The following is a 108964-nucleotide window of genomic DNA, read 5'->3' on the forward strand; positions in this document are numbered from 1 at the left end:
CGAGGACGAGTAGCGCCGTTCACGCGACGACAGCAAGCAGCCACATCGCCCCGAAGATCGTTGCCGCGACGCCAATGAGGACAAGCGCGAAAGCCGACCCCATCACGACACGGTAGACGTTCTCTGGCAGAGTGCTCCCCCTGCTCGACGGGACACTGCGGTCGTAGGCGCGATGCGCCCACACGCCGACAGCCAACACAACCATGCCACCGATCAGCAAGGGAATCACTAGCCCATGCTTTCAGATTCAAGCCACCTGTCACCCCAGGCGGCTATCATTCACGTATGCCCATCCTCGATATGCTTCGCCGCTCACACAAGAAGTCGCTGAGCCGTTGCCTCGAATGCAAGGCACCCGTCGCTGAGGGCGAAGGATTCCGCGTCAAGGGTCTCGGCGTCTTCTGCAACGAGGATCACGCTGCAGAGTGGCAAGCATTCTCGATGCCGTAACCTCTCACACCCTGATGAGGCTGTCCTTCTCCAACTGGCGTCGCCGCGCAGCCATCGTGTAGAACCACGGCTCGTCGTCGCGCGCCGGCATCACCCAGATCGCGAACATCGCCGGCCACAGCAAGCGCGTCCCGTTGATGTCAGCGGACACCATCACGTTGATGATGGAGAAGATCAGAAGCCCGAGGAACACCATCCCCGTCGTGCCCTTCGCAACCCGGACGCCGCGAACCAGCGTGGCTACGACCAGCACAGCGAAGATCAGCAGGATAAGCCATCCCGCCTCGATCCCGATCTCGATGAACAGGTTGTGCGGGTACCGGTAAATCGATCCTTCGTCGGCGTACCCGCCCCACCCGATCCCGACCGGGTTCTGAAGCACGCGGGCGACTCCCGAGTCCCACATGTCAGAGCGCACCGAAGACGACGTGTCAGAGTCGCCGGTGAGGATCGACATGATCCTGTTGAGGCCATCGGACTGGTTCTGCAGTGCGATCCACACCACGATGCCACCGAGGAGCACGGCGCCGAGCAGCGCGCGCCCGCGGTACTTCTTCATGGCAGGGGCGAACACGATCACGAGGAGGATCGCCGCGACACCTGCGATCACGGGTCCGCGCGAACCGGACAGGACACCGAGCATCGCTGTGAGCCCGGCGAGGCCGATCATTGCGATCCGGAAGATGGGCTTGATGCCGCGCTGGAATGCGGCGATCACCAGGATCACGGCACCGGCCATGCTCACGCGCGCGGTTCCGATCGTGTCAGCACCCTCGAGAGTGAGACGGTTCGTGTAGGACGCCGACGTCGTGGGACTCAGGAGAGCGAGCACGGCGAGGATCACAGCGATCACCGCCAGTGCACGGATGAAGGCCACCCGTTGCCCTTCCGTGCGGAGGAGGTAGAACGGGGCGATCGCGAGCACGAGCGTGATCGTGAAAAGAGTGCTGATCTTCGTGACGGAGTACGAGTCGAAGTCGGACAGCGCCACGGCGGGGATGAACGCCACCCACAGCAACCACGCGACCATCACCCGGCCAGTCGTAGGCCCGTGCGCGATACGAGCTCGGATCATCATGAGGACGACGAAGGCGGCGGTCAACAGCGTGAGGTCGACGGGCACCCACTGAAGCAGCGGGTTCTCCTTGATCTGCCCGACGCACGTCAGCAGCGCAAGAGATGCGGGGCCGACCCATTCACGTTTCGTCACCTCTGAATCCTAGGACACGACGAAAAGACCCCCACCCGACCGAAGTCGAGTGGGGGTCTTGATCATGGTGTGACGAGAGGCGTGGTGACGTGCGCCTTGCCGCCGAGGATGATGTACTCCTCCAGCACGCGAAGGAGGATCGGTTTCGGCGGCGGGGTCAGGCCGAGGACGTCGCTGATGAACGCGGCCATGGGTGCCACCATCGTGTACGTGCCGTTCCCTTGCGAGTGGTCACCCCCAGCCCGCACCTCTAGCCGGTCGATCGCTGGCTGTCCCGCCCAGTGCTCTCGCATCGGGTATGTGTTCGTCGTCGGCGGGACCGTCGTGTCGGCGTCACCGACGAGGCTGAGGATGTTCTTGCCGGCGAACAGTGCCGGGTCGAACTCGAGGGGGTGAAACCCTGCCGTCTTCTCTTCGTAGTTCAATCCGTCCTGAGCGAGGCCGTACGCGACCCGGAACTCGTACCCGATCGGCGGTGGGAGGATCCACTCCTCCAGGTTCGTCACCGCCGACGAGAGCACCAGGCCGACAACCTGCGAGGCGAAGCTCGACTGCGTTGCGAGCCAGTACGCGACGAGGCCACCCATGGAGCGGCCCAGGATGATGATCGGGCTTGAGCCTCCGATGATCCCCATCACGTAGAGCAGGGAGATCGGGTAGGAGTTCCGCTGTGCGAGGTTCCCCCACGCCTGCGGTCCCCCACCCACGCCCTCCACCCATGCGATGCCGTTGTCGATCAGCCACTCACGAAGACCCGTCCATGCGGACGAGGTAGCGAACTGGTTGTACCCGCCGCTCGCGCCGTGCGTATACAGGACGATGGGAATCCCCGGCGTGCCGATCAGGGTGTCGGGGATCGCCCAGAGCGTGAGTTCGCCACCAGGCGGTGTCGCGGTGAACTCCGTGTATGCGGTTCCCTTTGCGGTCGTCGGCATGGTTACACCACCCCGTGGCGACCCCGCAGGAATGCAGTGGCCTTCGTGATCGTGTCGGCATCTGCGACACCGGTCATGATGATCACACCGCCCACGTACCCGGTGAGGAAGTCCGCGCCGGCCGTGTTCGGTGAGACACCCAGCGAGATCCGGTCCAGGTCGACCGCACCAGCGTCACCAGACACCCAGGGCGTCCCGTCGAGGGCAAGGCTGGAGGATGCACCGTTCAGCGTGGCGACTGCGACGTGGATGTTGCTGTCGGAGCCGAGACCCGTTCCCGGGAGAAGCGTTCCACGGTTCATGCCGAAGACGTTCGCCGAGACCGAGCGGTACAGCAGCTGTCGCGCCGTGCTCGCGGGAGCGGTGCGGCCACCCACGACGGTCTGCGTTCCCGCGACACCCGTAGCCCGAAACACGGTGAAGATCGTGATCGGCCCGGAGAGGACCGTGGTGAGCTCGCGCATGAGGCGCGAAGCACCGTTGAACGAGACGGCCTTCGTGCCATTGAGGCCGGTCATGCTCAGGGTCGGGGTGCCCTGAATGACGTTCAGGTGGCGAGCGTTCGGCGACTGGTCCGGGAGCGACGTGACGGTCGAGCCGTCCGCGATCCCGAGGAGGGTCGGGTCGTACCAGGCCCACAGTGTCGGGATGTCGATCGGCGTCCACACCGCCTCCGGCGCGACGTAGTGGAACGAGTCGCCGTCGATCGCGTTGGCCGGCTGCCCGTTCACGGTCACGTACCAGAGAATCGGGCCCGCATAGTCCGGTCGCGGCGTCGAGAGGTCGGCGCCGGCGTACACCGTGCGCAGCGCACCCTGGAACGGGAGCAGCGAACCGTCGATGAGCGTCTGAACGGCGTTGCTCTGCGCGGTCTCCGGGTTCAGGATCGCCGATGGCCCGACCGTGGCATCAATCGCCTGCCGCGTCTCGGAGTCCTCGGCCGTGACGTAGGTCGACACCGCCTCGTCGTTCTCGACCGCGTTGACTCCAGGGAGACCGCGGGGGATGAAGAACTCCGCATGCTTGTCGTCCTCTGGTCCGGTCATCACCACCGCGGCCGCCTCCCCCGCGGGGACAGACGTCGCGCCGGCGGAGGCGATGGTGCCGGTGTCACCCTTCTCACCGGGGACTCCCTGGAACGTGCCGAGCTGCGTCACTCCTGCCGGAAGCGCCATGATTACTCCTTCACTCCCCACGGGTTCGGGGGTGTCATGTCGATGTACAAGCCAGGAGGCACAGGTGCGGAAGGCCAGGGCGGCCCCACCCACACGGCGAGCAGACTGCCACCGTTCATCTCTCCGACGTTGCCGCCGCCCGCGACGGCCGTGAACTTCCACACGTCGGTGCCGGCGATGAAGCTCTCGCCGTCGACGGTCGGCTTGAACAGCACGACCTCGATCACGTAGTCTACACCGGATCCGCCTCCTGTGGCGGGCGTCAGGTCACCGGACGGCACGAGATCCATGCTGAACGCGCCGGTGACCGGATCGACCGCCACAGGGACGGGTGTGGCGGAGATCAGTCCTTCCGGGCTGAAGGCCTCAACCTCCGGGTGGACCCACATCAGCGGGGCGAGGTCGGTGAGGACGCCGAGTCCGATGTCGGCGAGAGTGCCCGTGTACTCGTAGGTCGGCATCCTGTCCCCCTCAGTTCTCGCGAGTGTTCGTGCGCTGGGCCTCGTCAGAGATCTGCATCGCGCCGGTGATGTTCAGAGGTCCAGCGAAGCGCATCAAGTTGGTCGGAACCGCTTCGTTCGGGATGATGTAAACCCCGATGCCAGCGAACGCAGCGACTGCGATCTGCAGCCACTCCGACGTCGTGATTCCGTCCGTCAGGAACGAAGAGAGCGCAACGAGTGCAGCGGCGACGAAGGCCACAGCCGTCTTCAGGAATCGCGCCACGCCCTCCGGGCTGTTCGGGACGACGTACACGCCGACCGCGCCGACGCCGACGATGCCGACGTTGACCAGCTCCGAGGTCGTGACGATGTTGTCGGTGAGTGCGGTGACGAGAACGCCCGCGATGGCGAGCAGGACGTACAGCAGGGACTTCGCATACAGCTTCATGAGGACTCCTTCGAGTTGGTTTCCAGGTTCTTGTCGAGAGCGGCTTGCTCTTCGAGGGTCGGGATGACGCTGCCGCCACCGCGCACACGGGCGACGTATTCACGGAAGGCGTCCTGGATGCGAAACGCCCACCGCGCTCGGAACTCGAGCCGGTCAGCACGCGCCCAGATCTCGGCGACCGTGGGCGCCTTGGTCTCCGTGTTCCCTTTGCGGCGGTTCCACATCGCGAACGCCCCGACGACGATGCCGCCGACGATCGTTCCGAGGAGCGGAAGATATGGCGTGATCTGTTCCGTGAAGGTGAGCTCAGCGCCGATCATGCTTCCTCTTCCCACTCTGCGCCGCCAGGTACACGAACCGCACAGCAGGAAGGATGAACGCGATGAACGCGATAGCCCCGACGAACTGACGGTCGAGATCGCCCTCCACGAAACCGACCCCGTTGAGGCCGCCGACATAGGCGAGCATCATCGCGGAGAGTACGAGTGACGCCCACTTCTCGAGCTGCTGCCAACGGTCCGTGATTGAGCCGACGGCGGCGAGCACCGAGGAAGTCCCGAGCAGGACGGCCCACACGGACGTGTAGCCTTCGGGAGCCGTCAGCCGAAACACGGGAACGCCGGCGATGAATGCGATCACGCTGGCGTAGACGAAACCGAGGTAGACGCCGACGAGCGCGACCCGGAGCACGATGACCGGCGACCACGCCCAGACGCCCCACCGGGAGCGCGGATGGACATTGTCCAGGTATCGGAGCGGCATGAGGTCAGCCATCCACATCCACGCTGAAGGTGACGTTGCGGAGCGCGTTCTCGACACCCTGCTGCGCGGCCTTCAGGATCGCCGACGCATCCAGCCCCTTCGCGTTCGCCAGGGCCGTGAGAGCCGCCTCAAGCCCAGACTGTGACGCCTGAAGCTGCGCCACCCGCGTGCTCACGTTCGCGAGCTCCTGGCGCACGCTCACGGGGCCAGAGTCGCGGATGATCGGCTTCGTGTTGTCCGCCGCCGACGCAGAGTCGCGTGCGATCCGGGACAGTGAATCCGAGATCGAAGCCTTGTTGTCCTTCATGCTGTTGCCGCCACGGAAGATCGCATCGTGGATCGCGTTCAGCTTGCTGGCCTGCTCAGGGGTCATGTCGTCCTCCGGTGTCGTCGTGCCGCCCGCGGCGGCTGGCTTGTCGATGCGTCCGAGCGGCCCCCAGTGGGTCCAGTGCCACAACTCGCCGAACCCTTCACCCTCACGAGTGATGTCGTACTTCCGAGCGAGTACCTTCGCGCGACGCGCGGCCGTCGTGTCGGAGTTGTACGGCCACTTCAGATCGTTCGACCTGCGGGCCTCATGGTTACTGGTGCGCGGCGGCGCGACCGTGTCGGGATGGATCTGGTACCACTTCTTCCCCTGCCACCACCGGTACCCGTACACCTTTCGGCCGTTCGGTGTGAGCGTCATCCGCTCGTACCAGATGCGCTCCTGATCCTCAGGCTCCCGGTCACCCGAGAGCGAGATCATGGCCGGGTGGCCCTCGCGGACGAGTTCATCGGAGAGGGCATCGAACGCTTCGCGGGTGCCCTGCGCGCGGTTGTACGCACCGCCGACGAATGTCAGGCCCATTGCTCAGTCCTCCTGGTCCTCGCTGAACGGTGCGGGCGGGATCTCCTCTTCGAGGAGGAAGTCACCGCCGAAGCGCTCGGCCTTCACCAGCCAGAACACCTCGCGGCCGGGATCGCCGTAGACGGTGACCTTTCCGTCAACGACTTCGTCCGCGCCGACCGGGAACGGCCTGCCAACAGGTGTGAGCTGCACTGTGCGGCCCCCAGGCTTGTTCAGCCCTTCGAAGTACTCCGGAAGCTCGACGACCGCCGACCCGTCCGCGCCAAGCCGCGCGCGGCCCGTGTACTCGGTACCCGACACGGGCGACTCCGTGGACCCGTGGCGCAGCCAGACGTGCTCCTTCGATGGGTGCGGCATCTTGAAGTTCTTCGCCCCGAGCACGTCGAAGTCACCGAGAACCGTGAAGTGATCCTGCGCCGTGACTGAACCGTCGATCTGGATGCCCGCGCCGCGCAGGTACAGAATGCCTGACGAGGCGACCTCGCCGGAGAACCCGCCCGTCTTCTGGATGACCATGTTGCCGACGACGATGCGGCCAGTCCCAACCGTGAGGTCGTCGTTCATCGTGACGGTGTTGTTCAGCGTCGTGGCGCCGGTGACGTTCAGGCTCCCTGAGATCGTCGTCGCACCGCCGATTGTCGCGTTCCCAGAAGTCGCGAAGTTGCCCTGCACACCAGTCGGTCCACGGAAGTACACCGTTCCTGACCAGTCAAGGACACCGTCGCCATTGAGGTTCCCGTCGATGTTGAGGAAACCAGAGCCGAGGATGTCGATCCCGCCGCCATCTTCGATACGGATCCGGCCGCCAGCATAGAACCGCATGACCGCGCGGCCAATCGACGAGTTCTGGAGCGTCGCCTTCGAGATGCGGCGCAGCTCCCGCCAGATCTTCGCGAACTGCACCGCGAGACCATCCGACCCCAGGTGATCGACCATCAGGCGCCCCCTGTCGGCTGTACCGTGATCGTCTTGAAGTTCGGCCCCGGCACCGACTTCGCCGTCTTCACGACGCGGCGCTCATGCCAACCGTCAGCCATCCACGGGTCACCGTCGAAGTGCAGGCGCACACTGTCCCCCGCCGCGATCGCATGATCCCCAGAAACGACGAACTCCTGCTGGTACGTCGGGTGCTCGAACAGCACCAGGTCCTGCGCGCTCATCGCGTTCAGCTGCGCCGCCTTCGAGACGTTCTTCGACATCTCCACCCGGTCCAGCAACGGGTAGAGCGAGTCGAGGTTCCTGTTGGAGCGGACGAGCATGTCCACCTCGGACCCCTCACCGACCCGGTAGGCGTTGTTCGTGACACGCAGCGCATCGCCCGACTCGGAGAACGCCGAGATCCCCGACTGTTCCGCGGTGACGAAGAACTCGTACGACGTCCCCGAAGACCAAGCGGGACCCGCTTGATAGAGCCAGTCGATCTGGGAGTCCAGCGTCGCCCACCGCGGTTTCAGGAGAACGTCGAGGCCCTCGTCGCCCAGGTCGGAGAGCACGTCGCTCACGGTCTCGAAGTGGTACCCGTAGTAGGTGCGGTCGACTGATGCTCCGGGGTATCCGCCCGGGAGCGTGATGGGCAGGTCCGCGGACGGTGGGGCGGGGGCTGTGCGTCCCCGGAGGATCGCCATCGCGCCCTGGTAGGCGAGGCTGCCGGACACGTCCTGCTGCCACTCCTCCACGTTCGTGGCGTTGTGATCCCACGCACCGCGACGGTTCAGCATCGCCCATGCGTCACTGAGCCGGATGTCGAGGACGTTGGAGCCTCGACGGTAAGTCGGTGGGGCCGTGATGTACCCGAGGTACTCGATCTTCCTGTTGTTCTCGATCGCGATGATCCGCGACCACGGGCGGAAGTGGTTCCGCATCTCCGTCTTCGTGAACGTGCCATCCAGAGGAACCGTGATCGAAGACCCCGAGTCGCCAGCTGACAGCAGCGTGCTGTGACTGAAACCACTGAACGGGATCCGGTCGTACACGTTCCCCACGGAGTCGCACGTGTACGCCTGGTACTCGGGCACGGGGCCTCCTCAGATGTACGTCTCCGTCACCCGTTGGGCCAGAGACCGCGAACCGGTGATCGTCGCCGTCACGCCGGGAAGCCCGACCGGGATCGACCACGGCTGATAGACCGTGATCGCGTTCGGAACGCGTCCCCCGGCGCCGTTGAACAGTCCCCCGGTGACGAAGTCGATCGAGTGGGCCTCAGCCGGTGCGTTGGAGTTCACGGTGATGACGCGCCCGCCCGGGCCCGTGACCGTGTACCCGCCCGACCCGGCACCGACCATCAGCCGCGGGGTTGCCGGGAAGTTCCCGTAGTGGATCGCCGCGGACCCCGCTGGGAAGTCACGAACCTCCCCGTACTTCCGCGGGTCCGCCGCCACCATCTGGACCAGGAACGTCCCGCGGAGCATCCCGCTGCGGATGCCGGCGTCCTTGAAGATGGGCTTACCTCCTCGGCGCGCCCACACCCACAGCTCCTGCCCCTGGTGCTCGACCGTCACCTTCAGCCGGCCACCGTCCGCGCCGACGCCGATCACTCGATGCCGGAGATGCGCGAGTTCCCTCTCAGACCATGCGAACGCGTGCCCATCGATCGAGAACACCCGAGAACCCTGGAACGTCGGCACGTCGAAGTCGCCATGGTCCGCGACTCGCTCGATGGTCTCCCGTCGCGCCTCGGTGCCGTCGTCCCACCCCTCGAACCCATCAGGCCCGACGAACAGGCCCTCGACGCGGGGCGACAGATCGAGGGGTCGCCCCAGGATCTGCACCCCGCCCATCGTGATCCGCAACATCAGACACCCCTCAACATCGCCGCCCACTGCTGGTTCGCGAGCTCTACGGCCTCGTGCGGGTCCGTCTTGTCGAAGTGGTTCACCTGGCTGACCGAGCGGCCGCCACCACCACCAGGGGCCGGCGCTCCACCAGGGGCAGTGCCTGACGAACCGCCGGCACTCGTGAACTCCGGGAATTCCGGACCCTCACCGCCGCCGATGCCGCCGACCCACTGATCCCAGAACGCGTTGCCGGACTTCTTCAGGTCGGCCCATCCGGAACCGGAGAGCGGGCCGCGCTTCGCGGGCGAGTGGGGGAAGAACCCCATCACCCAGTCGAGGGCACCCGAGACGGCGTCGCCGATCGGAGCGAACATGCTCTGAATGCCGCCGAGGAACCCGCGCATCAGCGCCTGGCCAGACCCGTAGAGGATCGACCCCAGGTCGCCGATCGCTTCGACCACTCGCGTCGGAAGCGCCGAGAGGAACCCGACGATGCCGTTCACGCCGTCGCTGACGGTTCGAATGGTCCCGCCGATCGCCTCCCCAATCTGGATACCCGCATCCCAGAAGGAACGTGCAGTGTCGCCGATGGGACCCTGCAGGTTGACCATCTTCTCGACGAGTTCTTCCGGAGTGGTGTTCCCGGAGATCAGGTCGAAGAAGCCGCCGATCGTCGTCGTCAGCCCGTTCCACCCCTCGATGCCCGAGACGAGCAGAGGGGCAAGCAGACCGAGGAAGCCGATGATCGCGGGGAGCGCGTCGGCCGTCGACTTGAACAGCCCGGGCAGTTGCGGCAGCAGCTCTTTCGCAAGCTCGGTCAGGTCGGGGAGGATGTCCGCGAACGCCTTCGCGAGCTCCGGACCCTGCTCCTCAGCGAGTTCACCAATGATCGGGATCAGGTCGTCACCGACGACCGTTGCCAGCTGCTGAGCGATCGGCAGGAACGCGTCACCGATCTTCGCCTGCACGTCATCCCACGACGCGGCGTTGATGCGATTCTTGTTCGCCAACTCGTCGGAGGTGTTGGCGAAGTCGCCCTGCACCTTCGCCGTCTGAGCGAGCAGCAGCCCGTACCGGGCCTGGACTTTCTCGGCCTCCGTGAGCGCCCCGACACCGTCCCCGATGCCGTTCGCGAGCGCGTACGCTTCGACGGCCGCGGCGGACATGTCGATGCCGTACTTCCGCAGCGGCTCCGTCTCACCGGCAAGACCCGACTGGAACAGGCGTAGCGCCTCGGCCACGTCCGTGTTGAACACGGACGCGAAGTCCGTGCCCCGCCCAACAAGGGTCTCGAGCGTGCCCGCGACGTCGCCACCCTCGCCAGCGATCGTCCCGATGAAGGCTGAGAACTGGGTGGCGTAGGCGTTCAGGTCGCGCTTGCTGAGACCGAACGCCTTCGCCGAGTTGTCACCCAGCTTGAGCACCGCGTCGGCGGCGTCGCCGTACGCGACCTGCACCGCGTTGACGGACTCGTTCAAGTCGGATGCGATATCGATCGACCCGAGAACGAAGTCCTTCGCGCTGCGGAACGCGTCCGCGACGATGTTCCCGATCCCCAACGCGGCGAACGCGGTGACCAGTCCCCCCGCGAAACCCTTCACACCCGTCAGGACGTTGTTACGGAAGCCCGTCACGCCCTTCTGACCGGCCTGTGCCAGCTCATCACCGGCATGGTCGGCCGCACGGGCCAGCTCGCTCTGAGAACGCTTCAGATCGTCCGTGGCGGCCTCGGTGCGCTCATGCGCTGCACTGAGCTGCCGGGACGAAGACTCCATGCGCTCCTGCGCACGGATCACCTGGGACGAATCGGACGCGTACTTCTTCCGCGCCTCCGCGAGTTGCGCCTCAGCGACACGCGTCTTGCCCGCCGCGTCCTGCTCCCGCAGCCTCGCCGCCGACAGCGCACGGGACGCCTTCGCAACGTCAGCCTCGAGCGCCTTCGTCAGCTTCGACGACGTACCCTTCGCGGACTGCTCGAACGCCGCCTTGAAGCCCGCACCCGTCTTCTTGCCAGTATCCGCACCTGTGCGGGCGAACGCGCGGGAGAAGCCCTGTGAGGCGCTCTTCGCACTACCGTCCGTCTCCCTGGTGACGATGCTGCGGAAGCCCTTGAACGTGGGGACGACAGCAACCTCGGTGACAGCAACCTGAGTCATGCGCTCCCCCTTATCGATCTCGGAGCGCACTCCTCGCGAGCAGCTTCTCCGTCAGCTCCGCCAGCTCGTCCGGCGTCACGGACGGCGCCGCGTCAGCATCCGGCCACGGGCGCGGGAACCTGATCGGCTCCTTCGCCTTGTCCGTGTTGCGGTGCACGTTCACGAACCACTCCGCGAGAGTGATCAGCGCCACGTCGGCGTGCGCCGCGACCCAGTCGTACCCGCGCAGAGCGGCGAACACGTGCGACCCGGTCTCCTTGAACAGCTCCTCGATCAGATCCGCTGCACGCCGGTACCGCAGCCGCCTCGTACCCAGATCATCGAGATCCAGGCCGAGGCGCTGCAGGTCAAACCGGACGGGCTTGCGGTGCTCGTCTACGAATCGGAGGAGCGCGAGGATTCCCCCAACGGCATCGACATCGCCTTCGCGAACTCCGTGAACACGGCACGCTGCAGCCGGCGGCGTTCGATCGCACCCATCAGCGGGTACGCGTCCATGAAGTTCTCGCCGAACGTCCGGCCCATGACCTCGAACTGCTCATCCTCGGAGCGGTCCTCGTCATCGGTGCCCATCGCCATGTTGAGCAGATCGGCGGGGAAGTCGAGGTCGATGACGAGCTCGTGGCCCGCCTTCGTCGTATAGCGGAGGACGTCGTCCTCGACCGTGTAAGCGAACGGGGCGACCGCCGGCTTCTCGACGGCCCTCGCCGTGGGCTTCTTCGGTGCGGTCTTGCGGGGCGCGGACTTCCGCGCGGTGGGTGCGGACATGGGTGTCTCCTTCGTGGGTGACCGTGGGTGGTGTGGGTGAAGCGGGGTGCTGAGCCACCCACGAAGGACTCAGCACCCCACACTTGGGGTCAGGCCGCGAGGACCCACTCACCGAAGTGAGCGTTGCCCGTCTCCGGCGACCGGTTGATCTTGAAGGTGATGGCGTAGCCGAGCACCTCGCCGCGCGTCGAACGGTCCTCGACCACCGACTGCACCTGAGCGTTCGCGGCGACCCTGCGACGGATAGCGCCCGACTTCGCGATCTCCTCGGTGAACACGACGTACTGCGTCGCGTGACCGCCGCCGTCGAAGTTGACGTACCCGTTCTCGTCCGGCGCCGTGCCGGCCATCAGCTCCCGCACCCACGGGTCGGTCTGCGCGGCCGTGACAGCGAGGGTCACGTTCGAGAGTCCGGAGGGCAGCGAGTAGCCGTCCTGCCAGAACTCGATCGCGTCGCCTGTCTGCTCCCATGCCCACTGCGGGCCTCCGTCAGTCTTCAGCAGTCCGATCTTCTTGAAGGCGGCGTTGAGTGCCGGCGTCAGCGGGTCGGTCGCCCCCTCTGCCGGGGTGGGGATCGCGGTCCCGAATGGTGCGACTCCGATGAAGCCGGTGACCGGCACGAAGACCTGAGTGATGTCGTTTCCCTGCGTGTCCGCAGCCATAGTGTTCTTCCTCCTGGAATGAGGAAGACCCCCGGCTGCCGCGCGGAGGTCTTCAGGGGTTTGGTGTGGGTGGATCAGAGAGCCGAGCCGACGACAGCCAGCTCGAACGTGAGGTACCTGACGGCCTTCTCGCCCTCGTCAGCGACGGGGATCGGGCCGTTGGATGCAGTGACCGCAGCGACGGGATTCCCGGCCTCTACCCGGGCACTGTCGCCGATGAGGGCACGCACGATGCGTGCGAGGTCGTTGGCCTCTTTCGGGAGCGCCTTCGTGCCGGCATAGACGGTGACGCCGACCGAGGCGGAGTCGACATGTAGCTCCTCGACACTGGAGCCGTCATATCGGACGACGACGAGCTTCGGCGGCAGGGTGCCCGGCGGTTCCTTGTTGTCGACCTTCACGCCCTGGCACACAGGCTCAGGTCGCGCCGCGAGTTGCGCGCGCAGCCAGCCGGTGAGCCAAAACTCGAGGTCGGCATGGATGATGGCTGTCATCGTCGCCTCGCAGACTTCTTCGCCGCACGGGCCATGACGCCCGTTTTCGACTCGATGATCAGCGCCTTCGGATCAGTGGACTGCACCAGGCCGACAGACCGACGCTGCTGCTTCACCGTCACCCGGATGCTCGCCTTGAAGTCCCCCGAGTCGACAGGAGCGTCCGCGCGCACCTGATCAGCGATGCGCTCAGCTGCCTGAACGACAGCACCCGTGATCCCGGGACCACGCGCGAGTTCGTTCATCGCAGCGTCGTCGAATACGGTCGCCACAGGTCAGCCCTCCGACAAGTCGAGCGGGATCTCCACGACGGGTTGCCAGCCCGTAAACGGGTTCGTGTCGGCAGCGGGTCGCACGTTGACGTACAGGACCTCGCCGCCCGACCACGTCTGCGTGTCCTCGTCGAAGGTCCCGCCGCGTCGGATGCGATCGCCGGGCTGCACATCGGCGCTCGGCTCGGTCAGGTAGAGCGACTTCTCCGTGAGGATCTGCGCTCGTGTCGCGTTCGTCGGCGCGGTCGACGAGGACGACGCGACGAACGCTTGCTCGAGGACGAGATACGACAGCGGGTCACCCCACGACCCCGGCACCTGAGTACCGGGGTCGTAGGGGTCGGTGACCATCTGCCGACGCTCGCGCACGACCGTCTCACCGAAGGGGAACTCCATCAGAGCGCCTCCTCCGGGATCGGGTCGCGTGCAGGGTTCCCGAAGCGGATGCCGTCCGGGGCGGCCATGCGGACCGACCGGACGTTTCCCAGCCCCACCATCGCGTCGAGCTCGTCGAGCTGCTCAGGCAGGAACCACTTCAGGAGCGCCGCACGGGCGTTGTAGCGCACGTTCGCAGGCCCGACAGCCTGGGACTCCACGAGCCCCGGACGGGTCAGCCTGGTCATGATCGCGTCCGCCGCGGCCGACACGAACGCCGGCTCGGTCGGATTCGCGACCGGCGGCGACGTGATCCGGTCCCCGTACCGCGCATTCAAGCGCAGTGCGAGGACCGGAAGCCACGCCTCAGCCCTGGTCTTCTGCGCCGCCGTCAGCGTCGGCAGGAACGGATCCAGCTTCTGCATCGTCAGCGTCAGCATCGTCGTCCTCCTCCGAGCTGGTGGCGGCCTCGATGACCGCGCGGATGTCGTCCTTCTTCGTCGCGTCGCCGAGGTCGATGCCGTGCTCCTCGGCGTATGCCTTGAGCTCGTCGACCTTCAGCTTCGAGATGTCCACCGGCTCCTGCTCAGCAGGGGCAGGCGACCCAGCGGCCACCCACCCCTGCGAGGTGTAGGAGTCGGCGACATCGTCCGGCACCGTGACCTGACGGCCCTTGCCGGGGTGCGTGAGAGTGATGCTCATGCGTGTCGCCTCCTTCGGTTACGCGGCCGGAGTGACCGCGGCTGCGGGCTCGGACAGCTCGCCGGACGCGTTGATCGTGTTGCCGAGCACGTACGCGTAGCGGGCCTTGAAGCGGAAGGCGACCATGTCGCGCTCCGCGAGGTTGATCCCGTCGACCGTGGCCTGGTCGAGGAACTTCACCGTGACGTCCTGACGGACGCCGATGAGCACGCGCGAGCGGTCGGCGACGATCGCGGACGCGAGGGTGTTGTCCCACGCGCCGTTCTTCACGAACGCGGCGTCGAGGCCAGCGATGCTGTCGGTGACGAGTCCGCCCTCGCCGAGGGTGCGCGAGTAGATCGCCTGGCCGTCCGCGCTGCGGAGGTTGGCGAGCCGGAAGCGCAGACCCGACGCGGAGAGGATCGTGGTCGGGTCGGCGCCCGAGTCCGCGACCGCGCCCGCGGCCTGGAAGATCGACCCGGCGAGGTCGTCCGCACCGGGGGTCGGCGACACCTGGAAGATGTTGCCGACCGCCGTTGCTGCGGCGAGCAGGTCGGGGCTGAGCCAGGTGGCGGGCTTGTCGACGCCGAACAGCACGGCCTCGTCGAGCTTCTTGCCGATCGCGGTGCCGCCGAGCGCGGTGATCTTGGCGATCATCGTGTCGTCGGCGTCCTCGAGGGTGTCCTCGTGAACGGGGACGATCACGGCGATCTCCTCGACCACGAAGCGCTTGTTGCCCCAGATGGCCTTCGAGGTGGGCTTGCGCCCCTCGGGGGCCGTCGCGGACTCCGAGACCCACTTGGCCTCGGGGAGGGTGGTGAGCACCGGCGCGTTCGTGATCTTCGTGCCGAGCGGCACGGTCTCGAATCCGGTGAGGGCCGCCGACTGCGCCTCCGCGGTGGAGAGCAGTGTGTCGCTGTACTCCTCCTGGATGAGCGTCGCGACGTCCTCGCGAGTGATATCTGCCATGGCAGGGGTGTCCTTTCAGAACTAAAGCCACCCCAGACGGGATGGCTCATGGTGGTTGTGGAACTGCAGGTCAGGAGTTCTTGCGTCGCGTCGCCAACTGGCGCAGCGCAGACGCGGCGTTCCCCTTGCCGCCCGAGTTGGACGTGTCGGTCGGTTCACCCTGGCCAGGCTTCGGCCGCGTGCGCGGCGTCGGCTTGGTGTCGACCTTCAGCAGGTACGACTTCTCGGTCGCGAGCTTCGTGATCGCCTTCGTGATCGCGTCGGCGTCCGGCTCGTCGTCCTTCACGAGCTCCTCGGAATTAAGGAACGCGACGACATCGCCCGGGTCCGTGAAGCCTGCGGCGGTCGCCGCGAGCTTCACCTCCGACGACACGATCCGCCCCAGGAACTTCGTCCGCGTCTCGCCCGCAGCTTCCGCACGAGCAGCCTCGAGGGCCTTCTCGTGATCGGTCTTCTGCGAGTCGAGATGCTTCTGGTAGTCCTCGAGCTGCTGCTTCACGGTCGCCGCGTCGCCGCCGTACTCAGCAGTGAGCTTCTGGCGCTCCCTGGCGAGACGAGACTCGACGATGCGGTCGAGGTCGGCCTGCGACTGCGGGGGCGTATACGCGGGCGGCGGGGTGCCGTCCTGGGTGCCTGCAGCGGCACCGTCGCCTCCGCCGCCGTCCGCACCGTCGTCCGCGAAGACGAGGAACGGGAAGCGGGTCGCCAGACTCTGCTGGTGGGTGAACATGGATCCTCCTACGGAGTGGTGGTGGGTTGACCGGCGGTTTCGACAGGTGCCGTCCCTGCATCCCCGCCCGAAGCGGGTGTGATCTGCTCGAGCTCGCCGCGCAGGCCAGCGCCCGCACGGTTCGCGATCTCGCGAGCCTCGTCCGACGAGAGCACCTTGCCCACGCCGAGGTAGATGGACTGGATCAGGTTTGCCAGTTCGACCGGCGACGACGCGGACCGCATCTCACGGGCGGCCTTCGCCGCGTCCTCCGCGTCCTTCTTCGTCCAGCCCGGGACCATCCGGAACAGCGGCTCCAGAGGGCCGGTGATCGTCTCCATCTTCTGAACGAAGTCGGATACCTGAGACAGCGACCACGAGGAGACGTTCTCCCAGTCGACCTGATCGGTCGTCGAAGCCGCGGCGTCACTGTCGCCGAGCATCGCCGCGGCCGTGCGCATCGCCAGCTCGTAGCCCTCACCGATCGACTTCTTCCGCGCCGACAGGTTCCGGTGGTAGCCCGCCTCGGCCGCCGCGATGCCCTCCGCGCTCATGTTGACGACGGCGCCGAGCAGGTAGTGCGGCGGGACCTGGACGACGGCGCTGAAGTGCTTGATGTGCGCGTCGAGCGCCGAGACCGCCTTGTCGAGATCCGCCGCGGGGAACGCCCCGAAGCGCGCCGTCTCACCAGCCTCGCCGCTCGCGTGCAGCAGGCCGTCGACCGACGACCGGACTCCGGGGTCGACCTCGCCGCCTGCCATCCATTTCTGCGGGAACGCGCCGTACCGCTGCAGCATCTGCAGGGTGAACGTCCCGTCCACGATCCGCTTGTAGACCGGGACCTTGTCCGCGATCGACGAGATCGGCGTCGCGTCGAGCGTGTTCGACACCCCGACGATCGGGGTGAAGTCCATCCCGTGCGACTCGAACGTCATCTCGAGCGGTGTGTCCGGTGTGCCCTTGAAGCGGTAGATGCCCTCGCTGTCGATCAGCATCCAGTCGCCCTGCCAGAACGGCTTCCCCACCGCGCGCGGCTTCCGCCGGTGCAGCACGTACTCCGGATACTCGTCCCACGGGTCCGCGTAGACGGCGTAGGTGTCGAGCGCGCTCATCGGGCGCATGACGACGCTGTCGCCGTCGCTGCCGGGGAGGACGGCGACGAAGCCGCGGCCGAAGCCGACCGCGTCGCGGGTGACGACGTCCTGCCGACCATCCATGCCGTTCGCGCGCCACGCGCGCTCCCAGATGTCGGTGTTCGTGTATCCCGACACGATGCAGCCCTGAGCGATCGCATCCCGCGCGAAACCGAGCCACGGGGAGGCGGACTTCCGCAGCAGGTCCTTGTACTCGGCGTCGACGTTCTCTGGCATCCACGTCCGGAGCAGCTGCCCGTCGATGTGCTTCTGCAGCGTGCGGAGCGGAGCCCACGTCGCCTGTGCGTCCTTCTTCAGGTCGGCGCCGAGCGCGCCCAGCGCTGCGGCATCCATCGGCGGCGTCGTGCCGTCCAGCAGGATGAGGCTCATGCGTATCCCCTCACGATCGGGCGCTCACGCTTGGGCGTCGCCTCAGATTTCAGAACGCCCCACAGGGCCCACGTCACGGCCTGGGCCTGCGTGATCGGCTTCGTCGGATCGGATGGCTCCCAGGTGTACCCAGAGCGCCCGATCGGACGTGTCGTTGCGAGCTCGAGCGACTTCGTCACCTCGGGCTGGTCCCGATGCGGCACCATGCCGGCGTTCACGAGCTCGATGAAGAGCGCATGTGCAGCGGCTATCTCGTCGAGGTTCATTGCGAGGTACTTAACCTTCGCGGCATCGAGCTTCCCGATGACGGCAGTCGCGTTCTTCGGGTCGAGAACGACGAGCGCATTCCCGAGCTCCGCCTTCAGCTTCTTCACCTCGGCGGCCACCCAGAGCGTTCCGCGATCGGTCTTGTGATGCTCGACGGCGATCGAGTCACCGTCGACGCGGATCGCCTTCCCGATCGTCGCGAACCCACCACCGCGACCCAGCGCGACTGCGATAACCGCACCCTCGCCCGTCACGCTCGCCTTGGGTTCGACCTGGTGCGACCATGCCGATAGATCGAGCTCGGACAGCGACTCGGCGGCTTCCTCGCGACGGTTGGGCCAGATCGAGAGACGCTGGATCGCGAACGACTCGCGGTCCATGCGGATCGCCTCGTCGCCGATCGACGTCGCCAGGCCGGGCCGGAACCCCAGTGCGGGGTTGCCCTGTCGCCACACCTCAGGCGACATCACGTCGATCTTCGCCGCAGTATCTGGATCGTCGGACCCATCGGGCGTGAACTCGATCCATCCTCCGCGGGGGTCAAGTCCTCCGCGCCCGCGGTCGCGTACGCCCTCCCACACCTCGGAGTTGTTCAGCTCGTCGGGCACAGTCCCGGTGAAGATCACCTGCGTGTTCTCCACCGCGGACATCGTCGGCAATAGGGCGTTCAAGGCCTCCTGCCCCATTTCCTGCGCCTCGTCCACGATCAGCACATCCACCGTGAAGCCGACTCCCGAGTTCCGCGACCGCGCCAGGTACAGCAGACGGTTACCGTTCGCGAGCTCGAACCCCTCCTCGCCGTGTGACGTTGAGATCTTCGAGATCTCCCCCATGAGCGCCGGGGACGACTTGATCGCACGCTGCAGCTTGAGGAACGCCTCACGCGCCGTCTTGAACTGGTGCGCCGTGTGGACGATCGTCTTCGGCTCACCGTCCGGCTTCGGCCACAGGTACAGGTGAGCGAGCGCTGCCGGCGACAGCACGTCACCCTTGCCGTTCTGGCGAGAAACGAGTTCGCCGAACTCCGAACATGCCCAGAAGCCGACCTCGTCCACCGAGAACAGAGCATCGAGCGACAGCTCCTGCCACGGGTCCGAGCGGCGACCGGTCAGGTACCAGAGATCGAGAGCTTCCTCGCCGAGCGATCCGGCACGGTCAGGCAGACGAAGCAGACGCGGCGTCTGCCGTCCTACGAGCGCGGGCTTCGGCGAGTTGGTCAGCAAGAGTGACCCCCTTCACCTGCCCGTTGCCCTGCAGCTCTGCGAGCTCCCGGAGGATCTCCCGCTGCTCGCGCATCTGCAGATACACCCGAGCCGGATCCGTGCGCCGCAGCTCTTTCACCAGCTCGCGCGACTCCTGCAACAGCTCCTGCAACACCTCGACGCGGGAGACGTGCCCCTCGGACGTTCGCGCTGCTGGCGGGACAACGACCGGCGGCACGGCATCGGTCGTCTTTGACAGCCGGGACGCCGCCGACTTCGAGACTCGAGCGCTGCGGTCGGTCTTCGCTTTCAGACACGACCCACAGGCGCCTTCAGGGCTCTCCTTACACCGCAGGTAGGCCCGGTAGGTCCCGTGATCCGCTGCTTTCCTCGGCATCCGGCACCCCGATTCGGGAAATGAGACGCGTCACGAAACGAGTCGGAGAGAAATGAGGACAGGTCGGGCGGGAGGTGTCCCTCGATCTCGACCTTGGGGTGTACCCCCGGGGTCTTGGGCTGCGGCGTGAGGGCTCGTCTTGCCCTGGGTGGCGCGAGTGCCTTCGTGTGTGGTTTAGGCCGTCAGCCAGGCGCTCAGCGCCGCCCGCCGAGGGTCCAGAGGTCGAGGGCGGCGTCCGCTCTTCGTAGACGACGGCGGGAGCGGCGTGCGCACACCAGCCATGCGCGGATCATGCGGACTCCTCGGTCCTCGGTGTCCACGGCATCTCTCGAGCCTCCTCATGGGGACACCGAGCGGCAACGCCGCAGCATGGTCAGCTCTCGCGGCATGTCTTCGCCGAGGATGAGCACGCCCGTCTCCGGATGGGTCCACACGTCGACCAGCAGGTCGTGGTCGAAGTCCGGGCTCACGATGCCTCCCAGATCTCTACCTCTGCCGCGTCACCCTTCCGGCTGTTGCAGCCGAGGTGCATGGGCACGAGGTCCTGCTTCGTCAGGTGCCCGCCGTTCGCGAGCGCGTCAGGGTGGTCGGCGCTGAAGCTCATCCGGTGCGGGTAGGCCAACGTCAGATCGATGGGTTCACCGCATCCGTAGTCCGAGCCGTACCCGCAAGGCAAGTTCTCCCTGCCAACGCGACGCTTCAATGCGGCACGCTTCCTCCGGTACGCCTTGTACCCGCGGCCATGATGCAGATCGCCCATCAGTCGCCCCGTGAGAGCGCCCATCCGAGGGCGGGCTTCCAGATGATGTGAACGAGGATGCTGAGGCTGATGCCGGCGGCGATCCCGAGGGTGATCTTCATCACGGCTCCTTCGCGTGTCGAGCCCTGCCTGTGTCGGGGGATGCGCTGATGATGAGCGCGTACCGAAGCGATGGGCTGAGGCGAGGACGGAGCGATACATGAGCGACGCACAGCAGAGGCGAACGAGGATCACCTACGGAGGGCACGAGTACTCGGTGCCTGCCGACGAGGGGCTGAAGGTGATCGACGCTATGTCATCGGCGGGGCCGAAGCGGGTTGAGGTGAAGCTCACCGAGGATCGGTCGCTGTGGATGGTCTTCGGTCCCGGGATCGCCGTGACCGTACTGGAAGACAGCAGGGGCAAGAGCCCCGAGAACTCCGTCTACTACTGATCCCGCTGGGCGGCCGGTTGGGGGTGCCGGCCGCCCCACTGGGATGGGGGTAGGCAGGAAACGACGAAGGCCCGGGGATCTCTCCTCGGGCCTTCCTTCATTCCTGTCTGATCATTAAGTTAGGGGGATTCAACGGGAACTGGTCAAACTGTTTCTTCGGCGTGTCGCAACTTGCGCAGTCTGGCCTGGTGGATGGGGTCGGCGTTCATGCGTTCCCTCCAGCACTTCAGGAGTGTGGCTTCGTCGACGAGGCGGACTCGTTGGCCTTCGCGGATTCCCCAGCCCATGACGAGTGATCCGTTGCGGCGCCATCGTTTGATTGTGAGGACGGAGCGGCGCACCCTGACTGCTGCTTCGCGATACGTGAGCCGTTCAGCCATCGGGTGTCCTTCCGAGTCGGATGCCGCAGGTGATGCACCAGGGGGCGATCGAGTACGAGGAGGCGTAGAACTGGATGCCGTCGTCGAGGTCGTGGTCGGCGTGGTAGTCCAGGTCTCGCGGGATGTGCTTCGTGACGAGCGCGTGATACTGCTGGTCCCACCATGCGGGTGTGACGTCGAGCTCAGCGCGGATGTGGGCGGGGATCGAGTCGCTCACGGTTCTTCTCCTTGCTCGACGTTGGTCGGCGGCGGTGTGGCGTTGTAGTAGCCGATCCCTATGCCGACTCCGAGGGTGAGTGCGCCTGCCACCAGCCCCGCGACGAACATGCCGACCGCTTCCCACATGCCCTCACGCATCGGGCTCTCCTTCCTGCTCTATCGGCACCCACGACACGGCCAGAACGTTCGGCTCGCCCATGGCCTTCCACGCCTCTCGCGTGATCCCCAGGCTGGTCGCGTCTCCGCCGATCCCGCCGAACTTCGCGTGGTACATGCCGTACCGCTCGATGAAGACGTGTTCGCCTTCCGGTTCCTCGGCTACGACAGAAGCGCTCGGCAGGTAGTCGGCTCGGCCCGCCGCATACCCGTCGTTGAAGATCAGATGATCCCGCTCAGAGCGCGGCAAGCCGTCACGGGCGCACGCCTCCGCGTACGTCATCCATGCGAGGTCGCGGGCGAGGATACGCGCGTGGCGCTCCTCCGCTGTCTCGCCCCACTCGTCGCGCTGCTCGTTCATCGCGGCTCCCCTTCCTGTCCGACGACACCAGCGAGCGCAGGAACGATCGCCGGGTACGCGTTCACGATGAGCCGAGCAGCACGCGCGTACGTTCCGGTCTTCGCGACCCTGTACCGGCCCAGGAGAACGCCGAGCGTGAAGGCTGCGGCTTGCTCAGGCGTATCACCGTCCACGGAGACATCACCTCGCGGCTCATCGCACACCCCCAGCAGCACGCAGAGCGGCGCGCATGATGCCGACGTGCTTCTCCGACCAGTAGCCCACGTCGGTCACGGGCGGGTCGTACTCCCAGTACGCGTTGAGCGCCGCGATCACCTGCGCGTCGGACGGTTCGCCCTGCGGCTCGTGCCGTTCGACGATGGGAGCGAGCATCATGTGGATGTCACTGAGCGCTCCTTGCGCATCGTCATAGCCGCCATAGACCGTGCTGGCGATGTCGATGCAGACGCGGATGGCGTGGTGGTCGGCGCTCGGCTCCGGTACCTCGGTGCGGCGGAGAGCGGCTTCGAGGGCAGACGCGGTGCGCAGCCACAGCCCGACCATGCTGTTCGGAGAGGGTTCAGGATCGGCGTTCGTCTGCTCGCGGAAGCTCGCGGCCTGCTCGATCAGGTGCAGTGCTTCCCGCCGCTCGTCGTCGGTCGGGGTGTGCGCCCCAGCCAACACCCCAGCCGCCGTCTCCGCCAACCTGCGAACATACGCCGGGAACTGCTCATCCCCGAGATACCCCATGCCGCCGTCGTACACCTCATCGGTCAGCGCTTTCTCCAGCGCCTCCACGAGCCTCTGATCACTCATCCCCTTCTCCTCCCTGTTCAGGCGCGTACGTCGCACCACACGTCCTGCACACCGCTTCACCCGTCCCACCAAGCACCCAGTCCACGACCACCGCGAACTCCCCACACACCACGCACTGCCGGCGGCGGGAGGGACGTTCGATCGGAGGGGCCACGTACCGGCCCATCAGCTTCCGGATCAACCCGAACAGGTGATCCTCCGAGTCCCGCAGACCCAACCAGTGGATCTTCTGCGCCCGGTCGATCAGCCAAGCGATCAACGCGAACCCGGCCTTGTACGCCCGATCCCCGTCCACCCCGGCCCCGATACCCCGGACGCTCCCCTGGACGCCCCACGACGCGCCTGCGGCCCCCGGTGACGGCTCCTGCAGACGCTCCGCGACCTCACCCACGAACTCCACCAGCGACGCCCACAAGTCATCGCAGTCATCCACCGGATCCGCCCGGAACGGGAGCGGCGCTTCACCCCCACCGCCCGACACCTTCTCCGCGAGACGCGCAGCCTTCAACGGGTGCGCCTGATCACGCAGCGTCTCCAAGATCACCGGCACCTGGTCGAGGTGCTGTTCGAAGCGCTCCCGCCACATGCGCAGCTCGGCAGCGTAGATCTCCGTATCGGTCAGCATCACGACTCCCTCCGATGGCAGGCGCACGCGTAACCGGTGCGGCAGATGTACGGGTTACGGCAACACGACGGCCTGCAGTCAGCACGCTGCGGGTGCCGCTCCCCCGGGACCGTCGCCAGCACCACGCTCGACGTCACCGTGACCCGGATCGGCTTCGGTGCCCGCGGCTTCCGCTCAGACCGGCCACGCACCTTCAGGTAGCAGGTGAGGCACCTCTCTGCGCTCCCCCGGACGATCGTGCCCGGGTAGTCCCTCAGCATCGACTTGGAAGGGCGCGTCATCCGCTGGCAGTCCGCGCACGGACGCACTCTCTCGACGGTCATGGCGCTCACCGGGTCACCCCCGATAGGGTGCGGACCCACGTGCCGTCGGCTTTGCGAGTCATCCGGAGACGCTGACGACGAAGGTTCTCCTCCTGCGTCACCGCCTCAAGGTGATCCGGGTTCGCGCACAGCTTCTCGAAGCACAGATGATCGATCTGAAGCCCCTCAGGGATCGCGCCCACGTGGATCTCGTACGACACTCGATGCGTGTACAGGGAGCCGATCCGCCCGTAACCCGACGACGAGATCGGGCCACCCCAGATCCAGCATCCATCGCGGCTCTGGATTCCTTGGTTGAGCACCTCGGCCAGCGTCGGACGCCCTGGAAGGTCTGCGCTTCCGTGCTTCCAGATGCGGAGGTAGTGAGCCATACACAGCCGCTTGCCGCGATACTTCGCTGGCCTCTGGCACTGATCCACCCGGCATTGGATCGCGTCGAGCGCCGGTCGGTTCTCCCGACGCCGCAGATCCGTCGTGACCTCACCACGAGCCTCAGCAGCGGCTCGATGCTTCCAGCACAGGCCACCACTTCGGTACGCGCGCTCGCACCCGGCTACTGAGCAGCTGCGATCACTCACGAACTCACCTCCGGGTGGATGTGCTGCACGTCGAACGCCGCGGGCTCATGCTCGTGACGCAGTTCTTCGGCGCCGCGCTCGGCTTCCGCGATCGCGCGGTCCAGCTCGGACCGGAGGGCTTTCGCTTCGGCGATGGTGAGCTTCGTGACGCGCTTGCGCAGCTCGACACGGACGCGGCAGTCGTCGGTCCAGTCGGCCGCGGCGACGAACCGGATCTCTTCGCGTTCGATCACGGCGATACCTCCTCGGGTGTGAACGGGATGAGCGCGACGCCCTGCAGCGCTTCGAAGAGCGCGTCCATGTCGGCATCGCTGATGAACTCGGCCAGCGCCAGGAACGTGTTCCCGCTCTGGATCCCGAGGTAGGGCTTCTTGTGACCAGGCACGTGCGTCGCTACGAGGTCGCGATCCGGGCCAAGGCCGACGCGGAATGCGCTCATCGGTCTGTCCTTTCGGGGAGTTGGGCGGCCTCGTCGTCTCGCATGAGACGGAAGCCGAAGATCATGAGGCCCATGAACAGGGCGAAGAAGGCAACGGCGGTCAGCAGCACGAGGCCGCCGATACCAGCGAGGATCCAGAACAGGACGGTGAGCGGGTCCATCAGAACTCACCGCCCCACGCGTCCTCCTGAGCGCTTGAAGCGCCCGGGGTAGACCACGGCTCACTGGACGTCTGCGAGGCGCTGTATCCGCCTCCTATGGCCTGTGAGGTGCCATTCCCGGCCGATCGAGTCACTTGCGCGGTCGCGTACCGGAGCGAGGGGCCGATCTCGTCGACCTCCAGCTCGATCGCGGTGCGCTGGTTGCCCTCGCGGTCCTGGTAGGAGCGCTGACGCAGACGACCCTGCGCGATGACGCGCATGCCCTTCGTCAGGCTGCCGGCGACGTGCTCCGCGAACTCCTTCCACACCGACGCACGGAGGAACAGAGCTTCGCCGTCCTTCCACTCGTTCGCCTGACGGTCGAACGTGCGTGGCGTGCTCGCGATCGTGAAGTTCGCGACAGCGACGCCGTTCTGCGTGTAGCGCAGTTCCGGGTCTGCGGTCAGGTTGCCGATCACGCTGATCTGGGTCTCGTTCATGGTGTGTCCTTCGTGTTGAGCGAGCCGGTGCCCGCGATGTCCTGGTCTTCCCAGAGGGTCGGAGGGTGGGCGTTCGCTAGTCGGCCCCGCGTCGCTACCCACTCGGCCTGCGCGGCGCGGCGAGCGTCGGCCTGCGACTTGGTCACCTTGACGTGGCAGTCGTGGCAGAGCGTTTCGAGGTTCTCGAGGTGGTTGTGACAGCCCGCCCCGTAGCCACGGCCAACTCGCGGCTCGATGTGGTTGACCTCGAGGATCGACCGGAGATTTTGGTCGACGTCGTCCGGCCGACCGCACGTCACGCACTTGTAGCCGTCACGCTTCTTCGCTGCTTTGCGGGCCGCGTTCCAGTCATGGGCGAGGAAGTCGACCATCGAGCAGGCATCGCTGCACCAGCGCTTCCGCCGCCCGGTGAGCGGGTTGCCGCAGTGGTCGCACACCCCGGGCGTATCCGCGAACGGAGTGAGGTTCAGCGAGCAGTCCTTCATCACGCACCTCCCTTGAAATCGATGTGTTCGGTGGCCTGGTACTTCGACAGGACGCGCGAGAACTGCCCCTGCCACACGAGCGAGATCTCGCCCTGCGGTCCCTGTCTGCTCTTGGCGACGATGACCTTCAGGTCGTCGGGACTGCCTGCCACCGGCTTGCGGTGCAGGAGGAGCACGACATCTGCGTCCTGTTCGATGGCGCCGGACTCTCGGAGATCCGAGAGCATCGGCTCCGCTCCTCGCCCCTTGCGCTGTGTGTTCCCACGGTTCAGCTGCGACAGGGCGATGACGGGCACCTTCCACTGCTGGGCGGCGAGCTTCAGCGACCGCGAGAACCCCGCGACCTCCACCTGCCGGGACTCCGCCTTCACCGGGGAGGACAGCAGCTGGAGGTAGTCGACGATCACGACCGGGTTCCGCTTGTACTTCCGGCGCACCGCCCGCGCCTTCGCCTTCAGTTGCGGGATCGTCGACACCTCCGACGAGTCGACGATCACGAGCGGCAGCGCTTCGAGCGCGGCACGGTGAGCGGCGAATGCCTTCCAGTCCGACTCGGTCAGCTGGTGCTTGTTCAGGGAGCCGATGAAGATCTGCCCGAGCGACGCGATCGCACGTGCCGCGATCTCCTCCCGGTTCATCTCCAGCGAAACGAACAGCACCGGGCGTTTTTTCGCCAGGGCGAGACCGATCTGCACCGCCATGATCGACTTCCCGTCACCGGGCCGGGCCGCGATGACGTACATGCCTCCGTCGCGCACCCCGAAGATCAGCTGGTTGAGGTCGTACCAGGGCGTCGGCGTGTACGAGGGCTTCTCGGTGAGCGACTCGGCGAAGTCCATGAACCAGTCGCCGATCGACTCCACCCCGCGTGACGCGGCGTCCTCGATCTGGTCGAACGCGTCACGGGCGAGCTCGGTGACATCCGACGCGGACACGGTGGCATCCGTCGCGACCTGCGCGGCACGGCGTGCCCCCTCGATCACGTGTCGGCGGATCGCCGCCTCGCGGACCATGTCCGCCCAGTAGCCGGCGTTCGCCGACGACGGGACACCATCAGTGAGCGCGTGCAGGTATGCGGCATCGAGGTTCCCCACAAGCTCACCTGCCCGGATCAGCTCGTCGACCACGGACACGACATCGGTCGGCTTGTCCTGGTCATGGAGGCGACGGATCGCCCCGTACGCGGTGACATGGCGGGTGTCATGGAGGTCGGTGACCTTCAGCACCTCGGACACGTCGTCGACAGCGCGAGGCGAGAGCATGCATGCACCGAGCACGTACCGTTCAGCCTCGACATTCGACGGCAGCGCGAGCTCGTTCATGAGACCACCCCGTTGCGTCCCCAAAGGTCGAACTGCGTACTCACCGCGGGTGCGATCTTCTCTTCGTACGACCTGACGAATTCCTTCTTGATCTCGAAGCCGAACCCTCTGCGCCCGAGGTTCTGCGCCGCCAGCAGGGTCACACCACTTCCCGCACAAGGGTCGACCACCACCTCGCCGGGGTCAGTGAAAATCTCGATGAGTTGCTCGAGTAGTCGCACCGGCTTCTGAGTCGGGTGCACCTTCGGTGTTACCGTGTCGCGCGGCCAGTCCATGACGTTGAAAACCATGCGACCGTTGTTGTTGAACTTCGGGAGCTTCTCTCGGTAAAGCAGCACTCCGTACTCGGCGTTCCCGACGATGCGCATGTTGGCCTTGAGTACCTGCGGCGAGAAGTTCTTGCGGAAGACGAGGTTGATGTACCGGTTGAACCCGTACTTCTTGCCCTGCTCGATGAGCTCCATCTGCTGGTCGAACGCGCAGAAAACGATCATGCAGCCAGCAGTCCCCGTCTCCTTCGGCTCTTTTTTGAGCATGCGGGACGTGAAATGCATGAACTCGGAGATGCGGAAGTCTTTGTCGGTGTCGAAGAACTGCTTCCCCGCCACATTGGACTGACCGTTCGCGATCTTGCCGTCGACGTACCATTGAGGGCTGGAACCGTAGGCGTTGGTGCCGGTGTTGTACGGGATATCCGCGATGATGAGCTGCGCCTTCGGAAGGCTGTAGCGCCGATGGTTCTGGAAGTGATCGTTGTACAGAGTCATGAGCCCAGCTCCTTCTGTTCGCGCGCCAGGCGCTGCTCTGTGACGTTCCCCGCGTGCGAGGAGCTGCGCAGCGGCGGCGCGAAGTCGACGATGTCCGCGGGCATGATGCTGCGGCGCTCAGTCGCGTAGTGCGCAGACAGCGCCTCGAGCGCGACATCGAGGGGTACGTCCACCAGGACGATCGCCCACTCGTTCGCGGCCGCTGCAAGCTCCTGCGGAGTCCCGAACTTCATCCACCGGTCGACCAGTGCCGCCTTCGTCAGCAGCACGTTCGCTTCCCCGGCGTTCACGACTCGCACCCGCAGGATCCGTTGAGCGCCTTCTCCATGAAACAGACCGTGCAGACCTCGCCGCGCTTCGGTTCCGCAGGGCACGTCTCGTGGACCCACGTCTTCTCCGCGCCATCCATAGGGTCAGGAATGATCAGGTCGCCGGGACGGATCGACTGCTCGCACGAAGGGCATTCGCTCCAGCGGCGCGCCTCGATGACCCGGCTCATGACAGTGCTCGCAGGTGAGGGTGGTTCTCGACGGCGAGCAGCTCTGCAGCCGCGCGCCCCATGTCCACGGGCGACAGCGGACGGCCAGTGCGAGGCTCCGGCGCAGCGCCCGTCCAGCGCTCCTGATTCAGCCACGTCGACAACAGCGGAATGTACTTCTCATCCACCTGCGGCCACGTCACCCACACATCGGTGTGAGCCTTCGCTGCTTCGATCAGCGTCGGAGCATCCGCGCTCTTGAGCGCAGTCTTCAGTGCCCGCTCGGCGACCTTCCTGGTCGAACGTCTCGACGCCGGCCACATCATCCAGAGCACATCGAGGAGATCTCCGACAGGATCTGATGGTTCTCTAGTGGTTCTCTGGGGGTTACCTGGAATCTGCTTCCGGTGAGGCTGTCGCAGATTTCCGGTGAGGTCGTCGTCAGCTTCCGGTGACTCGACTACCGGAAGAATCTTCCGGTTGGTGTGGAGCACGTACCGATCCGAGGTGCGCATCCCATCCGCACCCCGTCGCTGGGTCCGCGAGATCAGCCCAGACTCCTCGAGCTTCACCAGCGCCGCGCGCACCGTCCGATCCGTCGCCCCGATCATCCGACCGAGACGTTCCTGGCCGGGGAAGCACGACTCGTGCTCATCCGCCATATCGGCCAGCGCCACCAGGACGAACTTCTGCGACGTCGGGAGGTCTGCCTCCCACGCCCAGTTCAAGGCTCTGTAGCTCACAGCTCTGCCCACTCTTTCCCGTACTCATCAGCGGCCTCATAGCCGCCCTCGTTGTCCAGCAGCACCCACCCGTGCAGTGCGTGCTTAAGTCGTGTGGTCATCGCCGTAGCGACGCCGATCTTGGAGACGAGGAGCCCCTCGTCGAATGCGTGCTTCCGGTCGCGCTCTACCCGCCCGTGGCATCCGGTCGTTCCCGATCCGCAGAGCACGACGAGGTTCGCCGGCTGATTCACCCACGCGATCGACGTCCCGCCTGTGCCGCGCGGGCGCCGGTGATGGATCGACCAGTCGTAGCCGCGGTCGAGGTGAGCGACGTGACGACCGCAGCGGACGCACTTGCCCATGTCTCTCGCGAGCACGAGCCCGTCGACGGCGTTCACAGCGGCACTACTTCCACGAGCTCGTCGAAAGTGAAGCCGAAGTCGCCGCAGTCGGCGCACTTGCAGAGCGCGAACGCACGAGCCGCGAGGAACTCCTCAACGCGCTGGCGGACCTTCGCGAGGTGGTCACGGCAGAGCATCGAGCCGGATCCGCAGGAGCGGCACCGAACCATGACCTCCGCGGCGTGCTCGCCACGGTTGCAGGGCACCTCGAAGTCGAGCGAGTCGAGCACGACCGTCTCTTCATCCAGCAGGACGCTCACAGCTGCCCCCCGCGTGTCTCCGCCGCGCGCTGCTGGCGAGCATCCGCACCCACCGAACGCGTCTTGTCGAAGTCCTTGTCCACGGTGCGCAGGAACTCCTTCACCGACCGCCAGAAGGCTTCCGCCTCGTGCATCTGGTTCCGGAACTCCTGCGCCTCCGCATCGGCCAGCACGGTCGCCACCGCGACGCTCTTGCCGTCGATGACCGCCTCGGCCTTCTTCGCCTTCAGCGTCGTCTCGTACTTCGTGCGCGCTGACCCGACCGCTGTCGCCGCATCCTCGTGCGCTCGAGCGAGAACCCCGCGCGTGATGATCAGTCGCTCGATGTGCGTCTCCCGGTCAGCGTCCTTAAGCGCGTCGAAGAGCAGCGCGTGCAGCTCGTTCTCGGCGTCAAAGGGTGCGATGCCGAGGCGCGCGAGGAACCGCTCGAGCTGACTCATGCGCCCGTCTCCCGCAGCACTTCGATGTCCTCGACAGTGCGGAGCCAGATCCTTTGACCCCAACCCATACGCTCTCCGAGGTCGAAAGGCGGCTCGGGGTAGACGTCACCGCGGAGGACCGCGATAGCGAGGCGTAGACGGTTCCGCCACGACAGCCGCGGGATCATGACTCGCCGTCCTTCGGGATGTCCGCGACCGGCCACGCGTCCGTCTGCACGGGCTGAGCGTCGGCGGGAAGTTCTCCGGCCGCGATCTTCGCCTTCACGGCCTGGATCAGAGCGGCGATCGTCAGCGCGCCTTGCGGCGTCGGCAGCTTCCACGCCGCGATCAGGTCGAGCGTCGACTGCTTGTGATCAGCACCGACTGTGAGGCCGAGCTCCTTCTCCTGAGTCGCGCGCTGATGGATGGCCTTCAGGTCGTCCAGATCGCGCACGGGCATGATCTCCTTCGCCCAGTCGATCGAGGCCACGGGAGCGGGCGTAGGAGCCTCCTCGCGGGGCGCTCCCGGCTCGGCCCCGCTTCGATCCGTCTGGACCGTGGCGTGCGTCCGGTCAGCCGTCCCATCGGCCACGCCGAGGTCGGTCCAGAGCCGGTCGACCGTGAACTCGGGGAACAGCTTCGGCTTGTCGAGCTGCACGCGAGCCGACTTCACACCCGTGATCAGGAACTGGCCGCGTTCGCGCATCTCGATGATCGCGGTTGCATCGAACGGGAGGGACTTGTGCCCCTGGATCTTCCACTCCTTCTGAGTGGTCGGCTGCCCGCCCTCCATGACCGCGACCGGGTCGAGGCGAGCAGTCAGGATTGCCGGGCCCTGGTGCGCACGTAGCGCGTCCATGACGGTCGACCACTGGTCCGCCGCGACGTTCCACAGATCCATCGAGATCGTGAAATCTCCGGCGGCGTTCTTCCGGCCCTTCGCTCTCCTGTTCGCGATCGCCTGCATGTTGTCGCCGATGAGGTTCCACAGACGCGTCATCGAATCGACGATGATCAGCGTCGGCTTCTCCCCCGCCGGCTCCGCGACTGCGGCCTGCACCGCGGCGAGGATGCCGGGGTAAGTGCCGTCATGGACGACGATCTCGAAGTCGGCGCCGGGGATGATCGAGTACTCGTCGGGGTCGTCCTCACCGATGCCGATGTACAGCGTGCGGCCGACCAGCGGCGATGCCGAGGCGGACACTGCGGCCCACGACTTCCCGGCCTTCTCGCGACCCGCGAGCAACAGGATCGGCCAGGACGGGAGCCCGGTCGGCTTCCTCGTTTTCAGTGCGGTGTTCATGCCTTCTGCTCCTGCTCCGCCGCGGTACGCGCGGCCTCAATGCGGTCGATGTCGAATGCGAACCGCCACTTGATCGAGTCCCGGGCCGCATCGCGCACCGCTTCGTGAAGCGGCAGCGAGCGGTCGAGCGTGGCCAAGAAGTCCTGCTGCGTCGACAGCGCGAGGCCGTTTGCGAGCACGTTCGACAGGAGATCGACGTACAGCTCGTAGTCCGCGAGCGGCTTCCCGGTGACTGCCGTCTCCGCCTGCTCTGTCTGGTTCTCTTGCGTGGTCATGACCTTGTCCCCTTACCTGCCGTGATGCGCGCCGACGCGGCACGCCCCTTGCCCTGCACGGGCTTCGTGCTGATAAACCCCTGTAGGTGCTCGTTCCACCTGGCCGTCACCGACTGCAGCTCCGCGAACAGCGCCTGCCCGAAGTGCGTCGCCCGCGCGGCGTCGTAGTCGATCTCCTCGACCTCGAGCGCCTCACCCGGCTTCTCCGCCGTGTACGTGATCCGTGCGAGCGGCGACTCCTGCGACTTCCCCGCCGCGACCACGGCCGCGTAGTGCTCGCGCTTCAGGTCGCCCCACCGCTTCTCCTCATCGATCGCGCGGAGGTAGTTCACGGCGTGCGTGTCCAGCTCCTCGTCGATGACAGGGGCGCCGTCCTCGCGCTGACGATCCAACTCCGCGAGGAACGCATCCGCGATCTCGATCAGCTCCGCAATCGCTGCGTCATCGCGTTCGATCCAGTCCTCAGCGAGCGGTCCCGGCACGAACCCGCCCTTCACCTGGATTCGCTGCTCCACGACGAACCGGCAGCGGACGGCGCCCGTGACGTGCATCACCCACTGCATCTGATGCACGTAGCCCTTCGCCTCCAGCTCCGGCGAACCCACCAGGAGCGGTGCGCCCGACGTCTTGATCTCCGAGACGATCAACGAGTCATCGAAGTCGACGCCGACCCCATCCGGGGAGGCGAGGTGACGGCTGTTGTGCTCGCCGTGGAACACCCGCGACTCCGGCTCGATACCGACACCGCGCAGCGCCTCAGCGATCACGACCTCACGGTCCCGACCCCAGCCGATGATCGGGATGCGCGACAGGTCACCCGGCTCCGGGGTACGCCCAAGCTTCATGTCGATGAGCGCCTGGGCGCGCACCTTCCCAGTTGCGAGGTCGCGGACCTCTGTCGCAGTGATGCCGGCCATGCGTTCCGCGATCCACCGGGGACGGTCCGTGTCGGGTGCCCCGGCGCGTGCCAGCAGGTCAGTGAGTGCCTGCGATTCCATGACGGTCATGCGGACACCTCGTATCCAGCGCCCATCAGCGCCTCGACGTGGTCAGCCGCGCCCTGGAATGACCCCGGAAGCTCACCCCAGTCGGCGATACTGCCGTCGGTGGCCGCCGGAAAGATGTATGTCTCTGCGCGGCCAGTGTCGAACGCGGAGCCGATCGCGGACACGACCACCAGCTCGTGCCCGACCAGAGGCGGATCGAGGCGGTACAGGCGCTGGACGCCGGTCGCGCCGTTCTGAGCGCTGACGTCCTTCACCAGCGTGGCCTTCTTCACAGCGCTCTCGACGGCCTTCCGTGATTCGCCCTCAGCGACGACGACCGTCGTAGCGGCCTTCACGAACGCGGAAATCATCTCGTCGTCGAGGTACGAGTCCTTGAACCCGCCACCCTCGACGAACGCCACCGCTTCACCGAGAGTCGGAAACCACCGGATGCCCCGCTCGAGGTCGTCCTGCAGCGCGTCGATGTCGGCCTGAGATGAGCACCCCTCGAGGGAGTCGCATCCGGAGCACGAACCCCAGCCGAACGTGAGGATGCCGTACCCCTGCTCCCCCTTCACCATGTACAGCGAGTCGCCCTGGTAGCTGCCCCATTCCGTCTCGGCGACCACCTCGCCGAACGTCTTCACGATGTCCGTGTAAGTGGGTGTGTTCTCGATCCAGCCGTACTCTCCAACCTTCACCGCGATGCGCTCAGTCACGCCGCCTTCTCCTTCGATTTCAATGAGCGGTGAGTCCGCTCTGCTGATGACGACGTGCACCCCGGGCGCATCGCCGTAGACCTTCTCGACGTGCAGGTCCGTGACCTGGCTGTCGTCCCTCCACACGCCCGCATCCGTGACCCCGTCCAGCAGGGCGCGCGCGAGCTTGTCCACGTCGGGCTTCACCGACGGCGCAGGCCGCTTCACCGACTTCGGCCGCTCGAACACGAACGTCGCCTCCACCCGCACGGCCACGTCCTCCAAACGCAGCCGGTCGAGCCACGACCCCCGCGCCACGCGCGTCACCTCGGCTCGCCACGGCTTCAACGCCTTCTTGTTCGCGTCCGTGAGCACTGCGCGCTTGCCGACGACGTAGGCCGTCTTCGACCCCTGAGGGACCGGGATGCCGGCGACGAAGAACGTCACGGCAGTCACAGCGTCACCCCGTAGGCCAGGCCCGCGAGGCAGAGGACGATGAGCGCGGCGCCCGTAATGAGGGTCGCCAGATAGCTCGCACGGCTCGGAATGAGGCGCGGCAGCTTCACCGGGGCTGTCACCGCGGGGATGCTCTCAGCGAGCTTCGCGGGAGGCTGCTTCGACGCGCTCACGATGCGTCCTCCGGCCAGACACGGCGAGCGGCCACGACGTTCGAGCTGTCCTCGATGTCGAAGTACGCTCCGCCCTGCGAGACGCCGGCTCTTCCTCCGACTGCACGGTCCTCATGGACGAACACCGTGTGCTCACTGCCGTCGTCGATCGTCAGCTCCCACACCTCGCCAGCCTTCGCCCCCGCAGCCTTCCGCTCCGGGTGAGCCTCGAAGTAGGCGCGACCGACACGATGCGCGAGATCGACATCCTCCGACGCATCCCTGACCCGCTCGTTGAACCAGAAGCGATCGAGCGTGCGCTCGTTGACAACGACGACCGTGCGGCCATCAGCCGTATGCAGACCCTCGCGCGCTACCCAGTCCAGGTCAGTCGGGCACCGCCACCGCCCAAGATCCTCGTCACGCTTGCCGAGGAAGTACTCCTCGGCATCCATCGCCGTCCTCGGCGCGAGATACCCGTGTGATCCCTGGAACGTGAGCGTCCCGTCCTCCAACGGCTTGATCGTTCTGCCACTTCTTGCCCACCATTCAGGCGCGCCAAATACTGCTGTACTCATGGGTCCCTATCCCTTATGTGAGTCGATACGTTCAGTTGGTCTGGGCAGAGATCGCCCGATACTTCTGCTCGCGGAGCTGCTGAGTTACCTCGCAGCGGTGATCCCGCGCGTACGTCCTGGCGCGAGCACAAGCCAGGCAGCGCCGCCGCCCCGCCCGCATCTCGCTCGCGACAAGATTGGGTTCCGCAAGAGGGTGACCGTGCGGGCAGTGTGTTCGTCGGGTCGCCGCATGCGTCCCGTGCGAGATCGAATCAGCCATGTTGGCCGAGTGAGTGTCCCAGCGCAGATTCACGAGCCGAGCATCGCCGCGGTTCCCGTTGCCGTGGCATGCCTCCATCCCCGCCGGCCGGGGGCCGACGAAAGCCTCGAGCACCAGGTGATGCACCAGCCTCGCCGATCGTCCGCTCGCGGATCGGAGGTCAACCGCCGGGTACCCGTGAGATCCCTTGGTCGGGTTCATCAGTTTCGGTTCGTAGTCACGCTCTCTGCCGAGCGAATCGCGGCCACGCCATCCCAGGCTGCGAACGCGCCCCATGTTGCTCACTTCATATCGGGCCTCGTGCCCGACCACGGGCTTCCATGTCTCGTCCATCACGACTCCCAAAACTGACGTCGGTGGGCGCCGATCGCCCAGATGAACACGGCGAAGAAGATCGTGCCGAGGAGCGTCACGCCGTTGACGGTCCACGTGAAGAAGGTGATGCCAAGACAGACGAGGGTCAGCCAGAGAGTCGCCATCCCGATAGCCACTCGTGCGGATCCGGTGGCCGGCGCATCCGTCCCCACGGTGCGCCGGTCCACCTCCGCCCCGTCCCCAGGAGGCACCCGGACCCCAGCCCGGGAGATCATGCGGCGTCCTCGTCGGCCAGCTCTTCCACGGAAGGGAAGAACCGCTCGATGCGGACGCGCATCGCGAGAGCGAGCGCCAAGATCTCGTCCGCCTTGAAAGACGTCCTGCCCGCGTAACGGTCAACGAGAGCAGTTCGAGAGATGCCGGCAGCCATGGCCGTGCGCTCCTGGGTGTACCCTTTTTCGGCGGCCACACCGCGCACCTTGTCAGGAATTCCGATTACCTGGTTCGTCATGTCGGCAAGCATGCGCGGAATTCCGTTCACTTGCAAGACGCATGTTCGGTGTGTTGCCAGATTGTCGGCACCCCTGTGCGGGGTGCTTGCCATATTGACCGGAAATCTGTACAGTCACTGACATGAGCATTCAGAGCAACGTGACCCCTCTTCGGAACGCAGCACGCGATCTTCGCCGCGCCCGTGGTGAGTTCGTCGAGGCCCTCATCAAGGCTGACGACCGCTCGAACCGGTATGTGGCGCTTCAGATCGGCCTCAACCCCACGTCAATGGGTGAGCGCCTGCGCGGCAAGTCGCCCTTCCTCGCCGACGAGCTGGAGAACATCGCGCGAGTCCTGAAGATGGATCCGATCGACTTCTACAGCCGATACATCTCGGTAACTGCCGACGGCACAGACCCCCGAACGTTGGTACCGTAGGTCGCAGGTTCGACTCCTGTCGGGGGCACATCGGGTTTTCGTACGCTGACGGTTCGTGAACACGTCAGCGAGACCCTCCACCACGAGAAAAGCCGCCTGGTGTCAGGCGGCTTTTCTCGTCGGTGCGCGGCCTTCACCTGTCGCGGAGACTCCGGCGGAGCGAACGGACCTTCAGGGCCTGCCAGACGAGCAGCGCCGCCGACCCTGCCACGATCATTCCGATGACCGTCCATTGCAGGGCCGAGTGCGCGATACCCGAGGTCAGCGTCTGCAGCAGGAGACCGACGATGAACACGAAGAGCAGCGCGGCGAGCGCCAGCCTCCGCCACTCCCGCCGGTATCGCCGCCGTCCACCGCGCTCGACCATGTCGTGAAGACTACGCGAGCATCCCGCGGTGATCGCCCTTCGATTCATCGACCGCAGCACCTCAGCCAACCTCCCCCGGGTGATTTCCCTCCCCTCCCGCTGGATCAGGACACAGGCGTGGGTAGCCTGACTCGACGGAGGCACGGCGCTTCCGCCCACGACGGCTGCGGCGGCTCGTCTCAGCCCAGAGAAGGGAAGAGCTCATGGCCGAACTGATCATCATCTCCTACGATTCCGAGACGCAGGCGGAAGGCGCGTACGAGCAGATCCAGTCACTGCAGAACGACCTGGTCGTCGAGCTGGCGGGTCTCGCGCTCGTCAAGGTCGATCAGAACGGCAAGACGAAGGTCGAGTATCCCGGGGCCGCGGCCAACGTCGGCGTCGGTGCGGTCGGGGGCGCGCTCTTCGGGATGCTGATCGGTCTGCTGTTCTTCATCCCCGTCGCCGGTCTGCTGTTCGGCGGCCTCTTCGGCGCACTGTTCGCCGGACTGGACAAGACCGGAATCGACGCGGAGTTCCGCGACCGAGTGAAGAGCACCGTCTCCGCCGGCAAGTCCGCGGTCGTCGTATATGCGACCAAGATCACGCAGGACAAGTTCGCCGCGGCGCTCGCACCCTACGAGGGCACGGTCGTGCAGACGTCGCTCTCGGCCGAGGAGGAGGCGGAGCTCATCCACGAGCTCGGCGGAGCGAAGTGATCTGATGGGAATCGACCTTCCCGGCCGGCTCGCCGAGGCGCGCATGGACGGGGATCTTCCCGCGCGCGCCGACATCTCGCTGATCTTCGACGAGCTGGATCATCAGCTCGCCTGCCAGGCCTATCTCTGGGCACTGCCCCTCGTGTCGTACGCACAGTGGAAGACCCAGCACTACGACGTGTTCGGTGCGACGAGCAGCGACCTCGTCCGCTATGTCAGCTATCGCGATCGACTCGGCCTGATCACCGCCAACGCCACGACGCCGTACATCCTGAACTTCTTCGACCTGTCGGAGACGGGCCCGCTCGTCATCGAGTTGCCGCCGGGCCCGACAGCCGGCGGTGTCTCGGACTTCTGGCAGCGCGAGTTCGGTGCGATGGGCGAGATGGGTCCCGACCGGGGTGAAGGAGGAAAGTACCTCGTCCTCGCCCCCGGCGTCGATCAAACCCCGGAGCTGAGCAGCGACTACCGCGTGCTGCGCTCCTCCGGCGTCAACATCATGTTCGGCTTCCGGACCCTGGATCCCGACCCTGAGCGGTCGGACGCGCTCGTCCGGGCCGTGCGCATCTACCCGCATGCGGATCGGGCGCACCCCTCACCGACGCGGATCGTGTCGCCGGAGGGGCGCCCCTGGAGCGGGGATCAGCCTCGAGGTCTCGAGTACTGGCGTCGCCTGCACCAGATCTACCAGTCGGAGGTCGTCGACGAACGGGACCGCTTCTACCTCGCCATGCTCAGGCAGCTGGGGATCGAGAAAGGCCGACCGTTCGCGCCCGATGCCCGCCTCACGCGCATCCTCGAGCAGGGGGCCGCCGCCGGCGAGCTCATGGCTCGGGCCAATACGTTCGCGAAGCGATTCGCGCAGGGCACGTACTGGCCGGACCGAGCGTGGGAGCTCGCGATCGTGCTCGACAACACCGCGCAGCGCGGCGACGGCTACGACGAACTGCTCGAGCGCGCGTCCTGGTTCTACGAGGCGGTGTCGTTCGCAGAAGCGATGAAGAGCACGACACCCGGCGTCGGTCAGGCGTACCTGGGGTCGTACACGGACGGTGCCGGCGACTGGCTCGACGGCGGCAGGGACTACACCCTGCACGTCCCCGCCGACGTCCCGGCGAAGCTCTTCTGGTCCGCGACGGTGTACGACGCCACGACACGCTGTCTGATCGACAACCCTCAGCAGCGCGGCGACCGCGGCTCGCGAGATGACGTCGTCCTCAACGCCGACGGTTCGGCGGACCTGTATTTCGGGCCGACGGAACCTCCGGAGGGGGAACGCAACTGGGTGCAGACCCTTCCGGGGAAGCACTGGTTCTCGTACTTCCGCCTGTACGGTCCGCTTGAGCCGTACTTCGACCGCAGCTGGAAGCTCGGAGACATCACCCCGCGCTGACGTTCAGGACGACACGCGCGACCTCAGCGGTCGAGGATCGCGCGTGTCGTGACCTCCGGCCGGAGGTCCAACCGACGCAGCAGCTGGGCGTTGAGCGCGACGACGATGGTCGACAACGACATGAGGATCGCCCCCACCGACATCGGCAGCACGAACCCGATGGGCGCGAGCACGCCCGCGGCGAGCGGTACGGACAGCAGGTTGTAACCGGCCGCCCACCACAGGTTCTGCCGCATCTTCCGATAGGCGGCCCTCGAGAGCTCGATCACCGAGAGCACCGAGCGCGGGTCGTCGCCGGCGAGGATGACCCCGGCCGAGGCGATCGCCACGTCGGTGCCAGCGCCGATGGCCAGGCCCACGTCGGCCTGCGCCAGAGCGGGGGCGTCGTTCACGCCGTCTCCGACCATCGCGACCTTGCGCCCTTCGCGCTGCAGCTCCTGCACCTTCGCTGCCTTGTCCTCCGGCCGCACACCCGCGAACACCCTGTCGATGCCGAGATCCGCGGCGACGGTGTGCGCGACCGCTTCGGCGTCGCCCGTGATCATGACGACCTGGACGCCGAGAGCGTGCAGCGCGTCGACCGCCTCCCGCGACTCGGGACGGACCTCGTCGGCGAGCTTGAGCGCACCGATGACCCGACCGTCTTGGAGGACGTGCAGGATGATCGCGCCATCCGCGCGCCAGGCTTCGGCGACAGCGAGTTCTTCGACGCCCTCCTCGGCCAGCAGGCGCGGACCACCGACGCGAACCGTCGTGTCCTCGACCACCGCTGTGACGCCCACGGCAGGGGACGAGGTGAAGTCGCGGCTCTCCGGTACGGAGGGTCGCCGGTCGGCAGCCGCCCGCACGATCGCCTTCGCCAGGGGATGCTCACTGTCAGCCTCGGCAGCGGCGGCGAGCGCGAGCACCGCGTCGGCGTCGTGCCCCTCGACGACGGACACCTCCGACACGACCGGCTCTCCCCTGGTGAGCGTGCCGGTCTTGTCGAACAGCACGGTGTCGACGGTGCGCATGCTCTCCAGCGCCAGCCGATCCTTGACCAGCACGCCTCCCCGCGCGGCCCGCTCCGTCGCGATGGAGACGACGAGGGGGATGGCGAGTCCGAGCGCGTGCGGGCAGGCGATGACGAGCACCGTGATGGTGCGGATGACGGCGTCGTCCGGCAGGCCGACCAGCGTCCACACGATCGCGGTGATCGCGGCGGCGCCGAGCGCGAACCAGAACAGCCAACCGGCAGCCGTGTCGGCGAGGCGTTGTGCTCGCGACGACGAGTTCTGCGCCTCCGTGACCAGACGCTGGATTCCGGCGAGTGTGGTGTCGTCACCGGTCGCGGTGATCTCGACGCGCAATCCGGAGTCCGTCGCGACGGTACCGGCGGTGACGGGGTCTCCGACGCCGCGGGAGACCGTGCGCGACTCCCCCGTCACCATCGACTCGTCCATCGAGGCGCGACCGTCGACGATCCGGCCGTCCGCGGGGATGCTCCCACCGGGGCGCACGACGACGACGTCGCCGACGGCGAGATCGGCGGGCGCCACGACCACGACCTGCCCGTCCTCCACGCGCTCGGCCTCATCAGGGAGGAGAGCCGCGAGGGAATCCAGTGCCGAGGTCGTCTGCGCCAGCGAACGCATCTCGATCCAATGCCCGAGCAGCATGATCACGATCAGCAGCGCCAGCTCCCACCAGAAGTCGAGCTCGTGATGCAGGACGCCGAGGCTCGCACCCCACGACGCCAGGAAGGCGACCGTGATGGCGAGGCCGATCAGCAGCATCATCCCGGGCTTGCGCCCGCGGATCTCGCTCACCGCGCCGACGAGGAAGGGCTTCCCTCCCCACACGTACATGACGGTTCCGAGGATCGGCGACACCCAGCGGAGGCCGGGGACATCGGGGAGCGGGTACCCGAGGATCATCGCGAACATTCCCGACAGCGCGACGGTCGGCACGGCGAGTACGAGCATGATCCAGAAGAGGCGCCGGAACTGGGCGACGTGGTCGCCGTGACCCGCGTGCCCACTGTGTCCGGCATGATCGGCGTGACCGCCGTGCTCGCTGTGGCCGTCGTGTCCGGCGTGACCGGTGTGGTCGGCAGCGGTGCTGTGTCCGTGATCCGCGCTGTGCTCGGCGCCGTGCGGGGATCCGTGGTGGGTATCGTGCGCGTGCTCGGGATGCGAGGTGCTCATGAACCTCTCCTCTTCGGGAAGATGGTGGTCGGGGCCGGCACGTGGCCGACCCCGAGCGGGGAAACGATCAGGCTGCTGCGGTGTACTTCGCGGGGTCGGCGTCGAACGCCGGTCCGCACCCTGCACAGCAGAAGTAGTAACGCGTGCCCTCCCAATCGCGGAAGAGTCCTGCGGCTTCCGCGTCGGCGATGACGACGGGGCTGCCGACCATCACCGGGCACTCTGCCATGCCGGCGGCCGGTGGCGCGAGCAGATCCTTGCGTCCTGCCGGTGCGACGGCACGGCGGGTGTCGATGCTGCAGCACGATGCTGCCGGGGAATCGGACATGTCGTTCTCCTCTTTCGTTCTCAGATGATCTCCGCGGAAGCGGTCTGCGGTGCGCGCTCGCGCGGCGCCGCCGCCTCCGCCGGGGAGGGATCCGCCGCCTCGCTCCGGAAGGACCGCAGGCGGAGGCTGTTGCCGACCACGAAGACGCTCGAGAACGCCATCGCCGCACCGGCGAGCATGGGGTTGAGCAGTCCGAGAGCCGCGAGCGGGATCGCGGCCACGTTGTACGCGAACGCCCAGAACAGGTTGCCCTTGATCGTGCCGAGGGTCTTGCGGGAGAGACGGATCGCATCGGCCGCACTGCGCAGATCGCCGCGGACGAGCGTGATGTCGCCGGCCTCGATCGCGACGTCGGTTCCGGTACCCATCGCCAGCCCGAGGTCGGCCTGCGCCAGAGCGGCCGCGTCGTTCACGCCGTCGCCGACCATCGCGACGACCCTCCCCTCGCTCTGGAGCCTGGTGACGACGTCGACCTTCTCCTTCGGCAGCACCTCGGCGATGACCTCGGCGATGCCGACCTCGGCGACGATCTGCTGCGCGACGGCGCGGTTGTCCCCCGTCAGCAGGAGGGGTGTGAGCCCCAGCCTCTTCAGCTGCGCGATGGCCTGAGCACTGGTGGGCTTGACCGTGTCGGCCACCACCAGCACGCCGCGGGCCTCGCCGTCCCAACCGACGGCGATCGCGGTCTCTCCCCGTCGCTCGGCCTCGGACTTCGCGGCGGCGAGCGCGGCGGGAAGGTGCTGCGACCACTCGGCGAGCAGCGAGTCCCGACCGACCAGGACCGCGTGTCCGTCGACGATGCCCTGCACACCGCGACCCTCGATGGCGGCGAAGCCCTCGACGACGGGCAGCGTTCCGGACTCCCGCGTCGCTGCCGCCGCGACGGCCTGTGCGATGGGGTGCTCCGAGGCGTCTTCCACGGCTCCGGCGAGCCTGAGCAGCTCGCCCCGGTCGACACCCTCTGCCGTGTGCACGGCGGTGAGCGCCATCCGGCCCGACGTGACGGTGCCGGTCTTATCCAGCACGACCGTGTCGACCTTGCGGGTGGATTCGAGGATCTCCGGCCCCTTGATGAGGATGCCCATCTGGGCGCCGCGTCCCGTTCCCACGAGCAGGGCGGTGGGGGTGGCGAGTCCGAGGGCGCAGGGGCAGGCGATGATGAGCACCGCGACAGCGGCCGTGAAGGCGGCAGAGACGGGGAACCCTGCGCCGAGCCAGGCACCGAGCGTTGCGACAGCGATGGCGATCACGATGGGAACGAAGATCCCCGAGACGCGGTCCGCCAGCCGCTGCACTTCGGCCTTACCTGTCTGGGCGTCTTCGACGAGCCTGGCCATCTGTGCGAGCTGGGTGTCGGATCCCACGCGTGTGGCCCGCACGACCAGCCGTCCCCCGGCGTTGACGGTCGCCCCGGTGACGGTGTCTCCCTCGCCGACCTCGACAGGGACCGACTCGCCGGTGAGCATCGACGCGTCGACCGCCGAGGTCCCGGAGACGACGACCCCATCCGTGGCGATCTTCTCACCGGGGCGGACGACGAACTCGTTCCCGACCGCCAGGTCCGCAGTGGGGATCCGCACCTCGACACCGTCGCGGAGCACGGAGACGTCTTTCGCTCCGAGTTCCAGCAGGGCGCGCAGCGCCGCTCCGGCCTGACGCTTGGACCGTTTCTCGAAGTACCGCCCGGCGAGGATGAACGTGGTCACGCCGGCACCGACCTCGAGGTAGATGTTGGCGGCGCCGTCGCTGGGAGCCACGGTCAGCTCGAAGGGGTGCGTCATGCCGGGAACGCCCGCGGTGCCGAAGAACAGCGCGTACAGGGACCACAGCAGCGCGGCGAGCGTGCCCATCGAGATGAGGGTGTCCATGGTCGCGGCACCGTGTCGGAGGTTCATCCACGCCGCCCTGTGGAACGGCCACGCCGCCCACACGATGACCGGGCCGGCGAGCGCGAGCGAGAGCCATTGCCAGGAGGTGAACTGCAGCGCGGGGATCATCGCCATCGCGACGACCGGGACGGTGAGCACGATCGAGGCGACGAGCCGGTGCTTCAGACTCGTCAGCTCCGGGTCGGACGCCTCGTCGGCGTCACCCTGAACCGCGGTCTTCTCGGGCTTGGGGAGGGCGGCGGTGTACCCGGTCTTCTCGACCTCGGCGATGAGCAGTGCGGGGTCGAACCCGTCGGGTGCCGTCACCTTGGCCTTCTCCGTCGCGTAGTTCACGGTCGCCGTGACGCCGTCGATCCGGTTGAGCTTCTTCTCGATGCGCATCGCGCACGACGCGCAGGTCATGCCGCCGATGTCCAGCTCCATGCTCGTGCCTGCCGCGGGGGCTGCGGACCGTGTGTCCGTCATGATGTCTCCTCGTTCTGTGCCGTTCGCGCCGGATGGCGCATGACGCGCGGTGTCGGTGGGTCAGTGTCCGCCGTGGTCGTCGTCGCCGGAGTCGTCGTCGCCGGAGTCGTCTGCGGCGGCGTCTCCCGGTGCGGCGTCCAGGACGAACTCGGCCGTGTGCACGGCGCCGTCCACCTGGAAGTCCAGATACAGCAGGTAGCGGCCGGCGGTCGGGGTCTGTGCGGTGAAGACCACCGCGGGTCCTGCCAGGTCACCGGGCTGCGGCTCGTCGCCGTGCGCATGGACGTGGAGGTAGGCGAGGTCACCCTCGCGCAGGGCCACCAGATGGCCGAAAGCGCCCAGGTAGGGTTCGAGAGTCGTCACCGGCGCGCCGTCGCGGGCGACCTCGACGGTCAGCTCGCTTCCCGTGCCTGCAACCAGCGCGCCGTTGATCGTCACATCGAATCCGGCGACGCGCGCCGAGGTCTGTGTCGCCGTGGGGGCGTCGGGCACCACGGCGCCCGCGACGTCGACGGTGCGGGAGAGCGTCACACTGTTCCCACCGTCGGCGGTGAAGTCCGCGTAGACGCGGTAGGTGCCGGCGGCATCCCAGGTCCACGGCAGCGACCAGGTGCCCGTCTTCGGGTCGAGCGCGGGGTGCACGTGCCGGTAGTGGCTGCCGTCGCTGCGCACGACGATGAGGTGGAGCTGTTTGCCGTGCGCCGTCTCGTATCGGGTGACCGGTTCGCCGGTGGCGTCGCGGATGTCGAAGGACAGCTCGCCCTCCGCGTCGATCTCCCCCGGCGCGCTGACCGGGCCGATGGCGTATCCGGATGCGGCGATCGTGACTCCGCTCACTTCGGTCTCCTTCTGCTCGTCTGCCCCCGCGTGCTCCGCGGACTCGTCTGCCGCATGCCCCGCGGGTCCTCGCTCCGCCCAGAACGCCACGGCGTCGGCCGGGACGAGGGCACCCGACGCCGCGAACGCGGCGCCGAACACCACCACCAGCCCCGCGCCGTAGACGCCGAGACGACCCGCCGTGTTCATCAGGCTCGCACCGCCTGGTACCCCGCTTCGTCGACCGCCGCGAGGATCGCCGCATCGTCGACGGGCTCTGCGCTGGTGACGACGAGCCTGCCCGTCTGCGCACTAACCTCGATCGCGTCGATGCCGGGGATCTGGCCGACTTCCCCGCGGATGGCTACCTCGCAGTGACCGCAGCTCATTCCGGTGACCTGGTATTCGCTCGTGCTCATGACGTTCCTCTCCTCGATTCGGGATACCCCCATGGGGTACTCCTTCGACATAACCCTATACCCACCGAGGGTATTCCAGCCACCGGGAACGCCGGGTTTTTCCGGGTAGCGTGCCTCACCCTCCGGGGATGACGGATGCGCGTGCCGCCCGACGCCCGATGTCAACATGGAGGGGCTGGCGACCACCGAGCGAGACGCGAGGATCCGACATGACCGACCACCCCTCCCTGCGCTCATGGCGCGGCAACCGGACCCGCCGTGACATCGAGGCCTTCGTGGCCGCCGTCACCGAGGGACCGGATGCCGTGCCCGTCGAGGAGCGGATCGCCGTGTTCGACAACGACGGCACCCTGTGGTCGGAGAAGCCGATGCCCACGCAGTTGCACTACGTGGTGGAGCAGTGGCGGGCGGCGGCCGAACTCCACCCGGAGCTGGCCGAGCGACAGCCGTATCGCGCTGCGGTGAGCGGTGACTTCGGGTGGCTGAGCACCGCCATCGACAAGCACTACGCGGGCGACGACTCCGACCTCACGACCATCATCCAGGCGCTCGTCGGACTCACGGACGGCATGAGCGTGGAGGACTACGCCCGCTCGGTCGAGGACTTCTACCGCACGGCGCAGCATCCGGTCCTGAGACGCCCGTACTCCGACGCCGTGTATCAGCCGATGATCGAGCTGCTCCGCTACCTGGAGCACCACGGCTTCACCTGCTACATCGTCTCCGGCGGCGAGCGCGACTTCATGCGACCGATGACGCTGTCGAACTACGGCATCCCCCCGGAACGTGTGGTCGGTTCGGCTTTCGGCCTCACCTGGGACGACACCGACGCGACTGTGCGGTACTCCTCGTCTCTCGCCTTCTTCGACGACGGCCCGGAGAAGCCGGTCCGGATCTGGACGCGCATCGGTCGGCGTCCCCTGTTCGCCGGCGGCAACTCGAACGGCGACACCGCGATGCTGGACTTCGCCCGACGGGGACCGCGGTCAGGGTTCGCGATGCTGATCCACCACGACGACCCGGACCGCGGAGACACGCCATACGACGCCGGCGCCGAGAAGGCTCTCGCTGCCGCGTCGGACAGCGGCTACACGGTCGTCAGTGTGCGCGACGACTGGGACACGGTGTTCCCCGCGCCCGTCTCGGACGCCGGCGACGCCTGATCGACAGCGAACGCCCCGGACATCGCCGGGGCGCTCACCGCCGTCCTGCTATTCGCGAGACAGCATCGCCGCGGCTTCGAGTTCGAGGTCGCGGTAGTGTTCGGCGCTGACGTCGATGCCGACGCCGAGCAGCTTCCCGCCGGTGAACGGGAACGGGTTGGCGTACTGCCGGCTCACCGGGTCGGCGCTGTCCCATCCCACGCACAGGCCGTCGCCGCATAGCGTGAACTTGCCGACCTGCGCGCGCATCGGCCCGGAGGCGACCGCGCGATCGTCGACGTAGAGCGTGGCCGTGCCGACCGACTCCCCGTGCTCGCCCGCGCCCTCGCGGACGAAGTCGACACCGACCGTGTGGGGCCCCGGAGTGAGCTCCTCCGACGTGAACGACTGCTCCGGGGGGATGCCGAGGAAGTTGTAGACGTACGTGAGGCGGTTGTCCTTGATGAACAGGGTGTGGCCACCGAACCTCGAGCCGTGCGCGAAGAGGACACCTTCCGCGCCCTCGTCCAGGACCACATCGGCCACGATCTTGTACGAGCGCCCTCGGAGATTCACCGCCACGCTCTCGGGCACGGCGTCGGTGCCCGGGTAGTACACGTACCGGTCCCTCGGCGGTTCCGCCTGTGGACGCTCGACCGTGAGCACCTCTCGCGCTGAGCGGTCGTCGAGCGGGAGCACGAAGTTCTTCTCCGCCTCGTCGAACCATGCGGCGATCAGTTCCTGGAGCTTCTCGGGCTGACTCTGCGCCAGGTCGTTCGACTCGGAGCGGTCTTCCGCCACGTGGTAGAGCTCCCAGACGTCCTGGTCGAAGTTCCCCTTGCCGCTGAGGGGTGCGTGCACGGCTGCCGCCTTCCATCCGTCCTTCCAGATGCCCCGCGTGCCCAGCATCGAGTAGTACTGGACCTTCTTCTCGGTCGGCCCGTCCGGTTCCGCGTCGAAGCTGTACTTCATCGACACCCCGTCGAGCGGATGCTGGGCCACACCGCGGAACGAGTCCGGCATCTCGATGCCGATCACATCGAGCACCGTCGCCACCACGTCGACGGAATGGTGGTACTGGTGCCGGAACTCCCCTCGGGCGGTGATCCCCTTCGGCCAATGGATGACCATCGGGTCGCACGTTCCGCCCGCGTACTGCGAGTAGCGCTTGAACATCTGGAACGGCGTGGAGAACGCGGCAGCCCACCCCGTCGGGTAGTGGTTGTAGGTGTCGGGCGATCCGAGCCGGTCGATCATCGTCAGGTTCTCGGCGAGATCGTCGGGGTACCCGTTGAAGAACTTGTTCTCGTTGACGGAACCGTCGGGCGACCCTTCACCCGAGGCCCCGTTGTCGGCACAGTAGAAGATGAGCGTGTTGTCGAGCTGACCGGTCTCCTCCAGATAGTCGACGATGCGTCCGACCTGCGCGTCGGTGTACTCGGAGAACCCGGCGAACACCTCGGCGAATCGTGCGAACAGCTTCTTCTCGTCGTCGGAGAGCTCGTCCCAGGGGCGCACGTGGTCCGCGGGGTTCGCGGCATCCTCCGGCAGCGGGTTGATCGGGGTCATCGCCGTGCCCTCCGGGAGGACGCCCTTCTCGATCATGCGGGCGAGCACCCAGTCCCGATAGGCGTCGTAGCCGTCGTCGAACGCCCCCTTGTACTTGTCGATGTACTCCTGAGGTGCGTGGTGCGGAGCGTGATTGGCGCCGGGGCAGAACCACATGTACCAGGGCTTGGACGGGTTGGACGCCTGCTGGTTGCGGATCATGCCCAGAGCCTGGTCGGCGAGGTCCTTCGAGAGGTGGTACCCCTCCTCCGGGGTCGCCGGCGCCTCGATGAAGTGGTTGTCCTCGACGAGGTCCGGATACCAGTTGTTGGTCTCGCCGCCGAGGAAGCCGTAGAACCGGTCGAACCCGAGCTGGAGCGGCCACATCGAGCGGTTTCCGCCCGGGGCGTTGTCCTCCTCGGGGACGTTGTGGTCCTTGCCCACCCAGAACGTCGAGTAGCCGTTCCCCTGCAGGATCTGTCCGATCGTCGCGCACTCAGCCGGAAGTCGTCCGGCGAATCCGGGGAAGCCGTTCGTGCCCTCCATGATGACCCCGGCGCGGTTGACGTGGTGGTTCCGTCCGGTCAGCATGGTCGACCTCGTCGGCGAGCACAGCGCCGTCGTGTGCCACTGCGTGTAGGTGAGACCCGATTGCGCCAGCCGATCCATCGTCGGCATGTTGATACGACCGCCGTAGGGCGACCAGGACGCGAGTCCCGTGTCGTCGTAGAGGACGATCAGCACGTTGGGAGCGCCCTCCGGAGCGACCGAGAGCTCGTACGGCGACCAGTCCGGCGTGGAGTCGCGCACGTCGAGCTCGATCTTCCCCGCGAAGTCCGCATTGAATTCCGACATCATCTCTCCTCCGGTCCCGGGTTGCACAACATCGTCCTCCTGCCGAGTATCGGCGTCACGCCGAGCGCAAAGGCAGCCCGCTCACCCTCAGGGGGTGATCTATCGGGCGAGCCCGTCAGAGCACCGGCGCGGTCGCCGACGCCGCAGCGGCGCCATCCGGCTCACCCTCGCCATCCGCGGCAGCGTCCGAGGTACCGGTGCGCGTCTGCGCCGTCTCGACAGGGCCCGGCCGTCGGAGCAGTTCCACCAGGATGGCGAAGACGAGGAGGCCGGCGCTGACGCCGAGCACCGTGCCGAAGGAGACGGGGCGGGTCATGACGAGGATGAGAAGGGCGAGCGCCATCCCGACGATGAGGATCGGTCCGTGGAAGCGGTCGACGGCGAGACCGAGACGCCCCGTGGACAGCCCGCGTCCCTCCCAGGTGCCGCGGATGGCAGCGAAGCCGCTGCCGAGCACGCCACGGACGGCCAGGGCGCTGCGGCTCGACCCGGCGAACCACGCCCAGATCGCGACGAGCAACCCGACCATGGCCAGTGCAGCGATCGTCGAACCCAGCAGTGCGGTCACTTCGTCGAACAATGCCTCAGCGGCCGCCGACGTCATGATCGACGGACTCACCGCACCGATGAAGAACGTCCTGCCGATCCCCATCCCCGCGGAGAGCAGGAGGAATGCCGCGGCGAAGGCGGCACTGGTCCACAAGAGCGCACGGGAACGGTCACGGGCGAGGAGGACTCCGGCGACCACGAGTCCGAGGACGACCCACGGCAGCCAGAATCCCGCGGCGACGGCGATCTGATAGATCGTGCGCACCAGGACGAGGGCGTCGGCCTGGGCGATGGGGATCGAACGGTCGATCACGGGGATCAAGTCGGCGAATCCCACACCGCGCTCCGTCAGCTCCGCCTTGACCCGTTCGACGACCAGACCGAGGTCGATCGACAAGACGCCGTCGTCCGCGAGCTGCACCGCGGTGTCGGGGCTATTCTGCATGATCGCCACGGCGCGCTCATGCGTGAACCGGAGGGTCTGCGCCCAGATGTCGGCGAACTGCTCGGAAGCGACGACGTCGTGGACGACACCGTCGACGAGCGATGTCAGACCGCTGGCCGCAGGCGCCTCGAGCAGAGTGAGAGCCGATGCGGCGCGCGGGGGGAAGTCGAGTTCGCGCAGCCCGTCGAAGACCTCACCGACGACGGCATCGAGGTCGATCTGCTCGTGGATCGCGGTGCTGACCTGGGCGGAGACGAAGTCCTGGACGTCGGGGTCCTGCGCCAATGGGGCGAAGGTCGCGACGAATCGATCGGAGTCCACGAGCTGGAGGCGGGCCCAGGTCCCCATCGCGGCGATCGGCGCCATCAACACGGCCAGTGTCAGCACGATCGCGGCGACGACGCTCCGTGCCACCGGGCGGCGACGCGGGGCCTTGAGCGTCTGATTCTCCTGTTCGAGGAGGAGGACGCGGGCGCGCAGGTCATCCAGTTCACTCATGCGTCATCTCCTCGGGGCCGGCGGCTCTCTCAGCGCAGACGGACGGCTCCTCAGCTGAGGAGCTTCTGTTTCGCCGCCGCGAACTCCTCGTCGGACAGCACGCCCGACTCCTTCAGCGAAGCCAGCTGCTGCAGCTTCGCGATCATGTCGTCGGCGCCGCCTGCTGCGGGGGCTGCCGCCGGAGGCGCGGTGTACTGTGCGGCGGCGTTCTGTGCGGCGGCGTCGATCTGGGCCTGCTGCTGTGCGGCTTCGTACTGCTGCTGCTCGTACTGCCCCTGGGCACGCTGCTGCTGGTTCCGCGACATGGCGCCGCCCACCGCCGAGGCCGTTCCGGCGACCACAGCCGTCCTGGCAGCGAGGCCGATCAGTCCGGGGCGACCGAATCTTCTCAATGGCATGTCATTCACCTTCCTGATCGAGGATGTCCATCATGGCGTTCACGACCGGTGCGGGAACCCGCTCGCTGCGGAGCACCTGACCCCCCGCGGCCGCGAGGTTCTGTGCCAGGGTGCGGGCGAACGCGAGCTCGAGGACGACGACCGCGGCCGACTGACCGGGGGCGAGCGCCTCGGCGAGCGCTTCGACGTCTTCCTCGCCGGCGAGCCCCGCGGCTATGGGTGCGAAGTCGTCGAGGCCCAGTGACGCGCCGTCCGCTTCCAGCTCGACGATCTCGACATCTCCGTTCGCCGATTTCGACAGCACGACGAAGTCGAGGAGGCGGACCACGCCGCTGTCGACGAGGTCGGTGAGCGCGCGGAACGTGGCAGGGTCCGGACGCTCGCCCTCGAAGCCAACGAGGTAGAACTCGGCGGGGCCGAATCGGAAGTCGTTCATGGATCGTCCTTTCTCACGGTGGCGAGGAGCGGGCCGTCCGCTCATGCTCGCATCGCCGCTCTCGAGGTGATGTCCGCGCTCACCCCAACGGGGTGAGCACATCGTCGTCCGGCGGCGAGGTCCGACTGTTCTGCCGCGGGATCCACACCTTGCGGATCACGATCAGGATCGATGCGGTCAACGGGATCGCGACGAGCGCACCGAGCAGACCGAGGAGCGTGGCGCCGATCATCGCGCCGATGATCACGAGCACGCCGGGCACCGAGGCCGCCCTGCCCATGATCCGCGGCGTCACCACGTACGCCTCGATCTGGATGTACACGAGGTAGGCGACGACGAAGACGAGCGCCGCGATCGGGCTGACGAACAGCGTCGCGACGCCGCCGATCAGGAGGAAGACGAGTGAGCCGATCATCGGGACCAGCGTGATGAAGAACGCGACGATCGCCATCACGGCGGGAATGGAGGAGCCGACCGCGAGCTGGATCACGAGCACGACCAGAGCATTGATCGCCGACAGGGTCACGCCACCGGCGACCACTCCCCCGACCGACTGCGTGATCTCCTCCAGCAACGCGGTGAACCGCGCACGCCGATACTGCGGAACCAGGTTCGCAACCGCTTCCTTGATGCTCGTGAGGGACGCGACGAAGTACAGCGTGAGCACCACGACCAGGACGAAACTCGACACGGCGCCGATGACGCCGAACCCTGCCTTGAGAACGCCTCCGGAGATCGCGAGGAACGACGAAAGGGTCGTGAGTGAGCGGAGGCCTTCCGTGACCGCCGCCGAGAGGTCGACGCCGAGGTTCGCCTCCAGCGTGCGATACCACGCACTCGCCTCCATCGCCTCGATGGTCTCCGGCGCCGCCTCGATGGCAGCGGTGATCTGGCGTACCGTCGCCGGGATCAGCACCACGAGGATCACGGCAACGACCCCGAGGAAGATGACCGCCACGATCGCCACACCCGCGGCCCGCGTCGTTCCGCGCCGCTCCAGGGCCCGGACGGCAGGGTCCAGGCCCAGGGCGAGGAACATGCCGAGGAAGATCGAGATCAGCACCGTGGAGATGCCGGCGATCGTCGCGGCGAGGGCGATCGCCAGGAGCACCCCGACCGCGACGGAGAACCCGGAGAGCACGGGCCGTGCCGGCAGGACCAGCCGCAGCCGGGGCCGACGGCTGCGGTCGTTCGGTGCGTCTCCGCGCACGGGCTCCCTCTCGTCCACAGGTGCACGCTACGCGCGGGCGACGCGTGCAGACCGAACGCCCTCACCCGTTCCTGGTGACCGCCGTGGCCACCGGCGCCCGAGCGGGGTCGCCCGCTAGGGGTGAGCGGTCCTCCCCCGGCGGCGCGGGCGCTGCCACCATCGCGATACGCAGTAACTCAACGAAAGGGGTCCGAAGTGTCCATTTGGGAAAGCTTCTGGGACATCATCTGGTGGTTCTTCTGGGTGTTCGTGTTCATCTCCTACTTGATGGTGCTCTTCAACATCGTCGCCGACCTGTTCCGGGACCACAGCCTCAACGGCTGGTGGAAGGCCGTGTGGATCATCTTCCTCATCTTCGTCCCGTTCCTGACGGCGCTCGTGTACCTGATCGCGCGCGGACGCGGTATGGGTGAACGCAGCGCATCGGCGTATCGCGAGCAGCAGCACGCCGCCGATTCGTACATCCGGAGCGTCGCGGGATCCAGTCCGAGCGATGAGATCGACAAGGCGTCGAAGCTCCTCGCGGCCGGGACCATCACGCCCGACGAGTTCGCCGCCATCAAGGCCCGCGCCCTGAGCTGACAGCATGGTTGAGGCGGTCGGTGTGACCCTGCAGGCGCTCGGCGACGTCGAGTTCGTCGTCGCGCGTCTGGAAGACGACCGCCTCAGCCCGCGCATCCTCGAAGCGCTGCTGCGTCAGGTGGAGGGCGGCACCATCCGCCTGCTGGACTTCGTGATGATGCGGCGTCTCGAAGACGGCTATCACCTGATCGAGGTCGACGGCGACGAGTTCACGCTCGCGGGCCTCGGGCTGGACACCCCCGGTCTGGTGTGCGAAGACGACGTGCGGTACTTCGCCTCGCAACTGCCGGTCGGAACGCTCGCCGCGCTCATGCTCGTCGAACCGACCTGGAGCGAACGGTTCGCGCGCGACGTCGACCACAGGGAGGACCGTATCCTCGCCGTCCAGCCGATCCCGGCCGAGATCGCGAACACGGTCCTCGCTGCCGCCCTTCGCCAGTCGTGACCAGGATGATGGCGACTCAGACGGTCGTCCGCACGGCCTCACGTCGCGAGGAGACCCCGAGCTTCCGGTAGATCGCCCTCTGGTGGGTCTTCACCGTGTTGATCGACACCGAGAGCTCGCCCGCGATCTCGTGCAGGGTGCGTGCCGTCTGCAACTGCTGGAAGACCTCGCGCTCCCGGTCGGACAGCGCATCCACGAGCGAACCCGCCGCATCGTTCGCCAGGCATCGGCCGATGAAGTCCTCGAACTGGGTGCCGTAGTGCACGTGCTCGCCGAGGAGCTTTCGCACGGCGGTCTCCCTCGGACCGAACGGCAGCCGGATGTTCTCGCCGCTGGCGACGGCGACCGCGGCCTCGCACAGTTCGTGCGCCTCCTCGCGGTGCCCCGCCTGGCGACGAAGCACCGCCGCGGTGATGAGCGTCGCGGATTTCACATACGACACCTCGCTGAACGCACGCAACGCTCTCAGCATCTCGAGGGCGCCGGAGTGCTCCCCGGCGCGACGGAGCATGCCGGCGAGGGCGACGTTGACGACGGGCAGGTCCGGGCAGTGGATGTACTTCCTGGCGATCCGCATCGCGCGGTCCTGGCGTCCGACCGCCTCCTCGAGCAGGGCGACGGACGACTCCCGGAACGCCGGCCAGGAGATGCCGTGTACCACTTCCAACGGGATGTCCTGGATGCCGATCGCCGCGCGGCGACAGGCCGCCACGTCGCCCGTCTCGGCCGACGCGTACGCGATCATCATGCGCGCGATGCTCGTGAACGACCGGTCCGAGCTCCCGTTCGCGATCACGGTCCCGAATGCCCGGATCGCCTCGTCCGACTCGCCCGCCCAGTAGGCGACGTACCCTGCCGCGGCCGCAGCGCTCCCACCCGCGTATGTGCTCCAGGGCAGGCTCACGTCTTCGGCGCCCTCGACCGAGGCGAGCGACGATCGGGCGTCCGAGAAGCGGCCAGCCCACGTCTGACCGAACGCGAGATGACCCAGTGAACGTTTCGCCAACTCCTGGTCCCCCGAGCTCTGCGCCTCTCGCGCGGCCGCCGAGAAGTACTCGACCGGGATGGTCGGATCGCCCCGATGCCGGATCTCGGTCCACCCCAGGAGATAGTTGAGGGCGGCCCGGTCGCCGAGCTCGGTCGAGTCCGCATCGAGCAGCATCCGGCGCACCTTGGCGCTCGCTTCGGCCACCGCCGCGCGCTCATCGGCGATGAACAGGCGTGCGATCTGCAGGACCGCGGGTTCCCTGCCGTCGCCGGTGCGGGCGATCATCGCCTCGGCACGCCGGAACAACTCGCGGGCCACTCGGTGGTCGCCCAGCACATCGCTCGCACACGAGCGGACGAGGAGCACCTGCGCATCGTCCGGCGTGCGACGCAGCATGTCGGTCGCGGTCCGTTCGACCTCTGAGGCGCTCGCCCCGACGACCAGCCCGAGCCAGTGGCGCAACAGGGACTCCCGTGCGGCCACGGGCTCGTCGGCGCGGAGCGAGTGCGTGATCGAGGCGATGGGGTCCGTCGCCTCGAGTGCCTTCGCCGCCCGACGATGACAGGCGGCGGCGCGAGCCGCATCCTGTCGCAGGATCTCCGCGCACTGTCTGGCGAAGGACGCATGCCAGCGGTAGACGACGCCGTCGGGCTCCTCGTACCGATCGAGGAACAGTCCGAGGCGCACGCAGCTCTCGAGCAGTTCGGCGGCGTCCGGCCGCTCCGTCACCGCCGCCGCCAGCTCGGGTGTCAACTCGCCGCACACACTCCCCTCGAGCACGAATTCCACGACCTCAGGTGGCAGCACGCCGAGGACGTGCTCGCGCACGTAGGTACCGAGGAAGCTCGACGCACTCTGCGCACCGGAGTCGGCCCTGGCGCCGCCGATCATCATCAGCCGCACGGCGATCGGCCACCCCTGCGTCTCCTCGAAGATCGTCCCCGGATCGAGAGCGCTCGCCTTCGCATCGTGCAGGAGCTGCACCTCCGCCGGGGTGAAGCTGAGGGTGTCGACGCTCACGAACGACTCCGGATGCATGAGGCGATGCCGCGACAGTGTGACCTCGAGCAGAGTCGTCCCCACGAGCACGACCCGCAGACCGTCCGGCGCCTGCTCGGCCAGCATGCCGAGGAGACCGCTTCGCCAGTCCTCCCCTGCCCGTTGCGCGTCGTCGACGATGAGGTGGGTGCGGGTGTCGAGGTGTTCCAAGACCCGGCAGATCTCGGCGTAGGCGTGATGGGGGTCGTCCAGGTCGCGGGCAAGCGCGAGCGGTCGTCCCGCACGTGCCGCCCCGACCAGTAGGGAATTCACGACGCCCTGCGTCAGGCGGGAGGGATCGGCGTCGGAGGAGCCGAGCCCGAGCCAGGCGACCTGTTCCAGCGACGCCGCCCAGTCGGCCACGGCCGTCGTCTTGCCGAATCCGCTGGGCGCGCTGATCACGGTCAGCGCATCCCGCGCCGCTGCCTCGGCTATCGCGGTGCTGACGCGCTCGCGGCGGATCGCACCGGGCTGGGGAGCCGGCGGCCGGAACCGAACCGTCGGTCCGGGCAACGTCGAACGCACGGGGGGCGACATGGCACCAAAGCTAGTGGCGCTGTCCGGCACCCTTCAAGGGCCTCCCCCGGGTGATCTTTCCCCGCGCCATTACCTCGACGGCGTCTCGTTCGAGGGGCTTGCGGGGCGCATGACGGCGTCAGATCTTGATCGGGTATGTCGTCAGGACGATGACCCCGACGACGGCGAGCACGCCGCTCAGCGTCACGAAGACCATCCGCCGCCAACGCGCACGCTGGTTCTGGGAGAGTGCGGCGAAGAACAGCACGAGCGCGAAGAGCACAGTCAACAGCGAATAGTCGTCGCCGCGCTGATTGTTCCGCAGAGCTTCGTCAAACTTCTCGTCTGCGCGAGCGCTCAACTCTGCCGCTTCCGCCTCGCCGGCTGGCACGTACTCCTCCATCGCGAACGGGCCGTCGGACACGCGACCTTCCGCATCCCAGGCGTCGAAGGCGACGGCGAACTCCGGCGTGAAGCGCTGTTCGATGAACTCCACCAGGTCTTCCGACCCCTCGCGGTCCGCGAGCACCCACTGCGTGTAGATGGTCAGATCGTATTGGCGCGCCGCCTGCGCGGTCGCCTGCGCCGACGCCGCCTGCACCCGCGCGCTGGATGCCTGACTGAAGGCGATCGACATCTCGCCACCCCACTTCGACGCCTCGAAGCCGCACCACGCGGTGATCACCGCGGTGATCGAGAGGAGGAGCACGGTGCTGATCTCGAGCAGCCCGTAGGTGCGGTCGTCGGCGGGAGCGGGCTTGTCTTCCATGCCGCTATCGTGCAGCTCCCGCGCGTGCGGGTCGTGGGGCGCTCACCCTCGCGGGGTGAGCGCCCCCGCCGACGCACGGTGCGCTGGCGCATCCTGGACGCATGAGGCGCACACACCGGCCGAAGACCCCGAGCGGCACACGACCGTGACCCTCGGCGACCTCTTCCCCGACGGGCTCTCCGCCTGGCAGATCGTGCTGGCGCTGCTGTCGGTGCTCGTCGGATGGCTGCTGTCGCGGTTCGCGCGCAAGGGTGTGCTCACGCTCGCCAAGCGCACCCCCGGGATCTCCGACACGGTCTCTCAGCTGGCAGCCCGACTCACGCAGTACGCCCTGCTCCTGGTCGGCATCGGGGTCGGTCTGGCGTTCCTCGGCGCGAACGTGCAACCGCTGCTCGCGATGACGGCCGTCGCCGTGGTCATCGTGATCCTGGTGCTGCGCGGCGTCGCGGACAACTTCGCCGCAGGAGTCCTGATCCAGTCCCGGCAGTCGGTGAAGATCGGCGAGGAGATCGCCGTCGACGGACCAGACGGCGTGATCCGCGGCACCGTGCAGGAGCTCAACGGTCGTTCCGTGGTCCTCACCACCGTCGACGGACGCACGGTGCACGTTCCCAACGCCGCGCTGCTCAGCGGGGTGCTCGTCAACGATTCCCGGCACGGTGCGCGTCGCAGCGCCGTGGACGTCAGGGTCGTCCGGTCGGACGGCGCCGACCTCGACGAGGTGATCCAGGTGATCACGACCGCGGCGAGCGCCGTCGACGGTGTGCACGCCCGCGAACACCCGGTCGTGCACGTCGTCTCGATCTCGCCTGACCGCTGGATGCTCGCTCTCCGGATCTGGCACCATCCTCTGCACGGCGCCGCCGTCGTCTCGGCCACCGTGCGTTCCGTCGCCGACGCGCTGGAGGCCGCAGAACTCACAGCGGTCGTCGTGCAGAGCCAGGGCCCGCCTCCGCTGGTCGCACCGGAGTCGTTCTGAGCCGCGCTCATCCGACCCCCGCGGGGCGACGGGAAACCGCCGTCCCGACGGCTACGCTGGCCGCGTGACCACCTCGCCGGCACCCCAGGGTGCGCCAGACCGCATGCTCTCCCCCAGCCTGCGCGTGCTCCTCGTGCTCGCGGCCTCCGTCGTGACGCTGGCCGGCGTGTACTTCGCGCGCGACCTGGTCGGACCGGTCGCGCTCGCGATCGTCATCGTGGTGATCTGCGAGCCCCTGCGCCGTCCCCTCGATCGCCGCGGCTGGCCGACGTGGGCGAGCACGACGAGCGTCATCGTGGTCGCCTATCTGATCCTCTTGGCCATGGGAGCGCTGCTCTGGCTCGCCGGCACGCAGTTCGCCCGCCTGATCGGCGATCTCGTCTCCGAGGGCGGCCTCGCGGACACCGCCGACCAGGTCGTCGCCTGGCTGCAGTCGCTCGGCCTCGATGAGGAGGCTTCGGATGCCGCGGCCTCCGTGCTCGACCCCACGACCCTGTTGGGCATCGTGCGAAGCGTCGGCGGCACGGTTCTCAGCGTCGCCACCGCGCTGTTCTTCGTCTGCGCATACATCATCTTCATGGCGGTGGACGCCGCGCGGTATCGTCAGGCGCCGGCCCTGTTCGGGGCCACGAAGGGCGTCGTGATCGCCCGCATCACGCATCTGAACGCGGGCATCCGCCGTTACTACATCGTGAACGCCACGTTCGGCGCGATCGTCGCGATCATCGACGGCCTCGCCCTGTGGTGGATGGGCGTGCCGGCTCCCGTGGTCTGGGCGATCCTCGCGTTCGTCACGAACTTCATCCCCAACATCGGCTTCGTCCTCGGACTCGTCCCCCCGGCGATCCTCGCCTTCGTGGTGGGAGGCTGGCCCCTCATGCTCGGCGTCGTCGCCGTGTACTGCGTCGTGAACGTGGTGCTGCAGGTGCTCGTGCAGCCGAAGTTCGTCAGCGACGCCGTCGACCTCAGCCTGACCCTGAGCTTCTTCTCCGTCATCTTCTGGACGTTCATCATCGGACCGCTCGGTGCGATCCTCTCCATCCCCCTCACTCTTCTCGTGCGCGCGCTCGTCCTGGAAGGCGATGCCGACCAGACCTGGGTGCGCTGGCTCTCGGGAGACCGCAGCGCCGTGCCTCCGCCCCCTGCGCCGACGCCCGCGCCCGCAGCTCGCGGTCGTCGACGGCGCCGCGCCGGCGCGTAAATCACCAGGGGGAGGTTCGGGACCAGACGTGGTCGCCGCGTCCGCTCCGGTGGGATCGTTGACCCGAGCGCGCTCGCCTGAGCGCCGGCGAAGGGAGGCGCTGTGCAACGACCACTCGCGGGTCTGACCCGGCGGAACCTCGTCACCGAGCTGACGGCGGGCGTCACTCTGCTCGCGATCGCGATCCCGCTGAACATCGGATATGCGCAGATCGCCGGCCTGCCGCCCACCGCCGGTCTCTACGCGCTGATCGTCCCCACCATCGTCTACGCCCTCGTCGTCTCGTCCCGGCAGTTGGTCGCCTCACCCGACGCCGCCGCAGCCGCGCTGGTCGCCTCCTCGATCGGCGGCCTCGCCGCCGCCGGCAGCGCGGACTACGCCACGCTCGCCCTCGCGCAGGCGATCATCTGCGGCGGCATGTTCGTGCTGCTCGCCGTGTTCAAGCTCGGCTTCCTGGCGAACTTCCTGTCGAAGCCGATCCTCGTCGGGTTCGTCGGAGGGCTGGCGCTCGACATCATGGTCAGCCAGGTGGCGAAGATGCTCGGCGTCACGATCGACTCCGGCAAGGAGTTCACCGGCAAGGTGGCCGACCTCGTCGGGGGGATCACGACGCTGAACGGGTGGGCCGTCCTGATCTCGGTCTGCTCCGTCGCGGTGCTGCTGCTCGGACGCGCGTTCCTGCGGTCCGTGCCCTGGGCGCTGATCGTCCTGATCGCGACGACGCTCGTCGTGGTCCTCACCGGTCTCGACCAGCGCGGCGTCGATGTCCTCGGCGAGGTCCCTGCCGGTCCTCCGGTGCTCACCTGGCCGATGATCGACTGGTCCCTCTGGCTGGCACTGGTGCCCTCTGCCATCGCCCTGACCCTCGTCACGACGGCCGAGGGTCTGCTGGTCTCGCGGTCGTACTCCGAGAAGCACGGGTACCCCTTCCACGCCAACCGCGACCTCTTCGCGTTCGGTGTCTCGAACATCGCCGCCGGCGCCCAGGGCAGCTTCGCGGTCGGCTCCTCGACCTCGCGCACCGCGGCCATGGATCAGGCGGGCTCGCGAACGCAGTTCCCCGCCCTGATCCTCGCCGCAGGCACCCTCCTGCTGCTCCTGTTCGGCACGGCGCTGCTGGCCGACATCCCCTCTCCCGCGATCGGGGCGATCGTCGGGGTCGCGATCATCCCGCTGCTCGGCATCCGCGACTTCGTGGATCTGTGGCGCAAGGATCGTTTCGAGTTCCTCATCGGGGCGACCTGTTTCCTCGTGACGCTGTTCATCGGGTCGATCCCCGGGATCCTGGTCGCGTTCGTGCTCGCACTCATCAACCTCGCCAAGCGGGCGTCGAACCCCGCCATCGACGTCCTCGAGTCCAGCGGCGACCCCGGCGAATCGCTGCTCGAAGACGCTCCCGCCGGAACCGTGACCGCGCCAGGCGTGATCGTCATCCGCCTCGCCGCGCCGCTGTTCTTCGCCAACGGCGCCGTGTTCTCGAGTGCCGTCAAGGAGGCCATCCGGTCGGCCGGAGAAGACGAGGTCCATCATCTCGTCATCGACATGGAAGCGGTGACCGACGTGGATGTGACCGGCGCTGAGTCCTTCGTCTCCCTCAAGGAGTGGCTCGCGAACCATGCGGTGTCGCTGTCCTTCAGCCGGGTCAGGCCGAACACGCTCCAGCGCCTCACGGCCCTCGGGCTGCTCTCGTCCGAGACGGTCTATGCCACCAACCGCGAAGCGATCGCACGCCTCGCCCCGTCGACGACGGAGCGGACGCCACAGGAGAAAGGCCGCTGATGGGCGCCGTCATAGGAGAGATCCTCCCGCTCGCGCTCGGGGTCGCGATCAGTCCGATCCCCGTCATAGCCGCGATCCTCATGCTGCTCTCGCCGAAAGCGCGCGTGACCAGCGTCGGCTTCCTGCTCGGCTGGGTCATCGGGATCGTAGCCGCCGTGACGGTCTTCACGCTGCTGTCGTCCGTGCTGCCGGAAGAGGATCCCGATGCCTCCCGGCCGATCCGGGGCGTGGTGCAGCTCGTGCTCGGCCTACTCCTGTTCCTCCTCGCGTTCGGGCAGTGGCGCAAGCGGCCGAAGGCGGGCGAGGACGCCGCGTTGCCGAAGTGGATGAGGGCGATCGACACCGTCACCTTCCCGGTGGCCCTCGGCCTGGGTTTCCTGCTCTCCGCCGTCAACCCAAAGAACCTCATCATGGCCGCCGGTGCGGGCACGGACATCGGCAGCGGAGCGCTCTCGGCCGGTTCGACGATCGTGGTCGTCGTCGTCTACACGCTCATCGCCGCGTCGACCGTTCTCGTGCCTGTGCTCGGATACCTGGTGGCGTCCAACCGCCTGCGCGGCCCGCTGGATGCCCTTCGCGGGTGGTTGGCGCAGGAGAACGCCGTGATCATGGCCGTCCTCCTGCTGGTCATCGGGGTCTCGATGATCGGCAAGGGCATCGGCAGCTTCTAGGCCGCAAGCGCTTCGAGCAGACGGAGGATCCGGCGATGGGCGAACTGATCCTCGACCTCGTCCCGGTCGCTCTCGGCGTCGTCCTCAGTCCCCTCGCGATCATGGCGCTCGTCGCGGTGCTGCTCTCCGGCCGCGCGCGCACGAACGGGATCGCCTACCTCCTAGGCTGGCTCCTCGGGCTGGGCGGCCTCCTGGCGTTCTTCCTGTGGCTGTTCCCGCAGCTCGCCATCCGCGAGCGGAACGAGCCGCCGCTGTGGGTTCCGGTCGTGCGCCTGCTCATCGGCGCGTTCCTGGTCTGCGCGGCGGTGTGGGTGTATCGCAAGGGCCGTGCTCACGTGGAGCGGATGGCGGCGGCCTCCTCGCCCCGCGACGTCGTGGCGGCATCTCCGCAACTGCCCGGCTGGCTGCATTCGGTGGAGTCCTTCCGGCCCGGTCGCACGTTCCTCCTCGGGGTGGGGCTGTTCGTGCTGAACCCGGTGGATGCGTCGTGCGCGATCCTCGCGGCGCTCGACATCTCCCAGTCGGACGTCGGGGGCACCGCGGGAGCAGTGGTGGCGATCGTGTTCGTCGTCGTCGGCACCCTGCCCGTCGCCGCGCCCGTGCTCTACGTCATCGTGCGCGGCGCTGAGGCGCAGCCGGCTCTCGACCGCGTGCGCACGTGGATCGCCGGCAACTCCCACGTGCTCAACGCGGCTCTGCTCCTCGTGATCGGAGCACTTCAGCTCGAGAAGGCCATCGCCGCCCTGCTGTGAACCGATGCGGCGCGCCATGGCGATCGACGGCGAGGAACACGCAGAGATCACCCGGATGAACGCGCCCCCGCACGGGTGCCCGGAGAGGCACGTCCCAGTACCGTGAAAATCCACGGGGCGTTGCACGACCCACGATCCGAAGGAGACGATGATGGCTCGCGACTTCCAGGGCAAGATCAACCTCGACGTGCGCGACTCCGTCGCCGATTGGGACGCGTTCCTCCCCACGCGACCTCCGCAGGGGGCGCCCAACGTCCTCGTGGTCCTGTACGACGACACGGGCATGGCCGCGTGGTCTCCGTACGGGGGTCGCATCAACATGCCGACGATGGATCGCCTCGCGCAGAACGGGCTCACCTACTCCCAGTGGCACACGACGGCGCTGTGCTCGCCGACGCGGTCGACCTTCCTGACCGGACGCAATCATCACCTGAACGGTTTCGCGACGATCTCGGAGTCGTCGACGGGCTTCCCCGGGTACAACTCCCACATTCCCGAGTCGAACGCCACGATGGCGCACGTGCTGCGCGATGCCGGCTGGTCGACGTTCTGGGTGGGCAAGAACCACAACGTGCCGATCGACGAGTGGACGGCCGGCGCGTCCAAGAAGCACTGGCCGCTGGCGCAGGGATACGACCGGTTCTACGGGTTCATCGGCGGCGAGACGAACAACTGGTACCCGTCGCTCGCCGAGGACAACCACTACATCGATCAGCCGTACCTTCCCGAGCAGGGATACCACCTCTCGAGGGATCTGGCCGACCAGGCGTTGACGATGATCCGCGACGTCAAGCAGACCGAGCCGGACAAGCCGTGGTACCTGTGGTTCTGTCCCGGCGCGAACCACGCTCCGCACCACGCGCCGCAGGAGTACATCGACAGGTACAAGGGCATGTTCGACGACGGCTACGAGGCCTACCGCGAGTGGGTGCTCGCCCGCATGATCGAGAAGGGCATCCTCCCCGAGGACACCGCGCTCACGGCCCTCAACCCCATGCCGGACGGCACGTTCTCTGCGTCCGACGAGGTGCGGCCGTGGGACTCCCTGACCGACGAGGAGAAGGGGATGTTCAGCCGGATGGCCGAGGTGTATGCCGGATTCAGCGAGTACACGGACTCGCAGGTCGGACGCATCGTGGACTATCTGGAGGAGTCAGGTCAGCTCGACAACACGCTGATCATCTACTGCGCCGACAACGGGGCATCGGGTGAGGGGAGCCCGAACGGATCGGTCAACGAGGGCAAGATCTTCGGCGGTTACCCGGACGACGAGGCGGAGAACCTGCGCCTGGTCGACAAGCTCGGCTCGCCCGACACGTACAACCACTACCCGACGGGGTGGGCTGCGGCGTTCTCGACCCCGTACAAGATGTTCAAGCGCTACACCTATCAGGGCGGGGTGTGCGATCCGCTGGTCATCCACTGGCCTGCCGGCATCAAGGCCCGCGGCGAGGTGCGGCACCAGTACCACCACTCGACCGACATCGTCCCCACGATCCTCGAGGCGTGCGGGGTGGAGTTCCCCGACGTCTACAACGGCGTCGAGCAGACCCCGCTGTCCGGCGTCTCGATGGCGTACTCGTTCGATGCCGCCCCCGACGCACCCACCGCGAAGAAGACCCAGTACTACGAGATGTTCGGTCAGCGCGGCATCTGGCACGACGGATGGAAGGCGGTGACGGTGCACGGCCCCATCAGCGGCAAGGGGAACTTCGACGACGACGAGTGGGAGCTCTACCACACCGACGTCGACCGGGCGGAGTCCACGAACCTCGCGGTGGAGCAGCCGGAGAAGGTCGAGGAGCTCAAGGCGCTGTGGATGGAGGAGGCGAAGGTCAACGACGTGCTGCCCCTCAACGATCTGCAGATCATCGGGAATCCGAAGGACTTCGAGACGTTCGTCGCGATGGAGTTCCACCAGCCGGCTCCCCCATCAGGGCGGTTCGTGTACTACCCCGGCACGAGCGAGGTGCCGGAGCGGTCCGCCGCGAACACGCACGGCGTCTCGTACAAGATCGCCGCCGAGGTCGAGTTCACCTCCGACACGCAGGGAGTGATCTTCGCGCACGGGTCCCGCTTCGGCGGCCACGCACTCGTGATCAAGGACGGACAGGTCCACTACGTGTACAACTTCCTCGGCATCCCGCCGGAGGACCGGGTCTCCGCGCCGGCGCCGACCTCCGGGAAGCACATCATCGGGGTCGAGTTCACCAAGGAGAGCATGGGTGAGCATCGCGAGGGCGTGGGGCCGGTGAAGCTGTACATCGACGACCAGGTCGTCGGCGAGAAGCAGATCCGCACGGTGCTGGGTCACTTCTCGCTCTGCGGCGAGGGCCTGACGATCGGCCGGGACAGCGCGGATCCGGTGTCGTCCCTGTACGGCTACGGATTCGACTTCGCCGGCGGCGAGATCACCAAGGTCGTCTTCGACATCGCAGACGACGCCTACCTCGACCTGGAGGCCCACCTCGCGGCGGCGATGGCCCGCGACTGATGCGAAGGATCGGCGGCCGCGCGCATCACTCGATCCCGAGGGCGTGCGCGGCCGCCATGACCCCGTCGCGGTCGGAGACGCCGAGCTTGCGGTAGATGTTGCGCACGTGGGTCTTCACCGTGTTCGGAGAGATGAACTCCTGCTGGGCGATCTGACGCAGGGTCGAGTTGCGCGTCAGCGCTCGGAGCACGATCCGTTCGCGCTGGGTAAGCTCCTCGTCCACGAGCGCCCCCGCGGACGCGAGCCGATCCCTGACCGTGTCGGCGAAGTGCGTCCTCGTTCCTGACGTCGCTCGTGCTCCCAGCAGGCGCACCACCGCAGGATCGGCGTGGGCGAAGCGCCGGACGTGTTCCTCGGGCTCGGCGAGCGACAACGCCGTGGCCAGCGACTCCTGCGCTCTGACCGGATCGCCCCCGTGGACGTCGAGTGCGGCCTCGACCAACCACGCGTCCACCAGTGAGGCGGGCAGCAGGCACCGCGATGAGCCGTCGAGGACGGGGGCGAGGGTCTCGCGTGCCGACGCGTGGCGATGATCGTGCAACGCCGCGATCGCGCGGAGCACGAGGACGTCGCCGGTCGCACCGAGAGCGTGTTCGGCGTCGGCGATGAACCGGTCCCGCAGGGTGGGCTCGCCGAGCCGGTCGAAGGCGTGCACGGCGAATGTGCTCACCATCGCGTACCAGTGCAGCGGAAGCGGCATGTCGTCGCGCGGCGAGAGGTTGTCGAGGAGCGCGATCGCGGCGGCGCGCGGATCGTCGGCCCGCTCGTGCGTGAGCAGGACGACCAACCCTCGGAGCCCCCGCGCGATCGCCGGTTCGGAGCCGGAGTCGATGATCGCCGTGGCTTCGCGCAGCGTGCGGTCGGCGTCGACTGTCTGCAGCCGCTCGTAGGGAACCCAGGCGCGCCACACCCTGGTCACCTCGTAGAACGCGTCATCGGGAGTGCCGAGCTCGCACCAGCGGGCGTCCAACTGGGATGCGGAGTCGAGGACATCGCGCATCCGGCCGCGGAAGAGCGCGCTGGTGTTCAGGATCGCGGATGACTGCAGTTCCGCGGCGATCGCGCCGACCATGCGCGCCCGGTCCCCCGCGAAGCGGGCATAGCGTTCCGCGCGGTCGAGATGACCGACGTACAGCTCTCCCATGGCCGCTTGGAGGAACGCGTAGGTGTCGACCTGGGATTCGCCCGTGACCGCATCGAAAGCTGTCCCCAGCCTGTCGAGCGCGTCGACGATACCGCCCCGACGCACGGCCGTGTGCAGGTCGAGTCCCGCCTGCCACCGGCGCTGCACCGCGGAGCCGTTCCGATCGCGGGACGCTGCGAGCACCGCGGCCGCGGCCGACGCGTCACCGCGGGCGAGCTCGGCCGCGGCGACGAGCATCTGCACGGCGGGGTCGGAGCGCAACGGCGCGGGCATCGTCGCGATCGCCTCGATCACGCGCTCCGCGTGCCCGGTGAGGATCAGCTGCATGCCGCATCGACGCAGGATGACGGAGATGCATACGGGATCGGAGCTCAGCGTCGCATGACGCAGTGCGGGCAGGTGTTCCTCGTGCTTCGCGAACCACTCTGCAGCTTCTTTCTCGAGACGTTCGACGACCGTGTGCGCTCGTTCGGCGAGGCGACCGGCGAGGAACTCCCGCAGCAGCGGGTGGTAGTGGTACCAGACCGGTTCATCGCCGTGTCGGCTCATCAGCACGTGGAGGTGGGTGAGTCGCTCGACGAGCGCCGCGGCGGGGGCCCCGTCCGCGAGCACGGTGGCGAGCTCCAGAGTGAATGCGTCAGGCACCGATGTCACGACGAGGAAGTCGCGCAGTTCGTCGTCGAGGTCGGCGAAGACCTCCTCGAGGAAGTAGTCGACGACGGCGGGAGCGTCCCCACGGAGCGGGCGTTCGTCGGCGTGGTGCTCCGCGCGCGCGAGGAGCATGAGCCGGAGTCCGGCCGCCCACCCCTCAGTGCGCTGCAGGATCGCGCTGATCTCGCCCTGCGAGAGCCGATACCCGTTCGCTCGGTACAGCGAGCGCACCTCGGCGGGAGTGAATGCGAGGTCGTCGTTGTCGAGTTCGAGGGCGATTCCGGCGATGCGACGTCGCGCCACGGGGATCAAGGTCAACCGATATTCCGCAGTATGGCATCGCGCGCACAGAGCCTCAAGCATCAGGCGGAAGACGGATCAGACCGACCGCACCCCGCGTCGGCGAGCGAGGAACGACAGGAGCGAAGGCACCACCGCGCCGAAGACCAGGGCGAGGCCGACGCCGAGAAGCGTCTCCAATGCCCGCTCGAGGAACCGCGCCCCCGGTGGTGCCGAGGACGTCACCAGGATCAGCGTGAGGGCGATGAAGGTCATGAAGCCCGGGGCGACGTACCAGCGGCTCTCCTGACTCGCGCACAGGGCGCCGACCACGACACCCGCGGCGATCCCCATCACGAGGTCGTCCGGTCGGACGACCGCGAAGGCGGCAGCGGCGAAGGCGCCGACGAGAACCGACACCGCGCGACCGATGCTGCGCGCGATGAGCTGCCCGCGCACGGGCCGCATCACGAGCAGCACCGCCGCCGTGGCCCAGCCGACGTGCTCGAGTCCGAGGACGAATCCGACCGCGGCCGCGATCGCGGCCGCCGCACCGAGAAGGATCCCGTAGACGAGCATCGCGCGACCTCGGGGAACGGGTGCTGCCGCGGGCGGCGGTTCATCGCGTTCCGGCCACGCGAGCGCCACCAGCCACGCGTACACCGACCCCACGAGCATGCTGGCGGCGAGTCCGATGGAGACGGCGGACCAGGGAAAACTCAGCCCGATGCCCACCATGGGCAGCGCCAGGATCAGCACCAGCTGCGCCACGCGTCCCCGAGCCGCGGTGACGGCCGCGAGCACCGCGGACGCGAACACCGCCACGACAGCGACGGCGGGAACCGTCGCCAGCAGCGATCCGAGGAGCACGCCGGCGGCACTGAGCACGCCGACGAGAGGGATGACCGCGCGCCCACGCCGTCGCGGCGGGAGGCGGAACGCCGCCGCCGGCAGCACACCCGCGGCGAGCGCGAGCCCGGCCGTGGCGCTGAACGGAGCGACGATCATCGCGGGGAGGGCGAAGAGCAGACCGAGGCCGAACCGCGACCACTGCCAGGTCACGCCGCCGTGGTCATCCACCTCGGCCGCCCTGCCGACGCGGGCATCCGTGTGTCGAGCATGCGAGTCCCCCGTTTCCCCGATCACGACGCGGTCTCCGCTGATCGTGTTCGGGGCCAGCCTAGGCACCTCCCGGTCGGTCGTCAGCGGGCCTCATCGACTTCACCAGGGTGAACGGCGCCCTCCGATGTATCCGTCGGTGCGGCGGCAGCGGCGTCCATCCCGTCTCGCACGGAGCCGTGCACCCGGCCTGCAGACCGGAGCGAGGTGAACCACGGGGTGCGTTCGGCGACTGCGACCGCTGCCGACGGAAGCCCCGCGAGGTGCAGAGTCACCTCCTGCGCGGCGAGCTCCCTGTCGAGCTCCGCGAGCGCGTCGAGCACCGTGATCGTCATGACCTCCTGCTGCTCGAGCCCGAGCACCACGGCGCGGGTCGGCTCCTCCGCTCCCCCGACGATCTCGAGGATCCTGCGTTCGTTGGCCTGGGCGTTGGCGGTGTACAGACCGCGGTCGAGCTCGACCCCGAGCACGCCCCGCCCCTGCCCCACCACCCGCACCTTGGGCACGTTCAGCTCTCGCAGCACCAGGACGAGTGTGACCACGACGCCGACCGCAACAGCCGGGAGCAGCCCCGCCGTGAGTCCGATGATCGCGACGGAGAGCGCGATCCAGAAGTCGACCCGGCTGATGCGTGCCCAACGGACGAGCTCGGGGATGTTGATGAGCCCGGCGACCGCGACGAACACCATCGCTGCCAGGGTCGCCTCCGGCATCAGACTCAGGACCGGTCCCAGGAACAGGGCGACGAGGATCGCGAGGACGACCGTGGCGACGGTCGCGAGTTGGGATCGCGCACCCGCGCTCTGGTTGACCGCGCTCTGCGAGAACCCGCCCGCCGCGGGCATCGCGCCGAAGAAGGCGCCGACCCCGTTCGCCGCGCCGGTGGCGAACAGCTCCTGGTCGCTGTCGATCTGAGGCTCGGATGCGGTGCGGAGGCTCCGCGCGACAGCCGCGGACTCCAGGAAGGCCATGACCGCGATCGCGAGCGCGCCCGGAACCAGTGCCGTCGCCTGGGCGAAGTCGGGCACTCCGGGGAGCGGCAGCCCCCCGGGCACGGGGGCGATGAGGTTCACGCCGAGGTGGTCGATGCCGGCGAGCCACACGAGGAGGATGCCCCCGACCACGACCACGAGAGTGCCGGGCACCCGCGGCGCCACTTTCTTGAGGAGCACCAGCACCGCGATCGACCCGACCGACAGCGCGACCGTGGGCCAGTTCAGGCTGTCGAGCGCCTGGCCGACCGCGACGAGCGACCGGAAGAACCCGTGGCCGGAGAAGTCGAAGCTCTCCCCCAGGAGCTTCGGCAGCTGTCCCACCGCGACGGTCGCCCCGACGCCGATCTTGAGGCCGAGCACCGTGGCGCCGCTGATGTTCTCGACGAGCGAGCCCAGTCGACACAACCGTGCGAGGAGCAGCACCACCCCGACCAGCAGGGTCAGCGTCATCACGGAGCCCATCGCATCGTCGGCACCGGCGGCCACTCCCGCTGACACCAGGGTCGTGGCCGTGAGCGTCGCGATCGTCGACGTCGTCGAGACGCTCATCGCCCTGCTCCCGCCGAGGAACGCGTAGACGATCATGGGCAGGATGCATGTGTACAACCCGACCTGCACCGGCAGGTTCGCGATCGTCGCGTAGGCCATCGCCTGCGGGATCACCACAGCACCGGCCGACAGCCCGGCGACCAGGTCGCGCGTGATCCACCGACGCTGGTATCCCTCGAGCGTGCTGAAAAGCCACGGTGGTCGGCTCACAGTGCTCACCTGCCTTCCGGGCTGCTCGATGGCCCCGAGCGTACTGCGGCCGCACCACCAAGCACGCGATCTCTCACCCCGTGCGGGTGGTGTCCTGCCGCTCCTCCAATAAGTTGTGCACAATACACATGTGTGCAATGCTTCTCACATGGCCATGACCGACGAGATGGTGTGCTTCTCCCTCTATTCCGCCACTCGTGCCACCACGCAGGCGTACCGGGCACTCCTCGCCCCCTGGGGCCTGACGTATCCGCAATACCTGGTGCTCGCGGCACTGTGGCTCGACGGAGAGCAGACGATCGGCTCCCTCGGCGAGGTGATGCGCCTCGACTCCGGCACGCTGTCGCCCCTCGTCCGTCGCCTCGAACAGGCGGGGCTCCTCTCCCGCACGCGCAGCGCCGCAGACGAGCGGGTCGTGACCGTGCAGCTCACACCGCGCGGTCAGGAGCTGCGAGCCGAGGTCGCCCCCATCCATGCCGTCGTCGCCGAGGCCGCCGGCCTTCACGACGACGAGCATCGCCGCGCTCTCATCTCCGAGTTGCACGACATCACGCAACGACTCCAGCGCGTGAGCGCCGGCATCGCCTCGTCCGCCCGCGCCGACGACACTCCCTGAACTCGCATCGAAAGAACGGAAACCTCATGCGCGCACTCATCCATCCGACGTTCGGTGATCCCGAGCAGGTCCTCCAGCTCGAGGAGCGCCCGATACCCGCGCCGGGTGCCGGCCAGGTGCGTGTCCGGACGCTGCTCTCCCCGATCCACAACCACGACCTGTGGACGGTCCGCGGAACGTACGGCTTCACCCCGGAACTGCCCGCCGCGTCCGGCACCGAGGCGCTCGGCGTCGTCGACGCTCTCGGCGACGGAGTCGAGCACCTCGCCGTCGGTCAGCGCGTGGCGACCGGAGGCACGTTCGGCGCGTGGGCGGAGTACTTCCTCGCAGACGCCGCCGGCCTGATACCCGTTCCCGATTCCCTCCCGGACGAGAGCGCGGCCCAGCTCGTGTCGATGCCGTTCAGCACGATCACCCTGCTGCGCTTCCTCGACGTGCGGCCGGGCGAGTGGATCGTGCAGAACGCGGCGAACGGCGCCGTCGGGCGCATGCTCGCCCAGCTGGGCGCGGCACGCGGCGTCCGGGTCCTCGGCCTCGTCCGACGGACCGCGGGCGTCGACGAGCTTCGCGCACAGGGCGTCAGCGATGTCGTCGCCACGGATCACGACGACTGGCGCGAGCAGGTCGCCGCTCTCACCGGCGGAGCACCGATCATGGCGGGCGTCGACTCCGTCGGCGGCTCCTCCGCAGGAGACGTGCTCTCCCTGCTCGCGGAGGGCGGCACACTCGTCGCCTTCGGGGCCATGGACTCCCCCACGATGGAGATCGCGTCCTCCGACGTCATCTTCAAGCAGGCGACCGTGAAGGGGTTCTGGGGCAGCAAGGTCATCCCCCAGCTCGAGCCCGCCGTCCGCAGCGAACTCTTCGGCGAACTGTTCCAGCGGATCGGCGACGGCACGCTGACCCTTCCGGTCGCCGCGACCTTCGACGCAGCCGACATCCGAGCCGCCGTGCAGGCGAGCAACGCCCCAGGGCGCGTGGGCAAGGTCCTGCTGCGGTTCTGATCCCCCTCACGACATCGGGGTTACCGATGTCCGTCGACCGGAGCAGAGTGTGCACATGGAGATCACACTCACACAGCCCGAGGGGCTCGTCGTCAGCCCTGCGTTCAGTCACGTCGCCGTCGTGCCGCCGGGAGCGACCACGATCTACGTCGGCGGCCAGAACGGGGTCGACGCCAGCGGTGCCGTCGTCTCCGCGGATGCCGGAGAACAGTCGCTCCGTGCCGTGGAGAACGCGCGCATCGCGCTGGAAGCCGCCGGCGCAGGACTCGACGACGTCATCAGCTGGACCGTCCTGATCCACCAGGATGCCGACCTGCGTGCCGCATACGGCGCCGTCGGCGCGAGACTCGCACGAGACGGCGCACCGCCCCTGGTCACGGCGGCGCTCGTGGCTGGTCTGGGAGTACCGGGGGCGCTCATCGAGGTGAGTGCCGTGGCCGCGGTGATCCGCGGGTGAGCCGAGCCGGTCGAGCTCACCGCCGCGGGCCGCCCCGATCGCTCAGATCCTCCCGCGCACGGGTGTCCGCTCGACGTCAGCCGCTGCGTCCGGCATCGTCATCTCCGCGCGCACGCCCAGCAGACGCACCTCCCGCTCGGCGTCGAGAGCGCTGGCGAGCGCGAGTGCCGCGGCCACGAACTCGTCCCGGTCGACGGTGGGGGCCGGCAGCTTCCGGCCCGACGTCTTGGTCTCGAAGGGCGCGTAGCGGACTTTGAGGTGCGCGCGGACGACGGTCCGGCCCTCCGTGGCGCAGTCGTCGAAAGCCTGGCCGGCGAGCTCCCGGACCGCGGACTCGACCTGCTCCGGTGTGGTGAGGTTCTCCTGGTATGTCATCTCACGGCTGTGGCTGCGCGCGACCCAGGGCGTGTCGTCGACGACGCGCGGCCCCAGGCCGGATCCGAGCCCGTGATACCAGACGCCCATGCGCGGTCCGAACTCCGCGATGAGGGTCTGCTCGTCCGCATCGGCGAGGTCGCGAACCGTGGCGATCCCATGCGCGGCCAGACGCTTCTGCACCTTCGAGCCGATGCCCCACAGGTCGCGGGTCGGCTTGGTACCCATCACCTCGAACCAGTTCTCCGCTGTGAGCCGGAAGATCCCGCCCGGCTTGCCGAACTCTGTCGCGATCTTGGCGCGCACCTTGTTGTCGCCGATGCCGACCGAGCAGTGCAGTTCCGTCGCATCGAGGACAGCGGCCTGCGCGGCGCGCGCGACCCCTTCCGGATCGTCGGTGGAGACGCCGAGGAAGCACTCGTCCCAACCGAGGATCTCGACCACGACATCGGGCAGGGCACGCAGCGCTGCCATCACCTCTCCGGAGGCGATCCCGTACGCCTCATGGTCCACGGGAAGGAACACCGCATCCTCCGGGGCCTTCCTGGCGGCGATCTTGAGCGGCATGCCTGACCCGATGCCGAATGCCCGCGCCTCGTAGGATGCGGTCGACACGACGGCGCGCTCGGTGGGGTCGCCACGGCCCCCGACGATCACAGGTCGCCCGTCGAGCTCCGGCCTTCGGAGCACCTCGACGGCGGCGATGAACTGATCCATGTCCACGTGCAGCACCCAGTCGGCCATGCATCGAGTGTGACGGGTGCCGGCGCGGCTGTCACCCCGTGGTCGGGACGGTCCTCAGCCGGCGGCGACCCCGATGGCCGTCACGACGACCGCGAGCAGCGGGAGCGTCCCCTGCATGGCGGCCGCACGGACCTTCGTCCGATCCGAGAGCACCAGCACGAGCGCAGCGGCGAGCATCATGGCGGTGCCGGCGAACACCAGGGTCAGCCCGACCGTCTGCGCGCCGACGATGACGAGGCCGATGCCGAGCAGGGTCGTCAGCGCCAGGAAGAGGTTGTAGAAGCCCTGGTTGAAGGCGAGCTGCTTCATCGTGACGGCGTCCGCCTCGCTGGCCACGCCGAAGATCTTCCTCGTCTCCGGCTCGGTCCACCGCAGCGACTCGAGCGCGAAGATGAAGACGTGGAACGCAGCGGCGGCTGCGGCGAGGACGAGTCCGACGATGAGCATGGCCTGATTCTCTCGTCCCCACGACCGCTCGGCAACCTGAGCTCGCAGACCCTCAGACGAGGAAGATCGGGAGGAGGCCGGGGTTGTGTGCGTGCACGAGCACGGCGAACACCACGGCGTCGAAGAGCAGGTGCACGGTGACGACGTAGGCGAGCGAATGCGTACGCAGGAAGATGTAGCCCTGGAGGAGCGCGAACGGGATCGTCAGCAGCGGTCCCCACTCGCGATAGCCCAGCTCCCAAAGGAACGACACGAAGACGATCGCCTGCAGCAGGTTGGCGATCAGGTCGGGGAAGTGACGGCGCAGGAGGGCGAACACCGTGCAGATGAAGAAGAGCTCGTCCCAGATGCCGACGGCCCCGACGCCGACGAAGAGCCGTGCGATGAGGTCAGGCGTGTCGACCACCGGCCAGTTCTGATAGACCCCGCTGGTGATGAAGTAGAACGGCAGGATCAGCCAGCCCAGCACGAGCACGGCCACGAGCCAGCCCCACTGCAGCCGCCCCCAGCGCCGATGCGTCCGCCATGGGAAGCCGATCGCACGGTCGCGGTAGACGAACCGGGAGATCAGATACGGCACCGCGACCGCCCCGCCCAGAGCCAGCGTGAACCGCAGCATCGCGAGGTTGTCGAGTTCGGCGGCGAGCGGGATGACGCTGACGATCAGCAGACCGACGGCGATCAGGGAGAGATCGCGGGTGAGCGAGGGCGGGCGATGCACGCCGATCACCGTCGCGGTCTCCCGACGCGCCCCCATGCTCACGACCTGATCCTGGGCCTCGCGGCCGCGCTCGATCAGCCACGACGCACCGATGCCGATGGCCAGCAGCGCCCACCCCAACCACGGGATCTCGAGCACGAAGAAGGCCGGGGCCGCGGCACACACGAGCAGTGCGGGCAGGATGCCCAGCTTCGTCATGGTGGCGCCCCGAACCTCGGTCACGGGCGCGCCCGGCGCCGATAGACCAGGTCGCGGATGTCTCGCCCCTTGGCGATGCCCTTGCGTTCGAAGGCCGTCATCACACGTCCGTCGAAGCGTTCGGCCCATTCCCCGTCGAAGGCGCGCTCGAACAGCGGCTCGGCGTCGAGCACCTCGCGCATCTGGAGTGCATAGTCCTCCCAGTCGGTCGCGAGTCGCAGCAGCCCGCCGTCGCGCAGTGCTCGCGCGGCGGTGTCGCCGAACCCGGCACGGACCAGGCGGCGCTTGGTGTGCTTCTTCTTGTGCCAGGGGTCGGGGAAGAAGATCCAGACCTCGCGCGCGGCGGCCTCCGGCAGGTACGACGACAGCACCTCTGGCGCGTTCGCCTCGACGACACGCAGGTTGCGGGCGCCCTCGCGGTCGGCGTCGAGCATGGTCCTGGCGAGACCCGCGCGGAACACCTCGACCGCGAGGAAGTCGTCATCGGGTCGGGAGGAGGCGGCCGCCACGATCGCGTGGCCCTGCCCCGAGCCGATCTCGACGTACAGGTCGGCTTCCCGGCCGTACTCGGCCACAGGGTCGAGGCGCGCTTCGGGGTGCACCGACGTCCAGGCGACGTCGCGGGGGACGTCGAGCAGGTAGTGCGGCCCGAGTTCGGCGAAGGCGCGTTCCTGAGCGTCGGACATCCGGCCGCTGCGGCGCACGAACGACACCGGTTCGTCACGGAAGGTACGGGGTTCGGGCATGATTCCAGGGTAGCCGCCGCCGTCGCCGGTCCTCGCTGCCTGACGCGGCGGACTCAGGTCGCGGGCGCGGTCACGAAGTCGATGAGCTCTTCCACCCGACCGAGCAGTGCCGGTTCGAGATCCCGGTAAGTGGTGACCTTCGACAGGATGTGCTGCCAGGCGCGTCCCGTGTCGCCCTGGGTCTCGTGGGGCCAGCCGAACGCCCGGCAGATCCCGGTCTTCCAATCGGTGCCCCGAGGGATCTCGGGCCACTTCTCGATACCGAGCGCGCGCGGGGTCACGCACTGCCAGACGTCGACGAACGGGTGCCCGACGATGCGGAGGTGCTTCCCGTGCGGGCCGCGTGCGATGGTCTGCGCGATCCGCGTCTCCTTCGATCCCGGCACGAGGTGATCCACCAGGACGCCGTAACGACGTGTCGCACTGGGGGGCTCGGCCGCCAGCAGCTCGTCGAGCAGGTCGACGCCCTGCAGGAACTCGACGACCACCCCCTCGACGCGCAGGTCGGCACCCCAGACCTTCTCGACGAGCTCGGCGTCGTGCTTGCCCTCGACGAGGATGCGACTGGGGAGGGCCACCCGTGCGCGCTGGTCGGAGACGACGAACGAGCCCGATGCCGTCCGCCGTGGTCCCTGTTCCTTCGCCGCGGGGACCACGAGTCGGACGGGGGCGCCGTCGATGAGGAAACCGCCTCCGAGAGGGAACAGCCGTCGGCGGCCGAGGCGATCCTCCAGTTCCACGGTGCCGCCCTGAACGCGGGTGACCGCACCGCAGAACCCGTCGTCGGCGACCTCCACGACCAGATCCGCTTCTGCGGCTACCTGCGCCACCTTCTTCGCACCGCGGTCGCGCCAGCCGGCTGCCAGTACATCGGAACCGTACATGTCGTCCATGCCTTCCAGCGTATGTGCCTCCGCTGACGGCGAACGGCGATCAGGGCCCTGGCGCTGTCGCGTGTCGTGCGGAGTGCATAGACTCGTGACATGGGGCTCGGCTGCCGGTCGGAGGGAACACGATGACGAAACGGTGGCTCGCGCTGGCCGCACTCGCACTGGCCGCCGCGATGGGGACGCTCTCCGCATCCGCCGCCTCCGCCACCGACCCGGTCACCCTCGATGCCGGGTTCGTCACCGATCAGGCCGACGTGCTCAGCGCCGATCAGGAGGCGACGGTCGAGGCGCGCCTGCAGGAGCTGACCGACAACTCCTCGGCCGACCTCTTCGTGGTGCTCGTCGACGACTTCACGAACCCGAGCGACAACGTCGAGTGGGCCGACACGGTGGCGGAGGCGAACAACCTCGGCACCGACCAGTACCTGCTCGCGGTCGCGGTCGACGGCCGCAACTACTACATCTCCGCTCCCGCCGACGGCCCGCTGAGCTTCGACCAGCTCGACGACATCGAGGAGAAGATGGTCCCCCTCGCCGCCGACGGCGACTGGGTCGGAGCCATCACCCTCGCCGCCGACGAGATCCAGGGCGACGGAGGCGCAGGGGCGATCCGCGCGGTCCTGATCGTCGTCGCGATCATCGCCGTCGGACTGCTCCTCTGGCTCATCATCGCGCTGGTGCGGCGGTCGCGGCGCAACGCCGAGATCCGCAGGCGCGGGGCGATGCCGGAGAAGCCCGATCCCGCCGACCCCTTCTCCACGCTCACCGACCAGCAGGTCGAGACGCAGGCACGACTCGCCCTCGTGCAGGCCGACGACGCGATCACGTCCAGCAAGGAGGAGCTCGGCTTCGCGGTCGCCCAGTTCGGAGAAGGCGCCACCGAGGAGTTCACCCGAGTCGTCGACGCGGCGAAGGCGAAGATCGCCGAGGCGTTCGATCTCCAGCAGAAGCTGGACGACGAGATCGAGGACACGATCCACGACCGACGCGCATGGCATATCCGGATGATCCAGATCGCCGCCGAGATCGACGACGTGCTGGACGACAACACCGAGGCGTTCGACGCGCTCCGCAAGCTCGAGCAGAACGCACCGCAGGAGCTCGAACGCGTACGGGGTGAGCGCGCGGCGCTCGATCCCGTGCTCGCGGCAGCCCCGCCCGCACTGGCCGCGCTGTCCGCGACCTACGCTCCTGACGCGCTCGCGACGATCGCGGACAACCCGGCGCAGGCGCAGGAGCGGGCTGCTCTGGCCGATCGCTCCATCGCCGCCGCGACTCAGTCGATCGCCGCCGGTCGATCCGGCGAAGCCGCCTTCGCGATCCGCACGGCAGAGCAGTCCGTCGCACAGGCCGCTCAGCTCGCGCAGGCCGTCACCACCCTCGGCAGCGAACTCGCCGGGATCGAGACTCAGGCGCAGGCACTCATCACCGAACTGCAGGGAGACCTCGCCGCCGCGCAACAGCTCCCGGACGCGGACGGCACGATCGCCGCCGCGGCGTCCACGACGGCCCGGCAGCTCCAACTCGCGCAGGCGGACCTCACAGGCTCTCCGCGCAACCCGCAGCGCGCGTTCGAGGCCCTCACGGCTGCGAACACCCAGATCGACGCCGCCATCGCCCGCGGTCGCGAGGGCGTCGAGCGCTCACGTCGCGTGCAGCAGATGCTCGAGCAGACGCTCGCGCAGGCCAACTCCGAGATCCGCGCGGCCCGCGAGTTCATCGAGACCCGCCGTGGCACGGTCGGGTCCACCGCTCGCACGCGCCTCGCGAGTGCCGAGGCGAGCCTCGCCCAGGCGGCGAACCTGCGCGCCACCGATCCGGAGGCCGCACTGTCCGAGGCGAACCGCGCCCTGGCCCTCGCCGGGCAGGCGACGTCGGCCGCGCAGTCCGACGTGCAGTCCTATCGCCCGAGCAGCGACGACGGGTGGGGCGGCCTCTTCGGCGGCTCGGGATCGTCGTCGGGCGGCTCGGGAATCGGCGGCGACATCCTCGGCGGCATCATCGGCGGCCTGCTCGCCGGCGGTGGCGGCGGATCATCGCGCCGGAGCGGCAGCAGCGGCTGGCGCTCCTCAGGGGGCGGCGGTTTCCGCAGCTCCGGCTTCGGCGGCGGCGGTTCGCGCGGCGGAGGCGGCCGCAGCGGTCGATCCGGAGGTAGACGCTTCTGATCCCCCACACAGACACATACGACAAGCTCTCGAAGACGCCCTCTGAAAGGAACCACGCATGACCAAGCAGTCCATCTTCGGACGTATCTCGACCCTCGTCCGCGCGAACATCAACTCTCTGCTGGACTCTGCGGAAGACCCGCAGAAGATGATCGACCAGCTGGTTCGCGACTACACGAACAGCATCGCCGACGCGGAGTCCGCGATCGCGGAGACCATCGGCAACCTGCGCCTGCTCGAGCGCGATCACGAAGAAGACGTCCAGGCGGCCACCGAGTGGGGCAACAAGGCTCTCGCCGCCAGCCGCAAGGCCGACGAGATGCGCGCCAGCGGCGACGCGGCGGACGCCGACAAGTTCGACAACCTCGCCAAGATCGCCCTGCAGCGCCAGATCAGCGCCGAGCGCGAGGCCACCGGTGCCGAGCCGCAGATCGCGGCGCAGACCGAGATCGTCGACAAGCTCAAGAGCGGCCTGAACGGCATGAAGGACAAGCTCGTCGAACTCAAGAACAAGCGCAGCGAGCTCCTCGCGCGCGCGAAGGTCGCCGAGGCGCAGACCAAGGTGCAGGACGCGGTCGGGTCGATCAACGTGCTCGACCCCACCAGCGAGCTGGGCCGGTTCGAGGACAAGGTCCGCCGCCAGGAGGCTATCGCGCAGGGCAAGATCGAGCTGGCGGCGTCCAGCCTCGACGCGCAGTTCGAGAGTCTGGAAGACCTCGGTGAGCTGACCGAGGTCGAGGCCCGTCTCGCCGAGCTCAAGTCCGGCGGCAGCGCTCCCCGTCAGGCCATCGAAGGCAACTGACACGATCAGCGGATGCCCCGGGCCACACGCTCGGGGCATCCGCGCTCTTCTTTCGGGAGGCACCATGGTGCGATTCCTCGTCATCCCGCAGTGGCAGGGCTCTCCGGCCCCGCGGGCGATGCTCCTCATCGACGGCGCCTCCGCGATCGCCGGTGATCTTCCCCGCGCGGCGACGACGATGCTGGAGGTGCCGGTCGAGGCCGGGGAATCCCTCGGCACCGGCGTGCGTCGCCTCAGCGCGCTGCTGCGCACGCGCGAACTCGTGCACGGACATATCCACGCCGACACCGTCGTCATCGGCGGCGACTGCAGCGTCACGGTGGCCGCTCTCGACGCCCTTCCCGGCGGCACGGACGATATCGCCGTCATCTGGTGCGACGCCCACGCCGACATGCACACGCCGGAGACCTCGCCCTCCGGCGCCTTCTCGGGCATGGCCCTGCGCGCCCTGCTCGGCGACGGCGAGGAGCAGCTCGTGCTCACCCCCGCGATCCCCCCCGAGCGCGTCGTCACGGTCGGGGTGCGCAACCTCGACGACGAGGAGATCCCGCAGCTCGACGCGCTGACGAACCTCTCGGTCGCCGACCTTGACCGACCCGATGCGCTGCTCGAGGCCGTGCGCGCGACCGGTGCCGCGCGCGTCTGGGTCCACATCGATGTGGACGTGCTCGATCCGCCGGAGTTCGCCGGGGTCTCCTCCGCGGTGCCCTTCGGCCTCTCCCCGGCGGCACTCGCCACGGCCATCCGGGCCCTCCGTGCGGAGATCCCGTTGGCGGGCGCGACGATCGCAGGTTTCGCTCCTCGGTCGCCCGCCGATGCCGTCGATGACCTCGGCGCCCTGCTGCGCCTGGTGGGGGCCGTGGCGTGAGCGCGCGCTCGGACTGGCGCCCGGCTGCCGACGAGGCGCTCGCCCGCGGGAGGCGGGCCGACCTTCGCATCCCGTCATTCCTGCTGCGGTCGCCGATCAGCCGCCTCGGCTATGCGTGGGGCACTGCCGTGGGGTGGGTGTGGGGCTCGCTGTGGAGCACCGGTCCCGTGGAGCGACGCGGAGGACTGTGGATCTTCCGGGGCATGCCGCAGTGGACGTTCAATCGCGGCGGCGTGTGCGTCGGCGGGTGCTTCCTGACCGGCGACGAGCGCCCGAGCGATGCCGTGCTCCGCCACGAAGCCGTGCACAAGGCGCAGTGGCTCCGCTACGGCTTCCTGATGCCCGTCCTGTATCTGTTCGCGGGGCGTGATCCGCTGCGCAACCGGTTCGAGATCGAAGCGGGTCTGGAAGACGGGAACTACGTTCAGCGCACGCGCTGACCGCGATCCGCGGCGCGACTCAGTGCGTGGCGGGCAGCAGACCGAAGCGCTCGGGCGCCTGGATGAGCGCCGGGGAGATCTCCAGCGACTTCGTGAGGTGCTCGACGATGTCGGCGGTGCCGAGGTAGCCGCCGAGCAGCGTGACATGCGTCTCGATCTCGTCGTCGCACATCATCTCGTCCGCCCAGGCGCAGGTCGCGCGGGCCAGCGCCTGCCCTGGTGCGCAGGAACGGCCGCTTCCCGGTGTCCCGGAGCGCTGTTCGCGGGCGAGCCAGGTGACGGTCATCCGGCGGGGCGCCTGGATCACTCCGATGTCGGCGACCTCGGGAACCTCGATGAAGATCCGCCCGGACGCGCACAGCGGCAGCGTCGTCAGGAACACCTCGAGTTCGGCGAGCGACTGCTCGTCGGCCGTCACCAGATGGTGCGCCCGCTGACGGGCCGCGCGGCGTTCGGCGCGCGTGCTGCGGGTCTCGAGGGAGGTGCTCATGATGCCTCCATCGTACACCAAGAGAAGGCTTGCCTAACCTTGCTCCTCTGAGGAGTGTCCGCCCGGGGCGCCGTCTTCACTCGGCTCGACGAGAACGGCCCTCAGTGCTGCGAGTTCCTCCTCGGTCATCCCGTTGGCGCGCAGGTACCCCGCGGCGGATCCCCATCGCTCATCGACCTCTTCGAGCAGACGGCGCATGACCGGCGCCGGCGACTGCGTCGCGAGGGCCACCGCGTTCACCGCTTCCGGGTGCTGGGTGCGCAGGTACTCGGCGATGCGCTGCGAGCGCTGGACGGGGAGCTGCGATTCGGTGAGCGCGTAGTCGGCGATCACCGCTTCCCTGTCGGCGCCCACCGCCGAGAGGGCGAGTGCCACCGTCACGCCCGTGCGGTCCTTGCCCACCGTGCAGTGCACCAGGGTCCGCTCCCCCGCCGCGATGATCCGGATCGCGTCGACGATACGATCGCCGCTCTCCTCGAGCAGGTGCAGATACAGCTCGTCGAGACTCGTGTCCGCCTCGAAGAAGGAGCGGACCGACCCGAGGAACAACGGGAGGTGCGTGGTGTCGGGACCCTCGATCTCGGTCGGCTCCGCCGCGACCTCCTCGCCGTCACGGAGGTCGACGATGTGCGCGACGTTCGCGCGCAGCAGCGCCGCTCCGCTCGTCGTCGCGCCGGAGAGTTGACCCGACCGCAGCAGGACACCGGAGCGGATGCGTCCGCCCGCCGCGGGGATACCTCCGACGTCGCGGACGTTCGTCACGCCCTCCACATCGAGGATCGTCATACCTCGGCCTTCGGCGCGCGCGCCGGGACCGGGTAGCGTCCCGCGATCACGACACGGTTGAACGCATTGATCGAGACGCACGCCCAGCTCAGCGCCGCATACTCCTTCTCGGTGAAGACGCTGCCGACCAGGTCGTAGACCTCGTCCGAGACCCCGTCCTCGGAGATGAACGTGAACGCCTCGGCGAGTTCGAGCGCCGCGCGCTCCCGCTCACTGAACACGCCGCTTTCGCGCCAGGTCGGGATCTGGGTGAGCGTGTCGGTGTCGATGCCTGCCGCGATGGCGCGATCCACGTGGATCCGCGCGCAATACGCGCATCCGTTGAGCTGGGAGCAATGGATCATGACGATCTCCTTGAGGCGATCGTCGATGCCGTTCGCGGCGCAGATCTGTCCGACCGTCCTGGAGAACGCATCGAGCGCCTGATAGGCGGCAGGCTCAGTCTTGGACAGGTGCACACGCGTCTCGCTCATGACTCCATGATATTCGCCGTCCGATCCCACGGGTCCGGACGTCGCGAGGACACGGAATGCAGAATGGCAACATGTGAACGCGTGAGATTCACATAAAGCCCACATGTTACGCAGAATAGATGAGCATTCTGCTCTCGCATTTCTCTCGCGTCGTCGCGAGGGCGCAGAATGTGGACGTGGCGATCGACAACAGCGAGTTCAGCTATCTTCCCGCACAGGCCGACGCACTCGGGGTCCCCCTCCCCGCGGTGGAGCGCCTGACTCTCTCCCTCGCCGACGGACGCACTCTGAGCGCACTCCGTTTCGGCACCGACACTCCGCACGTGACGCTGCTGCACGGCGCGGGGCTGAACGCCCACACCTGGGACACCACGGCCCTCGCCCTGGGCCAGCCGCTGCTCGCGATCGACCTCGCCGGTCATGGAGATTCCTCGTGGCGCGACGACCAGGACTACACGCCGCGCACCCTCGCGCGCGACGTGGCGGACGCCCTCGACGCCTGGTCGCTTCCCCCGCAGCTCGTCGTCGGACAATCGCTCGGCGGCCTCACGGGTGCGGCGCTCGCCGCGTCACGCCCCGACCTGGTGTCGGAGCTCGTGATCGTCGACATCACTCCGGGAATCGATGTCACCGCTGGCCCTGCCGCCCTCCGCGCGTTCTACGAGGGCCCCACCGACTTCGCGACTCGCGATGAGCTCGTCGACAAGGCGATGTCGCTCGGCTTCGGCGGCAGCCGCCCCGAGACCGAGCGCGGCGTCTTCCTCAACACGCGCGTGCGCCCCGACGGCCGCATCGAATGGAAGCATCACTTCGCCCATCTCGCCGCACAGTCCCTCGCCGCGCACGACCCCGGGTCCGCCGCGACCCCCTCCGCGCTGCATGAGACAGGGTGGGACGACCTGGCCGGGGTCGAGGCTCCCCTCACGCTGGTCCGCGCCGAACGCGGATTCGTGAGCGAATCGGATGCTGCCGAGCTGCAGCACCGTGTCCCCTCCGCGCGCCTGGTCACCCTGGAGGCGACGCACAACGTCCAGGAGACGGCGCCGGTCGCCCTGGCCGCGCTCATCGCCTCCGCGTCCGCTGCGCACGGAGTATGACGATTCGTTCCACACCCCACCCGCACCCCGCCACGCAACTCTAGGCTCGATCCAACGGCACACAGCATCTGCCGCACCGAGAGGAAACACCCCATGTTCCGACGCACCCGACGTCTCGCGCTGATATCCGCGCTCGCAGCCACCGCGGTGGTGCTCAGCGCCTGCGCAGGCTCCTCCGCGCCCCAGCCGTCGACGACCACGGGGGCGCCCGACCCGGACGCCACCCTGCACGTCGGCCTGGTCCTCGAGCCCACCAACCTCGACATCCGCCACACCAGCGGTGCCGCCCTCGAGCAGATCCTGATCGACAACATCTACGAGGGTCTGGTCAGCCGCACGCAGGAGAACGAGATCGAGGGCCGCCTCGCCTCCGACTACACGGTGTCCGACGACGGCCTGACGTACACGTTCACCCTGAACGACGGTGTCGCGTTCCACGACGGGACGGCGCTCACGTCGGCCGACGTCGTCTCCTCGTACGAGACGGTCCGCACCGACGCGACGGTGCAGGGCAACGCCGATTTCGCCTCGGTCGCATCGATCACCGCGCCGGATGCGACGACGGTCCAGATCGTCCTCACCGCTCCGAACCAGAACTTCCTGTTCGCGCTGACGGGGCCGGCCGGACTGGTCTTCAAGACCGGCGACACGACCGATCTCAAGTCGGCGGAGAACGGCACCGGGCCGTTCACGCTGACCCGGTGGAACAAAGGCAGCACCATCACCTTCGCGCGCAACGACGACTACTGGGGCGAGAAAGCAGGCGTCGCCCAGGTCGAGTTCCAGTACATCCCCGACTTCACGGCAGGCGTCAACGCCGCGCTCGCGGGTGACGTCGACGTGCTCACCGCGGTCGACCCCAACCTCGCGCCCCAGCTCGAGGATTCCGGCGACTTCGCACTCACGAAGGGCCGCACGACCGACAAGGCGACGCTCGCCTTCAACAACAAGAAGGCGCCGCTGGACGATGTCCGCGTACGCGAGGCGCTGCGACTGGCCATCGATCACGAGGCCCTCATCGAGGCGGTCGGCGCCGGGACGACCCTGTACGGACCGATCCCGGAGCTCGACCCCGGCTACGAAGACCTGTCGGATGTGATCTCGTACGACCCCGACAAGGCGAAGGAGCTGCTCGCCGAAGCCGGCCAGGAGGACCTGGACCTCACACTCACCATCCCGTCGTTCTACGGCACGACCGTGCCGAAGGTGCTGATCTCCGACTTCAAGAAGGTCGGCGTCTCCCTCGAGGTGAACTCGGTCGAGTTCCCGACCTGGCTGGAAGACGTGTACACCAACCACGACTACGACCTCAGCTTCGTGCTGCACGTCGAGCCGCGCGACTTCGGCAACTTCGCCAACCCCGACTACTACTTCGGCTACGACAACGCCGAGGTGCAGGAGCTGTACGCGCAGGCGCTCGCGGAGGTCGACCCGGACGAGTCCGCCGAACTCCTCGCGCAGGCCGCGCGCATCGTGTCGGAGGACCACGCGGCGGACTGGCTGTACAACGGCGAGACCATCACGGCGGTGAGTCCGATCGTCGCCGGCTTCCCTGAGGACTCGATCAACTCGCGCATCAACCTCGCCGGGGTCACCGTCTCCGCCGAGAAGTAACCGGCGACCACCTCCGTGATCCGCTACACGCTCGTCCGAGGAGCCCTGCTCATCGCAGGGCTCCTCGTGTCGAGCGTGCTCATCTTCCTCACTCTTCGGGTGTTCCCCGGCGACGTCGCCCAACTGATCGCCGGCACCCAGGCCTCTCCAGCAGAGGTCGACGCTCTCCGCGAGTCGCTCGGGCTGAACCGCCCGCTGTTCGCGCAGTACACCGACTGGATCGGCGGCATCTTCCGGGGCGACCTCGGCACGTCGCTCCTCTCCGGCGCGTCAGTCGGCGAGGAGTTGGTGCTCAAGGCCCAGGTCACCGTACCCCTCGGCATCATGTCGCTGCTCATCGCCGTGCTGATCGCCGTCCCGTTCGGCATCCTCGCCGCACTCCTCCGCGGACGTCGCGGCGGCACGGCGCTCAGTGTCGGCGCTCAGGCACTGGCCGCCGTGCCCGTCGTGTGGGCCGGCATGATGCTCATCGTCGTGTTCTCCGTGTGGCTGGGTTGGTTCCCGCCGCAGGGCTTTCCCCGCACCGGTTGGTCCACACCCTGGCAGGCCATCGAGTCCCTGCTGCTGCCGGCGCTGACGATCGGCATCGTGGAGGGGGCCATGCTCATGCGTTTCGTCCGCAGTGCGACCCTCCAGGCGGCCGGTCAGGACTTCGTCCGCACCGCCGCCGCGAAGGGACTCACCCGCACGCGTGCACTCATCCAGCACGGGATCCCCGCGGTCGGACTGTCGATCGTGACGGTGCTCGGGCTCCAGGTCGCCGGCATCATCGTGGGGTCGGTCGTGATCGAGCAGCTGTTCACCCTCCCCGGTATCGGCCGCATGCTGGTGGCGGACGTCGGAACCCGCGATCTCATCAAGGTGCAGAGCGAGCTCCTCGTGCTGACCGGTTTCGTGCTGATCGTCGGCTTCCTCGTCGACCTCCTGCACCGTGCGATCGACCCCCGTCAACGGGAGGCCGCATGACGCCGCGCTGGCTGGGCCGACTCTGGGGCACCTCGACAGGTCGCTTCGGTGTCATCGTCGTCGCCGTGATCGCACTCACCGCGGTCGTGGCGCTGTTCTGGACCCCGTTCGACCCGCAGTCCTCGGACATCGGCGACCGGTGGCTGCCGCCGGGCTGGCCGCACCTCCTCGGCACGGACGACACCGGCCGCGACATCCTGAGCCTGCTGATGGCCGGCGCCAGGACGACGGTCTTCGTGAGCGTCGGTGCGGGGATCGTCGCCACACTCGTCGGCATCGCGCTGGCGGCTCTCGGCGCCCTGACCGCACGATGGATCCGGGAGACCGTCGCGGTGCTCGTCGACATCCTGATCGCCTTCCCCGTCCTGCTGATCGCGATGATGATCTCCTCGGTGTGGGGCGGTTCGCTCTGGGTGGTGATCTGGGCTGTCGGCATCGGGTTCGGCGTGAACATCGCCCGCGTTACCAGGCCCGAACTGCGTCGGGTGCAGCAGAGCGACTTCGTGCTGGCCGCCCGCGCCGCGGGACTCACACCGTCGCAGAGCCTTGTGCGGCACCTGCTCCCCAACGTCGCTCCGGTGTTCATCGTGCAGCTGTCGTGGTCGATGGCCGTCGCCGTCCTCGCCGAAGCAGGCCTGTCGTACCTCGGTTTCGGCGCATCGGTGGCCGAACCGAGCTGGGGTCTGCTCCTCGCCGATCTGCAGCGTTACATCGGCGTGCATCCGCTGTCGGTGATCTGGCCGGGACTCGCCATCACGATCACGGTGCTCGCCCTCAACCTCCTCGGCGACGGGCTGCGTGAGGCGACCGACCCCACCCTGCGGCACCGCGCCGCCGAGATCCACACTCCGGGGGTGGTCGCATGAGTCTCTCCGTGCGGGATCTGGTGATCGAGATCGACGGGCGCCGCGTGGTGGACGGCATCTCCTTCGAGGTTCCGGACGGCGCGCGAATGGGCCTGATCGGCGAGTCCGGATCGGGCAAGTCGCTGACCGCCCTCGCCGTGCTGGGTCTGCTCCCCGACGGGGCGACCGCGAGCGGCAGCATCCGCTGGAACGGCATCGAACTCATCGGAATGCCCGACCGCGAGCTGGCGAAGCTGCGCGGCGACGACATCGGCATCGTGTTCCAGGAACCGCGCACCGCGCTGAATCCGATCCGCACCGTCGGCAGGCAGATCGCGGAGTCGATCCGCATCCACGAGGGTCTGGGCCGCAGAGAGGCCAGAGAGCGCGCGATCCGCGAGGCGGCGCGGGTGCGACTGCCCGATCCGGAGAACATCGTCGACAGGTATCCGCACCAGCTCTCCGGCGGCCAGCGGCAACGCGTCGCGATCGCGATGGCGCTCGCCTGCCGACCCAAGCTGTTGATCGCGGATGAGCCGACGACGGCGCTCGACGTCACGATCCAGGCCGAGATCCTGTCGCTGCTGCTCTCCCTCGTCGCCGACGAGGGCATGTCGCTGGTCTTCATCACGCACGATCTCGCGGTGCTGGCGCAGGTCGCGACAGAAGGTGTCGTGCTGGAACACGGCCGCGTGGTGGAGGCCGCCCCCGTCGCCACGCTCCTCTCGACGCCCGCGTCCCCGATCACGCAGGGTCTTCTCCGCGATGCGACGGCGACGTTGTGGCGGCCGGACGGCGGTGTCGCATGAGCCTGATCGAAGCCAGGGGACTGCGTCGGGACTTCTTCGTCCCGAAGCGCGCGGCGTTCGAACGCACGCGCACCCAGACCGCACTGGCCCCCACCGACCTCGATGTCGCGGAGGGCTCGTCGGTCGGCATCATCGGCGAGTCGGGATCAGGCAAATCGACCCTGGTCCGGCTTCTCCTCGGGCTGGATCGGCCGACCGCGGGCACGGTGTCGATCGACGGTCGACCCGTGGACGCGACAGCCTCGGCGAAGTCGCTGCACTGGCTGCGCCGCGAGACCGGACTGGTGTTCCAAGACCCGTATGCCTCGCTCGACCCTCGGATGACCGCAGGGCAGATCGTCCGGGAACCGCTGTGGGCGCTGGGCATCGACGGAGACCATCGTGCGCGGGTGCGCGAGGTCCTGGCGCAGGTCGGTCTCGAGTCCGACGCGGGCGACCGCTATCCGCATGAGTTCTCGGGCGGTCAGCGGCAGCGGATCGCCCTGGCTCGCGCGATCGTGCACCGGCCGCGCATCCTCGTCGGCGACGAGCCGCTGTCGGCCCTCGACGTGACGGTGCGGGCCCAGATCCTCGAGCTGCTGATCGAGCTGCGGAAGACGACCGACCTCACGCTCCTGCTCGTGTCGCACGACATCGGGGTGGTCCAGAACCTGTGCGACACGGTCGTCGTGATGAAAGACGGACACATCGTCGAGCGCGGCCTGACGCAGGACGTGCTCCTGCACCCGACTCAGGACTACACGAAAACGCTGCTCGCCGCGATCCCCGTCATCCCGGACCACTGAGGCCACCCGGCCGGTGTCAGCGTCGGGCGCCGAAGAGCGAACCCCGTCGTCTCCCTGTGGGTGTGAGCGCGCGTCGCATGTAGACGGTGCCGAGGTCGCGGCCGAACTTGTGCCCGACCCGCCCCATCCGCCCTGCCTCGACGAAACCGAGCTTCTCGTGCAGGCGGATCGACGCCTCGGCTCCGCGGTCGCTGATCACCGCGACCATCTCTCGGAGCCCGATCTGCTCGCACGCGTCGATGAGCGCCTGCAGCAGCACGGCGCCGAGGCCCTTGCCGCCTGCACCGGGCCCGAGGTAGATCGAGTCCTCCACCGTGTACTTGTAGGCGTTCTTGCCCGCCCATGGCTGTGCGAGCGCGTATCCGATCACCACGCCGGCCGGTGAGACCGCGACGAGGAACGGCAGTTGCAGCCGAGTGAGCAGCGCATACTTCTCGCGCCAGTACGGGATGCTGCTGCGCCGCTCGTCGAGCGTGACCGCCGAGTTGCTGACGAAGTGGTTGTAGATCTCCCGCACATGAGGAAGGTCGGCGGGCCGAGCGGCGCGGATCGTGTAGGAGAACACCTCCGGCGCGACATCAGGGCGCAGATGGCGCGGGAGGACGCGACGACGGTCCCCCGGTTCGAACTGCATGCGCTCAGCTTAGAGACGGAGGGGCTTCGCCTTCCACCCTCCAGTCGACCGCCGCGGCACCCTGCTCTTCGAGGAGGGTGTTCGCGCGGGAGAACGGGCGGGAGCCGAAGAAGCCCCGACTCGCCGAGAGCGGAGACGGATGCGCCGAGGCGATGACGGGCGTCGACCCGAGCATCGGCTGCAGATTCGCCGCGTCCCGCCCCCACAGCACGGCGACGAGCGGCTGATCACGCGCGACCAACGCGCGGATCGCGAGCTCGGTCACCTTCTCCCAGCCCCAACCGCGATGCGAGGCCGCAGCCCCTGGACGGACGGTGAGCACGCGATTCAGCAGCAGCACGCCCTGGTCGCTCCACGCCGTCAGGTCGCCATGCGGCGCGGGCGGGATCCCGAGGTCGCTCTCGCGTTCCTTGTAGATGTTCGCGAGACTGCGGGGCAGCGGGCGCACGTCGCGGTCGACCGCGAACGACAGACCGATCGGATGCCCCGGCGTGGGATACGGGTCCTGGCCCGTGATCAGCACCCGCACGTCGGACATCGGCCGCTGGAACGCCCTGAGCACGTTCTCCCCGGCGGGCAGGTAGCCGTGCCCCGCCTGCTGCTCGGCACGGAGCCGGTCACCGAGTGCGGAGATCACGTCCTGCACAGGAGCGAGCGCCTGTGCCCAGCCCGGATCGATCCGGCCATCCGCCGCGAGCTCGGCGAGTGATCGCGCCATCGTCAGTCGATGGATCGCACGCGCAGGGGGCCGCGCGCGAGCAGATGCTGGGCCGACTGGGCGACGGGTCGCATCGTGATCAGGTCGAGGTTCACGTGCCCGGGCGATTCGAGGGCGTAGGCGATCACGTCGGCGACATCGTCGGCGACGAGAGGTGCCTCGACTCCGGCGTACACCGCCTCCGCGGCCACGGAGTCCCCGCCGAGACGGTTCAGGGTGAACTCCTCGGTGTGGACCATGCCCGGCGCGACCTCGACGACGCGGATGGGCTCGCCGTTCAGCTCCTGACGTAGCACCCGCACGAGCATCGCCTCTGCAGCCTTCGCCGCGTTGTACCCGGCGCCACCTGCGTACGCCGACTGCGCGGCCGTCGAGGTGACGAAGATCGTGTCGGCATGACCGTCCGCCGACGCGGCCTTGCGCAGCAGCGGCAGCAGCCCCGCCACGAGCCTCTGGGTCGCGAGCACGTTCGCGTCGAACATCCACTGCCAGTCCTCGACCGCGGCGTCCTCGATGCGGTCGGTGCCGCGCGCTCCGCCGGCCACCTGCACGAGAGCATGGACGGGCCCCGACGCGGCGAGCTGCTCGACGAGAGCGTCGACGGCGGCGGAGTCGGTCAGATCGCATGCGATGGCGGAAGCCCCGGTGGCTGCGGCGAGGGCGGACAGCCGGTCCTCGCGTCGCGCGACACCGACGACGTCCCATCCACGCGCACGGAGCGCGCGCACCGTCGCCTCCCCGATGCCCGAGCTCGCACCTGTCACCACTGCACGTCTGTTCACCATGTCTCCACCGTACGATGTCCGCGGGTCTGCGCGGACAGACACCGCGCCTTCCCGCGAATCTCTCAGAACAGGGTGGCGGTGCGCGTGTGCACGAACCCGTCGGTCGGGCTGCCGGTCGACGTCACGGTGACCGACACCCCGGAGTGCAACGGCGTCGGGCCGAGGATGCCGAACGTCACGTGCGTCACTCCCTGCCCCGCGAGGCTTCCGGCGTAGGCGAGCGTGTACGTCACGGTGCCGTCGCCGTTGTCCGAGACGCCGGCGGCGGTCCAGGTCGGATCCGTGTTCGGGAGTGCGGGGACGGTGGGGCTCGAGCCGCCGGCGTTGGCGATCACGACGGGAGCGAGCGGTCCGGCGTCGGCGAGTGCGAACGTGACCGTGACGGTGCCGCTGGTGATGTCGGCGACCGGGAGCGATGCGGCCTGCGTGTCGTCGTTGCGGAGTTGCAGCGACGCACCGTAGTACTCGGGGTTCACCCACGTACCGCCCTGCATGGTCTCGATCACGAAGCGGCCAAGCGCGGCGGTCGAGGCCGCCGCCGCCGGGGTCGCGACGGCGACAGCGACGACAGGGAGCGACCACGCGGCACCGACGAGGACCGTCCGCCGCGCGATGCCCGGTCTCGACGCCTCGCTCCCGCTGGAGACGCTGGTCGGTTCCGACTCGGCAGTCATCTGACGTTCCCTCCTCGCTCCGACGTGCGCGGTCGTGAGCACTTGAGCCACACAGTACAGAAAACCCTCGCGACCCGATACCCGCACTGCGGCTGCCGCAACCGCGTGATTCCGGGCCTCAGCCGTGTTACGTCACATTTCCCGGGTGTTGTTGACAACGAGCGGAGTTCCGTACTCTCGCTTCAACGGCATCCGCCATCCGACCTTCCGACCTCCTGGGGGAACATCATGTCCGCACCCGAGTCCTGGCGCTTCGAGACCAAGCAGATCCACTCCGGTGCTGCCCCCGATCCTGTCACGAAGGCCCGCGCGACGCCGATCTACCAGACCACGTCGTACGTGTTCGACAGCGCCGACCACGCGGCGAACCTCTTCGCCCTCGCGGAGTTCGGCAACATCTACACGCGTATCCAGAACCCCACGCAGGACGTGCTGGAGCAGCGTCTCGCCGCGCTGGAAGGCGGCACCGGCGCCCTCGTCCTCGCCAGCGGCCAGGCGGCCTCGACCTTCGCGATCCTGAACATCGCACAGGCCGGCGACCACTTCGTCGCCTCGAGCTCCATCTACGGCGGCACCTACAACCTCTTCAAGTACACGCTCGCGAAGCTCGGCATCGAGGTCACGTTCGTCGAGAACCAGGATGACCCGGAAGAGTGGCGCCGCGCCGTCCGCCCGAACACCAAGCTGTTCTTCGCCGAGACGATCGGCAACCCGCAGATCAACATCCTCGACATCCGCACGGTCGCCGACATCGCGCACGACAGCGGCGTCCCACTCATCGTCGACAACACGATCGCGACCCCGTACCTGATCCGTCCGTTCGAGTTCGGCGCCGACATCGTCGTGCACTCGGTCACGAAGTTCCTCGGCGGCCACGGCACCACGATCGGCGGCGTCATCATCGACGGCGGGAAGTTCGAGTGGTCGAAGAACGTCGACCGGTTCCCCGGCCTCACTGTTCCCGACCCCTCGTACCACGGCGCGAGCTACACCGCCGCGGTCGGCGACCCGCTCGCCTACATCATCAAGGCCCGCGTGCAGCTGCTGCGCGACCTCGGTTCGGCCATCGCCCCGCAGAGCGCGTGGAACCTCATCCAGGGTGTCGAGACGCTCTCGCTGCGCATCGAGCGCCACGTGCAGAACGCCCAGGAGATCGCCGAGTGGCTCGACGGCCGCGACGACGTCGCGACCGTCAACTACTCCGGCCTGCCCTCCTCCCCCTGGTACGCCAAGGCCAACGAGTACGCGCCGAAGGGCGTCGGCGCGGTGCTGTCGTTCGAGCTGAAGGGCGGCGTCGAAGCCGGCCGCGAGTTCGTGAACAGCCTGTCGCTGTTCAGCCACCTCGCCAACATCGGCGACGTGCGCTCGCTCGTCATCCACCCCGCCTCGACCACGCACGCGCAGCTGACGCCGGAGCAGCAGCTCACGGCCGGAGTCACGCCCGGCCTCGTCCGCCTGTCGGTCGGCATCGAGAACATCGACGACCTCAAGGCCGACCTCGACCAGGCTCTCGCCGCGGCCCGCGCCGTGTCGGAGGCCGCTCGCGCCTGACCTGCACCGCCTCGACGATGCCCCGGACCGCACGGTCCGGGGCATCGTCATGTGCGGGATCATCGTGCGCCGCGCACAGCAGACCCGAAACCCGGGTCGTAACCTGCCGCCGTCGGGCATCCGGCCACGCGAGAATGGAAACATGGACTGGCAGACGACCTCCGAGGACACGGTGCCGTCGGCGCCTGTGACGGAGGCCGACGTGCGACTGCTCCGCGCCCGCCCGCCGGCGACGGGCGCATGGCGAGACGGCGACCCCGTCGGCGGCCGACGCTTCGCCGCGTTCGGCCCGTTCTCCACGGAGAGCGGCGCCGAACTGCCCGGCATCCGCATCGCCTACGAATCCTGGGGCGAACTCAACGCCGCCCGTGACAACGCGGTCCTCGTGCTCCATGCGCTCACCGGCGACAGTCACGTGCGTGGTGCTGCAGGCGCCGGCCACCCCACCGTCGGCTGGTGGGAGGACATCACCGGTCCCGGCGCGCCGCTCGACACCGATCGCTGGTTCGTGATCGCGCCGAACATGCTCGGAGGCTGCCAGGGCTCGACCGGCCCGGCCAGCGTCGCCCCCGACGGCTATGAATGGGCCTCCCGCTTCCCCTATCTGACCATCCGCGATCAGGTGGCGGCGCAGGTCCGGCTCGCCGACGCGCTCGGCATCGACAGCTGGGCGGCCGTCATCGGCGGTTCCATGGGCGGAATGCACGCCCTGGAGTGGGCGGTCACGCACCCCGACCGTGTGCGACGACTCGCGGTGCTCTCCTCACCCCCGGTCACGACAGCAGACCAGATCGCGCTGAACACGGTGCAGCTGGAGACCATCCGGATGGACCCGCGCTTCCAGGGCGGCGAGTACTACGACCTCGGCGACGGCGACGGCCCGCACCGCGGACTCGCCCTGGCACGGCGCATGGCACTGCTGAACTACCGCAGTCCGATCGAGCTGAACCAGCGCTTCCAGCGGTCCTGGCAGTCGGATGTCTCCCCGCTCGGTCATGGCGGACGCTTCGCGGTCGAGTCCTACCTCGACTTCCACGGCAACAAGTTCACACGTCGCTTCGACGCCAACAGCTACATCACTCTGGTCGAAGCCATGAACTCGCACGACGTCGGACGAGGGCGGGGCGGCGTCGAAGAGGCTCTGCGCGCGGTCACAGCGACCACCCTGGTGCTCGGCATCGACAGCGACCGTCTGTTCCCGGTGGACGGGCAGCAGCGCATCGCCCGCAGCATCCCGGACGTGATCGGCGGGGAGGCCGTGGTGCTCTCCAGCGACTTCGGCCACGACGGGTTCCTCATCGAGACGGACGCGGTCGGCGCGAACCTGCGGCGCCTGCTCGACAGCTGAACCCGAGGCAGGACGCCGGGGCGGCTCACCCGGCGATGAACCGCCACGGCAGGGTCCCGGCTTCGAGTCGTCCCTGCTCCCACGCGAAGACCTGTCCTGTCTCCGAGCCAAGCACCCGCGTCTGGAACAGCTGCACGGCCCCACCGGAAGACAGCGCGGACGGCGCGTCGGTGAACGCCGAGAGCTGGTGCAGGGTCACCCACGTCGGCGGGTACAGCGTCCACTCCCCTGCTCCGTGCCGGGCCAGCGCCTCCTGAGGACGGACCCAGGCGACCTCGGCCACTTCGTCGGCGGACGGCGAGACCTCGGCATCCGGTGCCTCCGCGAGGAAGAACCAGGTGCGGATCCGCGTCGGCGCCTCGAGGGGCGGCTGCCACTCGGAGAACACGGCGAGGTCGTCGACGTGGAGGCCGACCTCCTCGAAGGTCTCGCGGACCGCGGCGCGGCGTGCCTGTTCGACCTCACCGTCGCCCGGGTGCCGGTCCCCCTGCTCGACCTTGCCGCCGGGGAAGACCCACGCGCCGGCGAAGGATCCGCGTTCGGGGCGGCGCATGACGAGCACCTCGAAGCCGTCGTCCGCCGCACGCACGAGAACGGCGGTGCCGGCGAGGGGCAGGGAACGATCGGCGGTGCTCACCCCGTCACTCTATGACCCCACGGCTGCCATGCGACGGCGACCACGCAACGGCTACGACGCGACGAGCACCGGGGCCACGGCACGACGCCCTTCGACCCGATACGACAGCACAGCGATGAGCAGACCGGCCGCCGCGAGTGCCGCCCCGGTCCATGCGGGAGCCGTGAAGCCCCACCCTGCCGCGATGACCACACCCCCGAGGAACGCGCCGAGGCTGTTGCCGATGTTCAACGCCGAATGGTTCATCGCCGCCGCGATCGACTGGTTGTCCCCTGCGACGTCCATGAGCCGTGTCTGGATCGTCGGGCTCAGGATCGAAGAGACGAAGCCGACGACCAGCACCAGCAGGCCGAGGGTCACGATCCAGAACGAGAGCAGCGCGAGCAGTGCGAAGACGACACCCATCGCCGCGAGGCCGAAGAGCAACGTGCGTCGCAGGTCGATGTCGGCGAGGTGCCCTCCGACCAGGTTTCCCGCCGTCATCCCGAGGCCCATCAGGACGAGGACGATCGGCACCGCCCACTCCGGGGACCCGGCGACCTCGGTCACGAGCGGCGCGATGTAGCTGTAGACCGCGAAGAACCCGCCGAAGCCGATCGCACCGACCCCGAGCGTGAACCACACCTGAGGGATGCGGAACACGCGCAGCTCCTGGCGCATCGTACGACCGGGGTCCCCAGGATGCTCGGGCACGAACAGCGCGATGAACAGCGTCGCCAGCGCGAACACCAGAGCGACGACCGCGAAGGCCGCCCGCCACCCCCACTGCTGACCGAGGAACGTCCCCAACGGCACACCGACCACGTTCGCGACCGTCAGACCCGTGAGGATGAACGCGACGCCCTTCGCTCGCTTGCCCGGGCCCATGACATCGGCGGCGACGAGCGCACCGATCCCGAAATAGGCGCCGTGCGGAAGGCCAGCGAGGAACCGTGATGCGGCGACCAGTTCGAAGCTGGGCAGCACGACCGTGAGCGCGTTGAACACGGCGAGCGACAGGGCCAGCACGATCATCACCCGATGCCGCGGATAGCGCGCCACGAAGCCGGCGATGGTCGGCGCGCCCACCACGACGCCGAGCGCGTACAGCGAGATGAGCCACCCCGCCTGGCTCAGCGCTTCTTCCTGGCTGGTCGCCCAGAGCGCGGGCAGCAGATCTGCGGCGATGTTCGGCAGCAGACCCATGACCACGAACTCGGTCATGCCGATGCCGAAACTGCCGATGGCGAGAGAGAGGAGCGCCCACTTCGCCGCACCCCTCGATTCAGTCGAGGGATTCACCGGTACAGCTTAGCGGTCGCCTGAGTCCTCGATCGCCGCTTCGAGACGTTCGATCTTGGCGTCCAGCTCGCCGGAGTATCCGGGGCGGATATCGGCCTTGAGCACCAGCGAGACCCGCGAGCCGAACGGCATGACCGCCTCGGTCGCGCGCTTGACCACGTCCATGACCGTGTCCCAGTCCGGGCCCTCGATCTCGGTGAACATGCTCGTGGTGCGGTGCGGCAGTCCCGACTCGCGCACCACACGCACGGCGGCAGCGACAGCGTCGTGCACGGAGGCGTCGGTGCGCTCGGTCCCCTCGGCGGGGGCGCCGCTGGGGGCGACGGAGAAGGCGATCAGCATGGAATCACTCCTGGGGTTTCGACGGACGGATGGCGGGCACCCGCACGAGCGCGCGGATGCCCAGGACGAGCAGGACGAGCAGGAGCAGGTTGCGCACGGTCAGCACGGCCACCGCGAGAGCGTCCGCGCGCAGCAGCGCGTCGTAGCCGAGCGGATACACGAGGCACGTGAGCAGGCACAGCGCGAGCACGATGACCGCGGGCACGCGTGCCCTCGTCCGATCGAGGACGATCCACAGGATCAGCGGTGCGAGCAACCAGGTCTGGAACTGGGGCGAGCCGACCTTGTTCGTGACGATCAGCGTGACCACCAGAGTCAGGGCGAGCGGAGGGAACAGCCAGACGAACGCCGCACCGCGGACCGCCTTCACTGCGCCGATCCCGGTGATGACCACGACGGCGATCGCCATGACGGGTGTCAGGGCCGCAGCGACGGCATCGACGCCCGGTGCCGTGATCTGGAAGGTCAGGATCTCGAAGCTGTACTCGATGCGCGCGGCTCCTGCGACCGCCAGCCACAGGAAGGGCGTCGCCGCGACGGCTTCGATCTGCAGACCTCGTCCGGTCTGCTCTGTGAGGAAACCGAAGATCTCGGTGTCAGCGCCGAGCAGCAGCAGCACGACGGCGACCGCTGCCGTGACGACCACCGCGCCGAACAGCATCCGGAGCCTCGCACGGGCCGCGACCAGCGCGGCGACCACGAGCGCGCCTGGCCAGATCTTGATCCAGGCCCCGATCGTCAGCAACGCGGCGGCGATCGTCGGCCGGGAGACCAGCCACAGCCCGCCGATCACGGCGATCGGCACGGTGATCGCGTCGATCCGATAAAGCGCGATGGGTCCGAGCAGCAGCAGAGCGGCGCACCAGAACCACCCGGCCGCCCGCCGCGCGCGCGACGGAGACCGGCCGACCAGCACGGCGAACGCGATCCCGTCGAGCACCACGACCAGGACAGCCCAGCCCACCAGGTACGCACTCGAGACTCCGAGGAGCGGCACCAACGGCGCGGCGAGTCCCGCGGCCGCGAGCATGGGCACGAGGGCGAGCTGCGGATACACCCAGGTCTCGGTGACCCCGACGATCGACCCTCCGCCGAGCGCCGACGACGCCCAGGGTTCGTACACCAGGACCACGTCACCCATCGGCTGGCTCGGATACACCCAGCCCAGCGCCGCCGTGAGCACGTGCACGAGTACGAACGCCGACCACAGCGCGAGCACTCCGGGCGTCAGGCGGCGGTTCACTCCCAGACGTCCCTGATCGCGAGCGGGAGGGCTTCGGCGACGTCCATCGCGACGATCGGATGCCCGGGACCGCCGGCGATCACACCGGCGGCGATGCGCGCCGCGTGACCGTGGAGCCATGCCCCCGCGGCCGCGACCTCGGCGAACGGCGCCCCCGGATTCGCGGCGGTCACCGCACCGAGGACTCCGGCGAGCACATCCCCGGTTCCGGCGGTGGCCAGCCAGCCCGTCCCCGCCTCGACCGCGATCACCTCGGCGTCAGGAGCGGCGATCAGTGTGCGCGCCCCCTTGAGCAGCACGGTTCCGCCGATCTTCACCGCGACCTGGTGCGCGGCCTCGCTCCGCTCATCGCCATCCGTGTGCACGCGCAGCCGCTCCCGCAGCCGCGAGAACTCCCGCGCGTGGGGGGTGACGAGGAACGGCGCGCGGGCCCCCGGTGCAAGATCCAGGGCTCCCGCGTCGATGACGACGGGAGCCGCGCCGGCGAGGATCTCTCTGAGCGCGATGCTCTCGTCGTTCGTGCGCTGAGCGGGGTCGGTGCCGGAGCCGATGACCCAGGCGTCGACGCGCGAGTGTCCGGCATCGGCGCCGACGACCGTCTCCGGCCGGCGCGTGAGCACCCGATCCGCCACCCGCTCGTCGCCGACAAACCGCACGAAACCGGCGCCCGCACGCCAGGCGGCTTCGACGCCCAGCACCGCGGCCCCCGGATAGGCAGGCGATCCTGTGCGCAGGGCCACCACCCCGCGCGCGTACTTGTCGTCCTCCGGCGTCGGCGGACGGAAGTACCGCGCCGTATCGCTGCGTGACCACTCGCGCACCTCGACCATGGCTCCACGTTAGTGCGACGGCCCCTGGTGCGCGTGCGCGACGGTAGCGTCGAACCGTGAGTCTTCTCTTCTCCCCGTTGCACATCCGCTCCGTCACGTTCCGCAACCGTCTCTGGGTCTCTCCCATGTGCATGTACAGCGCCGTCGACGGCCTCGTGCAGGAATGGCACCACACGCACCTGTCCCAGTTCGCTTCGGGTGGCGCGGGTCTGATCATCGCGGAGGCGACCGCGGTCGTCCCGGAGGGAAGGATCTCCCTACGCGACGCCGGACTCTGGAACGACGACCAGCGGGATGCGTGGACGCCGATCGTGACGGCGATCCATGACCGCGGCGCGACCGCCGGCATCCAGCTCGCGCACGCCGGACGGAAGGCCTCGACGTGGTGGCCCTGGGCGCAGGCGCGCGGGTCGGTCCCCTCCGCAGACGGCGGATGGACGACGACCGCGCCCTCCGCGATCGCCTTCGAGGGGTTCGCCGTGCCCGCGGCCCTCGACCTCGAGGGCATCGACCGCGTGGTCGAGGCCTTCGCCGCGTCCGCGCGCCGCGCCGTCGATGCCGGCTTCGACGTCCTGGAGATCCACGGCGCGCACGGCTACCTCCTGCACCAGTTCCTGTCGCCGCTGTCGAACCTCCGCGACGACGAGTACGGCGGCTCCCTCGAGAATCGGGCGCGGCTGCTGCTGCGCGTCGTGGACGCCGTCCGCGATATCGCGGGTGACGGCGTCCCGCTCTTCGTCCGCATCTCGGCGACCGATCACGCGGACGGCGGGTTCACAGCCGAGGAGGCGACCGTCGTCGGGGACTGGGCGACAGCACACGGCGCCGACCTGATCGACGTGTCCAGCGGCGGCCTCGTGGCGCACCAGCGGATCGACGTCTTCCCCGGCTACCAGGTGCCCCTCGCCGAGACCGTGCGCCGGGGCGGACGCATCCCGGTCTCGGCCGTCGGACTCATCACCGCGGCCGCACAGGCGGAGCAGGTGCTCGCCGATGGTGCGGCCGACGCGATCTTCGCGGGCAGGGAGTGGCTGCGCGACCCGCACTTCGCCCTGCGCGCTGCGCACGAGCTGGGCGCAGCGATCTCCTGGCCCCCGCAGTACGAACGCGCACGCTGGCGCTGACCACGCGATCATGACGATGGCCGCCGGACCCGTCCGGGTCGGCGGCCATCGTCATCGGATCAGCGCCCGCGGAACCGCCGGGTCGCGTCCTGCACCTCTCCGACCAGCTCCTCCAGGATGTCCTCCAGGAACAGCACCGCGGTGGTGTCGCCCCTTGCGTTGCGCACCTTGGCCAGGTGCCGTCCGGCGCGGCGCATGACCGCGAGCGCGTCCTCCAGGTCGGTGTCCTCCTGCACGGGCACCATGTGATGGATGCGCTTCGCCGGGAGGGGTTCGACCATCTTGGTCTCCGCGTCGGGTCCCTCGGAGGCGCGAAGGATGTCCTTCAGGTGCACGTAGCCGATCGGCACCTCGGCGTCGTCGACGATCACATAGCGGGAGAACCCGTAGCGCGCGACGGCCTTCTCGATGTCCTCAGGGGTGGTCGATTGCGGAAGCGTCACCAGGTCGCTCAGGGGCACAGCGACGTCACGCGCCTTCTTGTCCGTGAACTCGACGGCCGCTGTGACGGTGCCCGCCGCATCCATCAGCACGCCTTCGCGCCGCGACTGGCTGACGATGGTCGCCACCTCGTCGAGTGTGAAGGTCGATGCGGCCTCGTTCTTCGGCTCGACGCGGAAGAGGCGCAGCACGCCGTTCGCCGCCGCGTTGAGCACCCAGATCACCGGCATGAACACCTTCGACACCCAGACCAGCGGTGGGGCCAGGAGCAGCACGGCACGGTCGGGCACCGAGAACGCCAGGTTCTTCGGCACCATCTCGCCGAACACCACGTGCAGGAACGACACGACCAGCAGGGCGATCGTGAACGAGACCGCATCCACCGCGCCGTCCGGCCATCCGAGCGCGTGCAGCGGCACGGCCAGCAGGTGGTGGATGGCCGGTTCCGACACGTTCAGGATCAGCAGCGAGCAGATCGTGATGCCGAGCTGCGATGTCGCGAGCATGAGCGTCGCGTGCTCCATCGCGTACAGCGCGGTCTTGGCGGCGCGCGACCCCTGCTCCGCACGCGGTTCGATCTGCGACCGTCGCGCGGAGATGACGGCGAACTCGCCGCCGACGAAGAACGCGTTCGCGACCAGCAGCACCACGAGCCAGGCGAGTCCTCCCCAATCGCTCATCGGGTGGCCTCCTCTTCGGCGTCGACCGGTCTCGGCACGTAGCGGACACGATCGACGCGTCGGCCGTCCATGCGGACGACCTGCAGGGTGCCGCTGTCCAGGGGCACCTCATCGCCGACGGACGGCACACGCTCGAGCACGCTCATGACGTAGCCGCCGACGGTGTCGTACACCTCGCCCTCCGGCACCTCGACGCCCGCGCGTCGGCGGACCTCATCAGGTCGGAGCTCACCGGGGAACGTGATGCCCTCTCGGTTGCGGATGACGCCGGCCCTCGTGCGGTCGTGCTCGTCGGCGACCTCGCCGACCAGTTCTTCCACGAGGTCTTCCAGCGTCACGAGTCCCGCCGTGCCGCCGTACTCGTCGACGACGACGGCGAGCTGATATCCGCGCGCACGCAACTCGGCGATCAGGGCGTCGACGTGCACGGTCTCGGGCACACGCAGGGGTTCGGTCGACAGCGCGCCGACCGGGACCTCGGCCCGACGGTCGCGGGGCACCGAGATCGCCGCCTTCAGATGCACCACGCCCGTGATGTCGTCCAGGTCGTCGTCGTAGACGGGGAAACGGCTGTGGCCGGTGCGGCGGGCGAGCTGGATGACGTCGTCGACCGAGTCGCCCGCGGCGATCGCGTGCATGCTCGGGCGGGCCGTCATCACGTCGGCGGCCGTGAGCCGGGAGAAGGTCAGCGTGCGGTCGAGCAGCGTCGCGGTGTCGGCCTCGAGCAGACCGGCGCTGGCGGAGCGTCGCACGAGCGACGACAGCTCCTCGGCACTACGGGCGCCGGAGAGCTCCTCCTTCGGTTCGATCCCCATGCTGCGCAGCACGCCGTTGGCACTGCCGTTGAGCACCACGACGGCAGGCTTGAAGATCGTGGTGAACGCGGTCTGGAACGGGACGACGAGCTTGGCGGTGGCCAGGGGCAGCGCGAGCGCGAAGTTCTTCGGGACGAGTTCTCCCAGGATCATCGACAGCACGGTCGCGACGAGCATCGCGACGACGGTGGCGATCGGGGCGACGGCGGCTTCGGGGATGCTCCAGGCGACGAGCGTCGGCCGCAGCAGGTTCGACAGCGCAGGCTCCATCGTGTAACCGGTGAGGAGCGTGGTCAGGGTGATGCCGAGCTGCGCCGCAGACAGATACGTCGATGTGTGCTTGAGCGCGCTGATCGTGAGCGAGAGCCGGGATTCGCCTCGAGCCTGACGCGCCTCCAGATCGGCGCGGTCGAGGTTGACCAGCGCGAACTCGCTCGCGACGAAGAGGCCGGTGCCGACCGTGAGCAGGAGCCCCACGCCCAACATGATGTAGTCCATCAGAGGTTCCTCTCCGGTGAGAGAGGCGGACAGTGGGGCGATGTTCTGCAACTGGGAGGGTCGTCCATTATGCGGACGATTGTACAGAACACGGCTGTGCGCGCGCTCGCCTGATCACCAACTGACCGGCAGCGCCTTCCCCTCCTCGTACCCCGCGGCCGACTGGAGTCCGACCAGCGCACGGTCGTGGAACTCGGGCACCGACGAGGCCCCGGCGTACGTGAACGACGACCGGACGCCCGAGGTGATCATGTCGAGGAGATCCTCGACGCCGGGACGCAGCGGGTCGAGGTAGATCTTGGACGAGGAGATGCCCTCGGCGAACAGCTCCTTGCGGGCCCGCTCGTACGCGTCGAGGCGCCCGAACCGCGCCTGCACCGCCTTGGTCGACGCCATGCCCCATGATTCCTTGAACAAGCGCCCCTCGGTGTCGCGCTGCAGCTCCCCCGGCGCCTCGATGGTGCCGGCGAACCACGATCCGACCATGACCGATGCCGCGCCGGCCGCGAGGGCGAGAGCCACGTCGCGGGGGTACCGCACACCACCGTCAGCCCAGACGTGGGCGCCGAGCTCCCGTGCGGCCTGCGCGGTCTCGAGCACGGCGGAGAACTGCGGGCGTCCGACGGCGGTCATCATCCGCGTGGTGCACATCGCGCCGGGCCCGACGCCCACCTTGAGGATCGAAGCACCGGCGTCGACGAGGTCTGCGACGCCGTCGGCCGTGACGATGTTGCCCGCCACGATGGGCAGGCCGAGATCGAGGGCGGCGACGGCGCGCAGCGCCGTGAGCATGCCCTCCTGGTGGCCGTGGGCCGTGTCGACGACCAGCACGTCGACACCCGCCGCGGCCAGTGCCCTGGCCTTCGCGGCGACGTCGCCGTTGATGCCGACGGCCGCCGCGACGGCGAGACGACCGTCCGCATCGACCGCGGGAGCGTAGAGCGTCGAGCGGAGCGCGCTGCGCGCGCTGAGCGTGCCGACGAGGTGACCGTGGTGCACGACCGTGACCATCTCGACGCCCGCGTCGGTGATGACGTCGAACGCGTGCCGCTCCGATCCGATGTCATCCGCGTCGATGGACGGTGTGCCGCGGTGCACGAGGTCGCCGACCTGCGCATCGGGGAGTGCGGTCGCGAGACGGGTCGCCGGGAGCACTCCGACGATGCGTCCGCCCTCGAACGGCGCGGAGCCGTGCGCGACCACGATCCCGTGCCCAGGGGTGGCGGGGAGCAGCCGGAGCGCGTCGGCGACCGAGGCCTCCGGCGGGAGGACGATCGGCGTGTCCCACAGCACGGGCTGGGCCTTCACCTCGCGGATCGCGGAGTCGAGGTCCTGCAGCGGCAGGTCTTGCGGGAGCACGCCGAGCGCCCCGCGGCGCGCGAGGACGGCCGCGATGCGGGGGCCTGTGACCGAGTTCATGTTCGATGCGACGATCGGCAGGGTGGCCGGAGTGCCGTCGAGCGGCGCGAGGTCGACCTGGAGACGGCTGGTGACGGCGGATCGGCGCGGCACCAGGAACACGTCCGAGTAGGTCAGATCGACGGTCGGTTGCGCTCCTGAGAACTCCATGTCTCCACGGTACTCAGAACACGCCGGTATGGGCGCACGGCTTCGACGATTCCCCGAGCGAAACAGGTTAGGCTTGTTGGTCGAGAGTGTGCGGGCCCGAACGCATCCTGCGTCGTGCGCCCCCACAGGACAGCTTCAGCGATGAAAGAGGGCGATAGAGCGTGTCGAACCAGGTGACCGGCGTCGGTGGCGACGGGGGGTTCGGAGCCAATTCCTGGCTCGTCGAAGAGCTCTACGAGCAGTTCAAGGTGAACCGCGACTCGGTCGACAAGGAGTGGTGGCCGATTCTCGAGAAGTACCACTCCGAGACCGGGGGCTCGGGCGCCGGCGCACCCGCCGCGACGAACGATCAGACCGCGCATCCGGTCACCGCGCCCATTCCGGTCATCGGCTCGCAGCCGGTGGCCCGCACGACCGCCAAGCCGGCCGCCACCGCGCCGATCCCGGCCCAGGCCCCGAAGCCCACGCCGAAGCCCGAGGCGAAGGAAACGGTCGAGCCCGTCGAGGAGGACAAGGTCACGCCGCTGCGCGGACTCCCGAAGACCCTCGCCGCGAACATGGACGAGTCGCTGACCGTCCCGACCGCGACCAGCGTGCGCACGGTTCCCGCGAAGCTGATGATCGACAACCGCATCGTCATCAACAACCACATGGCGCGCACGCGCGGCGGCAAGATCAGCTTCACCCACCTCATCGGCTGGGCGCTGATCCGCACGCTCGACGAGTTCCGCAGCCAGAACGTGTTCTACGCCGAGGTCGACGGCAAGCCCTCCGTCGTCGCGCCTGCCCACGTCAACCTCGGCATCGCGATCGATCTGCCCAAGCCCGACGGCACGCGCGCGCTCATGGTGCCCAGCATCAAGCGCGCCGACACCATGACGTTCACCGAGTACCTCACCGCCTACGAGGACCTGGTCACACGTGCCCGCGGCAACAAGCTGACGGCGGCGGACTTCCAGGGCACCACGGTGTCGCTGACGAACCCCGGCGGCATCGGCACCGTCCACTCGGTCCCGCGTCTCATGAAGGGCCAGGGCTGCATCATCGGCGCCGGTGCCCTCGAGTACCCGGCCGAGTTCCAGGGCGCGAGCGAGAAGACGCTCAACGAGCTCGCGATCGGCAAGACGATCACGCTCACCAGCACCTACGACCACCGGGTCATCCAGGGCGCAGGGTCCGGCGAGTTCCTCAAGAAGGTGCACGAGCTTCTCATCGGGCAGCGCGGGTTCTACGACGACATCTTCGCGGCACTGCGCATCCCGTACGCCCCCATCCGGTGGAACCCGGACATCGCGGTCGACCTCGCCGAGCGCGTCGACAAGCAGTCCAGGGTCCAGGAGCTCATCAACTCGTTCCGGGTGCGCGGCCATCTGATGGCCGACATCGACCCGCTCGAGTACGTGCAGCGTTCGCACCCCGACCTCGAGATCGAGAGTCACGGCCTCACCTTCTGGGACCTCGACCGCGAGTTCGTCACCGGTGGTTTCGGTGGTCGCCGCGTCGCGAAGCTCCGCGACATCCTCGGCGTGCTCCGCGACTCGTACTGCCGCACGCTCGGCATCGAGTACATGCACATCCAGGACCCCGAGCAGCGTCGCTGGTTCCAGGAGAAGGTCGAGGTCAAGTACCAGAAGCCCGGGCACGACGAGCAGCTCCGCGTCCTCCGCAAGCTCAACGAGGCCGAGGCGTTCGAGACCTTCCTCCAGACGAAGTTCGTCGGCCAGAAGCGCTTCTCGCTCGAAGGCGGCGAATCGCTGATCCCGCTCCTCGACGAGATCCTCCAGGGTGCGGCGACAGCCGGGCTCGAGGGTGCCGCGATCGGCATGGCGCACCGCGGCCGCCTCAACGTGCTCACAAACATCGCCGGCAAGACCTACGGCCAGGTGTTCCGCGAGTTCGAAGGGACCCAGACTCCCGGCAACCAGCGCGGCTCCGGCGATGTGAAGTACCACCTCGGCACCGAAGGCACCTTCGTCGCCGACGACGACTCCGAGCTGCCGGTGTACCTCGCGGCGAACCCCTCTCACCTGGAGACGGTCGACGGCGTGCTCGAGGGCATCGTCCGCGCCAAGCAGGACCGCAAGCCGATCGGCACCTTCGCCTGGCTGCCGATCCTCGTGCACGGAGACGCGGCGTTCGCCGGACAGGGTGTCGTGGTCGAGACACTGCAGATGTCGCAGCTGCGCGGCTACCGCACGGGTGGCACGATCCACGTCGTCGTGAACAACCAGGTCGGCTTCACCACAACCCCGAACGACGGACGCACCTCGATCTATTCGACGGATGTCGCCAAGACCATCCAGGCGCCGGTGTTCCACGTGAACGGCGACGACCCCGAGGCCGTCATCCACGTCGCCCAGCTGGCGTTCGAGTACCGCGAGCGCTTCCACCGCGACGTCGTGATCGACCTCGTCTGCTACCGCCGACGCGGACACAACGAGGGCGACGACCCCTCGATGACGCAGCCGCTGATGACCGACCTGATCCAGGCGAAGCGCTCCGTCCGCCGCCTGTACACGGAGTCGCTCGTCGGCCGCGGTGACATCACCGAGCAGGAGTACGACGAGGCGAAGGCCGACTTCCAGAACCGCCTCGAGATCGCGTTCGCCGAGACGCACGCGGCCGAGACGGGCGCGACGCCGATCGCACCGGAGCTGCCTCCCGTCGAGGACCAGGTCGGCGCCCCCGAGGTCACCGGGGTGCCGAGCGAGGTCATCCAGCTGATCGGCGACGCGTTCGTGAACAAGCCAGAGGGCTTCACGGTGCACCCGAAGATCCAGCAGCTGCTCGAGAAGCGTCTCGACATGAGCCGCAACGGCAACATCGACTGGGGCTTCGGCGAGTTGCTCGCCTTCGGCTCGCTGCTGGTCGAGGGCACCCCCGTCCGCCTCGCCGGACAGGACGCCCGCCGTGGCACATTCGTACAGCGCCACGCCGCTCTGCACGACAGGGCGAACGGTCAGGAATGGCTGCCGCTGTCGAACCTGTCCGACGCGCAGGGCCGCTTCTTCATCTACGACTCGCTGCTCAGCGAGTACGCCGCACTCGGGTTCGAGTACGGCTACTCCGTCGAGGCGCCAGAGGCCCTCGTGCTCTGGGAAGCGCAGTTCGGCGACTTCGTCAACGGCGCGCAGTCGGTCATCGACGAGTACATCTCGGCGGCCGAGCAGAAGTGGGGGCAGCAGTCGAGCGTGACCCTGCTCCTCCCCCACGGCTACGAGGGCCAGGGACCTGACCACTCGTCTGCTCGGATCGAGCGCTTCCTGCAACTGTGCGCGCAGGACAACATGATCGTGTCCCGCCCGTCGACTCCTGCGTCGTACTTCCATCTGCTGCGTCGCCAGGCCTACGCCCGTCCGCGCAAGCCGCTCATCGTCTTCACCCCGAAGGCGATGCTCCGTCTGCGCGGCGCCACGAGCCCTGTCGAGGCCTTCACCCAGGGACGTTTCGAGCCGGTCATCGACGACGACCGCGGCCTCGACCGCAATGCCGTCAAGCGCGTGCTCGTGCACTCCGGCAAGGTGCACTGGGATCTGCGCGCCGAGCTCGAGAAGAACCCGAACCCCGAGGTCGCCCTCGTTCGGCTCGAGCAGCTGTACCCGACTCCGATCGACGCTCTCAAGGCCATCACCGACTCGTACCCGAACGCCGAGCTGGTGTGGGTGCAGGAAGAGCCGGAGAACCAGGGCGCCTGGCCGTTCCTGGCCCTGGCCTTCGCCGACGTCCCCGGCGACCGGTCGTTCCGTCCCGTCTCGCGTCCGGCCTCCGCGTCGCCCGCGACCGGATCCTCGAAGGTCCATGCGGCGGAGCAGGCTCTGCTGATCCGCACAGCCGTCACCCTCGACTGATCGGCATCGACGAAAGAGGGCGCCGCGATCGAGTCGCGGCGCCCTCTTTCGTCCGAAGCCCCTGTGAACTCCCCGGTCAGTACCAGATGTCGAGCGAGGGCACGGGATAGGCCGCGAACGACCGATCGACGGCATCGACCGCGGACGCCTCCCCTGCGATCCGGCCGGCGCCGAGAAGCGCAGCCGCGCGGACGCCGCCCGCATACAGAGCCGAGAGCGCAGAGACGTCGAGCGTCAGGTCGGCATCCGCCCCCGCGTGCTCCGAGACGGTCATCGTTCCCGTCTCGTCCACGCGGAGGCGCCACTGTCCGTCGGCGATATCGAGCGGGTCCTCGACCCTGATGGTCGCATCGAGCGGCGCCGAGTACTGACGTGCAGCGAGAGCCGTCGGGACGTCGAGGACGCGCAGCCAGCCGTGATCGTGCACCACCTGCGTCACTCCGCGGGAGTCGGCCACCAACCAGGGCAGCGGGTCGTCGAGGGGCCGCAGGTCTGCCGTGACCTCGTCGACCAGATCATGTTGGAGGGCGTATCGCCAGAGCGCGGCGACGGCCTCCTGCGACTCGCCCACGAGCATCCGCACGCGAAGCCGGAACCGGAATGTTCCGCCCATCTCCTCGAGGGTGTACGCCAGCACGCCGCGCAGGACGCCTTCCTGATCGAGGAAGTGCACGCCACGCACTCGTTCGCGGTCGGTGTCTGCGCTGGCCAGTCCCGCGATCCCCGCCCATCTGGCGCTCCATCCCGGCACCTGACCAGGGCGTCCTCTCCGCGCGCGCTCGTGCACAGCGCCGAGGTCGGCGGCGAGCTGCTCGCGGTCGACGTATTCGAAACGGCCTCGCGACGGCGTGGCCGCCCATCCGGCGCGGCGCGTGTCGACCGTGAGGTGAGAGACCGGGACGGCAGCGCCGAAGCCGTAACGCCCGTAGATCGTCGCCTCGGTCACCGTGAGTCCCGCGAGCGCGACGCCCGCCTGCGCAGCGGCCCGGAGTTCGCCCTCGAGAAGCGAGCGAGCGATGCCGCGGCGCCGATGGGTGCCGGAGACGGTCACTCCGCTGATCGCCCACATGCCGATGTCGCCGCCGCCGGGCAGCGTCAGGGGCGTCACCCACGAGTCGATCGTGGCGACCGGGAGGGTCCCCCGCGCCGAGCCCTGCTCGTACACGCCGATGTTGCGGCGGGATCGCACCGTCGGCAGACCCTCCTCGAGTGTGGCCGAGGTGGGCTCTGCGCCGAGGAACCCGCGGGACATCGCCCGTTGGAAAGGCACCGCCTGTGCGGGATCGTCGGGGTCGACGACGCGATAGTCGAGGTCTTCCCGCGCGAGCCGCTCGACAGAGGTCTGGTCAGCGGGAATCCCGCGTGCATCGATGAGGGCCATGAGAACAGCCTACGGTCGCCCTCCGACGCGAGGTCAGTGCTGGACGGCCTGCACGGCGCGCAGCCGGGCGAACACCTGGTCGCGCAGCTCTTCGGGGGCCGTCTCCTTGCAGGCGCGCGCGACGACCTCGGTCAGGGTCTTCGCGACGAGCGCCTCGTCCCGGCAGGAAGGGCAGTTCTCGAGATGCTCGCGGATCTCGGTGTGCTCGGTGTTGCACACCTCGTTGCGGAGGTACTCCTCCAGATCCTGGCGAGCTTTGTCGCAGCCGCAGTCGCTCATTTCTTGCTCCTCGTGTCAGCCGCGGCGATGCCCCGCTCGGCGGCGTACTCTGCCAACAGCTCCCGCAGCATCCGTCTGCCACGGTGCAGACGGCTCATCACGGTGCCGATGGGGGTCTTCATGATGTCGGCGATCTCCTGGTAGGCGAACCCCTCGACGTCGGCGAGGTACACGGCCAGTCGGAAGTCCTCCGGAACGGCCTGCAGCGCGTCCTTGACGACCGACGCGGGCATCCGGTCGATCGCCTCGGCCTCTGCCGACCGGCTGTGCGAGGCGGTCGTCGACTCGGCGCCGCCCAGCTGCCAGTCCTCGAGCTCGTCGATCGTGCCCTGGAAGGGCTCGCGCTGCCGCTTCCGGTAGATGTTGATGTAGGTGTTCGTGAGGATGCGGTACAACCACGCCTTGAGGTTCGTGCCCTGCGAGAACGTCGACCAGGAGCCGTACGCCTTCACGAAGGTCTCCTGCACGAGGTCGGCGGCGTCGGCGGGGTTGCGCGTCATGCGCATCGCGGCGGCGTAGAGCTGATCCATGAAGGGGATCGCCTGCTCCTCGAACTCGCGCCGAGGGTCGCCGACGGTCTCTGCGGTTGCGGTGTCATCCATCACCGGCCAGTCTAGGCCGCTGAGGTCGATCACCTCGCGCTCGAGCGTCGCCGGCATTCTCTCTCCTTCGTGATGGAAGCCTCGTGTCTGACGACGAAGCTCCCCGTGTTTACTAAGGTGAGAACCGATGAGCGCCAACAGGTATTCCCCCTCCCGCGTGCAGGGCGCCTATCCTGCGCCCACCACCGACGTGCCCGTGCACGCCGAGCTCACGATCCCCGGCTCGAAGTCGCTGACGAACCGCGAGCTGATGATCGCCGCGATCGCCGACGGCCCCGGCAGACTGATCGCCCCGCTGCACTCCGACGACTCCGCACGTATGGTCGATGCGCTGCGGGCGCTCGGCGTCGGCATCGAGGAGGTCGACGCCGGCAACGAGTTCGGTCCCGACCTCGTCGTCACGCCCGCGAAGCTCCACGGCGGCACGACGATCGACTGCGGACAGGCAGGCACGGTGATGCGCTTCATCGCCCCCCTGGCCGGACTCGCCGAGCACGACGTGC

General features: G+C 68.2%; 128 protein-coding genes (2 of these 128 running past the window's edge). 32 read left to right on the forward strand and 96 right to left on the reverse strand.

Annotated elements, in window-relative coordinates; translation table 11 throughout:
- Positions 1–13: the final stretch of a hypothetical protein gene (locus AB0E56_RS12970; RefSeq protein ID WP_359799488.1), read on the forward strand. The gene continues 311 nt to the left of window position 1, outside the view; the window shows 13 of its 324 coding nt (coding positions 312–324); the start codon falls outside the window, past its left edge; its stop codon occupies positions 11–13.
- Between the two features lie 6 nt (positions 14–19).
- Here AB0E56_RS12970 and AB0E56_RS12975 read toward each other — a convergent pair whose 3' ends face one another.
- The 28 genes from AB0E56_RS12975 to AB0E56_RS13110 form a co-directional block, all read right to left on the reverse strand.
- Positions 20–229 carry a hypothetical protein gene (locus tag AB0E56_RS12975; RefSeq protein ID WP_359799490.1) on the reverse strand — a complete coding sequence of 70 codons (210 nt, stop codon included), beginning with the start codon at positions 227–229 and terminating at the stop codon, positions 20–22.
- Between the two features lie 225 nt (positions 230–454).
- Complete coding sequence (locus tag AB0E56_RS12980; RefSeq protein ID WP_359799492.1) at positions 455–1660, reverse strand: O-antigen ligase family protein; 1206 nt, start codon at positions 1658–1660, stop codon at positions 455–457.
- Positions 1661–1722: 62 nt separating this feature from the next.
- Entirely contained in the window at positions 1723–2595 is an 873-nt protein-coding gene (locus tag AB0E56_RS12985; protein WP_359799494.1) for a hypothetical protein, read from the reverse strand.
- A 2-nt stretch (positions 2596–2597) separates the two neighbouring features.
- Positions 2598–3770 (reverse strand): hypothetical protein, encoded by a 1173-nt coding sequence (locus AB0E56_RS12990; protein WP_359799496.1) that lies wholly within the window; start codon positions 3768–3770, stop codon positions 2598–2600.
- Between the two features lie 2 nt (positions 3771–3772).
- A complete protein-coding gene (locus AB0E56_RS12995; protein WP_359799498.1) occupies positions 3773–4231 on the reverse strand; it encodes a hypothetical protein in 459 nt (152 codons plus the stop codon).
- A gap of 10 nt (positions 4232–4241) precedes the next feature.
- Positions 4242–4661 (reverse strand): hypothetical protein, encoded by a 420-nt coding sequence (locus AB0E56_RS13000; RefSeq protein WP_359799499.1) that lies wholly within the window; start codon positions 4659–4661, stop codon positions 4242–4244.
- A complete protein-coding gene (locus AB0E56_RS13005; RefSeq protein WP_359799501.1) occupies positions 4658–4981 on the reverse strand; it encodes a hypothetical protein in 324 nt (107 codons plus the stop codon). The genes AB0E56_RS13000 and AB0E56_RS13005 overlap by 4 nt, the downstream gene beginning before the upstream one ends.
- Positions 4968–5435: a hypothetical protein gene (locus AB0E56_RS13010; protein ID WP_359799503.1), complete on the reverse strand. Its 468-nt coding sequence runs from the start codon at positions 5433–5435 to the stop codon at positions 4968–4970. Before AB0E56_RS13010 ends, AB0E56_RS13005 begins: the two co-directional genes overlap by 14 nt.
- The gene (locus AB0E56_RS13015) at positions 5428–6273 is read right to left on the reverse strand and encodes a hypothetical protein (RefSeq protein ID WP_359799505.1); all 846 of its coding nucleotides are present in this window, start codon (positions 6271–6273) and stop codon (positions 5428–5430) included. Before AB0E56_RS13015 ends, AB0E56_RS13010 begins: the two co-directional genes overlap by 8 nt.
- Positions 6274–6276: 3 nt before the next feature.
- Complete coding sequence (locus AB0E56_RS13020; protein ID WP_359799507.1) at positions 6277–7209, reverse strand: hypothetical protein; 933 nt, start codon at positions 7207–7209, stop codon at positions 6277–6279.
- Positions 7209–8288 carry a hypothetical protein gene (locus AB0E56_RS13025; protein ID WP_359799509.1) on the reverse strand — a complete coding sequence of 360 codons (1080 nt, stop codon included), beginning with the start codon at positions 8286–8288 and terminating at the stop codon, positions 7209–7211. The genes AB0E56_RS13020 and AB0E56_RS13025 overlap by 1 nt, the downstream gene beginning before the upstream one ends.
- A gap of 9 nt (positions 8289–8297) precedes the next feature.
- Positions 8298–9065 (reverse strand): hypothetical protein, encoded by a 768-nt coding sequence (locus AB0E56_RS13030; protein ID WP_359799511.1) that lies wholly within the window; start codon positions 9063–9065, stop codon positions 8298–8300.
- Complete coding sequence (locus AB0E56_RS13035) at positions 9065–11203, reverse strand: hypothetical protein (protein ID WP_359799513.1); 2139 nt, start codon at positions 11201–11203, stop codon at positions 9065–9067. Before AB0E56_RS13035 ends, AB0E56_RS13030 begins: the two co-directional genes overlap by 1 nt.
- A gap of 10 nt (positions 11204–11213) precedes the next feature.
- Positions 11214–11444: a hypothetical protein gene (locus AB0E56_RS13040; protein ID WP_359799514.1), complete on the reverse strand. Its 231-nt coding sequence runs from the start codon at positions 11442–11444 to the stop codon at positions 11214–11216.
- A gap of 134 nt (positions 11445–11578) precedes the next feature.
- Positions 11579–11971: a hypothetical protein gene (locus AB0E56_RS13045; RefSeq protein ID WP_359799516.1), complete on the reverse strand. Its 393-nt coding sequence runs from the start codon at positions 11969–11971 to the stop codon at positions 11579–11581.
- Between the two features lie 89 nt (positions 11972–12060).
- The gene (locus tag AB0E56_RS13050) at positions 12061–12633 is read right to left on the reverse strand and encodes a hypothetical protein (protein WP_359799517.1); all 573 of its coding nucleotides are present in this window, start codon (positions 12631–12633) and stop codon (positions 12061–12063) included.
- A 74-nt stretch (positions 12634–12707) separates the two neighbouring features.
- Positions 12708–13127, reverse strand: coding sequence for a hypothetical protein (locus AB0E56_RS13055; RefSeq protein WP_359799519.1), 420 nt, complete (start codon positions 13125–13127; stop codon positions 12708–12710).
- A complete protein-coding gene (locus AB0E56_RS13060) occupies positions 13124–13372 on the reverse strand; it encodes an HK97 gp10 family phage protein (RefSeq protein WP_359799521.1) in 249 nt (82 codons plus the stop codon). Before AB0E56_RS13060 ends, AB0E56_RS13055 begins: the two co-directional genes overlap by 4 nt.
- 30 nt (positions 13373–13402) lie before the next feature.
- A complete protein-coding gene (locus AB0E56_RS13065) occupies positions 13403–13795 on the reverse strand; it encodes a hypothetical protein (protein WP_359799522.1) in 393 nt (130 codons plus the stop codon).
- Positions 13795–14214, reverse strand: a complete 420-nt coding sequence (locus AB0E56_RS13070) for a hypothetical protein (protein ID WP_359799524.1) — start codon at positions 14212–14214, stop codon at positions 13795–13797. The genes AB0E56_RS13065 and AB0E56_RS13070 overlap by 1 nt, the downstream gene beginning before the upstream one ends.
- Positions 14141–14476, reverse strand: a complete 336-nt coding sequence (locus AB0E56_RS13075; protein WP_359799525.1) for a hypothetical protein — start codon at positions 14474–14476, stop codon at positions 14141–14143. The genes AB0E56_RS13070 and AB0E56_RS13075 overlap by 74 nt, the downstream gene beginning before the upstream one ends.
- 18 nt (positions 14477–14494) lie before the next feature.
- Positions 14495–15424 (reverse strand): phage major capsid protein, encoded by a 930-nt coding sequence (locus tag AB0E56_RS13080; protein ID WP_359799527.1) that lies wholly within the window; start codon positions 15422–15424, stop codon positions 14495–14497.
- Between the two features lie 70 nt (positions 15425–15494).
- On the reverse strand, positions 15495–16154 hold the full coding sequence (locus AB0E56_RS13085; RefSeq protein ID WP_359799529.1) for a hypothetical protein: 660 nt from the start codon (positions 16152–16154) through the stop codon (positions 15495–15497).
- An 8-nt stretch (positions 16155–16162) separates the two neighbouring features.
- A complete protein-coding gene (locus tag AB0E56_RS13090; RefSeq protein ID WP_359799531.1) occupies positions 16163–17656 on the reverse strand; it encodes a hypothetical protein in 1494 nt (497 codons plus the stop codon).
- Positions 17653–19146 carry a hypothetical protein gene (locus AB0E56_RS13095; protein ID WP_359799532.1) on the reverse strand — a complete coding sequence of 498 codons (1494 nt, stop codon included), beginning with the start codon at positions 19144–19146 and terminating at the stop codon, positions 17653–17655. Before AB0E56_RS13095 ends, AB0E56_RS13090 begins: the two co-directional genes overlap by 4 nt.
- Positions 19079–19363, reverse strand: coding sequence for a hypothetical protein (locus tag AB0E56_RS13100; RefSeq protein WP_359799534.1), 285 nt, complete (start codon positions 19361–19363; stop codon positions 19079–19081). Before AB0E56_RS13100 ends, AB0E56_RS13095 begins: the two co-directional genes overlap by 68 nt.
- Before the next feature lie 497 nt (positions 19364–19860).
- Positions 19861–19992 carry a hypothetical protein gene (locus AB0E56_RS13105; protein WP_359799536.1) on the reverse strand — a complete coding sequence of 44 codons (132 nt, stop codon included), beginning with the start codon at positions 19990–19992 and terminating at the stop codon, positions 19861–19863.
- Positions 19989–20306: an HNH endonuclease gene (locus AB0E56_RS13110; RefSeq protein WP_359799539.1), complete on the reverse strand. Its 318-nt coding sequence runs from the start codon at positions 20304–20306 to the stop codon at positions 19989–19991. The genes AB0E56_RS13105 and AB0E56_RS13110 overlap by 4 nt, the downstream gene beginning before the upstream one ends.
- Positions 20307–20481: 175 nt before the next feature.
- Here AB0E56_RS13110 and AB0E56_RS13115 point away from each other — a divergent pair, with 175 nt between their 5' ends.
- Positions 20482–20715 carry a hypothetical protein gene (locus AB0E56_RS13115; RefSeq protein WP_359799540.1) on the forward strand — a complete coding sequence of 78 codons (234 nt, stop codon included), beginning with the start codon at positions 20482–20484 and terminating at the stop codon, positions 20713–20715.
- Between the two features lie 143 nt (positions 20716–20858).
- Here the strand turns inward: AB0E56_RS13115 and AB0E56_RS13120 are convergent, their stop codons facing one another.
- From AB0E56_RS13120 to AB0E56_RS13260, 29 genes are all read right to left on the reverse strand, one after another.
- Positions 20859–21095, reverse strand: a complete 237-nt coding sequence (locus AB0E56_RS13120; RefSeq protein ID WP_359799542.1) for a hypothetical protein — start codon at positions 21093–21095, stop codon at positions 20859–20861.
- The gene (locus tag AB0E56_RS13125; protein WP_359799543.1) at positions 21088–21312 is read right to left on the reverse strand and encodes a hypothetical protein; all 225 of its coding nucleotides are present in this window, start codon (positions 21310–21312) and stop codon (positions 21088–21090) included. The genes AB0E56_RS13120 and AB0E56_RS13125 overlap by 8 nt, the downstream gene beginning before the upstream one ends.
- On the reverse strand, positions 21309–21452 hold the full coding sequence (locus tag AB0E56_RS13130; protein WP_359799544.1) for a hypothetical protein: 144 nt from the start codon (positions 21450–21452) through the stop codon (positions 21309–21311). Before AB0E56_RS13130 ends, AB0E56_RS13125 begins: the two co-directional genes overlap by 4 nt.
- Complete coding sequence (locus tag AB0E56_RS13135; protein ID WP_359799545.1) at positions 21445–21831, reverse strand: hypothetical protein; 387 nt, start codon at positions 21829–21831, stop codon at positions 21445–21447. The genes AB0E56_RS13130 and AB0E56_RS13135 overlap by 8 nt, the downstream gene beginning before the upstream one ends.
- Positions 21832–22023: 192 nt before the next feature.
- Positions 22024–22626, reverse strand: coding sequence for a hypothetical protein (locus AB0E56_RS13140; protein WP_359799546.1), 603 nt, complete (start codon positions 22624–22626; stop codon positions 22024–22026).
- On the reverse strand, positions 22619–23251 hold the full coding sequence (locus AB0E56_RS13145; protein ID WP_359799547.1) for a hypothetical protein: 633 nt from the start codon (positions 23249–23251) through the stop codon (positions 22619–22621). Before AB0E56_RS13145 ends, AB0E56_RS13140 begins: the two co-directional genes overlap by 8 nt.
- Before the next feature lie 328 nt (positions 23252–23579).
- Positions 23580–23945 carry an HNH endonuclease signature motif containing protein gene (locus tag AB0E56_RS13150; protein WP_359799548.1) on the reverse strand — a complete coding sequence of 122 codons (366 nt, stop codon included), beginning with the start codon at positions 23943–23945 and terminating at the stop codon, positions 23580–23582.
- 203 nt (positions 23946–24148) lie between these two features.
- Positions 24149–24385 carry a hypothetical protein gene (locus AB0E56_RS13155; RefSeq protein WP_359799550.1) on the reverse strand — a complete coding sequence of 79 codons (237 nt, stop codon included), beginning with the start codon at positions 24383–24385 and terminating at the stop codon, positions 24149–24151.
- Positions 24382–24591: a hypothetical protein gene (locus AB0E56_RS13160; protein ID WP_359799552.1), complete on the reverse strand. Its 210-nt coding sequence runs from the start codon at positions 24589–24591 to the stop codon at positions 24382–24384. Before AB0E56_RS13160 ends, AB0E56_RS13155 begins: the two co-directional genes overlap by 4 nt.
- On the reverse strand, positions 24588–24752 hold the full coding sequence (locus AB0E56_RS13165; protein ID WP_359799553.1) for a hypothetical protein: 165 nt from the start codon (positions 24750–24752) through the stop codon (positions 24588–24590). The genes AB0E56_RS13160 and AB0E56_RS13165 overlap by 4 nt, the downstream gene beginning before the upstream one ends.
- Complete coding sequence (locus AB0E56_RS13170; protein WP_359799554.1) at positions 24752–25231, reverse strand: single-stranded DNA-binding protein; 480 nt, start codon at positions 25229–25231, stop codon at positions 24752–24754. Before AB0E56_RS13170 ends, AB0E56_RS13165 begins: the two co-directional genes overlap by 1 nt.
- A complete protein-coding gene (locus AB0E56_RS13175) occupies positions 25228–25716 on the reverse strand; it encodes an HNH endonuclease (protein WP_359799555.1) in 489 nt (162 codons plus the stop codon). The genes AB0E56_RS13170 and AB0E56_RS13175 overlap by 4 nt, the downstream gene beginning before the upstream one ends.
- Positions 25716–27038, reverse strand: a complete 1323-nt coding sequence (locus AB0E56_RS13180) for a replicative DNA helicase (protein WP_359799557.1) — start codon at positions 27036–27038, stop codon at positions 25716–25718. The genes AB0E56_RS13175 and AB0E56_RS13180 overlap by 1 nt, the downstream gene beginning before the upstream one ends.
- Positions 27035–27805, reverse strand: coding sequence for a site-specific DNA-methyltransferase (locus AB0E56_RS13185; RefSeq protein WP_359799559.1), 771 nt, complete (start codon positions 27803–27805; stop codon positions 27035–27037). Before AB0E56_RS13185 ends, AB0E56_RS13180 begins: the two co-directional genes overlap by 4 nt.
- On the reverse strand, positions 27802–28095 hold the full coding sequence (locus AB0E56_RS13190; RefSeq protein ID WP_359799560.1) for a hypothetical protein: 294 nt from the start codon (positions 28093–28095) through the stop codon (positions 27802–27804). Before AB0E56_RS13190 ends, AB0E56_RS13185 begins: the two co-directional genes overlap by 4 nt.
- On the reverse strand, positions 28092–28304 hold the full coding sequence (locus tag AB0E56_RS13195) for a hypothetical protein (protein WP_359799562.1): 213 nt from the start codon (positions 28302–28304) through the stop codon (positions 28092–28094). The genes AB0E56_RS13190 and AB0E56_RS13195 overlap by 4 nt, the downstream gene beginning before the upstream one ends.
- On the reverse strand, positions 28301–29038 hold the full coding sequence (locus AB0E56_RS13200) for a helix-turn-helix domain-containing protein (protein ID WP_359799564.1): 738 nt from the start codon (positions 29036–29038) through the stop codon (positions 28301–28303). The genes AB0E56_RS13195 and AB0E56_RS13200 overlap by 4 nt, the downstream gene beginning before the upstream one ends.
- Positions 29023–29406, reverse strand: a complete 384-nt coding sequence (locus AB0E56_RS13205) for a hypothetical protein (protein ID WP_359799565.1) — start codon at positions 29404–29406, stop codon at positions 29023–29025. Before AB0E56_RS13205 ends, AB0E56_RS13200 begins: the two co-directional genes overlap by 16 nt.
- The gene (locus tag AB0E56_RS13210) at positions 29403–29669 is read right to left on the reverse strand and encodes a hypothetical protein (protein ID WP_359799566.1); all 267 of its coding nucleotides are present in this window, start codon (positions 29667–29669) and stop codon (positions 29403–29405) included. The genes AB0E56_RS13205 and AB0E56_RS13210 overlap by 4 nt, the downstream gene beginning before the upstream one ends.
- A complete protein-coding gene (locus AB0E56_RS13215) occupies positions 29666–30109 on the reverse strand; it encodes a hypothetical protein (protein ID WP_359799568.1) in 444 nt (147 codons plus the stop codon). Before AB0E56_RS13215 ends, AB0E56_RS13210 begins: the two co-directional genes overlap by 4 nt.
- Positions 30110–30272: 163 nt before the next feature.
- The gene (locus AB0E56_RS13220; protein WP_359799570.1) at positions 30273–31391 is read right to left on the reverse strand and encodes a hypothetical protein; all 1119 of its coding nucleotides are present in this window, start codon (positions 31389–31391) and stop codon (positions 30273–30275) included.
- A complete protein-coding gene (locus tag AB0E56_RS13225; RefSeq protein ID WP_359799573.1) occupies positions 31388–31666 on the reverse strand; it encodes a hypothetical protein in 279 nt (92 codons plus the stop codon). Before AB0E56_RS13225 ends, AB0E56_RS13220 begins: the two co-directional genes overlap by 4 nt.
- Complete coding sequence (locus AB0E56_RS13230) at positions 31663–32673, reverse strand: YqaJ viral recombinase family protein (RefSeq protein ID WP_359799575.1); 1011 nt, start codon at positions 32671–32673, stop codon at positions 31663–31665. Before AB0E56_RS13230 ends, AB0E56_RS13225 begins: the two co-directional genes overlap by 4 nt.
- Positions 32670–33806 (reverse strand): RusA family crossover junction endodeoxyribonuclease, encoded by a 1137-nt coding sequence (locus AB0E56_RS13235; protein ID WP_359799577.1) that lies wholly within the window; start codon positions 33804–33806, stop codon positions 32670–32672. Before AB0E56_RS13235 ends, AB0E56_RS13230 begins: the two co-directional genes overlap by 4 nt.
- The gene (locus tag AB0E56_RS13240; protein ID WP_359799578.1) at positions 33803–33979 is read right to left on the reverse strand and encodes a hypothetical protein; all 177 of its coding nucleotides are present in this window, start codon (positions 33977–33979) and stop codon (positions 33803–33805) included. The genes AB0E56_RS13235 and AB0E56_RS13240 overlap by 4 nt, the downstream gene beginning before the upstream one ends.
- On the reverse strand, positions 33976–34413 hold the full coding sequence (locus tag AB0E56_RS13245) for a hypothetical protein (protein WP_359799580.1): 438 nt from the start codon (positions 34411–34413) through the stop codon (positions 33976–33978). Before AB0E56_RS13245 ends, AB0E56_RS13240 begins: the two co-directional genes overlap by 4 nt.
- Before the next feature lie 154 nt (positions 34414–34567).
- Positions 34568–35128: an NUMOD4 motif-containing HNH endonuclease gene (locus AB0E56_RS13250; RefSeq protein ID WP_359799581.1), complete on the reverse strand. Its 561-nt coding sequence runs from the start codon at positions 35126–35128 to the stop codon at positions 34568–34570.
- The gene (locus AB0E56_RS13255; protein WP_359799584.1) at positions 35128–35385 is read right to left on the reverse strand and encodes a hypothetical protein; all 258 of its coding nucleotides are present in this window, start codon (positions 35383–35385) and stop codon (positions 35128–35130) included. Before AB0E56_RS13255 ends, AB0E56_RS13250 begins: the two co-directional genes overlap by 1 nt.
- Positions 35382–35633, reverse strand: coding sequence for a helix-turn-helix transcriptional regulator (locus AB0E56_RS13260; RefSeq protein ID WP_359799586.1), 252 nt, complete (start codon positions 35631–35633; stop codon positions 35382–35384). The genes AB0E56_RS13255 and AB0E56_RS13260 overlap by 4 nt, the downstream gene beginning before the upstream one ends.
- 110 nt (positions 35634–35743) lie before the next feature.
- Between AB0E56_RS13260 and AB0E56_RS13265 the strand changes: the two genes are divergently transcribed.
- Complete coding sequence (locus AB0E56_RS13265) at positions 35744–36040, forward strand: hypothetical protein (RefSeq protein WP_359799588.1); 297 nt, start codon at positions 35744–35746, stop codon at positions 36038–36040.
- Between the two features lie 133 nt (positions 36041–36173).
- Here AB0E56_RS13265 and AB0E56_RS13270 read toward each other — a convergent pair whose 3' ends face one another.
- Positions 36174–36407 carry a hypothetical protein gene (locus tag AB0E56_RS13270; RefSeq protein WP_359799590.1) on the reverse strand — a complete coding sequence of 78 codons (234 nt, stop codon included), beginning with the start codon at positions 36405–36407 and terminating at the stop codon, positions 36174–36176.
- A 203-nt stretch (positions 36408–36610) separates the two neighbouring features.
- On the opposite strand from AB0E56_RS13270, the gene AB0E56_RS13275 reads away from it, so the two are divergent.
- Entirely contained in the window at positions 36611–37105 is a 495-nt protein-coding gene (locus tag AB0E56_RS13275; protein WP_359799592.1) for a DUF1269 domain-containing protein, read from the forward strand.
- A gap of 4 nt (positions 37106–37109) precedes the next feature.
- A complete protein-coding gene (locus AB0E56_RS13280; RefSeq protein WP_359799593.1) occupies positions 37110–38498 on the forward strand; it encodes a DUF1254 domain-containing protein in 1389 nt (462 codons plus the stop codon).
- Positions 38499–38521: 23 nt separating this feature from the next.
- Here the strand turns inward: AB0E56_RS13280 and AB0E56_RS13285 are convergent, their stop codons facing one another.
- The 5 genes from AB0E56_RS13285 to AB0E56_RS13305 form a co-directional block, all read right to left on the reverse strand.
- Complete coding sequence (locus AB0E56_RS13285; protein WP_359799595.1) at positions 38522–40684, reverse strand: heavy metal translocating P-type ATPase; 2163 nt, start codon at positions 40682–40684, stop codon at positions 38522–38524.
- A gap of 67 nt (positions 40685–40751) precedes the next feature.
- Positions 40752–41012: a YHS domain-containing protein gene (locus AB0E56_RS13290; protein WP_183152443.1), complete on the reverse strand. Its 261-nt coding sequence runs from the start codon at positions 41010–41012 to the stop codon at positions 40752–40754.
- 20 nt (positions 41013–41032) lie between these two features.
- Positions 41033–43366 carry a heavy metal translocating P-type ATPase gene (locus AB0E56_RS13295; RefSeq protein WP_359799598.1) on the reverse strand — a complete coding sequence of 778 codons (2334 nt, stop codon included), beginning with the start codon at positions 43364–43366 and terminating at the stop codon, positions 41033–41035.
- A 60-nt stretch (positions 43367–43426) separates the two neighbouring features.
- Positions 43427–44392 (reverse strand): heavy-metal-associated domain-containing protein, encoded by a 966-nt coding sequence (locus tag AB0E56_RS13300; RefSeq protein WP_359799599.1) that lies wholly within the window; start codon positions 44390–44392, stop codon positions 43427–43429.
- The gene (locus tag AB0E56_RS13305) at positions 44392–44601 is read right to left on the reverse strand and encodes a heavy-metal-associated domain-containing protein (protein ID WP_183152442.1); all 210 of its coding nucleotides are present in this window, start codon (positions 44599–44601) and stop codon (positions 44392–44394) included. The genes AB0E56_RS13300 and AB0E56_RS13305 overlap by 1 nt, the downstream gene beginning before the upstream one ends.
- 209 nt (positions 44602–44810) lie before the next feature.
- Between AB0E56_RS13305 and AB0E56_RS13310 the strand changes: the two genes are divergently transcribed.
- Complete coding sequence (locus tag AB0E56_RS13310) at positions 44811–45764, forward strand: HAD family hydrolase (protein ID WP_359799601.1); 954 nt, start codon at positions 44811–44813, stop codon at positions 45762–45764.
- Positions 45765–45812: 48 nt separating this feature from the next.
- On the opposite strand, the gene AB0E56_RS13315 is transcribed toward AB0E56_RS13310, so the two are convergent.
- The 5 genes from AB0E56_RS13315 to AB0E56_RS13335 form a co-directional block, all read right to left on the reverse strand.
- Positions 45813–48146 carry an arylsulfatase gene (locus tag AB0E56_RS13315; RefSeq protein WP_359799603.1) on the reverse strand — a complete coding sequence of 778 codons (2334 nt, stop codon included), beginning with the start codon at positions 48144–48146 and terminating at the stop codon, positions 45813–45815.
- A gap of 115 nt (positions 48147–48261) precedes the next feature.
- Positions 48262–49638: a hypothetical protein gene (locus AB0E56_RS13320; protein ID WP_359799605.1), complete on the reverse strand. Its 1377-nt coding sequence runs from the start codon at positions 49636–49638 to the stop codon at positions 48262–48264.
- Between the two features lie 50 nt (positions 49639–49688).
- Complete coding sequence (locus AB0E56_RS13325) at positions 49689–50036, reverse strand: SHOCT domain-containing protein (protein ID WP_359799607.1); 348 nt, start codon at positions 50034–50036, stop codon at positions 49689–49691.
- A gap of 1 nt (position 50037) precedes the next feature.
- Entirely contained in the window at positions 50038–50472 is a 435-nt protein-coding gene (locus AB0E56_RS13330) for a DUF6325 family protein (protein WP_359799610.1), read from the reverse strand.
- Positions 50473–50551: 79 nt separating this feature from the next.
- On the reverse strand, positions 50552–51700 hold the full coding sequence (locus AB0E56_RS13335; RefSeq protein WP_359799611.1) for an AI-2E family transporter: 1149 nt from the start codon (positions 51698–51700) through the stop codon (positions 50552–50554).
- Between the two features lie 177 nt (positions 51701–51877).
- Here AB0E56_RS13335 and AB0E56_RS13340 point away from each other — a divergent pair, with 177 nt between their 5' ends.
- Together AB0E56_RS13340 and AB0E56_RS13345 are read left to right on the forward strand one after the other, a co-directional pair.
- Positions 51878–52264, forward strand: coding sequence for a hypothetical protein (locus tag AB0E56_RS13340; RefSeq protein WP_359799613.1), 387 nt, complete (start codon positions 51878–51880; stop codon positions 52262–52264).
- A 4-nt stretch (positions 52265–52268) separates the two neighbouring features.
- Positions 52269–52709, forward strand: a complete 441-nt coding sequence (locus tag AB0E56_RS13345) for a DUF6325 family protein (RefSeq protein ID WP_359799614.1) — start codon at positions 52269–52271, stop codon at positions 52707–52709.
- Positions 52710–52725: 16 nt separating this feature from the next.
- Here AB0E56_RS13345 and AB0E56_RS13350 read toward each other — a convergent pair whose 3' ends face one another.
- Both AB0E56_RS13350 and AB0E56_RS13355 read right to left on the reverse strand, forming a co-directional pair.
- Entirely contained in the window at positions 52726–55272 is a 2547-nt protein-coding gene (locus AB0E56_RS13350) for a LuxR C-terminal-related transcriptional regulator (protein ID WP_359799616.1), read from the reverse strand.
- A gap of 118 nt (positions 55273–55390) precedes the next feature.
- Positions 55391–56020 carry a hypothetical protein gene (locus AB0E56_RS13355; RefSeq protein ID WP_359799618.1) on the reverse strand — a complete coding sequence of 210 codons (630 nt, stop codon included), beginning with the start codon at positions 56018–56020 and terminating at the stop codon, positions 55391–55393.
- Positions 56021–56075: 55 nt separating this feature from the next.
- On the opposite strand from AB0E56_RS13355, the gene AB0E56_RS13360 reads away from it, so the two are divergent.
- The 6 genes from AB0E56_RS13360 (at position 56076) to AB0E56_RS13385 (ending at position 63896) form a co-directional block, all read left to right on the forward strand.
- Complete coding sequence (locus AB0E56_RS13360; protein WP_359799620.1) at positions 56076–56999, forward strand: mechanosensitive ion channel domain-containing protein; 924 nt, start codon at positions 56076–56078, stop codon at positions 56997–56999.
- A 64-nt stretch (positions 57000–57063) separates the two neighbouring features.
- Complete coding sequence (locus AB0E56_RS13365; protein ID WP_359799622.1) at positions 57064–58200, forward strand: AI-2E family transporter; 1137 nt, start codon at positions 57064–57066, stop codon at positions 58198–58200.
- 102 nt (positions 58201–58302) lie between these two features.
- Positions 58303–59979 carry a SulP family inorganic anion transporter gene (locus tag AB0E56_RS13370; protein WP_359799623.1) on the forward strand — a complete coding sequence of 559 codons (1677 nt, stop codon included), beginning with the start codon at positions 58303–58305 and terminating at the stop codon, positions 59977–59979.
- The gene (locus AB0E56_RS13375) at positions 59979–60650 is read left to right on the forward strand and encodes a GAP family protein (protein ID WP_359799625.1); all 672 of its coding nucleotides are present in this window, start codon (positions 59979–59981) and stop codon (positions 60648–60650) included. The genes AB0E56_RS13370 and AB0E56_RS13375 overlap by 1 nt, the downstream gene beginning before the upstream one ends.
- Before the next feature lie 35 nt (positions 60651–60685).
- On the forward strand, positions 60686–61402 hold the full coding sequence (locus tag AB0E56_RS13380) for a GAP family protein (protein ID WP_359799626.1): 717 nt from the start codon (positions 60686–60688) through the stop codon (positions 61400–61402).
- 151 nt (positions 61403–61553) lie between these two features.
- The gene (locus tag AB0E56_RS13385) at positions 61554–63896 is read left to right on the forward strand and encodes an arylsulfatase (RefSeq protein WP_359799627.1); all 2343 of its coding nucleotides are present in this window, start codon (positions 61554–61556) and stop codon (positions 63894–63896) included.
- Positions 63897–63921: 25 nt separating this feature from the next.
- On the opposite strand, the gene AB0E56_RS13390 is transcribed toward AB0E56_RS13385, so the two are convergent.
- From AB0E56_RS13390 to AB0E56_RS13400, 3 genes are read right to left on the reverse strand one after another with little or no spacing between them, the layout of a single operon-like run.
- Positions 63922–66009, reverse strand: coding sequence for a LuxR C-terminal-related transcriptional regulator (locus tag AB0E56_RS13390; RefSeq protein WP_359799629.1), 2088 nt, complete (start codon positions 66007–66009; stop codon positions 63922–63924).
- Between the two features lie 60 nt (positions 66010–66069).
- Entirely contained in the window at positions 66070–67116 is a 1047-nt protein-coding gene (locus tag AB0E56_RS13395) for an FUSC family protein (protein ID WP_359799631.1), read from the reverse strand.
- A gap of 56 nt (positions 67117–67172) precedes the next feature.
- Entirely contained in the window at positions 67173–68843 is a 1671-nt protein-coding gene (locus AB0E56_RS13400; protein ID WP_359799633.1) for a SulP family inorganic anion transporter, read from the reverse strand.
- 148 nt (positions 68844–68991) lie between these two features.
- Here AB0E56_RS13400 and AB0E56_RS13405 point away from each other — a divergent pair, with 148 nt between their 5' ends.
- Genes AB0E56_RS13405 through AB0E56_RS13415 form a run of 3 tightly spaced genes read left to right on the forward strand, consistent with a single transcriptional unit; the run spans position 68992 to position 70920 of the window.
- Positions 68992–69459, forward strand: coding sequence for a MarR family transcriptional regulator (locus tag AB0E56_RS13405; protein ID WP_359799634.1), 468 nt, complete (start codon positions 68992–68994; stop codon positions 69457–69459).
- 26 nt (positions 69460–69485) lie between these two features.
- The gene (locus AB0E56_RS13410; RefSeq protein WP_359799637.1) at positions 69486–70463 is read left to right on the forward strand and encodes a zinc-binding dehydrogenase; all 978 of its coding nucleotides are present in this window, start codon (positions 69486–69488) and stop codon (positions 70461–70463) included.
- 55 nt (positions 70464–70518) lie between these two features.
- Positions 70519–70920, forward strand: a complete 402-nt coding sequence (locus AB0E56_RS13415) for a RidA family protein (protein WP_359799639.1) — start codon at positions 70519–70521, stop codon at positions 70918–70920.
- Between the two features lie 42 nt (positions 70921–70962).
- Here the strand turns inward: AB0E56_RS13415 and AB0E56_RS13420 are convergent, their stop codons facing one another.
- The 5 genes from AB0E56_RS13420 to AB0E56_RS13440 are packed head-to-tail and all read right to left on the reverse strand — an operon-like array spanning position 70963 to position 75044.
- Positions 70963–72039: a DNA polymerase IV gene (locus AB0E56_RS13420; RefSeq protein WP_359799640.1), complete on the reverse strand. Its 1077-nt coding sequence runs from the start codon at positions 72037–72039 to the stop codon at positions 70963–70965.
- 54 nt (positions 72040–72093) lie between these two features.
- The gene (locus AB0E56_RS13425; RefSeq protein ID WP_183152422.1) at positions 72094–72486 is read right to left on the reverse strand and encodes a DUF1304 domain-containing protein; all 393 of its coding nucleotides are present in this window, start codon (positions 72484–72486) and stop codon (positions 72094–72096) included.
- A gap of 52 nt (positions 72487–72538) precedes the next feature.
- Positions 72539–73405: a CPBP family intramembrane glutamic endopeptidase gene (locus tag AB0E56_RS13430; protein ID WP_359799642.1), complete on the reverse strand. Its 867-nt coding sequence runs from the start codon at positions 73403–73405 to the stop codon at positions 72539–72541.
- A gap of 20 nt (positions 73406–73425) precedes the next feature.
- Positions 73426–74151, reverse strand: coding sequence for a tRNA (guanosine(46)-N7)-methyltransferase TrmB (gene trmB / locus AB0E56_RS13435; RefSeq protein ID WP_359799645.1), 726 nt, complete (start codon positions 74149–74151; stop codon positions 73426–73428).
- Between the two features lie 53 nt (positions 74152–74204).
- Positions 74205–75044: a DUF3097 domain-containing protein gene (locus AB0E56_RS13440; protein ID WP_359799647.1), complete on the reverse strand. Its 840-nt coding sequence runs from the start codon at positions 75042–75044 to the stop codon at positions 74205–74207.
- Between the two features lie 122 nt (positions 75045–75166).
- Here AB0E56_RS13440 and AB0E56_RS13445 point away from each other — a divergent pair, with 122 nt between their 5' ends.
- From AB0E56_RS13445 to AB0E56_RS13460, 4 genes are all read left to right on the forward strand, one after another.
- Positions 75167–77206 (forward strand): TPM domain-containing protein, encoded by a 2040-nt coding sequence (locus tag AB0E56_RS13445; RefSeq protein WP_359799648.1) that lies wholly within the window; start codon positions 75167–75169, stop codon positions 77204–77206.
- 58 nt (positions 77207–77264) lie between these two features.
- Positions 77265–78008, forward strand: coding sequence for a PspA/IM30 family protein (locus AB0E56_RS13450; RefSeq protein WP_359799650.1), 744 nt, complete (start codon positions 77265–77267; stop codon positions 78006–78008).
- A 64-nt stretch (positions 78009–78072) separates the two neighbouring features.
- Positions 78073–78876 (forward strand): arginase family protein, encoded by an 804-nt coding sequence (locus tag AB0E56_RS13455; protein ID WP_359799652.1) that lies wholly within the window; start codon positions 78073–78075, stop codon positions 78874–78876.
- Complete coding sequence (locus AB0E56_RS13460) at positions 78873–79316, forward strand: Fe-S oxidoreductase (RefSeq protein WP_359799654.1); 444 nt, start codon at positions 78873–78875, stop codon at positions 79314–79316. Before AB0E56_RS13455 ends, AB0E56_RS13460 begins: the two co-directional genes overlap by 4 nt.
- A gap of 19 nt (positions 79317–79335) precedes the next feature.
- Here the strand turns inward: AB0E56_RS13460 and AB0E56_RS13465 are convergent, their stop codons facing one another.
- From AB0E56_RS13465 to AB0E56_RS13475, 3 genes are read right to left on the reverse strand one after another with little or no spacing between them, the layout of a single operon-like run.
- On the reverse strand, positions 79336–79806 hold the full coding sequence (locus AB0E56_RS13465) for an SIP domain-containing protein (protein WP_359799656.1): 471 nt from the start codon (positions 79804–79806) through the stop codon (positions 79336–79338).
- Positions 79807–79839: 33 nt separating this feature from the next.
- Complete coding sequence (locus tag AB0E56_RS13470; protein ID WP_359799658.1) at positions 79840–80592, reverse strand: tyrosine-protein phosphatase; 753 nt, start codon at positions 80590–80592, stop codon at positions 79840–79842.
- Positions 80589–81065: a carboxymuconolactone decarboxylase family protein gene (locus tag AB0E56_RS13475; protein WP_359799659.1), complete on the reverse strand. Its 477-nt coding sequence runs from the start codon at positions 81063–81065 to the stop codon at positions 80589–80591. Before AB0E56_RS13475 ends, AB0E56_RS13470 begins: the two co-directional genes overlap by 4 nt.
- Before the next feature lie 119 nt (positions 81066–81184).
- Between AB0E56_RS13475 and AB0E56_RS13480 the strand changes: the two genes are divergently transcribed.
- The 6 genes from AB0E56_RS13480 to AB0E56_RS13505 all read left to right on the forward strand — a co-directional run bounded on the left by AB0E56_RS13480 (position 81185) and on the right by AB0E56_RS13505 (position 87181).
- Positions 81185–82162 (forward strand): alpha/beta hydrolase, encoded by a 978-nt coding sequence (locus tag AB0E56_RS13480; protein ID WP_359799661.1) that lies wholly within the window; start codon positions 81185–81187, stop codon positions 82160–82162.
- Between the two features lie 93 nt (positions 82163–82255).
- Positions 82256–83776 (forward strand): ABC transporter substrate-binding protein, encoded by a 1521-nt coding sequence (locus tag AB0E56_RS13485; protein WP_359799663.1) that lies wholly within the window; start codon positions 82256–82258, stop codon positions 83774–83776.
- 15 nt (positions 83777–83791) lie between these two features.
- On the forward strand, positions 83792–84742 hold the full coding sequence (locus AB0E56_RS13490; RefSeq protein WP_359799666.1) for an ABC transporter permease: 951 nt from the start codon (positions 83792–83794) through the stop codon (positions 84740–84742).
- Positions 84739–85608, forward strand: a complete 870-nt coding sequence (locus AB0E56_RS13495; RefSeq protein ID WP_359799669.1) for an ABC transporter permease — start codon at positions 84739–84741, stop codon at positions 85606–85608. Before AB0E56_RS13490 ends, AB0E56_RS13495 begins: the two co-directional genes overlap by 4 nt.
- A complete protein-coding gene (locus tag AB0E56_RS13500; protein WP_359799671.1) occupies positions 85605–86396 on the forward strand; it encodes an ABC transporter ATP-binding protein in 792 nt (263 codons plus the stop codon). The genes AB0E56_RS13495 and AB0E56_RS13500 overlap by 4 nt, the downstream gene beginning before the upstream one ends.
- A complete protein-coding gene (locus tag AB0E56_RS13505) occupies positions 86393–87181 on the forward strand; it encodes an ABC transporter ATP-binding protein (RefSeq protein WP_359799673.1) in 789 nt (262 codons plus the stop codon). Before AB0E56_RS13500 ends, AB0E56_RS13505 begins: the two co-directional genes overlap by 4 nt.
- Before the next feature lie 16 nt (positions 87182–87197).
- Here AB0E56_RS13505 and AB0E56_RS13510 read toward each other — a convergent pair whose 3' ends face one another.
- The 4 genes from AB0E56_RS13510 to AB0E56_RS13525 all read right to left on the reverse strand — a co-directional run bounded on the left by AB0E56_RS13510 (position 87198) and on the right by AB0E56_RS13525 (position 89992).
- Positions 87198–87815: a GNAT family N-acetyltransferase gene (locus tag AB0E56_RS13510; protein ID WP_183152411.1), complete on the reverse strand. Its 618-nt coding sequence runs from the start codon at positions 87813–87815 to the stop codon at positions 87198–87200.
- Between the two features lie 4 nt (positions 87816–87819).
- Positions 87820–88533 carry a uracil-DNA glycosylase gene (locus AB0E56_RS13515; protein ID WP_359799675.1) on the reverse strand — a complete coding sequence of 238 codons (714 nt, stop codon included), beginning with the start codon at positions 88531–88533 and terminating at the stop codon, positions 87820–87822.
- Between the two features lie 2 nt (positions 88534–88535).
- The gene (locus AB0E56_RS13520) at positions 88536–89318 is read right to left on the reverse strand and encodes an SDR family oxidoreductase (protein WP_359799677.1); all 783 of its coding nucleotides are present in this window, start codon (positions 89316–89318) and stop codon (positions 88536–88538) included.
- Between the two features lie 62 nt (positions 89319–89380).
- Positions 89381–89992 (reverse strand): hypothetical protein, encoded by a 612-nt coding sequence (locus tag AB0E56_RS13525; RefSeq protein ID WP_359799679.1) that lies wholly within the window; start codon positions 89990–89992, stop codon positions 89381–89383.
- A 228-nt stretch (positions 89993–90220) separates the two neighbouring features.
- Between AB0E56_RS13525 and AB0E56_RS13530 the strand changes: the two genes are divergently transcribed.
- Positions 90221–91543 (forward strand): bifunctional o-acetylhomoserine/o-acetylserine sulfhydrylase, encoded by a 1323-nt coding sequence (locus AB0E56_RS13530; protein ID WP_183152407.1) that lies wholly within the window; start codon positions 90221–90223, stop codon positions 91541–91543.
- A 142-nt stretch (positions 91544–91685) separates the two neighbouring features.
- Positions 91686–92891 carry a homoserine O-acetyltransferase gene (locus tag AB0E56_RS13535; protein WP_359799682.1) on the forward strand — a complete coding sequence of 402 codons (1206 nt, stop codon included), beginning with the start codon at positions 91686–91688 and terminating at the stop codon, positions 92889–92891.
- 25 nt (positions 92892–92916) lie between these two features.
- Here AB0E56_RS13535 and AB0E56_RS13540 read toward each other — a convergent pair whose 3' ends face one another.
- Genes AB0E56_RS13540 through AB0E56_RS13560 form a run of 5 tightly spaced genes read right to left on the reverse strand, consistent with a single transcriptional unit; the run spans position 92917 to position 97224 of the window.
- Positions 92917–93528, reverse strand: coding sequence for an NUDIX domain-containing protein (locus AB0E56_RS13540; RefSeq protein ID WP_359799684.1), 612 nt, complete (start codon positions 93526–93528; stop codon positions 92917–92919).
- Positions 93529–93579: 51 nt separating this feature from the next.
- Positions 93580–94809, reverse strand: coding sequence for an MFS transporter (locus AB0E56_RS13545; protein WP_359799686.1), 1230 nt, complete (start codon positions 94807–94809; stop codon positions 93580–93582).
- Between the two features lie 9 nt (positions 94810–94818).
- Positions 94819–95151 (reverse strand): thiamine-binding protein, encoded by a 333-nt coding sequence (locus AB0E56_RS13550; protein ID WP_359799688.1) that lies wholly within the window; start codon positions 95149–95151, stop codon positions 94819–94821.
- Positions 95152–95155: 4 nt separating this feature from the next.
- Positions 95156–96394, reverse strand: a complete 1239-nt coding sequence (locus AB0E56_RS13555; protein ID WP_359799690.1) for a hypothetical protein — start codon at positions 96392–96394, stop codon at positions 95156–95158.
- Positions 96391–97224, reverse strand: a complete 834-nt coding sequence (locus tag AB0E56_RS13560) for an NAD(P)H-hydrate dehydratase (protein ID WP_359799692.1) — start codon at positions 97222–97224, stop codon at positions 96391–96393. Before AB0E56_RS13560 ends, AB0E56_RS13555 begins: the two co-directional genes overlap by 4 nt.
- Before the next feature lie 56 nt (positions 97225–97280).
- On the opposite strand from AB0E56_RS13560, the gene AB0E56_RS13565 reads away from it, so the two are divergent.
- Positions 97281–98348, forward strand: coding sequence for an NADH:flavin oxidoreductase/NADH oxidase (locus AB0E56_RS13565; protein WP_359799694.1), 1068 nt, complete (start codon positions 97281–97283; stop codon positions 98346–98348).
- Between the two features lie 59 nt (positions 98349–98407).
- Here the strand turns inward: AB0E56_RS13565 and AB0E56_RS13570 are convergent, their stop codons facing one another.
- The 3 genes from AB0E56_RS13570 to AB0E56_RS13580 all read right to left on the reverse strand — a co-directional run bounded on the left by AB0E56_RS13570 (position 98408) and on the right by AB0E56_RS13580 (position 102351).
- Positions 98408–99469 carry a hemolysin family protein gene (locus tag AB0E56_RS13570; RefSeq protein ID WP_359799696.1) on the reverse strand — a complete coding sequence of 354 codons (1062 nt, stop codon included), beginning with the start codon at positions 99467–99469 and terminating at the stop codon, positions 98408–98410.
- Complete coding sequence (locus AB0E56_RS13575; RefSeq protein WP_359799698.1) at positions 99466–100782, reverse strand: hemolysin family protein; 1317 nt, start codon at positions 100780–100782, stop codon at positions 99466–99468. The genes AB0E56_RS13570 and AB0E56_RS13575 overlap by 4 nt, the downstream gene beginning before the upstream one ends.
- A 114-nt stretch (positions 100783–100896) precedes the next feature.
- Complete coding sequence (locus AB0E56_RS13580; protein WP_359799701.1) at positions 100897–102351, reverse strand: GuaB1 family IMP dehydrogenase-related protein; 1455 nt, start codon at positions 102349–102351, stop codon at positions 100897–100899.
- 161 nt (positions 102352–102512) lie between these two features.
- On the opposite strand from AB0E56_RS13580, the gene AB0E56_RS13585 reads away from it, so the two are divergent.
- Positions 102513–106199: a multifunctional oxoglutarate decarboxylase/oxoglutarate dehydrogenase thiamine pyrophosphate-binding subunit/dihydrolipoyllysine-residue succinyltransferase subunit gene (locus AB0E56_RS13585; protein ID WP_359799703.1), complete on the forward strand. Its 3687-nt coding sequence runs from the start codon at positions 102513–102515 to the stop codon at positions 106197–106199.
- 76 nt (positions 106200–106275) lie between these two features.
- Here the strand turns inward: AB0E56_RS13585 and AB0E56_RS13590 are convergent, their stop codons facing one another.
- The 3 genes from AB0E56_RS13590 to AB0E56_RS13600 are packed head-to-tail and all read right to left on the reverse strand — an operon-like array spanning position 106276 to position 108461.
- Positions 106276–107580, reverse strand: coding sequence for a GNAT family N-acetyltransferase (locus AB0E56_RS13590; RefSeq protein ID WP_359799705.1), 1305 nt, complete (start codon positions 107578–107580; stop codon positions 106276–106278).
- A 33-nt stretch (positions 107581–107613) separates the two neighbouring features.
- Positions 107614–107859 carry a zf-HC2 domain-containing protein gene (locus AB0E56_RS13595; protein WP_183152394.1) on the reverse strand — a complete coding sequence of 82 codons (246 nt, stop codon included), beginning with the start codon at positions 107857–107859 and terminating at the stop codon, positions 107614–107616.
- Complete coding sequence (locus tag AB0E56_RS13600) at positions 107856–108461, reverse strand: sigma-70 family RNA polymerase sigma factor (RefSeq protein WP_359800064.1); 606 nt, start codon at positions 108459–108461, stop codon at positions 107856–107858. The genes AB0E56_RS13595 and AB0E56_RS13600 overlap by 4 nt, the downstream gene beginning before the upstream one ends.
- A gap of 127 nt (positions 108462–108588) precedes the next feature.
- Here AB0E56_RS13600 and aroA point away from each other — a divergent pair, with 127 nt between their 5' ends.
- Positions 108589–108964, forward strand: the 5' end (the start) of a protein-coding gene (gene aroA / locus AB0E56_RS13605; protein ID WP_359799708.1) for a 3-phosphoshikimate 1-carboxyvinyltransferase. The gene runs 941 nt beyond the window's last position; the window shows 376 of its 1317 coding nt (coding positions 1–376); it begins with the start codon at positions 108589–108591; its stop codon lies off the right edge, out of view.

It is taken from the genome of Microbacterium sp. NPDC028030 (assembly GCF_040637855.1).
Classification (GTDB): domain Bacteria; phylum Actinomycetota; class Actinomycetes; order Actinomycetales; family Microbacteriaceae; genus Microbacterium.

Excerpts from the sequence above, each read along its gene's own strand:
- AB0E56_RS12985 (WP_359799494.1), bottom strand. The coding sequence starts at position 2,595 with ATGCCGACGACCGCAAAGGGAACCGCATACACGGAGTTCACCGCGACA.
- AB0E56_RS12990 (WP_359799496.1), bottom strand. The coding sequence starts at position 3,770 with ATGGCGCTTCCGGCAGGAGTGACGCAGCTCGGCACGTTCCAGGGAGTC.
- AB0E56_RS12995 (WP_359799498.1), bottom strand. The coding sequence starts at position 4,231 with ATGCCGACCTACGAGTACACGGGCACTCTCGCCGACATCGGACTCGGC.
- AB0E56_RS13000 (WP_359799499.1), bottom strand. The coding sequence starts at position 4,661 with ATGAAGCTGTATGCGAAGTCCCTGCTGTACGTCCTGCTCGCCATCGCG.
- AB0E56_RS13005 (WP_359799501.1), bottom strand. The coding sequence starts at position 4,981 with ATGATCGGCGCTGAGCTCACCTTCACGGAACAGATCACGCCATATCTT.
- AB0E56_RS13010 (WP_359799503.1), bottom strand. The coding sequence starts at position 5,435 with ATGGCTGACCTCATGCCGCTCCGATACCTGGACAATGTCCATCCGCGC.
- AB0E56_RS13015 (WP_359799505.1), bottom strand. The coding sequence starts at position 6,273 with ATGGGCCTGACATTCGTCGGCGGTGCGTACAACCGCGCGCAGGGCACC.
- AB0E56_RS13020 (WP_359799507.1), bottom strand. The coding sequence starts at position 7,209 with ATGGTCGATCACCTGGGGTCGGATGGTCTCGCGGTGCAGTTCGCGAAG.
- AB0E56_RS13030 (WP_359799511.1), bottom strand. The coding sequence starts at position 9,065 with ATGTTGCGGATCACGATGGGCGGGGTGCAGATCCTGGGGCGACCCCTC.
- AB0E56_RS13035 (WP_359799513.1), bottom strand. The coding sequence starts at position 11,203 with ATGACTCAGGTTGCTGTCACCGAGGTTGCTGTCGTCCCCACGTTCAAG.
- AB0E56_RS13045 (WP_359799516.1), bottom strand. The coding sequence starts at position 11,971 with ATGTCCGCACCCACCGCGCGGAAGTCCGCGCCCCGCAAGACCGCACCG.
- AB0E56_RS13050 (WP_359799517.1), bottom strand. The coding sequence starts at position 12,633 with ATGGCTGCGGACACGCAGGGAAACGACATCACTCAGGTCTTCGTGCCG.
- AB0E56_RS13055 (WP_359799519.1), bottom strand. The coding sequence starts at position 13,127 with ATGACAGCCATCATCCATGCCGACCTCGAGTTTTGGCTCACCGGCTGG.
- AB0E56_RS13060 (WP_359799521.1), bottom strand. The coding sequence starts at position 13,372 with ATGAACGAACTCGCGCGTGGTCCCGGGATCACGGGTGCTGTCGTTCAG.
- AB0E56_RS13065 (WP_359799522.1), bottom strand. The coding sequence starts at position 13,795 with ATGGAGTTCCCCTTCGGTGAGACGGTCGTGCGCGAGCGTCGGCAGATG.
- AB0E56_RS13070 (WP_359799524.1), bottom strand. The coding sequence starts at position 14,214 with ATGCTGACGCTGACGATGCAGAAGCTGGATCCGTTCCTGCCGACGCTG.
- AB0E56_RS13075 (WP_359799525.1), bottom strand. The coding sequence starts at position 14,476 with ATGAGCATCACTCTCACGCACCCCGGCAAGGGCCGTCAGGTCACGGTG.
- AB0E56_RS13080 (WP_359799527.1), bottom strand. The coding sequence starts at position 15,424 with ATGGCAGATATCACTCGCGAGGACGTCGCGACGCTCATCCAGGAGGAG.
- AB0E56_RS13085 (WP_359799529.1), bottom strand. The coding sequence starts at position 16,154 with ATGTTCACCCACCAGCAGAGTCTGGCGACCCGCTTCCCGTTCCTCGTC.
- AB0E56_RS13090 (WP_359799531.1), bottom strand. The coding sequence starts at position 17,656 with ATGAGCCTCATCCTGCTGGACGGCACGACGCCGCCGATGGATGCCGCA.
- AB0E56_RS13110 (WP_359799539.1), bottom strand. The coding sequence starts at position 20,306 with ATGGGCGCTCTCACGGGGCGACTGATGGGCGATCTGCATCATGGCCGC.
- AB0E56_RS13115 (WP_359799540.1), top strand. The coding sequence starts at position 20,482 with ATGAGCGACGCACAGCAGAGGCGAACGAGGATCACCTACGGAGGGCAC.
- AB0E56_RS13120 (WP_359799542.1), bottom strand. The coding sequence starts at position 21,095 with ATGGCTGAACGGCTCACGTATCGCGAAGCAGCAGTCAGGGTGCGCCGC.
- AB0E56_RS13130 (WP_359799544.1), bottom strand. The coding sequence starts at position 21,452 with ATGCGTGAGGGCATGTGGGAAGCGGTCGGCATGTTCGTCGCGGGGCTG.
- AB0E56_RS13135 (WP_359799545.1), bottom strand. The coding sequence starts at position 21,831 with ATGAACGAGCAGCGCGACGAGTGGGGCGAGACAGCGGAGGAGCGCCAC.
- AB0E56_RS13140 (WP_359799546.1), bottom strand. The coding sequence starts at position 22,626 with ATGAGTGATCAGAGGCTCGTGGAGGCGCTGGAGAAAGCGCTGACCGAT.
- AB0E56_RS13145 (WP_359799547.1), bottom strand. The coding sequence starts at position 23,251 with ATGCTGACCGATACGGAGATCTACGCTGCCGAGCTGCGCATGTGGCGG.
- AB0E56_RS13150 (WP_359799548.1), bottom strand. The coding sequence starts at position 23,945 with ATGGCTCACTACCTCCGCATCTGGAAGCACGGAAGCGCAGACCTTCCA.
- AB0E56_RS13160 (WP_359799552.1), bottom strand. The coding sequence starts at position 24,591 with ATGAGCGCATTCCGCGTCGGCCTTGGCCCGGATCGCGACCTCGTAGCG.
- AB0E56_RS13165 (WP_359799553.1), bottom strand. The coding sequence starts at position 24,752 with ATGGACCCGCTCACCGTCCTGTTCTGGATCCTCGCTGGTATCGGCGGC.
- AB0E56_RS13170 (WP_359799554.1), bottom strand. The coding sequence starts at position 25,231 with ATGAACGAGACCCAGATCAGCGTGATCGGCAACCTGACCGCAGACCCG.
- AB0E56_RS13175 (WP_359799555.1), bottom strand. The coding sequence starts at position 25,716 with ATGAAGGACTGCTCGCTGAACCTCACTCCGTTCGCGGATACGCCCGGG.
- AB0E56_RS13180 (WP_359799557.1), bottom strand. The coding sequence starts at position 27,038 with ATGAACGAGCTCGCGCTGCCGTCGAATGTCGAGGCTGAACGGTACGTG.
- AB0E56_RS13185 (WP_359799559.1), bottom strand. The coding sequence starts at position 27,805 with ATGACTCTGTACAACGATCACTTCCAGAACCATCGGCGCTACAGCCTT.
- AB0E56_RS13195 (WP_359799562.1), bottom strand. The coding sequence starts at position 28,304 with ATGAGCCGGGTCATCGAGGCGCGCCGCTGGAGCGAATGCCCTTCGTGC.
- AB0E56_RS13215 (WP_359799568.1), bottom strand. The coding sequence starts at position 30,109 with ATGAGTCAGCTCGAGCGGTTCCTCGCGCGCCTCGGCATCGCACCCTTT.
- AB0E56_RS13220 (WP_359799570.1), bottom strand. The coding sequence starts at position 31,391 with ATGAACACCGCACTGAAAACGAGGAAGCCGACCGGGCTCCCGTCCTGG.
- AB0E56_RS13225 (WP_359799573.1), bottom strand. The coding sequence starts at position 31,666 with ATGACCACGCAAGAGAACCAGACAGAGCAGGCGGAGACGGCAGTCACC.
- AB0E56_RS13230 (WP_359799575.1), bottom strand. The coding sequence starts at position 32,673 with ATGACCGTCATGGAATCGCAGGCACTCACTGACCTGCTGGCACGCGCC.
- AB0E56_RS13245 (WP_359799580.1), bottom strand. The coding sequence starts at position 34,413 with ATGGATGCCGAGGAGTACTTCCTCGGCAAGCGTGACGAGGATCTTGGG.
- AB0E56_RS13250 (WP_359799581.1), bottom strand. The coding sequence starts at position 35,128 with ATGGACGAGACATGGAAGCCCGTGGTCGGGCACGAGGCCCGATATGAA.
- AB0E56_RS13255 (WP_359799584.1), bottom strand. The coding sequence starts at position 35,385 with ATGATCTCCCGGGCTGGGGTCCGGGTGCCTCCTGGGGACGGGGCGGAG.
- AB0E56_RS13260 (WP_359799586.1), bottom strand. The coding sequence starts at position 35,633 with ATGCTTGCCGACATGACGAACCAGGTAATCGGAATTCCTGACAAGGTG.
- AB0E56_RS13265 (WP_359799588.1), top strand. The coding sequence starts at position 35,744 with ATGAGCATTCAGAGCAACGTGACCCCTCTTCGGAACGCAGCACGCGAT.
- AB0E56_RS13270 (WP_359799590.1), bottom strand. The coding sequence starts at position 36,407 with ATGGTCGAGCGCGGTGGACGGCGGCGATACCGGCGGGAGTGGCGGAGG.
- AB0E56_RS13275 (WP_359799592.1), top strand. The coding sequence starts at position 36,611 with ATGGCCGAACTGATCATCATCTCCTACGATTCCGAGACGCAGGCGGAA.
- AB0E56_RS13280 (WP_359799593.1), top strand. The coding sequence starts at position 37,110 with ATGGGAATCGACCTTCCCGGCCGGCTCGCCGAGGCGCGCATGGACGGG.
- AB0E56_RS13285 (WP_359799595.1), bottom strand. The coding sequence starts at position 40,684 with ATGAGCACCTCGCATCCCGAGCACGCGCACGATACCCACCACGGATCC.
- AB0E56_RS13290 (WP_183152443.1), bottom strand. The coding sequence starts at position 41,012 with ATGTCCGATTCCCCGGCAGCATCGTGCTGCAGCATCGACACCCGCCGT.
- AB0E56_RS13295 (WP_359799598.1), bottom strand. The coding sequence starts at position 43,366 with ATGACGGACACACGGTCCGCAGCCCCCGCGGCAGGCACGAGCATGGAG.
- AB0E56_RS13300 (WP_359799599.1), bottom strand. The coding sequence starts at position 44,392 with ATGAACACGGCGGGTCGTCTCGGCGTCTACGGCGCGGGGCTGGTGGTG.
- AB0E56_RS13305 (WP_183152442.1), bottom strand. The coding sequence starts at position 44,601 with ATGAGCACGAGCGAATACCAGGTCACCGGAATGAGCTGCGGTCACTGC.
- AB0E56_RS13310 (WP_359799601.1), top strand. The coding sequence starts at position 44,811 with ATGACCGACCACCCCTCCCTGCGCTCATGGCGCGGCAACCGGACCCGC.
- AB0E56_RS13315 (WP_359799603.1), bottom strand. The coding sequence starts at position 48,146 with ATGTCGGAATTCAATGCGGACTTCGCGGGGAAGATCGAGCTCGACGTG.
- AB0E56_RS13320 (WP_359799605.1), bottom strand. The coding sequence starts at position 49,638 with ATGAGTGAACTGGATGACCTGCGCGCCCGCGTCCTCCTCCTCGAACAG.
- AB0E56_RS13325 (WP_359799607.1), bottom strand. The coding sequence starts at position 50,036 with ATGCCATTGAGAAGATTCGGTCGCCCCGGACTGATCGGCCTCGCTGCC.
- AB0E56_RS13330 (WP_359799610.1), bottom strand. The coding sequence starts at position 50,472 with ATGAACGACTTCCGATTCGGCCCCGCCGAGTTCTACCTCGTTGGCTTC.
- AB0E56_RS13345 (WP_359799614.1), top strand. The coding sequence starts at position 52,269 with ATGGTTGAGGCGGTCGGTGTGACCCTGCAGGCGCTCGGCGACGTCGAG.
- AB0E56_RS13350 (WP_359799616.1), bottom strand. The coding sequence starts at position 55,272 with ATGTCGCCCCCCGTGCGTTCGACGTTGCCCGGACCGACGGTTCGGTTC.
- AB0E56_RS13355 (WP_359799618.1), bottom strand. The coding sequence starts at position 56,020 with ATGGAAGACAAGCCCGCTCCCGCCGACGACCGCACCTACGGGCTGCTC.
- AB0E56_RS13375 (WP_359799625.1), top strand. The coding sequence starts at position 59,979 with ATGGGCGCCGTCATAGGAGAGATCCTCCCGCTCGCGCTCGGGGTCGCG.
- AB0E56_RS13380 (WP_359799626.1), top strand. The coding sequence starts at position 60,686 with ATGGGCGAACTGATCCTCGACCTCGTCCCGGTCGCTCTCGGCGTCGTC.
- AB0E56_RS13385 (WP_359799627.1), top strand. The coding sequence starts at position 61,554 with ATGGCTCGCGACTTCCAGGGCAAGATCAACCTCGACGTGCGCGACTCC.
- AB0E56_RS13405 (WP_359799634.1), top strand. The coding sequence starts at position 68,992 with ATGGCCATGACCGACGAGATGGTGTGCTTCTCCCTCTATTCCGCCACT.
- AB0E56_RS13410 (WP_359799637.1), top strand. The coding sequence starts at position 69,486 with ATGCGCGCACTCATCCATCCGACGTTCGGTGATCCCGAGCAGGTCCTC.
- AB0E56_RS13415 (WP_359799639.1), top strand. The coding sequence starts at position 70,519 with ATGGAGATCACACTCACACAGCCCGAGGGGCTCGTCGTCAGCCCTGCG.
- AB0E56_RS13420 (WP_359799640.1), bottom strand. The coding sequence starts at position 72,039 with ATGGCCGACTGGGTGCTGCACGTGGACATGGATCAGTTCATCGCCGCC.
- AB0E56_RS13425 (WP_183152422.1), bottom strand. The coding sequence starts at position 72,486 with ATGCTCATCGTCGGACTCGTCCTCGCCGCAGCCGCCGCTGCGTTCCAC.
- AB0E56_RS13430 (WP_359799642.1), bottom strand. The coding sequence starts at position 73,405 with ATGACGAAGCTGGGCATCCTGCCCGCACTGCTCGTGTGTGCCGCGGCC.
- trmB (WP_359799645.1), bottom strand. The coding sequence starts at position 74,151 with ATGCCCGAACCCCGTACCTTCCGTGACGAACCGGTGTCGTTCGTGCGC.
- AB0E56_RS13440 (WP_359799647.1), bottom strand. The coding sequence starts at position 75,044 with ATGGACGACATGTACGGTTCCGATGTACTGGCAGCCGGCTGGCGCGAC.
- AB0E56_RS13445 (WP_359799648.1), top strand. The coding sequence starts at position 75,167 with ATGACGAAACGGTGGCTCGCGCTGGCCGCACTCGCACTGGCCGCCGCG.
- AB0E56_RS13450 (WP_359799650.1), top strand. The coding sequence starts at position 77,265 with ATGACCAAGCAGTCCATCTTCGGACGTATCTCGACCCTCGTCCGCGCG.
- AB0E56_RS13455 (WP_359799652.1), top strand. The coding sequence starts at position 78,073 with ATGGTGCGATTCCTCGTCATCCCGCAGTGGCAGGGCTCTCCGGCCCCG.
- AB0E56_RS13465 (WP_359799656.1), bottom strand. The coding sequence starts at position 79,806 with ATGAGCACCTCCCTCGAGACCCGCAGCACGCGCGCCGAACGCCGCGCG.
- AB0E56_RS13470 (WP_359799658.1), bottom strand. The coding sequence starts at position 80,592 with ATGACGATCCTCGATGTGGAGGGCGTGACGAACGTCCGCGACGTCGGA.
- AB0E56_RS13475 (WP_359799659.1), bottom strand. The coding sequence starts at position 81,065 with ATGAGCGAGACGCGTGTGCACCTGTCCAAGACTGAGCCTGCCGCCTAT.
- AB0E56_RS13480 (WP_359799661.1), top strand. The coding sequence starts at position 81,185 with ATGAGCATTCTGCTCTCGCATTTCTCTCGCGTCGTCGCGAGGGCGCAG.
- AB0E56_RS13485 (WP_359799663.1), top strand. The coding sequence starts at position 82,256 with ATGTTCCGACGCACCCGACGTCTCGCGCTGATATCCGCGCTCGCAGCC.
- AB0E56_RS13495 (WP_359799669.1), top strand. The coding sequence starts at position 84,739 with ATGACGCCGCGCTGGCTGGGCCGACTCTGGGGCACCTCGACAGGTCGC.
- AB0E56_RS13500 (WP_359799671.1), top strand. The coding sequence starts at position 85,605 with ATGAGTCTCTCCGTGCGGGATCTGGTGATCGAGATCGACGGGCGCCGC.
- AB0E56_RS13505 (WP_359799673.1), top strand. The coding sequence starts at position 86,393 with ATGAGCCTGATCGAAGCCAGGGGACTGCGTCGGGACTTCTTCGTCCCG.
- AB0E56_RS13510 (WP_183152411.1), bottom strand. The coding sequence starts at position 87,815 with ATGCAGTTCGAACCGGGGGACCGTCGTCGCGTCCTCCCGCGCCATCTG.
- AB0E56_RS13515 (WP_359799675.1), bottom strand. The coding sequence starts at position 88,533 with ATGGCGCGATCACTCGCCGAGCTCGCGGCGGATGGCCGGATCGATCCG.
- AB0E56_RS13520 (WP_359799677.1), bottom strand. The coding sequence starts at position 89,318 with ATGGTGAACAGACGTGCAGTGGTGACAGGTGCGAGCTCGGGCATCGGG.
- AB0E56_RS13525 (WP_359799679.1), bottom strand. The coding sequence starts at position 89,992 with ATGACTGCCGAGTCGGAACCGACCAGCGTCTCCAGCGGGAGCGAGGCG.
- AB0E56_RS13530 (WP_183152407.1), top strand. The coding sequence starts at position 90,221 with ATGTCCGCACCCGAGTCCTGGCGCTTCGAGACCAAGCAGATCCACTCC.
- AB0E56_RS13535 (WP_359799682.1), top strand. The coding sequence starts at position 91,686 with ATGGACTGGCAGACGACCTCCGAGGACACGGTGCCGTCGGCGCCTGTG.
- AB0E56_RS13550 (WP_359799688.1), bottom strand. The coding sequence starts at position 95,151 with ATGCTGATCGCCTTCTCCGTCGCCCCCAGCGGCGCCCCCGCCGAGGGG.
- AB0E56_RS13560 (WP_359799692.1), bottom strand. The coding sequence starts at position 97,224 with ATGGTCGAGGTGCGCGAGTGGTCACGCAGCGATACGGCGCGGTACTTC.
- AB0E56_RS13570 (WP_359799696.1), bottom strand. The coding sequence starts at position 99,469 with ATGAGCGATTGGGGAGGACTCGCCTGGCTCGTGGTGCTGCTGGTCGCG.
- AB0E56_RS13575 (WP_359799698.1), bottom strand. The coding sequence starts at position 100,782 with ATGGACTACATCATGTTGGGCGTGGGGCTCCTGCTCACGGTCGGCACC.
- AB0E56_RS13580 (WP_359799701.1), bottom strand. The coding sequence starts at position 102,351 with ATGGAGTTCTCAGGAGCGCAACCGACCGTCGATCTGACCTACTCGGAC.
- AB0E56_RS13590 (WP_359799705.1), bottom strand. The coding sequence starts at position 107,580 with ATGGCCCTCATCGATGCACGCGGGATTCCCGCTGACCAGACCTCTGTC.
- AB0E56_RS13595 (WP_183152394.1), bottom strand. The coding sequence starts at position 107,859 with ATGAGCGACTGCGGCTGCGACAAAGCTCGCCAGGATCTGGAGGAGTAC.
- AB0E56_RS13600 (WP_359800064.1), bottom strand. The coding sequence starts at position 108,461 with ATGGATGACACCGCAACCGCAGAGACCGTCGGCGACCCTCGGCGCGAG.